The following is a 90308-nucleotide window of genomic DNA, read 5'->3' as shown; positions in this document are numbered from 1 at the left end:
TCCGGTTTGTACGTCTGTTTTGTACCGGATTCGTCCGGCTCCGGTGAAAGATTGTACAAAACCGCCCCCGCGCGCGCAGCTTTGCGTTTGCCAATGCCTCGCGCCCGGCCCAGATTGAAGGCGATGTGGTTCGATGCTCTGTCCCTGCCCGCGCTGATCGCGGGGTTCCTTGCGACTGCCACGGTGATCGCGGTGGTTGGCGTCCGGCTGACCGAAAAGGCCGACCAGCTGGCCGACCGGACCGGCGCGGGCGAGGCCATCACCGGGGCGGTTCTGCTGGGCATGGCCACATCGCTTTCGGGCACTGTGGTCTCGGTCACGGCGGCGATGGATGGCGAGGCGTCGCTGGCCTTTTCCAACGCCGTGGGCGGGATCGCGGCGCAGACCGCCTTTCTGGCGCTGGCCGACATCACATACCGGCGCGCGAATCTTGAACATGCCTCGGCCGATCCGGCGATTCTCTATCAGGCGAGCCTGCTGACCTTGATGCTGGGCCTGCCGCTGGCGGCCTGGACCGGGCCGGAGGTTTCGGTGCTGGGGGTGCATCCGGTGTCGCTGCTGTTGCCGGTGATCTATGTCGCCGGGCTGCGGGTGGGCGGACAGGTGCGGGCCGCGCCGATGTGGCGGCCCGTCAGCACGCCGCAGACACGGGAGGACCGGCCCGAAACCGACCATGAGGCCGAGGGCAGCCTGGTTTCGTTGCTGCTGCGCTTTGGCGCCCTTGTGGTGATCCTGGGGCTGGCGGGCTGGGCCATGTCCAAGATCGCCGTGCAAATGCCCGAGCAGATGGGCATTCCGGCGACGGTGGTCGGGGCGCTGATGACGGCGGTGGCGACATCGCTGCCCGAGCTGATCACCACGCTGGCCGCCGTGCGGCGCGGGGCGGTGCAACTGGCCGTGGGCGGGATCATCGGCGGCAACACCTTTGACGTGCTGTTCCTGACGGCGGCGGATGTGGGTTATCGCGACGGGTCGATCTATCACGCGATCGGGCGCGCCGACATGTTCTGGATCGCCGTGGGCATGTTGATGACAAGCATTCTGCTGATCGGGCTGATCGTGCGCGAGCGCCACGGGCCGGGGCGCATCGGGGTCGAGAGCAGCGCGCTGTTGCTGGTCTATGCGGGTGCGGTTGCGGTGCAGGCATTCATGGCGTGACGCGGCGCGCGGTGGCAGGTCACGCGCCCTGCCCGCCGTCGCGCGCCACGATCCTGATCCCGTCGCGGATGGCATCGGAAGGGTGGGTTATGACCCGCTGCCCGGCCTCGAGCCCCGAAAGTACCTGAGCGGCGGTTTCGTTGCGCCGCCCCAGTTCGATCACCTGAAGGCGCGCGGTGTCGTCCTTGTCGGCGACGAACACCGCCCAGTCCTGCCCCCGGCGGAAGATCGCGCCCAGAGGCACCTGCAGAATATCATCGGCCTCCCATTCGACGATGCGCAGAAAGACCGAGAACCCGTCGCCAAGCCCGGCGCGATCCGCGACCGGGGTCACGAGATCGAAGACCACATCGACGCGCTGTTCCTCGATCCCCAAAGCGGACACCTTGGTATAGCCCGAGGGTTCGACCTTGGTCAGTTCCGCCGCCAGCGTCCCCGCCCCGCCCCAGCGTTCGACAACGGCGCGCGCGCCGGGCGCGAGGCGCACGGCATCGGTCGAGAGAAGGTCGGCCACGATTTCCAGATCCTCGGGCCGCCCGACCGACAAGAGCCGCGTGCCCGCCGCGACGGGGCGTTCGCTGATCGTGTCGATGCTGAGCACCCTTCCATCCACCGGCGCATGAAGGCGCACGCAACAGGAGGAGGATTGCCCGGCATCGTCGCCCGGTTCGATCAGCGCCGCGCGCACCCTGTCGAGCGCGCCATTGGCCCGTTCGAGATTGGAGGCGGCGGCATCGGCCCCGGCCTCGGCGGTTCGCAGGCGTTGTTCGGCATCCTCCAGACGGGTGATCGAGGCGACGCCGCGTTCCACCAGCGTGCGGGTGCGCTCGTGATCGGTGCGCGCGTAGGTCAGTTCTTCCTCGGCCTGGCGCAGCGAGCTGCGCGCCGAGACAAGCGCGGCTTCGGCCTCGCGCACGGCGGCTTCGGCCTGAATGCGGCTGCGCATGTCCAGAAGGCCCGGCGCGGCGGGTTCGACGATGGCGACCACGGTTTCATCGGCGATGACCGGATCGCCCTCGCGCACGGGCGAGCGGCGCGCGATCCCAGCGATCGGCGCGGCGACCTCGTAGATTTCGGCGATCCGGGTGCGGGCATCGGCGTTGACCGTCACCTGCATGGGCGCGCGGGTCAGTTCATGGAGATCGACCGGCACCGGATCGCTGCGCAGCGCCAGCCAGCCAAGACCGAGCGCGGCGGCGGCGCCAAGGCCATAGAGTAGGACATTGCGGGCTTTGAAAGGCATAAGATATTATTCCCGTGTTTTCATGACAGCGACAAGGTCGAGACGATCAAGGCGGCGGCGCACCAGCAGCGCGGCCCCGAGGGATGCGGCCAGCACAACGAGGCTGGCGCGGGCGAATCCGGCGGGTTCCAGCACCAGCGGCACGGAATAGAGGTCCGAGGCCGATCCGCGCGCCAGCGCCGACGCGATCACCCCGCCAAGCGCCCAGCCCAGCGGCTGCGCCAGGAGCGCGAGCAGCATGGTTTCCCCGATCAGCACGAAAGAGACTTCGCCCCGCGTGAAGCCGAGGATTCGCAGGCTGGCAAGTTCGCGGGCGCGTTCGGAAAGCTGAATGCGCGCGCCGTTATAGGCGACGCCGACGGTAATCAGCATCGCGATCGATATATAGACGGTGGTCATGGTAGTGACGTTGCGCCGGATCGTGTCTTCGAATGAGCGGCGCATGCGGGTCAGCATGACAAGCCCGCTGAGTTCCGGCGTGTCCTTGAGCACCGCATGAAGCTGCGGCAGGGCGGCATCGTCGATCAGCAGGTTGGCGGCGGTGATGCGCGGCGACTGGCGTTTGAGGCGGTCAAGCGTGGTGCTGTCCACATAGGCGCCAAGCCCGACATATTGCGTGACCAGACCGGCGACTGGCAGGTGGTGGATTTCGTCGCGCCCGTCGGGAAACTCGATGGCAACCACGTCGCCGGGGCGGGCTTCGAGATGTGCCGCAAGGCGTTCGGACAGGAGGATCGCGCCGGGGGGCGCGTCGATTACATGGCCCGCCGCGTCAACGATGCGCGAGAGGTCGGCGCCGGGGGGACGGGCCTCGAGGGCGGTGTCCTTCTCAAGATGGCCGTGGCGCAGGGTGGCGGGCTGGAATTGCTGGCCCTCGGCCATCAGCACCCCCGGCAGGTTGGTGACATCCTGAAGGGCGTCATCGCGCAGCCCCGGTGAAAAGAGCAGCATCGCATCCTGCCGGTTGGATTGGTAGAATGCCTTGTCGAGGATCGTGTCGAGCGCGTCCGAAAAGAAGCTCGAGGCCACCAGCACCGCCACCGCCAGCGACAGGCCAAGCGTGGTCAGCCCCGAGCGCACCGGCCAGCGCATCAGGCTGCGCAGGATCATCATCACCGGCTGCGACAGGCGCAGGCGCGAGAGCGCGCGATCAAGCAGACCGCGGCTGAAGCGGGGCGGTGCGGGCGGCGACATCGCCGTTGCGGGCGCGAGGCGCGCGGCGTGAAGCGCGCTGCGCGCCGCCCCGAGCGCGGCACTGGCCAGCGCCAGCAGCCCCGAGATCGCATAGGCATCATAGGCGACGCGGTAGATGAGGTAGGGAAAGTCGAAGAACTGCGCATAGAGCCGCGCCAGGGCCCCCGAAAGCCAGGTTCCAACGGCCCAGCCCAGAAGCGTCCCCACCACCGCCACCAGCCCCGCCAGCATCAGGTAATGCACGCAGATTTCCACGTCGCTGTAGCCGATCGCCTTGAGCAGCCCGATCTCGGCGCGTTCCAGCGCGATGATCCGCCCGATCACCATGCCCACCAGAAAGGCGGTGATGCCGAAGAAGATCGGCGGCAGGATGATGGCGGTGCTGCGCAGTTGTTCGATCTCGGCATCGACGAAACTGTGCGAGGTCTGGCTGTCGCGCCCATGCGCGCCGGTGCCGCCATAAGGGTCGAGCAGGATGTCGAGCCGGTCGATCACCTGCGCTTCGGGCGCGCGGGGATCGAGCTTGAGCGTCACGTCGTTGAAGGCGCCCTGCATGTCGAAGGCGGCATCGGCAACGCGCGCGGGGACGAAGAGAATACCGAAGGTCTCGGCGTCGGGCATCATCGCGCCGGGGCCGATCGTGTAGATGAACTCAGGCGACAACAGCGTGCCGGTCAGGGTCAGCACCCGTTTGCGCCCGCCCATGTTGGCGGTGAAGCTGTCACCGGGGCGCAGCCCGTTGGCTTCAGCGAAGGGCGCGTTCACCGCCACCTCGCCGGTGGCGGCGGGGTCCGGCAGGCGGCCGCTGCGCAGCACCGGGCGATTGAGCAGCGGCGCGCCCGTTTCGGGCAGCGAGATCATCTGCCCGGTCACCGTTTCGAGCCGCCCCGGAACGTTGAGGATCACATGCTTGACCACCCGCGCCTCGGCCTGCCGCACGCCGGGGATGGCGCGGATTTCGGACAATATGGAATCCGGCGCGCGGTTGGCCGCGGCGAAGACATCGGCAAAGCGGTTGCGCTCGTAATAGGCGGCGCGGGTGTCCTCGAGTGCGCCATACATCCCGAAGGTGGTCATCAGGATCGCCACCCCGCAGGCCAGTACCAGCGCGATGGCCAGCGCCTGCGCCCAGAGGCGGCGAAAATCGCGCAGCAGTTTCTTGTCGAGCGCGTTCATCATTCCCTACCAGTGGATATCCGCCGGGGCGATCCGCTCGGCATTGGTTTCGATCCGCTCGATATGGCCGTCGCGGAACCAGATCACCCGATGCGCCATGCGGCGGATTTCCGCGTTGTGGGTGATGACGGCGGTGGTGGTGCCCAGCCGTTCGTTGATATCGCGCAGCGCCTCGAGCACCTGCACGCCGGTCTTGCTGTCAAGCGCGCCGGTGGGCTCGTCGCAAAGCAGCACCTCGGGGCGTTTGGCGATGGCGCGGGCGATGGCGACGCGCTGCTGCTCGCCGCCCGACATCTCGGCGGGAAAGTGATCCATCCGCGACCCCAGCCCGACCTGTTCAAGCGCCTCGTCGGGCGACATCGGATCGCGCGCCACATCGGTCACAAGCTGCACGTTCTCGCGCGCGGTCAGGCTGGCCACGAGGTTGTAGAACTGAAAGACGAAGCCGACGTGATCGCGCCGATAGCGCGTCAGACCGCGATCCCCGAGCCCCGTGAGTTCAAGATCGCGGAACCAGACATGTCCGGCGCTGGCATGATCGAGCCCCCCGAGGATGTTGAGCAGCGTCGACTTGCCCGAGCCCGAAGGGCCAAGCAGAACCGACAACTCGCCGCCGTAAAGTTCAAGATCCACCCCGGCCAGCGCATGCACCTTGGTCAGGCCGCTGTCATAGACCTTGGTCAGCCCTTCGGTGCGAAACATGGTTTCGGGCGCCGCGGCGGGTGCACTCATGAATCCCCCTCCGCCGGCGTTGCGGGGAGGATGAGCGGGCAGCGCGCCGCATCGAGCAGACGCGCCAGGGGCGGCAGTTCGGCGCGCGGGGCCGCACCGATCACCGCCGCCGGGCGATGGCGTTCAAGCCGTGCCAGAAGGGCCTCAGGCCCGTCACAGGTGACGATATCCGGCCCCCCGGGTCCGGGGGGTGCGAAAGTGAGAAGCGGCTTGCCAGCTTCCTGCGCGAGCCGCGCGGCCAGCGCCGCGAGGCCAGGGGCCGGGGGCGACGCACCGGCGATGAGCGCCACGCAATCGGTGCTGCCCGGATCGCGGGAAAATCCGTAGATCAGCACATCCCCGGCGCCTGCGCCCTGATCGAGCGCGGTCACAAGCCGCCCCTGCATCTGGCGGAACGCCGCCGCAAGCGAGGCCGCCTGGGCGGCGTGCTGCAACTGGCGCTCGAAGCGGCGGGCATCGGCGCGAAATGCCGCCTGCATGCGCGCCGATGTCACCTCGACCACCTGCGCACCGGTAAAGCCGATGCTGCGCGCGCGCGGCGTGGAGGCAGCGGCCATGATCGCCTCGTCCGCGACCAGTACACCGTGGAGGTCGGCGCCCATCTGGCGGGCGATCTCGACCGCGACCCGGATCGCGCCTTCGGCATCAAGATAGCAGGTCGCGCCAAGGATCACGCGGGCGCGACGGGTTTCGGGGGTCATGACTTGCCCCCCTGCTCCAGAACCGTGCGTCCATAGGCGCGCCGCGCATCGGCGAACCCGCGCAGCCGGGCTTCGACGCGCGCGTTGATGCTGCCTTCGGGATAGGCCCCGTCCGCATCGCGCGCCCCTGCCCCGCAGCCCATCAAAAGCGCGATGGCTTCATCGAGATGCGCGACGGGAATGATGCGGAAGCGGTCCGCTTCGACCGCCTCGATCACCCGGCGGCGCAGGGCGAGGTGCTTGGTATTGGAGGCCGGGATCAGCACGCCCTGACGCCCCGTGAGGCCGCGCGCATCGCAGATATCAAAGAAGCCTTCGATCTTTTCATTGACCCCGCCGATGGCCTGAATCGCGCCGAACTGGTTGATCGAGCCGGTGATGGCGAAGGACTGGTCGATCGGGGCCTCGGCCAGCGACGAGATCAGCGCCAGCAGTTCGGCCGCGGAGGCGCTGTCGCCATCGACACCGCCATAGCTTTGCTCGAAGACGAGGCTCGCCCAGAGCGACATCGGCAGATCAGTCGCATAATTGGCCGCAAGATAGCCCTGAAGGATCAGCACCCCCTTGGAATGGATCGCCCCGCCGAGTTCGGTCTCGCGTTCGATATCGACAAGTTTGCCGCCGCCCATCCGGGTGCGCGCCGTCAGCCGCGAGGGCCGCCCGAAGGCATAGCCGCCGATCTGAAGCACCGAAAGCGCGTTGATCTGGCCGGTGGCCGCGCCATCGGTGTCGATCAGCACCGTGTCGCGGTTGATCGCTTCATGGCTGAGTTCGCGAATCCGGCTGGCGCGGCGCTCGCGCTCAAAGAGCGCCTTTTCGATATCGGTCGGGGTGATCGCATCGTGGCCGTTGCCATCGGCCCAGTGATCGGCCTCGCGCAGGATATCCGACAGCGTATCGGTATTGAGCGTCAGGCGTTCGGCGTCACCGGCAAGGCGGGTGGCCTCGCGCAGGGTGGCGGCCACGGCGCCCGCATCGAGCGGGCGAATGCCGGCCTTACGCGCGATGGCGGCGATCATGCGGGCATAGCCTTGCCGCGCGCCGGCGTCATCGGGCAGGTGGTCGTCAAGATCGGCCTCAAGCTTGAAGAGATGCGCGAAATCGGGGTCGAGCGCCGAAAGCAGGTAGTAATGCAGCCGTTCGCCCACAAGGATCACACGGGTTCTGAGCGGAATCGGATCGGGATCGAGAGAGACCGTCGAGACAAGGCTGAGCCGCTCGCCAGGCGAATAGATCGAGATCTCACCGGTGCGCAGGCAGCGTTTGAGAGCGTCCCAGGCGAAGGGCTCGCCCAGCACCTGAAGCGCGTCGAGCACGATGAAACCGCCATTGGCGCGGTGCAGCGCACCGGGGCGGATCATGGTGAAATTCGTCACCAGCGCACCCATCTCCGAAGCGTATTCGATGCGCCCGATCAGGTTGCCCAGCGTCGGCAGGGTTTCGCGGATCACCGGCGCGCCGCCGCCCTTGGCCGCGCTGCCATCGCCGACGATCACGTTGACGGCGTAGCGCTGAAACTGGGGGCGGGTGTAATGTTTGGAGGTCGCGCCGGGAAACGGGCCGCCCTGCATCTGGTCGTCGCGCATCAGGAAAAGCTGTGCGTTCTCGATCAGGTCGGCGCGCACCGTTTCGAGATAGGCGCGCAGCGCCTCGATTTCGGGCAGTGCATCGGTCACGTCGGCGATGGCGTCCTCGACCCCGGCGCGGGCCATCTCGTAATTCAGTTCCTCGACCTGGCGGCGATGGTCCTTTTCGCGCGCGGGGGCGGCTTTGAGGATCTCGCCCAGAGCGTCCTGGATCTCGTCGACGGCGGCGTCGATCTTCTCCTGCTCCGACTCGGAGAGGGCATTATACTTGTCGGGCGTCAGCACCTCGCCGTCATGCAGGCCGGTGACGGTAAAGCCCATCGGCGTGCGCAGGATGGCGACATCGCGGGCGCGGGCGCGCTCGAAGAGGTCCGACATCGCCTCTTCGTGTTCGTCGGCGAAGCCCTGTTCGATGGTATTGCGGCGCGATTGATAATCTTCGGATTCAAAGAGCGCCGGGATGGCGTTGGCCAGATCATCCACCAGCGCCTCCATCGCCTTGCGCAGGCGCACGCCGATACCGGGCGGCAGTTCAATGGCGGAGGGTTTGTGGGGTGTTTCGAAATTGTTGACATAGACCCAGTCATTGGGGCGCGCGCGCCCCGCCGCCGCCTCGGTCAGGATCCCGTCCACGATCCGGTGGCGCCCGGTGCCCGGTGTGCCCAGAACAAAGGCGTTGAAATCGCCATGCGGGATGCTGGCGGCCATGCGGATCGCATCGACCGCGCGGTCCTGCCCCAGCCAGCCTGTTTCGGCGGGCAGATCGGCGGTGGTCGAAAAGTCGAACTCTGCCGCCGGGACCGGCACGCAAAGCGCGGCGGCGGGCAGCGGGGCGGGATGAGCGGGATCGGCGGGATCATTCATGAGCGGGCGAAACCTTCTGTAATTGCAGATCGGGACGCGCGCCCAGTCTAACGCGATGCGCGCTGTGCGTCTTGACTCAAATCAGGAAAGCGCATGGTCTTTGCGCTGGCATGTCGGCAAGGCGGGCGCTATGCACGGGCGCCAACGAAAGGCGTGGGACAAGGGCGATGGCGCCAGTGCAAACAGCGAATGACCGGGTGTGCCTCAAGGGCGTGAGCGTCCGCTTCGGCGCGCGCGAGGTGCTGCGCGACCTGACGCTGGCGCTTGATTCGCGCCGCGTCGGGATCGTCGGGCGCAACGGGTCGGGCAAGACCACGCTGGCGCGGCTGATCGCCGGGCTGATCGCACCCGATGCCGGGCGCGTCACGGTGGCGGGCGTGGATGTCTGCACCGACCGCAAGGCGGCGATCCGCACGGTCGGCATCCTGTTTCAGAACCCCGATCACCAGATCATCTTTCCCACCGTCGAAGAGGAGCTGGCCTTTGGTCTGCGCCAGTTGGGCCAGCCCAAGGCCGAGGCACGCGAGGGCGCGCACGCCATGCTGGCGCGGTTCGGGCGCGAGGACTGGGCAGAGCGCGCGGTCGATGGGCTCTCGCAAGGGCAGCGCCACCTTGTCTGCCTGATGGCGGTTCTGGCGATGGAGCCGCGCGTGATCGTGCTGGACGAGCCCTTCGCGGGGCTGGATATCCCGACGATCCGCGCCTTGCGCAGCTACCTCGAGGCGCTGCCGGTCACGCTGATCCAGGTGTCGCATGACATCAGCGCGCTGCAATCCTATGAGCGGGTGATCTGGCTGGAGGGCGGGCAGGTCGCCGCCGACGGCCCCGCCGGGGAAACGCTGGCGCGTTACCTTGCGGCGATGCAGGAGGTGGATGATGCTGACGCTGACCTCTGAGATCCGCACGCCTTATCATCCGATCCGCGCAGGCGCCAAGCTGGCGCTTTTATGCGCGGCGACGGTGGGGCTGTTCATGCTGGACAGCCTGGGCGCGATGCTGGCCGCGAACGCGGCCGTCGCAGGGCTTTACCTTGTGCCGGGGCGGCAATTCGCCAAGGATGGTCTGCGGCTGCTGAAGCCGGTCTGGTTCTTCGTGGCGCTGGTGCTGGCCTGGCATCTGCTGACGCAGGACGGGCGCGCGGGACTTATCATCGCGTTGCGCCTGACGGCGGCGGTGGCGCTGGCGAACCTGGTCACGATGACCACGCGGTTCGATGATATGGTCGAGGTGGTGCTGTGGCTCTTGTCGCCGCTCAGGCGGCTGGGGGTCAGGACCGCGCCCATCGGATTCGCGATCGTGCTGGTGGTGCGCTTCATCCCGGTGCTGCTGGCCAAGGCGCGCAACCTGATCGAGGCCTGGCGCGCACGCAGCCCACGCCGCGCGGGCTGGCAGGTGGCGCTGCCGATCGCGCTGGTGGCGGTCGACGATGCCGAACACGTGGCCGAGGCGCTGCGCGCGCGCGGCGGTTTTGACGCAGAGTGAGCCGCAGGGGAACGCGCGAAGAAACAAACGACTGAACGACAAGAAAACGGACAGACAGAAGGAAACGCGACATGGAACGTCAGATCACACTTATCGCCCTTTTCGCCGCGCTGATCGCGGTGCTGGGGCTTGTGCCGCAATTCACTCTTGCCTCGGGTGTCCCGATCACTGCACAGGGCATGGGCATCATGCTGTGCGGCACGGTTCTGGGCGCCAAGCGCGGCGCGCTGGCGGTGCTGTTGTTCCTGGCGCTGGTGGCGCTTGGCCTGCCGCTGCTGGCGGGGGGACGTGGCGGCCTGGGCGTCTTTGTCGGCCCGACCACCGGCTTTTTGATCGGCTTTCCGATTGCCGCCTTCGTGGCCGGCTGGATCGTCGAGCGGATGCGCAACACCCCGATCCTGACCGCCGCCTTCATCGGCGCGGTGATCGGCGGGATTCCGGTGCTTTACGTCTTTGGCGTCATCGGCATGTCCATCACCCTGGACAAGACGCTTGTCGAGGCCGCGCTGCTGGTCACGCCGTTCATTCCGGGTGACCTGATCAAGGCCGGGCTGGCCGCCGCGCTGACCGCGTCGCTGCTCAAGGCGCGTCCGGCCAGCGTGCTGTCGCGCGGTTAAGCGCCTTCGAGGCGGTCGAAATCGAGCGGCGTCCTGTACTCGATTTCGACAAAGGCCATCGGCTGCGTGCCGGCATTGATCACGTTATGCTCGATGCCGGTGGGCCGGTGATAGGTGCGCCCCGGCGGCAAGGTGACATCGTTCGCCGTGCCGTCGGGCATTTCCAGCTTCATGCGGCATTCGCTCAGGGCAACGATGACATAATCGAAGCCGTGGACATGCCAGCCGGTTTCGGCACCGGGTTCGAAATCGAAACGGGTGACGCGATGCTGGTCGGTGTCGGTCAGTATCTCGGGCTGTGCTTCGGGGCGGTCTGACATCTGTGGCCTCCTGAAAAGCTGAAAACGATCAGGCGCAGCTTAGCGGGTCGTAAAGGCTTGGCAAGCGCCGCCAGCCGCCGCGCGCATTCAGGGATGGATCACCACGGCACCGCCCTGCCCCGGCGCTAGATGCCCCAGGCGGCGCATTTGCGGTCTATGGTCTTGCGCGACACGCCAAGGCGGCGGGCGGCCTCGGCGCGATTGCCGTCGCAGGCGTCCAGAACATTGAGGATATGGCGCTGTTCCACCAGTTCGAGCGTTTCGATCGCCTCGGGGCCGGTGATCGCGCCCGCGCCCGAAAACTCGACAGGGAAGGCCCCGAGGATCACCGAGCGTTCGATCAGGTTGCGCAATTCGCGCACATTCCCGGGCCAGTCATGGCGGCTGAGCTTGAGCAGGACCTCCTGGTTGAGATCGAGCTTGGGCAGGCCCAGGCTGCGGGAAAACTCGCTCATGAAAAAGACCGCGAGTTCGACGATATCCTCGCTGCGTTCCCTGAGCGGTGGCATTTCGATGCGAAACACGTCGAGCCGGTGGAAAAGATCGGCGCGAAACCGCCCCTCCTTCACCGCCTGTGGCAGATCGGCATTGGTGGCGAACAAAAAGCGCAGGTCAAGCGGGATATCGCGCTCGGCCCCGGCGGGGCGCACGCGGTGATCCTCGAGCACGCGCAAAAGCGTCGCCTGCACCTGTTGGGGGAGTTGCGCCACCTCATCCAGAAACAGCGTTCCGCCATCGGCATGCAGAAACAGCCCGTCCTTGCGCCGTGTGCCATCCTCGATCACGCCAAAGAGTTCGGCGGCGATCTGGTCGGGCGAGATCGCCGCGCAATTGACAGCAACGAAAGGCTTTTCGGCGCGATCCGACATCCCGTGAAGAGTGCGCGCGGCGACTTCCTTGCCGGTGCCGCTGGCGCCGGTGAACAGCACCGAACTGGGCAGTGGTGCCACCCGCGCCAGCATGTCGCGCACCGATTGCAGGGCCGGGGAATTGCCCAGAAGCCGCGCCTGCACGACGCTGTTTTCCGAAAGTTCGTGGCGCAGCAGGTAGTTGTCGCGTCGTAGGTATTTGCGGTCGAGCGCGCGGGCGGCGGCGTTCAGAATCTGGTTGGCGCGAAACGGCTTGAGCACGAAATCCGCCACCCCGGCCCGCAGCGCCCGTATCGCGGTATCAAGATCGGCATAGGCGGTAATCAGGATCGCATCGGCAAAAAGCCCGACGCGGCGCTGTTCGACCAACCAGTCGAGCCCCGATGTTTCGGGCATCACGTTGTCGACGATCACCAGATCGAAATGCGCCTGGTCGAGAATGCCCGACGCCTCGCGCGCCGAGCGCGCCTGTTCCACACGTTTGCAGCGCGGGGTCAGCACCTTGGTCAGGAAATTGCGCATGCCCGGCTCGTCGTCGATCACCAGGATCGACGCGGCGGCGAGGTTCTCGCCATAGTCGTCCTCGGGGCGGCCATCGCCCTTTTGTTGCCCGCCCGCCGCGGTCATTCGGCCGCGTCACCCAAGCGAACGGCGGCACCGGATTGTCTGTCCTGACTGGAGAACCCGATCTGGTGCAGGATGTAGTCGCTGGCAAAGGCAATCACCACGCAGGCGGCAAGGGCGGTATAAAGCGCTTTCATTTCAGTTCTCCTGTTGGGGGGATGATGAATCCGGCGCCGTGGCCTTGCGCAGGAAGGCGACGAGATCGTCGCGGTCGGAGGGGTCGGTGATACGTTGCATCGGCATCTTCGAGCCGGGGATGAAATGGTCCGGACCGATGTCGAACAGCGCGTCGATCGTGTCATCCGACCAGGTGATATCCGCGCCCGCCAGCGTATCGGAATAGGGATAGCCCGGCAGCGCCCCCGCCTTGCGCCCGAACACATCATATAGCGTCGGCCCCGCCTTGCGCGAGGGCGGCGGCGTCAGCGCATGGCAGACCGAGCATTTGCGCATGAACTGGCGCTCGCCATTGGGCATTGTCGCAGGATCACGCAGGAAGCTGCGTTGCTCCCCGCCCGCCGGATCGAATTCGCTCAGCATGGCGACGGGCCAGGAATAGACCACGTCGTCAAGCCCTCCCGCCAGGATCGAGGCGCCGTCATCGGCGAAGGCCAGCGCCCAGACCGGACCGCGGCGCATGGCGCGGAAATCGCGGGCGATGCGCCATTGAGCGCTGTCGATCATCATGATGAAGCCATGCCCGTCGCCCACCGCGAGCTGGGCGGTTGGCGCGTGATGCGCCATGGAAAGGATCGGGCGGCGATCAAGCGAGAAATCGGCGATCTGCGCGCCGCTTTCGGGGTCGATCACACGGGTGACGCCATCGACCGCGCCATAGGCCAGCCAGCCGTCATCCGGCCCCAGGATAAAGCGGTTCACGCCAAAGCCGTGATTGGCGAGAATCCGGTTGCTGCCGTCATCCGTGTTCCAGATCCGGATCGTTCCATCCGCCGAGGCCGAATAGAGCCGGTTGCCCCGCGCGCCGAAGGCCACGGCGTTCACCCCGGCGTCATGCCCCTTGAGGAAACGTGGCGCGGCTTCGCCCGTAAGCGGCCAGAGGCCGATGCTGCCGTCCCAGCTGGCCGAGGCCAGCAGCGCCCCATCGGGCGATTGCGCCAGCGCCGCGACCTTGCCCTTGTGACCGTCGCGCCGGGTGGCCGCGCCGCTGTCGATATCCCACAGGATCACCGCGAAATCGTCGCCCCCCGAGGCCAACCGCCCCGGCGCCAGAAAGATCACCGTGTTGACGGCCGCGCCATGCCCCTCGAGCCAGCGTGGTTCGCGCCCGCGCCAAAGCCCGACGGAGTTGTCGAAACTGGCTGTCGCCACCTGCCCGCGCGCATCGTCATGGGCCACGCCCATGATCGGGCCGCCATGACCCTTGAGCGTGGTGAAGTCCTGCGCGGCGGCACCGAGGGCCCCGGACATGCAGAGCATCAAGGCAAGGACCGGCCTGAACATCGCTTATTCCGCCGGTGTCGCCGCCTTGCCGTCCCTCACGGGGGCCTCGCCTTTTTCCTGAAGCTCCTCGAGCCACAGGCCGTGGTGTTCGCGCGCCCATTGCTCTTCGACCTCGCCCGAGCCCATGGCATCGAACGCGCCTTCCATGCCGACCGAGCCGATATAGATATGCGCGAGGATGATGCCCATCAGCACGAAGCCGACGATCGCGTGCCAGGCCTGCGAAAGCTGCATTTCCTGGTGCGGCGCAAGGTCGGTGGGCAGAACCCCAAAGCCCAGCAACTGCGGCAATCCGGTGTCGTTGAGGATCACGAAGGTCTTGGCGAACATCGGAATTTCGAAGGGAAACAGAAGCGATACCCCCGAGACCGAGATCGACACGCCCAGCACCATCACCGACCAGAAGATCAGCTTCTGTCCGGCATTGAACTTGCGCGCCGGAGGATGCACGCCGGATGTGAAGATGCCGCCCCCCACCGCCAGCCACTTGAGGTCGGTCCGGTTGGGAATGTTATGTGCCACCCACATGACGAAGGCCATGACGAGACCCAGCATGAAGGCCCAGGCGAAATTGTTATGCACCCATTTCGAGGCGAGTGCGATGGTCGAGAACGCCTCATGCCCGAAGGCCGGGATCAGGAATTGACGCCCCATGAGCGAAACCAGCCCGGTAATGCCCAGCACGATGAAGGACCCCGCCATCAGCCAATGGGCGAAGCGTTCGATAAAGGCGAAGCGCGTCACCGTGCGGCCGGTCTTTTCGCCGTCGATGCGGATCTTGCCGCGAAAGAGGTAAAACAGCACCAGAAGGCCCAGCACCGCCACAAGGCCCCAGCCGCCATAGGTCACAAGCGGACCCTCGCGGAATTGCAGCCAGGCCATGCCGGCATCCTGCACCAGAACCTTGGCCTCATCGCCCCCGGCCGAGACCTTCACATTCGCGTCGTTGAAGCGCAGATCGCGCCAGACATCGGAATCCGACACCCCGCCCAGAGGGCCGAGGCCGGGCGCGGATTCGCCCGCCCCCTCAGAGGTGCCGCGCCGGAACTCGTTATCGACCGTCTCGCCGCGCTGGCGGGCAAGGATGTCTTCCAATGTGGGCGCGCCACCGGTTGCGGCGCGGTCGCCCTGCGTGCCACCCGAGGCGGCGCCGGAATCAGAGGTCGTGTCCTGCGCGGTTCCAGGCCCGGCAAGGGGCGCGGCCAGCAACAGGGACAGGATAAACGTATACAGAAGACGGGTCATGGCGATCTGTCCGATATATCAGGTTAATGGCAATGCAGGACGGGCGGCACGCTTGGCCGCCCGCCCGCATGTCACGGGCCGGGGGCGCGGCCAGCCGCGCCCCGCAAGCCGAAAGGATCAGCCGCCCTTTTGCTCATAGGCGGTGCCCCAGCCCCAGGCCCCGCTGCCGAAGCCGCGGGCCACGACGCGTTCGCGGTAGATGCCCGACACGACGTCGCCATCCCCCGCCAGAAGCGCCTTGGTCGAGCACATCTCGGCGCAGATGGGCAGTTTGCCCTCGGCGATCCGGTTGCGCCCGTATTTCTGGAACTCGGCCTGGCTGTTATTGTCTTCGGGACCGCCGGCGCAGAAGGTGCATTTGTCCATCTTGCCACGGCTGCCGAAATTGCCGGCCTGCGGGAATTGCGGCGCACCGAAGGGGCACGCATAGAAGCAATAACCGCACCCGATGCACAGATCCTTGGAGTGCAGGACCACACCGTCTTCGGTCTGGTAAAAGCAGTCCACGGGGCAGACCGCCATGCAGGGCGCGTCGGAACAATGCATGCAGGCCACCGAGATCGACCGCTCGCCGGGTTTGCCATCCTCGATGGTCACGACCCGGCGCCGGTTGATGCCCCAGGGCACTTCATGTTCGTTCTTGCACGCGGTGACGCAGGCGTTGCATTCAATGCAGCGTTCGGCGTCACAGAGGAATTTAGCTCTAGCCATTTCCGTTTCTCCTTATGCTGCGCTGATCTTGCAGAGAGTCGCCTTGGTCTCCTGCATCTGGGTGACAGAGTCGTAGCCGTATGTCTGGGCGGTATTGCATGATTCACCCAGAACATAGGGGTCCGCACCGTCGGGATATTTGCTCCGACGGTCTTCGCCCTGGTAATGGCCGCCGAAATGGAAGGGCATGAAGGCAACGCCCTCGCCCACCCGTTCGGTGACCATGGCCATGACCTTGACCTTGCCGCCCTCGGGCCCTTCGACCCAGACCTGCGCGCCGTCACGCACCCCGAGATTATTGGCATCCCGCGGGTTGATTTCGACGAACATGTCCTGCTGAAGTTCGGCCAGCCAAGGGTTGGACCGGGTTTCATCCCCGCCGCCCTCGTATTCGACCAGACGCCCCGATGTCAGGATGATCGGGTAATCCTTGGCGAAGTCGTTCTTCTGGATCGACGCATAGAGGGTGGGCAGACGATAGTCGTGCCGGTCCTCGTAGGTGGGATAATCCGCGACCAGATCGCGCCGGTTCGTATAGAGCGGCTCGCGGTGCAGGGGCACCGGATCGGGGAAGGTCCACACCACCGCGCGGGCCTTGGCATTGCCGAAGGGTGCGCATTCATGCTTGATCGCGACCCGCTGGATCCCGCCCGAAAGGTCGGTTTTCCAGTTGGTATCCGGACCGGCGATCGCGTCGATCGTGGCGCGTTCGTCATCCGTCAGGTCGCCATCCCAGCCCAGATCCATCAGCATCTGCATGGTGAACTCGGGATAGCCGTCCTGGATTTCCGAACCCTCGCTGAAGACGCCCTCGGCCAGAAGGTTGTCGCCATCGCGTTCCACCCCGAAACGGGCGCGGAAGGTCAGGCCACCCTTACTGACGGGTTTGGACATGTCGTAAAGGTTCGGCGTGCCGGGATGGTTCATCTCGGGCGTGCCCCAGCTTGGCCATGGCAGGCCGTAGTAATCGCCATCCGCCGGACCGCCGATCGCCTGAAGGCTGGTGCGGTCGAACGTGTGCTGGTTGGCCATGTGCATCTTGAGCCGCTCGGGGCTCTGGCCGGTGTAACCGATGGTCCACATCCCGCGATTGATCTCGCGCAGGGTGTCCTCGATATCGGGTGTCACCCCGTCATCCTCCAGCGCGATATTGCGGAAGATGCGGTCATGGAAGCCGAACTTCTTCGAGAACAGGCCGATGATCTCGTGATCGGTCTTGCACTCGAACAGCGGCTCGACGACCTTGTCGCGCCATTGCAGCGAGCGGTTCGAGGCCGTGACCGAGCCACGGGTTTCGAACTGCGTGGCCGCGGGCAGAAGATAGACACCGTCGGTGCGATCATTGAGCACCGCCGAGACCGTCGGGTAGGGATCGATCACGACAAGCATGTCGAGCTTTTCCATCGCCGTCTTCATCTCGGTCATGCGGGTCTGCGAGTTGGGCGCGTGGCCCCACAGCACCATGGCCCGCACCTTGTTGGGCTGGTCCATGTTCTCGGTGTCTTCCAGCACGCCGTCGATCCAGCGGCTGACCGGGATGCCCTTGAGGTTCTGGAGCGACTTTTCCTTGCCGTCCGCGCCTTTCAGCGTGTCGAACTGTGCGGCCAGCCATTCGGGGTCTTCTTCCCAGACACGGGCCCAGTGGCCCCATGCGCCCGCCGACAGGCCGTAATAGCCCGGCAGCGTGTGCGACAGCACGCCAAGGTCGGTTGCACCCTGCACGTTGTCATGACCGCGGAAGATGTTGGTGCCACCGCCCGAGCGGCCCATGTTGCCCAGCGCCAGCTGCAGGATGCAATAGGCACGGGTGTTGTTGTTGCCGTTGGTGTGCTGGGTGCCGCCCATGCACCAGATCACGGTGCCGGGGCGATTGTTGGCCAGGGTGCGCGCGACGCGCTCGAGCTGGCTGCCCGGCGTGCCGGTGACGCGCTCGACCTCTTCGGGGGTCCATTTGGCCACTTCGGAGCGGATCTGGTCCATGCCCCAGACACGGGTGCGGATGAACTCCTTGTCCTCCCAGCCGTTCTCGAAGATGTGCCACAGAAGCCCCCAGACCAGCGCCACGTCGGTGCCGGGACGGAAGCGCACATATTCGTCGGCATGGGCCGCGGTGCGGGTGAAACGCGGATCGCACACGATCAGCGGCGCGTTGTTCTGCTCCTTGGCCTTGAGGACATGCAGCAGGCTGACCGGGTGCGCCTCGGCGGGATTGCCGCCGATGATGAAGATCGCCTGGGATTTGTGGATGTCGTTGTAGGAATTGGTCATGGCGCCGTAGCCCCATGTATTCGCAACCCCCGCCACCGTGGTGGAGTGGCAGATCCGGGCCTGGTGGTCCACGTTGTTCGTGCCCCAGTAGGCGGCGAACTTGCGGAACAGGTAGGCCTGTTCGTTATTGTGCTTGGCGCTGCCCAGCCAATAGACGCTGTCGGGGCCGCTTTCCTCGCGGATCGAAAGCATCTGGTCGCCGACCTCGTCGATCGCCTGCTCCCAGCTGATGCGCTTCCATTCGCCACCCTCTTTCTTCATCGGGTATTTCAGGCGGCGTTCGCCATGCGCGTGCTCGCGCACCGATGCGCCCTTGGCGCAATGCGCCCCGAGGTTGAACGGGCTGTCCCAGCCCGGTTCCTGGCCGACCCAGACGCCGTCCTGAACTTCGGCGACGACGGTGCAGCCGACCGAGCAATGCGTGCAGACGGATTTGATGGTATCGACCGCGCCCTGGGCCGCCGAGGCAGCGCTTGCGCGGGTTACGGTGCCGCCCGTGGCACCGATTGCGGCCAGGCCACCAATGGCCAGACCGGAGCCGCGCAGAAAGGCGCGGCGGTCGACGGAATTCCCGACGACCTCGGACAGGATACTGGTCCGCTGGGAGCGTCTCGCAACCCCGTTGGTCTTTTTCCTAAGCATGTCTGTTTCTCCTCCCGAGCGTGCCCGAATGGGCTTGCTGGGTACTAAGTTGACCGCCGGCAGTCGGGCCTATCGCAACCAGTCGCCGGCAGAGCGGGATGACCTTGTCCGGTTCAGAACCGGGCAGAGTCGAAGTACGCGCGCGTATGCGCGGTGTCCTGCATCCGTTCGGATGCGGGATCGGGCGTGGCCGCTTCGGCCTGCCCGCCGCTCACAGCCGTCACGACCGCGACCGCGGGCGCGCCGGTGGCGGCCATTTTGAGAAAATCGCGACGGCTGGCGCCATCCTCAACCTTCTTTGACATGAGAGTCCTCCTCTCGTTGCAGATGGCGGTTGCCCGCCGGTGAATGCGGATCACTCCGCGCTCATTCGGAAACCCTCGGCCTCGATCTCCATGAACACCCGGCCGACGGCGCCGACGGGAGCATAGAAAACCGAGTTCTTCGCGGCCTCCAAATCACTGAAGAAATGCCCGGCCCATGGGCCGACATGTCTGTTGAAAAACGTCTTCTGATCGCCCAGCGAGGCCGGCGACGCACCGAAGCGGCCGGTGATCATCCCGGCCATCATCTCCATCAGCGAGGCGATGTTGTCTTCGGGCTCATAGACGTTTTCGGCCCGCGTCATCGAGCGCGCGGCCATGTCCCGGCGCAGCGCCGCAAGCGGCTTCTCGTTCAGGAACCCGGTCAGGTAATAGCTGGCATAGGGCAGCAATTCGCCCCGCCCCAGCCCGATGAACAGCGCGTTGAATTCGCGTTCCACGGCAGGCTGGCGCGTGTGCTGCGCGATCCGCGACAGCGCGCCGATGGCGGTGCCAAGGTCGGTCTCGTCGCCCGACAGTTTCGCGCTTTGGTCCAGCAATGCCTGATTGGGCGGCCCGGCCAGAAGCACGCCCAGGAAATCGTAAAGATCGGCGCGCAGCCTGTCTTCCTGGGCGATGGCGTCGGTCATGCTGCGTTGCTCCATGGCTGGGTCGGCTCCTGCGCTCATGCCCCGGCCCCATCGCTCGCGCCGAAGGCAAATCGCATCCGGCGGCGGGGGGGCGCTGTTTCGGTGTCGGCTTCGGGTTCGAATCCGGTTTCGGGGGCAAAGGCCGCCCGGTCGCGATCGCCATGCCCCACGTCCGGCGCGTCATGCTGCGCGATCAGCGGTTCGGGATCGGTTGCGGGTGCGGTTTCCGTTTCGGGCGCGGCTTCGGACTCGGGCAGCGTTTCGGATTCCGCCTCGGGTTCCGCATCCGCGGCGTCGGCCTGACGGGCCAGCTCCTCGACATGCGCCATCATGCCTTTACCGACCTGATAGGCGGTCTGCATGTTCTCGAGCACCTTGGCACTGTCGGTGAAATCCTCGCCATAATCCAGCAGCCCATCCAGATTGGCCAGCGCCGGGTTGCTGATCCAAAGGCGGCGCAAAGCGCGGCGGCGAATACGGTCGGGCACGGCCTTGGCCATGAACGCCTTGAAATCGGCACCGGACCCGAGCGTGTCGGGATCGGGCAGGCCCAGTTCCGCGAGAAGCTCCGCATCGCTTTTCTCGGCCTGTTCGGCCTCTTGCAGGGCAGCGACGCGCGCTTCCTCGGTGCGCAGGGCGGCCTGCTCCTCGTCTTGAACCTTCGCCTTGCGGCGGGACCAGAAATCAGCGGCGCGGGTCAATTCAGCCTTTCCTTTCGGGCCTGGGGCGCAAGATAGACATCGGTCAGTTGCTTGACGCGCGGGTCGCCGACACTGTGTTCGACCTTGTCGGTGCGCACCCGGTCGCGGCGGCGCTTCTTGAACTCTTCCTCGATGTGATGCTGGTCGATGAAATCCTGAACCCAGGCCATCAGCCCGTCGGGCATGGCAACCTTTTCGACGATCTCTTCGCCGCTGTCGCAATAATCCTGCGCCTCGTAGGGCGAGGCCGTCACCAGCACCACGTCGAGCGGGGCGATCGCCGCCTCGGCCCCGGTGGCGTGACGCAGCACCACGTAGACGCAGGGCACCTGCGCCGCGAGCCCGTGGACATAAGCATCGGTCTCGGCGCCGTGCAGTTCGAGAAGCGGGGTCGCGGCGTGGAATTCGACGCTTTCGCCGTCACGGCGCAGTTCGCGCCAGTCGGCATCGCCAGCACCCGGCAGAACACCGACCGCTTTCCAAGCCCACTTGGCCCAACGGGTCACGCCCGGCTTTCGCCGGATCACGACACCAAGCGGCATGCAGGCATACCTCGACGGATTGTGAACCACACCGTTCCTCCCAGTTCGGTTGATTCAAGACTGGTACAGATTTCGAACCGCTCAAAGTAAAAATTGCATTCAATCGCACACATCGGAAGCGGAGGGACAGAATGGGCAGTCGGATGCGGCACGGACTGCCGCTTTGGACAAAAAGTCCGGCGCGCGACCGGCGCGGCAATCGGGCCATTGCCCCGCCAGCGTCTGCCCAACAGAATCACTCGGGTTAGCCGCACGCGCCGCGACGCCGGTCAGGGGCTGGTAAATTCAGTTTACCACGGCTGCGAATCGTGCCTACTCTGAAGCCCGCCCGGCGCAGGATCAGGCGCTGGCACAGCAAGGAAACCCAAGCAGGAATCATGGCCAAGCGATTGATATTATGTAACTGTTCCGGATCCCAGGCGCTTGACGCCGGGGCGATCGAACAGGCGACGGGGCTCAGCTGTTCACAGGTGCATTCGGGGCTCTGCACCACCCAGACCGACCGCGCCGCCGAGGAAATCGGCGCCGGTGACGCCATCATCTGCTGCGCTCAGGAGCGCCGGATATTCGAGGAACTGGCCGCCGAAATCGACGCCCCGGCACCCGGATTCACCGACCTGCGCGACCGCGCGGGGTGGTCCGATGATCCGCGCCCGAAACTACCCAAAATGGCCGCACTGCTGGCCGAGGCCACCCTGCCCGCCGCATCCGGGAAGTCGCTCGATGTGATCTCGGAGGGGCTTTGCCTGATCATCGGCGCGTCGGATGTGGCGCTGGAGGCGGCCACGCGGCTGGCCCCGATCCTTGGCGTGACGGTGCTGCTGACCGATGCGCAAGACCCGCCCGAGACCCGCGATTTCGACACGATCCGCGGGCGGGTGAAGCGGGCCGAGGGCGCGCTTGGCCAGTTCCGCCTGACCATCGACGCGCTGCAACAGGTGGACCCGGCAGGGCGCGGCGCATTGAGCTGGGGCGCGCCGCGCGACGGGGCGCAGACCGATTGCGACGTGATCCTTGACCTGAGCGGCGAGACGCCGCTTTTCCCGGCGCCCCAAAAGCGCGAAGGCTATCTGCGCGCCGATCCCGGCAGCCTGCCAGCGGTGGCCGATGCGGTGCTCGAGGCGTCGCAAATGATCGGCACCTTTGAAAAGCCGCTTTACGTGGCGCTGGAGCCGCTGCTCTGCGCCCATTCGCGCGCCGGCAAGACCGGCTGCACCAACTGCCTTGATGTCTGCCCCACCGGCGCGATCAGCCCGGCGGGCGAGCATGTGGATATCGACCCGATGGTCTGCGCGGGCTGCGGGGCCTGCGCGGCGCTGTGCCCGTCGGGCGCGATCACCTATGACGCGCCGCCCACCGACATGATCTTCCGGCGCATCCAGACGCTGGCTTCGGCCTATCGCAAGGCCGGGGGCGCGGCGCCGCGCCTGCTGGTCACCGACCGCGATTTCGGGGCCGAGATGGTCCGCCTTGCGGCGCGCCACGGGCGCGGCCTGCCCGCCGACGTTATCCCGTTGGACGTCAGCGCGCTTTCGGGTTTCGGCCATGCCGAGATGCTGGCAGCGCTGGCGTCGGGCTTTGCGGATGTGACGATCCTGTTCTCTCCGACCACCGAGCGCGATGCGCTCGACCGCGAGATCCCGCTGGCGCAAGCCATTGCCGGAGAAGGGAAAATCGCCACGCTCGACATTAATGACCCGGATGCTCTTTGCGCGGCGCTTTACGATCCCGCCGCGCTGCCTGCGCCGGTGGATGACCCGGTTCTGCCGATGGGCAGCCGCCGCCAGGTCGCGCGCCTGTCGGCCAAGGCGATGAATCCGCCCGATGCGATGTTGCCCCTGCCCGAGGATGCCCCCTATGGCGCGGTGCTGGTCGATACCGATGCCTGCACGCTTTGCCTGAGCTGCGTGTCGCTCTGCCCCTCGGGTGCGCTGGTCGAAAATCCCGACATGCCCCAGCTGCGTTTCCAGGAGGATGCCTGCCTGCAATGCGGGCTCTGCGCCAATGTCTGCCCCGAGGACGCGATCAGTTACGAGCCGCGCCTGAACCTTGCGGACAGCGCCATGAGCCAGGTCGTGCTGCACGAGGAGGAGCCATTCGCCTGTATCGAATGCGGCGCCCTGTTCGGCGTGAAATCCACGGTCGAGCGGATCACCGAGAAACTGGCCGGCAAACACGCCATGTTCGCCAGTGGCGACGCCGCGCGGATGATCCAGATGTGCGACAATTGCCGCGTGAAGGCGCAGTTCCATTCACAGGACAACCCCTTTGCCGCCGGGGAACGCCCTCAGGTGCGCACCACGGACGATTATTTCAGCAAGCGCCGGGATCACTGATGCCGGATCGGCGCGCCCAGATCGGCCGGCGTCATGGTGGCGACATAGGCCATGATCGCCTCGAGATCATCGAGGCTCATCTCGACCGGAATGATCGGCGGCGGGCGCTCGATGTGGAAGGGCGGCGTGACGTCCTCGACCTGCGTAAAGGACGGATGCGGGTTGAGCGCATAGAAAGCCTCGAACCGCCGCGCCCAGTCCTTCATCGCGCGCAGCATGAAAAAGGACGGGGTGGAGCCGATATCGTTCATGCGGGTCTCTTCCGAGACCACATGGCAGCGCCCGCACAGATCGTTCGAAAGGGTCTTGCCCAGCGCTGCATCCCCCGCAAAGGTCGGCGCGACCTGTGCCGCCCTGGCGCGCTCGGGCGGGCCAAAGGGGGACTGCCCGTCCACCTCGTAGGCGGCGACCGTGCGCTGGCCGATATCGGACAACAGCCAGTCGGCGAACCGAGCCGCGCCCGCATGGCCGCTGTCATGCGATATCATCCGCCATGTGGCTTGCGGCCCCACGAACACCGCGCGCCCCGTGCCCCCCGCCTCAAGGCTCAGTTCGGCCTCGGCGCCTTCGGGGACCAGATCGACCCCCACCCCGGTCTTGAGAGAGAAGCGCGGCAGCACATATGTCATGAGACCGCTGTCGCGCAGCGCCTGTGGCACCCCCAGGCGCAACCTCTCCGCCTTGGCCACACCCGGCAGGGCGAGGACAACGCAGGCCGCCAGCATGCAAGCCGCGCTGAGGGCGCGAAAGGCACGGCGATGGATTGAAACGATGCGGCGCATGGCCCAAGGGTAAAGAGACCCGGCACATCGCGTCAACGATCTTGAAACGAAGGGAGACCGACATGAGCGACGATATCAGCGATTTCAACATGTCCATGCGCAAGTTCCTCAAGCAGGTGGGCGTCACCTCGCAACAGGCGATCGAGGAAGGGCTGCGCAATGCCGGCGACCTCGAGGGGCGCAGCTTCAAGGCCCGGATGGTCCTGACGGTCGAGGGGCTGGACATTGAACATGAAGTGACCGGCACCATCAAGGGACAGGACTGAACGTGGCATTGACAAGGGATAGCGTCCTCGCGGCGCTCAAGAAGGTCAGCGATCCGCTCAGCGGGTCGGATATCGTTTCGGCCGGCATCACGCGGGGCCTGAATGTCGAGGGCGGCGCGGTGCGCTTCGTTCTCGAGATCGACCCGGCAAAGGCGGACACCTACGAGCCCGTGCGCGCCGCCGCCGAAGCGGCGGTGACGGCGCTGGACGGCGTGAGCGAGGTCTCGGCGGTGCTGACCGCCCATAGCGCCAAGGCGCCGCCCGACCTCAAGGCGCAGCGCAAGACCGAACCCCAGGGCCCCGAGCGCGTGCCCGGCGTGAACCACATCATCGCCATCGCCAGCGGCAAGGGCGGGGTCGGTAAATCCACCGTCTCGGCCAACCTCGCCTGCGCGTTAGCCGCCGAAGGGCGGCGCGTGGGGCTGCTCGATGCCGATGTCTACGGGCCAAGCCAGCCCAGGATGCTGGGCGTGTCGGGCCGCCCCGCCAGCCCCGACGGCAAGACCATCCTGCCGATGCGCAATCACGGCGTCACCATGATGTCGATCGGACTGATGACCAACGACGATCAGGCGGTGGTCTGGCGCGGGCCGATGTTGATGGGGGCGCTGCAACAGATGCTGATGCAGGTGCAATGGGGGGCGCTTGACGTGTTGCTGGTGGATCTGCCGCCCGGCACCGGCGACGTGTCGATGACGCTGGCGCAAAAGACGGTGGTGGACGGGGCGATCATCGTCTCGACCCCGCAGGATGTCGCGCTGCTGGATGCGCGCAAGGGGATCGACATGTTCAACCAGCTCAAGGTGCCGGTGCTGGGCATGATCGAGAACATGTCCACCCATATCTGCAGCCAGTGCGGCCATGAGGAACATGTCTTCGGCCATGGCGGGGTCAAGGCGGAGTGCAAGAAGATGGGCGTTCCCCTGATGGCCGAAATACCGCTGCATATCGACATCCGCACCGCCTCGGATGGCGGTGCGCCGATCGTGGTCTCCAAACCCGACGCGCCCCAGGCGCAGGCCTTCCGCGACGTGGCCCGCGCGCTGGTGGCGCAGGGCGTGGCATGAGGGGCGCGCCATGAGCACCCCCGCCTTCCCGCCGCTGATGTCGGGCCATCCGGTGGATGCCGGGATCGACCCGTTCGACAAGGCCTGCGCCATGGCGGCGCTTGGCTGCGATGCGGGGCTGATCGTCCATAACGTCGCGGCAAACCGGCTGGCGGCAGCGCTGGTCATGGCCCCCGAAGTGCCGCTGGAACAGGCGATGGCCATGCTGCCCGCCTGCGCCCTGGGATTCCAGAACGCGCTCGGCGCGCTTGGCCCGCCGGAAGTGGCGGTGCACTTGGAATGGGCCGGCGGGCTGCAGGTGAACGGCGCGGCCTGCGGGCGCCTGCGCGCCATGGCGGCCCATGCCCGCCCCGACGCGCTGCCCGGCTGGCTGGTGGTGGGGCTTGAACTGCCACTGCTGGCGGCGGGGGCGCATGACGGCGGCACACAGCCCGACACCACCGCGCTTTACGACGAGGGCTGCGCCGATGTGGACGCGACCGAACTGCTCGAAGCCTGGTCGCGCCACACGCTCCACTGGATCACCCGCTGGGAAGACGAAGGGCCGCGCGCCCTTCACGCGCAATGGCGCGGCCTTGCGAAAGGGATCGGCGAGCCGGTGACGCAGGGCGGACTCACGGGCACGTTCCTTGGCATCGACGAAAATTTCGGCATGCTCCTGCGCGACGAGGATGCCAAGACCCATCTCGTGGCACTGAGCACGATACTGGAGCAGGACAAATGAAACTGGCGCGTGCAATCCATTTCGACGAAAGCGACCTGCGGGTCTATGCCAACCCGGCGCGCACGGGTGAATGGTGCATCTCGGGCGGATTCGAATTCTCGGACTGGACCGAGGCCGACCTCAGCGGCAAACAGCGCCAGGCCTTCGCCAATGGCTGGCTTGGGCTCGAGACATCGGGCCGCGTGACCTTCGTCGCCGTCACCACCGTCGAACCCGCCGAGCGCGACGCGCTCACCCAGACGCTGGCTCAGCATTTCGTCGATCTTTACGGCGCCCCCGACATCGCCGCCGCCCTACCCGTCGCCGAGGCCGAAATCGCACATATGATCGAACTCTGCGAAGATCACGCCCCCAACACCCTGCTGACCGTGGCGCGCGAACTGACCGACGCGGGCGTGCGCGAGAGCTTTCGCGTGATCGAGGCGCAGGAGGCCGGGCTGGAACAATTCGCGATCCACGCCACGCCCGACGAATAAGCGCCGCGTCCGGCCTGACCGTCGGATTTGAGTATTTTTTGCAAGATGAAGCCCCGGATACGCCCCGCCCTTCATCTTGCGACAAATACTCCGGGGGTGAATTGGCCAAAGGCCAAGAGGGGGCCGCGCCCCCTTTTGCAAAGAATAAAGCGCGCCGCAGGCGCTCATTTGGATCACAGCGACCTGAGTACCGCGCCGGGATTCATGATGCCCAAAGGGTCAAGCGCCGATTTGATCGCGCGCATCGCCCAGAGCTTGGCCGGATCGCCATAGCGTTCGAGATCCCCGACCTTGAGCCGCCCGATCCCGTGTTCGGCGCTGACCGAGCCGCCCATCTCGTGAACCAGGTCATGCACGCAGCGCTTGATCGCGTCGCGCGCGTCGAGATGGTCGTCGCGCCGCTGGCCTTGGGCGGGAAAGACGTTGTAGTGCAGGTTGCCGTCCCCCAGATGCCCGAAACAGTTGATGCGGAATGCGCCGAGGCGCGCGATATGGTCAGGCGCGCGGGCAATGAAATCGGGGATCGCCTCGAGCGGCAGCGAGATGTCATGCGAGCTCAACGCCCCGATCAGCCGGTTGGCCTCGGGGATCTGTTCGCGCACCTCCCAGAATTCATGGCGCTGCGCCTCGCTCTGGGCGATCAAGCCGTCGCTGACCAGCCCCGCCTCGAGCCCTTCGGCAAAGAGCGTCTCGAGCGCCGCGGCGGGGTCCAGCCCGCGCGCCAGCCCGATATCGACCAGCACGAACCATTCGGGTGTTCTTACAAAGGGCTGGCGGATATCCGGCAGGGTCTCGGCCAGGAAATCGAGCCCGGCGCGGTGGATGAGTTCAAAGGCGCTCACCCCCTCGCCCAGATGGTCGCGCGCCAGCGACAGCAGATCAAGCGCCGCGGCCGGGTTTTCGACCACCATCAGTGCCGTGCCTTCACCCGCGGGCCGGGGCGCAAGGCGCAAGGTGGCAGCGGTGATCACCCCCAGCGTGCCTTCGGCGCCGATCAGAAGGTCCTTGAGGTCATAGCCGGTGTTGTCCTTGCGCAACCGCTTGAGCCCGTGCCAGATCTGCCCGTCGGGCAGCACCGCCTCGAGCCCCAGGCACAGCTCGCGCGCATTGCCGTAGCGCAGCACGTTCACGCCCCCTGCATTGGTCGCAAGCAAGCCACCGATCCGCGCGCTGCCCTTGGCGGCGATGCTGAGCGGAAAGAGGCGCCCGGCACGGGCGGCGGCGTCATGGACATCCGAGAGGATCGCGCCCGCTTCGACCAGCATCAGGTTCTCGCGCGCATGGATCGCGCGCACGGCGCGCATCCGCTCAAGGCTCAGCAGCACCGGCGCGGGGCCGTCGGGCGCGATCTGCCCCCCCACCAGCCCCGTGCCCCCGCCATAGGGCACCACCGGCACGCGCGCCGCCGCTGCGGCGCGGATCACCGCCGAGACCTGCGCGGTATCCTGCGGCGCCACCACCACGCCCGCCTGCCCCTGCCAGCGGCCACGCGGCTCTTCAAGGTAATGCGGTGCGGTCTCGCGAATTGCGCTTTCGGGAAGCACCGCCTGAAGGTCGGCGATGAAGGCGGGGGTAACGGGATTGAGGCTCATGGGGCTTTGCTACCATGTGGCGCGGCGCAGTCCAGTTCTTCCTGCCGAACAAAGCGCTGCACGCCGCGCTATTCGTCCTCGCGCAGATAGGCCGGGCGGAGCACCATGATCGTAGGCCGGTCAGGCAGGCTGCGCAGCGAGACGGTGATTTCATGCGCGCCGGTGTCAACGACGTCGAACGCATCCTCCATCCCCGCAAGAAAGCGCCCCAGCGAGCCATCGGCGAACCAGTGCATCGGAATCACGATCCGCGCCTTGGTGCGGCGCAGCACGTTCATCATGTTCTCGAGCGGCAGCGTCAGCCCGCCATCGACCGGCGCCATCACCACATCCATCCGTCCCAGCGCGGCATATTGCTCATCGCTCGGCTCGTGATGGAGATGGCCCAGATGGGCGATGCACAGGCCCGCCGCCTCGAAGACGAAGATCGAGTTGCCGTTGGTTTCCACCGTGCCTCCCCAGCTTCGGATATCGGTGGGCACATTGCGCACCAGCATGGACCCGAGATCGACGTGATGGTCCACCCCCTCGCCGAATTCGCCCCAACCGGGCAGGACATTGGGGATCAACGGGTCCGGATTGGCGGTCCAATGGGTCGAATGGGCATGGTTCATGGTCACGACATCGGGGATGAAATCGACATTGCCGACAAAGCCGGTGAAATCGGTGACCGCCGACAGCCCGTCCTCGGTCTGGATCAGAAAGGAGGCATGCGCGATATAGCGCAGGCGCACCGAATGATCCGGCACCGGGTCACGAAAGCTGGCCTTTTGGAGATAGGCCATCCCCGGCGTGGTCTGTGCAATGGCAATGCAATGGCTCGGGCGGCGATCCTGCTGCGCGAGGACGGGCGCGCCGAGACAGATCTGCGCGAAGACAAGAGCGAAGACGAAACGGATCATGATTGCAACCTCCCCTGAGCCTGCAAGGAAGATAGCACGGATTGGCGTTTCGTCAGCCCGTTGCCGTACGCCCGCGCCGGTCCCGCCTCAGGGATGCATAAAGAACATGCGTTCGCCAGCGTCCGTTGATCTGAAGATAGCTTTGCGCGACGCCTTCGTATTTGAAGCCGCATTTTTCCAGCAGCCCGCGTGACGCCTGATTCTCGGGCAGGCAGGCGGCTTCGATCCGGCTGAGGTCGAGCCGTTCGAAGGCGTGGTGCACCACGGCGAGGATCGCCTCGCGCATATAGCCCTGACGCGCAAAGGCCGCACCCGTCCAATAGCCCAGCGTCCCGGCCTGCGCGGGGCCGCGGCGGATATTGTCGAGCGTGATCGCCCCGACCAGCATGTTATCGTCGCGCCGGATCAGGAACAGCGGCAGCGCGGTGCATTGCGTGATCGAACGCTGCGCCCAGTAGACACGGTTGGAAAACGCCTTGCGCGCCAGGTGATCCTCGGCCCAGGTGGGCTCCCACGGGATCAGGAAAGCGGCGCTTTCCTCGCGCAGGGCGGACCATTCGCGGTAATCGGTCAGCACCGGCTGGCGCAGGGTAAGACGCTCGGTCTCGATCCTGACTTTCCGGCGCGGGATGAACATCACGCGGCGCGCCTGTCCTGTAGCGCCTCCAGGCTGGGCGCGGCTTCGACCGGACCGTAAAGCGCCATCGCGACGGGGGCGGTGCTGATGGTGCGCTCGGCGAGCGCGCGCACATCCGACAAGGTCACGGCGTCGATGCGCCCGATCACCTCGTCGAGCGGCGGAATCCGGCCCCAGATCTGGAGCATCCGCGCCAGCCGTTCGGCCCGGTTCGAGGGGCTTTCAAGCCCCATCAGCAGCCCCGCCTTCATCTGCGCGCGGGCGCGTTCGATCTCGTCGGGCCTGAAATCCCCGGCGGCGCGTTTCATCTCGTCGATGGTGATCTGCGCCAGATTGGCCATCTCGTCGCGCGACGTGCCCGCATAGATCGTCATCATGCCGGTATCGGCATAGGCCCCGGCCTGCGCGAAGATCGTATAGCAAAGCCCGCGCCTTTCGCGGATTTCCTGAAACAGCCGCGAGGACATCGACCCGCCCAGCGCCGAAGCATAGATCTGCGCGGCATAGATATCTGGATGCGCGTAATCCGGCCCCTCGAAGGCCAGCGCGAAATGCGCCTGCTCCAGCTCCTTGACCCGGCGGCTTTCGCCCCCGGCGAAGCGCGCGGTATCGGGCACATAGGGCGCCTTGGGCGTCATGTCGCCGAAAAGCCGCTCGGCGGCGCGCACCAGCGCATCGTGATCCACAGCGCCGGCAGCGGCCAGCACCATCTGGCCGGGGCCGTAATGTTCCTTGACGAACCCTTCCAGATCATCGCGCGAGAAGGCGCCGACGCGCTCCTCGGGGCCAAGGATCGTGCGCCCGAGCGGATGATCGGGATAGGCCTTTTCCTGAAGCCAGTCGAAGATGATATCGTCAGGCGTATCCAGCGCCTGGCCGATCTCCTGCAGGATCACGCCGCGCTCGACCTCGATCTCGCGACCCTCGAAGACCGGGTTGCGCAGGATATCGGCCACAACATCCAGCGCCAGCGGCACGTCGTCCTTGAGAACCCGCGCGTAATAGGCGGTGACTTCGCGGCTGGTATAGGCGTTGATATAGCCGCCCACATCCTCGATCGCCTCGGCAATGGCCAGCGCGCTGCGCGTCTTGGTGCCCTTGAAGGCCATGTGTTCCAGGAAATGCGCGATGCCATTCTGTTCGGCGCGTTCGTGGCGCGCCCCGGCATTCACCCAGATGCCGATGGCGGCGGATTCCAGGCTCGGCATATGTTCGGTGACGATGCGAAACCCGTTATCGAGCGTGGTCAGATTGACGGTCAATGCCCGGTCCGTTCCTTGATCAGTGTTTCAATCGCGCCAAGATCGTTGGCGACCCCGGTCACGCGTTCGGACCGCTCATACAGGTCCGACATGCGCTCGGGCAAGGGGGGATGAACGCCGCTGGCCTCTTCGACAGCAGCCGGAAACTTGGCCGGGTGCGCGGTGGCCAGCGTAATCATGGGCGTCCCTTCGACGCGCTTCTCGTCGGCGACCTTCACGCCGACGGCGCTGTGCGGGCACAAAAGCTCGCCACTGCCGGCATGGACGCGGCGGATCGTGGCGCTTGTCTCGTCCTCGTCGCAGCGCCCCGAATCGAACGCCTCGCGCAGCGCCTCAAGCGCGCCCTGGCTGACCGTGAAGCCGCCAGCCTGAAGCTCGTCCATCAATTGCGCGACGGCCGCGCCATCCTGATCATAGGCATAAAACAATGCGCGCTCGAAATTCGAGCTGACCTGAATATCCATGGACGGGCTGATCGAGGGGATCACCCCGTCGGGGTGGTATTCGCCCGCGCTCAGGCAGCGGTGCAGGATGTCGTTCTGGTTGGTGGCCACCACCAGCCGGTCAATCGGCAGCCCCATGCGCCGCGCGATGTAACCGGCGAAGATGTCGCCGAAATTGCCGGTCGGCACGGTAAAGCTGACCTTGCGATGGGGCGCGCCAAGGCTGACTGCGGAGGTGAAGTAATAGACCACCTGCGCCAGCACCCGCGCCCAGTTGATCGAGTTGACCCCCGCCAGCCCGACCGCGTCGCGAAACTGAAAATCGTTGAACATGTCCTTCACGCGGGCCTGGGCATCATCGAAATGCCCGTCGATGGCAAGCGCGTGAACATTGGATTCGCTGGGCGTGGTCATCTGGCGGCGCTGCACCTCGCTGACCCGGCCTTGCGGGAACAGGATGAACACATCCACCGCATCCAGCCCGCGAAACGCCTCGATCGCGGCGCTGCCGGTGTCGCCGCTGGTGGCGCCCACGATACAGACCCGCTGGCCGTTTCGCTTGAGCGCGGCCTCGAACAGCTGGCCAATGAGCTGCATGGCGAAATCCTTGAACGCCAGCGTCGGGCCGTGAAACAGCTCGAGCAGGAAATGCCCGCTGTCCAGTTCCTTGAGCGGCGCGCGCGCCAGATGGCCAAAGCCCGCATAGGCGCGCGCGATGATGCCGTGGAATTCCGCGTCGGTGAACGTATCGCCGATAAAGGGACGCATCACCCGGAACGCCGCCTCTTCGTAGCTCACGCCCTCAAGTGCTGCGATATCGGCGGTGCTCATCTGCGGGATGGTTTCGGGCAGGTAAAGCCCGCCATCGCGCGCCAGCCCGGTCAGCATCGCCTCTTCAAAGTTCAGAACGGGCGCTTGCCCACGGGTCGAGATATATCTCATGCGGTGTCGCCTTTCGCTGTCTTGCGCGTGCGCCAAAGGAAATAGCCGGTCATAGCGGCCCAGATCGCCGCCAGCGAAAACCAGGTGATCGCGTATTCCAGGTGATCGTTCGGGATGCCGCGCGTGTCCACCGGCAAGGGCGTCACCGGGGCGCCGGAAAACGACGTCTCGCGCGCCACGACCAGAACCGGATCGGTCGCGAGCGCGCTGGCCATCTGGTCAAGATCGCGGGCGAACCACATGTTTTGCGCCACGTCATTGACGGGTGTCGCGCTGTTGCGGTCATCCGGCCAGTGCAGGTTGCCGGTGATCGTCACCTCGCCCTCGGGTGGCGCGGGAATATCCTCGCCGGTCTTGACGAAGCCCCGATCCACAAGGATACGCCGCCCGCCCATGTCGAGCGGCGAAATCACGCGGTAGCCCGCGCCCACCTGTTTCTGGCTGACCAGGACGCGCAGCGCCTGTGCCCCCATCTGCCCGGTAATCTGCACCGGCAGGTAGCGGTCGTTTTCGGGGTCGGGCGTTTGCGGCAGGGCGACGGGATCGGCGCCGATGCGGGCCTCGATATCGGCCAGAACGCCCTCTTTCCAGGCGAGGCGCTGCATCTGCCAGGTGCCAAGGCCGATCAGGATGGCCACACCGACCAGACCGAAGATCAGGGGAACGAGGTAACGTGCCAATCCGGGGCGCTCCGTTGGAATAGGAAAAGCGCGCGAGACCCGCGCGCTTTGTGTTCTTGCGTCTTGGGGGCGGAAATGCAACCGCCCCCGTGGCCTGTCGGGCTCAGGCGCCCCAGATATAGATCGAGGCGAAGAGGAACAGCCAGACCACATCGACGAAGTGCCAGTACCATGCCGCGGCCTCGAAGCCGACATGGTTCTCCGGCGTGAAATGGCCGCGCAGCACCCGCATCAGGCAGACGAACAGGAAGATCGTGCCGATCACCACATGCGCGCCGTGAAAGCCCGTCGCCATGAAGAAGTTGGCGCCATAGATATTGCCCGAGAAGCCGAAACCGGCATGGGTGTATTCATAGATCTGGAAGGCCGTGAACAGCGCACCCAGCCCAATCGCTATGGCAAGCCCGGACTTGATGTCCTTGCGGTTGTTCTCATGCACCAGCGCATGGTGCGCCCATGTCGCCGCCGCACCCGAACACAACAGGATCAGCGTGTTGATCAACGGCAGGTGCCAGGGGTCGAAGGTCTCGATCCCCGCCGGGGGCCATTGGCCGTCCACCGCAGGGCTTTCGGGGCCCATCGGGTACATGGCGTGCTTGAAGAAGCTCCAGAACCATGCCGCGAAGAACATGACCTCGGACATGATGAACATGATGAAGCCATAGCGCAGGCCGATGCGCACGACCGGGGTGTGATCGCCGGCCTGGTTCTCGGCCACTGTGTCCGACCACCAGCCGAACATGACGTAAAGCACGCCGACAAATCCGATCAGGAACACCCATGGCTGGTTGTTCGCCACTTGCGGCGACATCCAGAGGACCGCGCCGAACAGCATGACAAATCCCGACAAGGAGCCCAGGAACGGCCAGATCGAGGGGTTCAGGATGTGGTAATCGTGGTTTTTTTCATGTGCCATCTTGGTCTTTATCCCTCGTGGAAGGCTCAGTTCTGTTTTGTATCGGTTTCGCCGGCCTGATCAAGGGCGGCGTGGTCTTGGGGCATGTCGATCTCGTAAAAAGTATAGGACAGCGTGATCGTATGAACGAGCTTCGCGTCCCGGTCATCGACCATTTCGGGATCGACATAGAAAGTCACCGGCATCTCGACGCGCTCGCCGGGCTGCAACACCTGTTCCTGAAAGCAGAAACAGTCGATCTTGGTAAAGAAGAGACCCGCCTCGAAGGGCGTCACGTTATAGCTCGACTGCCCGGCGATGGGGCGGTCGGTGGGGTTGTAAGCCTCGTAGAAGGCCAGCCCGGTCTCGCCGATGCGCACTTCCATCTCGCGCTGCATGGGCTTGAATTCCCATGGGAAGTCCCGCTCCTTGCTCGCGTCGAACCGCACTTTCACGGTGCGATCCAGAATTTCGTCCGAGCCCGAGGTCGCGGTGTTCGTCGAGCCGCCATACCCGGTGACGCGACAGAACCAGTCATAAAGCGGCACCGCCGCCCAGCCCAGCGCCCCCATGGTCAGCACCACCGCGACCAGGGAAATCACCGTCTTGTTTATGCTGCTCAGCCGCATCAGTCCCGCGCCTCGCTTGTGGGTTGCATGGTGAAATCGTCGGTCGTGACCTTGACCATGGTCAGACCGAACAGGAGCACGACAAACGACGCCAGCACCAGTCCCAGGCCAAGGTTCCGGCGAAACCGGCGCTTGTGAAGGTCATGTTCCACGCGAAAGTTCATGTCTTACCAGCCCCCCAGCCCATAGGGCACCAGCGCCGCTTCCAGCGCGATCGCCCCGAAATGCAGGAACAGATAGTAAAGCGACAGGCGGAAAAACCGCTTTTCGACAGCATAGCCATCAGCCTCGGCCGCGTCCTCGTCACGCCGCCAGATGCGCAGCGCACCAATCAGGAACAGGGCGTTCAACACCAGAGCCACCGCCAGGTAAAGCGGCCCGCCCACGGCGGTAAAGCCCGTGCCCACCGCCAGTGCGGCCAGCAGGATCGTGTAGACCAGGATATGCACGCGGGTGACGCGGCGGCCATGGGTGACCGTCAGCATCGGCACACCCGCATTTTCGTAATCCGAGCGCATGAACAGCGCCAGCGCCCAGAAATGCGGCGGCGTCCACATGAAGATCAGCGCGAACATCAGCACCGATTCCACGCTGACAGAGCCGGTCGCGGCGGCCCAGCCGATCATCGGCGGAAACGCCCCTGCGGCGCCGCCGATAACGATGTTCTGCGGCGTCCAGCGCTTGAGCCACATGGAATAGATGACGACATAGAAGAAGATGGTGAAGGCCAACAGCGCCGCCGCGACAAGATTGGTCGCCAGCGCCAGCATCACCACCGCGAACCCCGCCAGCGCGATACCGAAGGCAAACGCCTCGTCAGCCGAAATCCTGCCCGCCGGGATCGGCCGGGACCGCGTGCGCTTCATCACACGGTCGATATCGGCATCCCACCACATGTTAAGTGCGCCCGACGCGCCCCCGCCCACGGCGATGAACAGGATCGCGGCAAAGCCGACCACCGGATGCACACCAACCGGCGCGGCCAGAAGGCCGACCAGCGCGGTAAACACCACCAGCGTCATCACCCGCGGCTTGAGCAGCGCGAAATAATCGCCGAAGTCCGCCTCGCCGGTCTGGCTGGTCACTGTGTTGAGACTTGCGTCGCTCATCCTGGTCTCCGGGTTCGGATCGTGTCAGGCATCGCTGCGGATGCTGCGGGGCGCGCATCACCGCGCCCCTGGCTGTCATGTCAGTCGGCCGAAGCCACCTGCACCGCGCGCGGCGTGCCGGCATATTCGTTGATCGCCCCGTCCAGCCAGCGGTCGTAATCCTCCTGGCTCACCACCTTCACGGTGATCGGCATATAGGCATGGTCCTTGCCGCAAAGCTCGCTGCACTGGCCGAAATAGATGCCTTCCTTCTCGGCGTTGAACCACAGTTCCGCCAGACGGCCCGGCACCGCGTCCTGCTTGACGCCGAAAGCGGGGATCGTCCAGCTGTGGATCACGTCGGCGCCGGTCACCTGCATGACGACGGTCTTGTTCACCGGCACCACGACGGCGGTATTGGTCGCCAGCAGGTATTCATCCTGACTGTAGCCGTATTCCTCAAGCTCGTCGCGCGCCAGCATGAAGCTGTCGAAGGCGAAATCGTGATCGGTGTATTCATAGCCCCAGTACCACTGGTAGCCTGTCACCTTGATGTTGATGTCGGCCTCGGGAATTTCCTGCTGCTTGAACAGCACCGGCAGCGAGAACGCGCCGATAAAGACCAGGATCACGATCGGCACCACCGTCCAGGCGATCTCGAGCGGCGAATTGTGGGTAAAGCTGGCCGAATTCGGGTTCCGGCGGCGATTGTAGCGCACGATCACGATGGCGAGCAGCACACAGACGAAAATGGTGATCGCGGTGATGATTACCAGAATCATCCCGTCCAGCCACTGCAGGTCGCGGGCCAGTTCGGTCGCGGCGGGCTGAAAGCCCATGCCGCCATCCTTGGGCGCGCCGATGATTTCAAGACCATCCTGCGCATGCGCGGGATTGAAGGAAACGGCGGCCATCGCGGCCAATAGGCTAAGGAATCGTCGCATTTTGCACCTTGCTCGGTTGAAGCGGTCGTATTGTATTTTGCAGCATCGGATCCGGTAAACGCGGAATCCCGTTGTTTCACCGACGCTAGAAACCATATTCTGACACGGCAGACAAGAAAGACCGTTGCGGCAAACGGACGCTTTTTTTGATTTAGATCAAATTCCAATGTCGCACCCTATCAAGGAAGACAACCCATGACTGACGCCGCCTTTCGCCCCTTCGAGACGATGCTCGACCGCGACGCCGCCCTTTCGCGGCTGCGCGAAGCGACCGCCGGCGCCGATGATGGCGAACTGTTTCTGGAGCGTCGCCAGTCGGAATCGCTGGTCTTCGATGACGGGCGCGTCAGAACCGCATCCTTTGACGCCGGGCAGGGTTTCGGGCTGCGCGCGGTGCGCGGCGAGGTGGCGGGCTATGCACATTCCTCGGATATTTCAGAACCCGCGCTGGCCCGCGCGGTCGAAACCGCGCGCCTTGCCGTGGGCGATGGTGGCGGCACCATGGCGCCGCCACCGGCGCGCACCAATCGCCATCTTTACACTGATGCCGACCCGATCGCGGGCGCGGATTTCCCTGTCAAGCTCGAGACCCTGCGCGAGATCGACGCCTTCGCGCGTGGCCTCGATGCGCGTGTGGTGCAGGTGACGGCCTCGCTGGCGGCCTCGCATCAGGAGGTGGTGATCCTGCGCGCCGATGGCAGCGAAGTCACCGATTCCCGCCCGATGGTGCGGGTCAATGTCTCGGTCATCGTCGAACAGGACGGGCTGCGCGAATCCGGCACAGCGGGTGGCGGCGGGCGGGTCGGCCTTGACGGGCTGATCGACCCCGCCGACTGGCAGGCCAAGACCCATGAGGCGCTGCGCATCGCGCTGGTGAACCTGCGCGCCGAACCCGCCCCGGCGGGGGTGATGGACGTGGTGCTTGGCCCCGGCTGGCCCGGCATCCTGCTGCACGAGGCCATCGGCCACGGGCTTGAGGGGGATTTCAACCGCAAGGGCAGCTCCGCCTTTGCCGGGCTGATGGGCCAGCGCATCGCCGCGCCCGGCGTCACGGTGCTGGACGATGGCACGATTCCCGACCGGCGCGGCTCGATCACCGTCGATGACGAGGGCACGCCCAGCGCCCGCAACACCCTGATCGAGGATGGCATTCTGGTGGGCTTCATGCAGGATCGCCAGAACGCCCGCCTGATGGGGGTCGAACCCACCGGCAACGGGCGACGCGAAAGCTATGCCCATGCACCCATGCCGCGCATGACCAATACCTACATGCTGGGCGGCGATGCCGACCCCGCCGACATCCTCGCCGATCTTCATGACGGGATCTACGCGGTGGGCTTTGGCGGCGGGCAGGTGGATATCACCAACGGCAAGTTCGTCTTTTCCTGCACCGAGGCCTACCGCGTGAAGAACGGCAAGGTCGGCGCGCCGGTCAAGGGCGCCACGCTGATCGGCGATGGCGCCACCGCGCTTCAGCAGATTCGCGCGCTTGGCAATGACATGGCGCTCGATCCGGGCATGGGCAATTGCGGCAAGGCCGGCCAATGGGTGCCGGTGGGCGTGGGCCAGCCGACGGTGATGATCGGCGGCCTGACCGTGGGCGGCTCGGCGGCGGGCTGATCGCCTGCTCCTGCGCGCGCCCCTTCAATAATACCAAACCCGCCAGCCTGCGGCAGGCATCCTTGCTGATGCTTTGCCACGGCGCGCGGCGCGTTCATGATTCACCCGGCCTGCGCGGCCACCGATATCCGCACCGACGCGATACCGATGCAATGCCGAGGTGATACCGACAGTATTTTCATGTCGTCAGAGAAAATAATTAATGCTTGATTTCAACATGTTGACATAATTCTCGTCAATAAACGCGACTCGCCCGGTTTCGGTTTACCAGCCATTAACCACCGCTGCGCATAGTGGGTTTGCAAGCAGGCGGAGCGGCGATGTCTGAAGACCCACATCCTTCCACTCACCCCCCACTCCCACCCACCACGGAAGATGATCGGGTGTCGTGGCTTCGCCTCTTGCGCTCACACCGGGTCGGTCCCGCGACTTTCCTGCGGCTGCTGGGCGAACATGGCTCGGCAGATTCCGCGCTCGCGGCTTTGCCCGAGGTCGCCCGCGCCGCCGGGGTCAAGGACTATACCCCCTGCCCCGAGGCGGTCGCGATGGGCGAACTGCGCGCCGCCAAGGCCGCTGGTGCGCAGATGATATGCATGGGCGAACCCGGCTATCCTGCTGATCTGCAACAGATTCCCGATGCGCCGCCGCTTCTCTGGGCGATTGGCGATCCCGATATTCTCAAGCGCCCGATGATCGCGCTGGTGGGCGCGCGCAACGCGTCGTCGCTGGGGCTGCGCATGGCACGCGCGCTGGCCGCCGATCTGGCGGCCGAGGGGCTTGTCGTGGTCTCGGGGCTGGCGCGCGGCATCGACACCGCCGCCCATACTGCCACCCGCGAAACCGGCACCGTCGCCATCATGGCCGGGGGTGTCGACGTGATGTATCCGGCCGAAAACGCGCGCCTTGCCGAAGACATCGCCAAGACCGGCCTGCGCCTTTCGGAACAGCCCATGGGCATGGCCCCGCAAGCACGCCATTTTCCTCGCAGAAACAGGATCATAAGCGGTATCTCCAAGGCTGTCGTGGTGGTCGAGGCAGCCGCGAAATCCGGCTCGCTGATTACCGCACGCATGGCGCTTGATCAGGGGCGCGAGGTGCTGGCGGTGCCCGGCCATCCCTTCGATGCGCGCGCCGCCGGGTGCAACATGCTGATCCGCGACGGCGCCCTTCTGGTGCGCCGCGCCGCCGACGTGACAGAGGCGCTGCCAGCCGCCCCGCGCCCCGCCGCGGCACAGGCCGAAATGCCACTGGCACCAACGGCCCCTGCCTTGCCTGCGCCCCCTGCCGCGCCACCGCGCGACAGCCGCAGCCTGCACGACACGGCCTTGCTGCACAGCCGGATCCTTGACCGGCTCGGCCCCTCTCCCCTGGCCGAGGATCAACTGATCCGCGACCTTGCCGTGCCCGCCAATGCCGTCACGCCGGTGCTCACCGACCTCGAACTGGACGGTCGCATCCGCCGCCAACCCGGCGGCCTGTTGTCGCGGGTCTGACCCGGCCCCGACGCGCCTGCGCGCGCCGAGCAGTCCTTTGCCAACGCCCCTGAGGCCATCGCTGCCTTGGGGCGCATTGACAAAGCCTCTTGTAAGCCCACATGTTCCGCCGCCATAAGTCTCGACCCGAGTCGAAAGGAGTCTCCATGCCCGTCGTCGTTGTCGAATCCCCGGCCAAGGCCAAGACAATAAACAAGTATCTGGGATCCGACTACACGGTTCTGGCGTCTTACGGGCATGTGCGCGACCTGCCCGCCAAGGATGGTTCGGTCGATCCCGAACATGATTTTGACATGAAATGGGAGATCGGAAACGACTCGCGCAAACACGTCAAGGCGATCGCCGACGCGCTCAAGGATGACCAGAACCTGATCCTCGCCACCGACCCCGACCGCGAGGGCGAGGCGATCAGTTGGCACCTCGAAGAGGCGCTGCGCAAGCGCAAGGTGATCAAGGCCGACACCAAGGTCAGCCGCGTGGTGTTCAACGCCATCACCAAGACAGCCGTGACCGAGGCGATGCAGAATCCCCGCGACGTGGATCGCGACCTGGTCGAAGCCTACCTGGCGCGCCGCGCGCTGGATTATCTTGTCGGGTTCAACCTCAGCCCGGTGCTCTGGCGCAAGCTGCCGGGCGCGAAATCGGCCGGGCGCGTGCAATCGGTCTGCCTGCGCCTGATCGTCGAGCGCGAGATGGAGATCGAGGCCTTCCGCGCCCGTGAATACTGGTCCGTCAAGGCCCTGATGGCCACGCCGCGCGGTCAGGAATTCGAGGCCCGCCTGACGGTTCTGGCCGGCAAGAAACTGGAACGCTACGACCTCGAGAACGGCACCCAGGCGGAGCTCGCAGTGCAGGCGATCGAGTCGCGCGACATGAGCGTCAAGTCGGTCGAGGCCAAGCCCGCCTCGCGCAACCCCGCCCCGCCCTTCATGACATCCACCCTCCAGCAGGAGGCCAGCCGCAAGTTCGGCATGGGCGCCCGCCAGACCATGAGCGCGGCGCAGCGGCTCTATGAAGCGGGCTACATCACCTATATGCGGACCGACGGCATCGACATGGCCCCCGAGGCCGTCATGGCGGCGCGTGACGCGATCAAGGACCGCTTCGGCGAGGCCTATGTCCCCAAATCGCCGCGTATGTACAAGAACAAGGCCAAGAACGCGCAGGAAGCGCATGAATGTATCCGCCCCACCGACATGACGCGCGACGCCAAGGCGATCCGCACCACCGATGCCGATCAGCGCAAGCTCTATGACCTGATCTGGAAACGCACCCTCGCCTGCCAGATGGAAGGCGCAAGGCTGGAGCGCACCACCGTCGATATCGGCAGCCGCGACGATCAGGTCGAGCTGCGCGCCACCGGGCAGGTTGTCCTGTTCGACGGTTTTCTGCGCATCTATGAAGAGGGGCGCGACGATCAGGCCGTCGATGACGACGACAAGCGCCTGCCCCAGATCACCCAGGGGGAGCCCGCCGAAAAGCGCGGCGTCACCCCCGAGCAACATTTCACCCAGCCCCCGCCGCGCTATACCGAGGCGACGCTGGTCAAGAAGATGGAAGAGCTGGGCATCGGGCGGCCCTCGACCTATGCCAGTATCGTCACCACGATCCAGGATCGCGAATATGTCCGCAAGGACAAGAACCGCCTGATCCCCGAAGACAAGGGCCGGATCGTCACGATCTTCCTGCTCAACTTCTTTCGCAAATATGTCGGCTACGAATTCACCGCCAATCTCGAGGACGAACTGGACAAGGTCAGCGCGGGCGATCTCGACTACAAGCAGGTGCTCAACCGGTTCTGGCGTGATTTCTCGGCGGCGATCGCCGAAACGTCCGAACTGAGGATCACCGAAGTTCTGGACATACTCGACGATGCGCTTGCACCGCAGCTTTATCCGCCGCGCGAGGATGGCAGCGATCCGCGCGCCTGCCCGCTCTGCGGCGAAGGCAGCCTGCATCTCAAGACCTCGCGCACCGGCGGTTTCGTGGGCTGTTCACGCTATCCCGAATGCCGCTACACCCGCCCGATCGGCGGCGAGGGGGCCGAGGGCGGCGACAGGGTGCTGGGCGAGGACGCAGGCGACGAGATCAGCCTGCGTTCGGGCCGGTTCGGCCCCTATGTGCAGCGTGGCGAAGTCACCGAAGACAACAAGAAGCCGCCCCGCGCCAGCCTGCCCAAGGGCTGGAGCCCAGACGACATGGACCTGGAAAAGGCCCTGATGCTGCTGAGCCTCCCGCGCGAGATCGGCCCGCATCCCGAGGATGGCGAGCCGGTCGAGGCCGGCATCGGGCGCTATGGCCCCTATGTGAAGCATGGCCGCCTTTACGCCAACCTGAAAGACCCCGATGACGTCTTTACCATCGGCATGAACCGCGCGGTCGAGGAACTGGCCAAGAAAGCCGCCTCGCGCGGGAAGGGGCGCGCCACCGCCAAGGCGCTCAAGGAACTGGGCGAGCATCCCGAAAGCGGCGGCGCGGTGAACGTGATGGATGGCCGCTATGGCCCCTATGTGAAATGGGACAAGATCAACGCCACCCTGCCCAAGGGGACCGACCCCGGGGACGTGACCATGGACATGGCCGTGCAGCTGATCGCCGAGAAGGCCGGCAAGAAGGGCAAGGGCCGCGCCAAGGCGGCCCCCCGCAAGAAGGCCGCCGCCAAGAAATGAGGGGGCGCGCTACGTAAAGCCATACGTAGTAACCCTAGTGGAGTGGATTTGCGGGCCGGGGTCGTTGACTTTGGCCCGCCTCGCGCCCCATACCGTGGACAGACAGGTTTTCGAGGAGGATCCCGTGATGAAAAAGGTCTATGGCAATGCGACCGAGGCCCTGGACGGACTTTTGCGCGACGACATGCTGATCGCCGCGGGCGGCTTTGGCTTGTGCGGCATTCCGGAGCTGTTGCTGGAAGCGATCAAGGAAAGCGGCGTCAAGGACCTGACCTTCGCCTCGAACAATGCGGGCATTGACGATTTCGGCATCGGCATCCTGTTGCAGACCCGCCAGGTGCGCAAGATGCTCAGCTCTTATGTGGGCGAAAACGCCGAATTCATGCGCCAGTATCTGTCGGGTGAACTGGAGCTGGAATTCAACCCGCAAGGCACGCTGGCCGAGCGGATGCGCGCCGGGGGCGCGGGTATTCCGGGCTTCTACACAAAGACCGGCGTCGGCACGCAGGTGGCCGAGGGCAAGGAACACAAGGATTTCGACGGCGAGACCTATGTTCTGGAACGCGGCATCTTCGCCGATCTGAGCATCGTCAAGGCCTGGAAGGCCGACACGACCGGGAACGCGATCTTTCGCAAGACCGCGCGCAACTTCAATCCGCCCGCGGCGATGTGCGGCAAGGTCTGCGTGATGGAAGTCGAGGAAATCGTCGAACCGGGCGAGCTGGACCCCGATCACATCCACCTGCCCGGCATCTATGTGCACCGTCTGATCCAGGGCGAGCACGAGAAGCGCATCGAGCAACGCACCACCCGCGCGGCCTGAGCCGGGGGCGGCGGGGATGCGTTCGCCCTATCAGGATCTGCCGGAGCGCGCCTTCTGGCGCAGCTGCGTCGGGCGCGACGATGACGCGGCGCTGGCGCAACTTTGGGCGCCCAAGGCGGGGATCACGCGCCAGACCGCGCTGATGACGATCGGAAGCTGCTTTGCCCAGCATCTGCATCGCGCGCTGGTGCGCGGCGGCTGGCATGTGCTGCAAGGCGAGGACATGTCCGCGCATATGCCCACAAACCTGTGCCACCGCTTCGGCTATAACCTGTTTTCGGGGCGCTATGGCAATGTCTATACCGCGCGCCAGTTCCGCCAGCTGATCGAACAGGCGCTGTCGCCCGATCCGGTGCCTGCACCGATATGGGAGCGCCAGGGGCGGTTCTTTGATGCGCTGCGCCCGACGGTCGAACCCGAAGGTCTGGGCCATCCCGACGAGGTCGCACAAAGCCGCAAGGAGCATCTTGGGGCGGTGCGCGCGGTGCTGGAAAACACCGAATGCATCATTGTGACCCTGGGGCTGACCGAAAGCTGGATCGACACCGCCAGCGGCTATGCCCTGCCCACGGCCCCGGGCACAGTGGCGGGCGATCACGACCCCGCCTGCGAGACATTCCACAACTTCACCCACGGCGAAGTTCTGGAGGACCTCAAGGCCAGCCGCGACCTGCTGCGCGCCGCCGGACTGCCCGCGCGTTTCATTCTGACAGTGTCGCCGGTGCCGCTGGTGGCGACGGCGGGCGGCGATCATGTCGCCTCGGCCACCGCCTATTCCAAGGCGGTGCTGCGCGCGGTCTGCGGCGAGTTGCAGATGAGCGATCCCGATTTCGACTATTTCCCCGCCTATGAGATCATCACCACCACCATTGCGCGCGGCCCTTACCTGGATCAGTTCGCACGCCAGCCCACCGATGACGGCGTGCAACTGGTGCTGCGGGCGTTCTCGCTTGCGCTTGGCGCGGGCGATACGGCCGGAAAGGGCCCTGAAGACAGCCCCGCCATCCCTCCGGTCCCTGTCCCGGCACCCGCCGACGATGACACGATCTGCGAGGAAATCCTGCTGGAGGCGTTCCGCAAATGACGCGCGTGGCGATCATCGGCAATTCGCATATCGGCGCCTACATGATGGCGCGCGAGGCGATAGAGGTGGCGTTTCCCACGCTGGAGCTGTCCTTCTTTGCCCTGCCGCGCCACAGCTTCGCCTCATGCCATTATGACGAAAGCGGCGTCCTGATCGCCCGCGAACCTGCCGCCGAGGGCCTGCCCGACCGGATCGACCTGAGCGAGCAGGATCACATCCTTCTGGCCGGTCAAAGCTTTGCCATCAGCGGTCTGAGCCGCATGATCGAAGATTTCGATATTCTGGGGCTGCCCGCGCGCGGGCGCGCGCGGAGCGTATCATGGGCGCTGCTGGAAGAATTCCTGGACTTCCGGATCGAGCGCCACTGCCAGAAACTTGCGCGCTTCCTGCGCGGCGATCCCCGCTGCGTCGTGGCGCCCACGCCGTTTCCCGCCGACGGTGCGGCGGATCTGCCCGAACAGGCCGCCGGTTGGCTGCACCACCCGGCCGCCGCAGCGTTGATCGGGCTTTGGTCCAAAACGGTGGCCTTTCACATGTCGGGTCTTCCTTATGGTTATATGCCCCAGCCCGACCACCTGATCGAAAGCCCCGGCCGCAGCGCCGCCGCCCATGCGCGCGCCGCGGCCCTCGGTCCGGACAAGACCCCGTCGGCACCCGACTACACCCATATGAATTCCGACTACGGCTTCGCGCATTTCGAAGCCTTCGCACGGCAATGGCTGGGCCTTGAGCCCGAATGCCGCACTCACTCACCCCGAAAGGAGTATGACCATGGCTTGGGACCGTAATGAAATGGCCGCCCGCGCGGCACAGGAACTCGAAGACGGCACCTATGTGAATCTCGGCATCGGAATCCCGACGCTGGTGCCCAACTATATCCCCGAGGGCGTGCATGTGACGCTGCAGTCCGAGAACGGCATGCTGGGCATGGGCCCCTTCCCCACCGATGACGGGGTCGATCCCGACCTGATCAACGCGGGCAAGCAGACCATCACCGAACTGCCACATACATCCTATTTTGACAGCGCCACCAGCTTTGGCATGATCCGCGGCGGCAAGATTGCCATGGCGATCCTGGGCGCGATGGAAGTGGCCGAGAACGGTGACCTGGCCAACTGGATGATCCCCGGCAAGCTGGTCAAGGGCATGGGCGGCGCGATGGATCTGGTCGCAGGCGTGCGCCGCGTGGTGGTGGTGATGGATCACACCAACAAGCACGGCGACAGCAAGCTGCTCAAGGCATGCACGCTTCCGCTGACCGGGACCGGCGTGGTGAACCGGATCATCACCAATCTCGGCGTGCTCGATGTGGTCGATGGCGGACTGAAGATCGTCGAATGTGCCAGCGGCGTCACCGAAGAAGAGCTGCGCGCGGCCACCGAAGCGACGATCGTATGACCGGCCCGGCGCGGGCTCAGTTCATCGCAAGATTGAGCGCACAGCCATCCGAGATCAGCTCGGGCCGCGTCTTGCACAGCCCGCTGGCCACCTGAAAGGCGGCCAGCACCTTGGGCACGTAGTCGCGCGTTTCCGCGAAGGGCGGCACGCCCTTATGGGCCTTCACCGCGTTCTCGCCCGCGTTGTAGCCGGCCAGCGCGAGCACCGCATCACCGCCGAATTCGGCCAGCAACCAATCAAGATAAGCCACCCCCCCGCGAATGTTCTGCGCGGGCGACAGGCTGTCCTCCACCCCGAAGCGGCGCGCGGTGTCGGGCATGAGCTGCATCAGCCCCTGCGCGCCCTTATGGCTTTCGGCGCTGCGCTGACCCGCGGATTCCACCGCTATGACCGCAAGAACCAGCGCCGGGGATACCTTGGTGCCGATGGTCGCGCGCAGCACATGTTCACCCTCGGAACGCGCGATGCCCTGAATGGTCTGCAAGCGCGGCCCCTTGACCGAAGCGCCCCCCGGACCGCCCGAAAGACTGACCAGCGCTTCGCGCAGCCGTGCGGTGCCGTCGGTGTCGATCCCGGGCGAGACCCTGTCCCAGAACCATGCGTAGCTCGAGACCGGCGCGGCGGGCGCGGGCGATGCCGCAGCAGACGCCGATGCGCTTTCCGGCGGGGATTCGGCTTCGGGTTCGATCTGAACGGTGATGCGCTTGCTCGTGCCGGCTTTGGGCGGCTTGCTCATCTTGAAGGTGAACTCGGGAAATGGCGGCGGGTCGCCCGCAAGCGCCGGCACGGGCAGACAAGCCGCCGCGCCAAATGCGAGGAGTGCGATGAATTTCATGGGCTTGTTCTGCTCTGCCACTTCTTTTGAAGAGGAGTATCGCAAAAGAACGCGAATTTTTCCAGAATTGTCTGGAAAAGAGAAACGCCCGAGGGGCCAGCATACCCCGAATTCACCTGGAATCGGCATTTTTCATCAAACTGCGATTACATTAAATACATAAATTCCAGCATCTTAACACTTAACCATGGAAAAACCCCGTCATTCACCAAAAACGTTCTAATCGCGCCAAATTCCTGCCCGAATTGGAGGGCTTTATGTGGTCATACCGCAAGGGAACAGGGCCAAGAGAGAGGCGGCCTTGAGAAGGCTCAAGCGGTTGTAACATGTAAGACACTGATCCTTTGGAGGGACCAACCATGATCAAATTCATCAACAACTTCTGCAAAGAAGAAGACGGCGCCGTGACAGTTGACTGGGTCGTTCTGACCGCAGCAGTCGTGGGCCTGGGCGTTGCCGGCGTTGCCACCGTGAAAGGTGGCGTTGACAGCCTGGCAGGCAATGTCGAGACCGCACTGAGCGGCGGCAGCGTCATCAGCCTTGGCACGCTGGGCCAAGAATAATCTTTTGCCATCCGGCATTTGTTAAACAAATCTGGCCGCAAAACCGTTTTGCGGCCAGATTTCTTTGAGAGGCCATCAACCGTCGAGCGGCTGAACTAGGCACGCAAACGGCGCACCCAAGACCAAAGGAACGTGCCATGACCAAGTTCTTCAAGAAATTCGCCTTGGACACCGAGGGTGCCGTGACCGTCGATTGGGTGGTGCTGACGGCCACCGTCGTTGGCCTTGGGATCGGGGTGGTCGCCGTGCTTCTGAACGGCAGCAACGCCTTGGGTTCGAAGCTTGCTGATTCCATGGCGAATGCGGAAGTCAACCAACTGGATCTGGAGTGACCGGATATCCGGGCGGATTGCGCGAATGACAAGATCGGCTGATGCCAGCGCGCGTCGGCCTTTTTTGATGCGCGGCGTCATGAACCGAACAGGTCCGGGCAATCGCGAGTGATCCCGAAACAATCACCGCCTTTCCCTGATTTCGCCACAATAAACTGCTCAATTCAGCCTTGCCGACGGGTGCCTTGCGCCCTGAGCGGCGAGAGAAACAGAAAGGACGGGCAATGCGACTGGTATTTGGACTGGTACTCATCCTGGGTCTCGGCCTTGCGGGCTTTGCTGTCTACATGGCCAAGAGTTACATTCAGAGCTATCAGACACAGCTGGCGCTTGAACGCTCACAGCGCGCGCCGCAGATCGAAACCATAGAGGTGGCTGTTGCCAACAAGCCCTTGAAATATGGCGACAGAATCCCGCTTGACGCGGTGCGGATGGTGAAATTCCCGAAGAACGCACTGCCAGAAGGCGCGTTTACCACCGCCGAGGCGCTTTTCCCCAACGGCAAGGACGAGTTGCGCGCGGTGCGGCGTGCCATGGAAAAGAACGAGGCGATCCTGGAGGCCAAGGTCACGAAGCCGGGCGCGGATGCGGGCATTTCGGACCAGCTCGGGCCGGGGATGCGGGCTTTCGCCATCAAGGTCGATGTTGCCAGCGGCGTGTCGGGTTTCCTGCGTCCGGGCGACCATGTCGATGTCTACTGGACCGGGCGTGTGCGCGGCAATGGCGTGCGCACCGAGGGTGACTCGTTCGGTGAGGTCACAAAGCTTATCCAGACCGGCGTGCGCCTGATCGCGGTTGACCAGATGTCGGATGAAAACACCACGAAAGCGATCATCGCGCGCACCGTGACGGTGTCCGCCAAGCCGCAGGATGTCGCAGCCCTTGCGCAAGCTCAGGCAACCGGGCGACTGGCATTGTCGCTGGTCGGAGTCAGGGACGAGACCGTGGCAGAGGTGATCGAAGTCGACCAGCGCCGCCTGCTTGGCCTGTCCGAGGTCGAAGAGGCGCCGGAACCCGAGCGCGCAGAGGTCTGCACCATCCGGACGCGCCGCGGCTCGGAAGTGATCGTGAGCCAGATTCCATGCACGAACTGAGGGGCAACGCGCCTGCTACCCTGGAGGGCGCCTGCTTTGCGGGCGCCCTTTTCGCATGGGTCGGCAGCATTTGGGTCACAATCCAGACAAATCTCGGCAGAAATGCGTTGATTCTTGAAAAATTTCGCGAACTGACGCAGAGTGGCGTCAAATGCGGGCAGCAAGACCCGTTGGATTGAGGCGTGATCGGAAAGGCAGGTCACATGATAAACGCAGGCTTCTTCAAAGCCGCCCTTCTCGGGCTGGCGATTGTTTTCAGTAATTTTGTCAGTGAGTTGCACGCAGAAAACCTACAAGTGGTGCGCAAGGGCGCGAACCGTGATCTCGTCGTCACGATGAACCGTGCCGTCGTCGTCGAAAGCGACGTGCCCTTCGCCGAACTCAGCATTGCCAATCCTTCGATCGCGGATTTCTCGACTCTGTCGGATCGCACGATCTACATTCTCGGCAAGGCGCCGGGTCGCACGACCCTGACCCTTCTGGACGAGACCGGCAAGCTGATCACGAATGTCGAGGTCCATGTCTCGACCGATGTGTCCGAATTCAAGGAACGTATCCAGCAGATCCTGCCCAACGAGCGGATCGAGGTGCGCACGGCCAATGACGGCATCGTGCTGTCGGGCAGCGTTTCAAGCACAGCACGCATGGAGCGCGCATTGGCGCTGGCCGAACGCTATGCGCCCGAGCGGGTCTCGAACCTGATGGTGGTGTCGGGCAATCAGCAGGTCATGCTCAAGGTGCGCTTTGCCGAAATGCAGCGCAGCGTGTCCAAACAGCTCTCCACTTCTCTGGCGGTCGACGCGCTTGGCGCGACCGGCCGGGGCGCGGCGCTTGCCGGAAGCAATCTTTCGTCCTTCGGAACCACCGCCCCGGGCGTTTCGGCCGGCAACGACGCCGGTGCGGCGTTCTTCGGCTTCGATGTGGGCTCGGTGGAAATCGGCATCCTGATGCAGGCGCTTGAACAGAAGGGCGTCGTGCGCACACTGGCCGAACCCAATCTGACCGCCCTTTCGGGCCAGGAAGCGAAATTCCTTGCGGGCGGTGAATATCCCATTCCCGTCGCTCAGGACAACGATACCACCTCGATCGAGTTCAAGCCCTTCGGCGTCGAGCTGAATTTCGTCCCGCGCGTCGTGGATGACGGTGTCATCAACCTTGAACTGGGTGCGGCCGTCTCTTCGATCGATCCGACCAACGGGATCACTACGGGTTCATTCACCGTCGATGCCTTCCGTCGTCGCGACACCTCGACCACGGTGTCGCTGCGCGATGGCGAGAGCTTTGCGATCGCCGGGCTGTTGCAGGACGATTTCCGCGACACCAATGGACAGGTGCCCTGGCTGGGAGACATCCCGGTTCTTGGCGCCCTGTTCCGCAGCGCGGATTACCAGCGCGCGCAGACCGAACTGGTCATCATCGTCAGCGCACATCTCGTGACCCCGACGCGTGGCGAGGCGCTGGCCCTGCCGACCGACCGGATCAGACTCCCATCCGAGGCCGACCTGTTCCTCAACGGACGCGTGTTGAAGGACAACCAGGCGGGTGGAACCGTTGGCGAAGTCGCGCGACAGGACTTCACCGGCTCTTACGGCTACGTGATGGATTGATCGAAAGGCAGGGCTCATGAAACATCTTCTCGCAACTGCAAGCCTTGTCGCGATCGCGGCTTGCACCACGGATGGCGGCACCTATCGCTCGTATTTCTCCGAGGCGGGCGCCATGGTCGACAGCGGCGGCTTCGGAAATGCCAACATGAACAACCACCTCGTGATGACCGGCGAAAAGGGATATGTTTACGATCTCGCCAACCGGTTCTCGCAAGAAGTGGCAAGCACGGTCAATTTCGCGTTCAATTCCGCCACTCTCGATGCGGGCGCACGCGATACGCTGAATGAACAAGCCGCCTGGATCCGCCAGTTCCCGGAGGTGCGGTTCCGCGTCTACGGGCACACCGACAAGGTCGGATCACCAGGATACAACAAGCAGCTCGGGCTGCGCCGCGCCCACGCGGCCGTCAATTACCTGGTCAGCCAGGGGATCAGCCGTTCGCGGCTGGAAGCGGTCGCCTCCTACGGAGAAACCCAGCCCCTGATCGTCACCCAGGGGCGTGAACGTCGCAATCGCCGCACCGTCACCGAAGTTTCGGGCTTCGTGAAATCACACCCGGCGGTCATGGATGGCCGCTATGCCCAGGTGATCTATCGCGACTACGTCAGAAGTGCGGCGCCCACGTCGACCTTGTCGATGGTGGGCGGCGAAAACCTGGTGGAATGACCCACAAGGCGTAACGAAATCTCCCTGTCCGGCGTGCCGGACCAACTCAAACCCGCCACACTGGCGGGTTTTCTTTTTGTCGTTTCTTACCGCACAATTACGTTTTTTTAGCCCAAATGTTGCCCAGATTTTCAAGGAATGTCGCCGGGTGGCAGTCGTGTGCCGTGCCCTTCCGGTTGGGTGCGCGAACTGCGTAGCCGTCAAAAGATTCCGGGCGAACCCGGAGCAACCTTCGTGGCGATTGCAATATGGGATCATAACATGATGACGAGTAGTGCGACGACAAAGCCAGAACCCAGCCCGATCACGGCCTGTACGATCAGCCGCGACGTGCAGAACTTCGATCTTCTGATCGAAGACATGGAAAGCGCCCTTGGTGAAAACTGGGGTGATCTTGGCTTTTCCGAGGCGCTGGCCTTCTTCAGTCAGCCCGAGGCGGAGCACCTGGAATTCGTCGCCATCGCTATCGACGAGTCCGACGAGGATGATCTTGTCATGCTCGGCGAGATCATCTCGCTGGCCGATTCCAAGGGTATCAAGGTCATCCTGATCGCCGAGGATGTCAGCCCCGCGGCATTGCATCAACTGCTGCGCCGGGGCGCGGATGAATTCGTGCCCTACCCTCTGCCCGAAGGCGAACTCGAGGCCGCCATCGAGCGGCTGCGCACCAAGCCCGAACGCCCGGCAGCGGCCGCATTTCCGGGCGGTGATTCGCAAGGCGATGGCGTCTTGCTGGCCGTGCAGGGCCTGGCTGGGGGCACCGGAGCGACAACCGTCGCGGTGAACCTGGCCTGGGAACTGGCGGTGGTCGACAAGAAGGCGCCGACGCGCGTCTGTATCCTGGATTTCGGGCTTCAGAGCGGCGCAGTCAGCACCTATCTCGACCTGCCCCGCCGCGAGGCCGTTTTCGAGATGTGGTCCGATACGGACTCGATGGACGAGGACGTGTTTCATCAGGCCCTGACCGAATACGAGGAAAAGCTCTGGGTTCTGACCGCGCCGCCCGACATCCTGCCATTGGACATGATCGGGCCGCAGGACGTGCAGCGCATTCTGGACTATGCGCGCGCGCGATTTGATTATGTCGTGGTGGACATGCCCACGACGCTGGTGCAATGGACCGAGACGGTCCTCACCAATGCGCAGATTTATTTTACCACACTAGAACTGGATATGCGCTCGGCGCAGAACGCGCTGCGCTTCAAGCGGGCGCTTCGATCCGAGGAGTTGCCGACCGAGAAGCTGCGCTTCTGTCTGAACCGCGCCCCGAAATTCACCGATCTGAACGGCAAGAGCCGGGTCAAGAGGCTGGCCGAAAGCCTCGAGATCTCGATCGAGGTCCAGCTGCCCGATGGCGGTCGCGCGGTCACTCAGGCCGGAGATCACGGCACACCGCTGGCAACGGCAGCGGGCAAGAACCCGCTGCGCAAGGAAATCGCCAAACTCGCCATGTCGCTGCATGAACTCGGCAAAAGCGAAGCCGAGGCCGCTTAAGGCAGGAAGGTAGACACCAATGTTCTCGAGATACAAGAAATCAGCCCCCGGCAACGCCAAGCCGGCGCTTGCACCTGTCAGCGCCGAGACCGAGCACACGAAAACGGCACCTGTCGAGCCCACACCCAAGGCCAGCCTGCGCCGGGCCCCGCAGAAGCCTGCCGCCGTGCCCCAGCCAGCCGACAAGGAGCGCAAGCGCAAGGAGCGCCTGTCCGAGATCAAACTCGATCTGCACCGTGCACTTCTGGACAACCTGAACCTTGGCGCGCTGGAAAGCGCGACCGAGGCCGATCTGCGCGCCGAGATCAGTTCGATCGCGGGCGAATTCCTTGAAGAGCGCAGCATCGTTCTGAACCGGGAAGACCGCAACACGCTGACCCAGGAGCTTTATGACGAGGTCCGCGGCCTCGGCCCGCTGGAAACGCTGCTTCAGGACGACACCGTCAACGACATCCTCGTGAACGGCCCGCAACAGATCTTCGTCGAACGCGACGGCAAGCTGCAACTGAGCGATGTCACCTTCAAGGATGAAAAGCATCTGTTGCGGATCATCGACAAGATCGTGTCGGCCGTGGGCCGGCGCGTTGATGAATCCAACCCCTATGTTGACGCCCGCCTTGCAGACGGTTCGCGTTTCAACGCCATGGTGCCCCCCGTCGCGGTGGATGGCAGCCTCGTGTCGATCCGTAAATTCAAGAAGGACAAGCTGGGCATTGACGATCTGGTCAGGTTCGGCGCCTTTTCCGAAGAAATGGCCGCCTATCTTCAGGCGGCGGTGGCGACGCGGCTCAATATCATCGTGTCGGGCGGTACCGGCTCGGGTAAGACGACGACGCTCAATGCCCTCTCGTCCTTCATCGACAATGCCGAACGCATCCTCACCATCGAGGATACCGCCGAACTTCAGCTCCAGCAGATCCATGTGGGCCGGATGGAAAGCCGTCCCCCCAACGTGGAAGGCAAGGGCGAAGTCAGCCCGCGCGACTGTCTCAAGAACGCGCTGCGGATGCGCCCCGACCGCATCATCGTCGGCGAGACGCGCGGCGAGGAGGTGATCGACATGCTCCAGGCCATGAACACCGGCCATGACGGGTCGATGACTACGATCCACGCCAACAACGCCCGCGACGCCATCAGCCGTCTTGAGAACATGGTCGCCATGGCCGGGATCGAGATGCCGCTCAAGGCGGTGCGTTCGCAGATTGCATCGGCGGTGCATCTGATCGTGCAGGCCTCACGCCTGCAGGACGGTTCGCGCCGGATGACCTCGATCACCGAAGTGACGGGAATGGAGGGCGAGGTGATCTCGATGCAGGAAATCTTCCGCTATCAGCGTGTCGGCCTGACGCCCGAGAACAAGATTATCGGCCATTTCACCGGAACCGGGGTGCGTTCGAACTTTACCGAGCGATTCCGCCTCTGGGGCTACGACCTGCCTCCCAGCATCTATGAACCCATCGCAGCGGAGTAACCCCGATGTCCATCAGTGCAGAACCGATCATCTACGCGTTGATCTTCGTCGGGGTTCTCGTCCTCGTCGAGGGGATATACCTGACCGTCTTCGGGCGCTCGATCAGCCTCAACAGCCGGGTGAATCGCCGCCTCGAGATGCTGGACAAGTCCGGCAACCGCGAAGAGGTGATGGAAAAGCTGCGCAAGGAGATGCAACAGCACCTCAAGGCGCGTAACATTCCAATCTATGCGATCCTGTCGGAAAAAGCGCAAAAGGCGGCCATCGCCTTTACGCCCAGACAGTTGATCATGCTGATGGTGGCGGTGACCGCGCTGGCCTTTGTGGGCCTGACCATCGGCACCGCGACCAGCGTGCCGGTCCGTGCCCTCGTGTCGGTGGTGATCGGCGTCGGCGGGGTCTTCACCTGGATCAACATGAAGGCCAACAAACGCATGGCGATGTTCGAGGAGCAATTGCCCGACGCCATCGAACTGATGGTGCGCAGCCTGCGGGTCGGCCATCCGTTCTCTTCGGCGATCTCGATTGTCGCCAACGAAGTTGCGGATCCGCTTGCCACCGAATTCGGCATCATCGCGGATGAATCCGCCTATGGCCGCGATGTCGGCGAGGCGCTCAAGGATCTGGCCGAGCGGCTGGACATGCAGGATCTTCGCTTTCTTGCGGTCGCGGTGACGATCCAGCAGCAATCAGGCGGCAACCTGGCCGAAATCCTAGATGGTCTGGCAAAAGTGATCCGTGCCCGCTTCCGCCTGTTCCGCCGCGTCAAGGCGATCACCGCCGAGGCGAAGTGGTCGGGCAAGTTCCTCTCTGGCTTTCCTGTCTTGGCCCTGATCGGCATCCAGCTGATCGATCCCAACTACTATGACGAAGCGATGGAGCACGCCTATTTCATCCCCGCAGCTTTGATCGTGGGCACCTTCCTGGTCGCCAACCTCTTCGTCATGCGCGCGCTTGTGAACATCAAGGTCTGAAAAGGAACCCGAGGTGATGGAACTCTTCGACCAAATTCAGGGCGGCCTGATCAGCGCCCTTGGCCCGTTCGGCCCCCTGATCGCCGTCGGCACGCTCGGGATTCTTCTTGTGGCGCTGATGATCCCGATGCTGATCCGCGATTCCAAGGATCCGCTGGAAAAGCTCAAGAAGGACCAGCGCCAGCAGTCGCGCCCAACCGGCAAGGAATCTGCACATCTGCGCACCAACCGGCGCAATGAGAAGCTGGACAAATACGCGAACTTCCTCGAACCCCAGGATGCCAAGGCACTGTCGCAGATCCGGCTGACCCTGATCCAGGCGGGCTATCGCAACCGCGATGCCGTTCGCTATTTCCACTTTGCCCAACTGGCCTTGGCGCTTGGCCTGTTGACCCTTGGCGTGATCTATTTCCTGATGTTCAAATCAGGCGAGGAAACCAGCGCGCAAGAAGCGATCCTGTATATCCTTGGCCCCGGTGCGGTCGGGTATCTCATGCCCAAATACTGGGTCACAAAGCGCCAGCAAAAGCGCCAGGAAGAGATTTCGGACGGCTTTCCCGACAGTCTCGACATGATGCTGACCTGCGTCGAGGCCGGGCAATCGCTGGATCAGTCGATCATTCGCGTCGCCAACGAGATCGCCGCCTCCTATCCCGCTCTGGCCGAGGAATACGAGATCGTGTCCCAGCAGGTGAAGGCCGGGCGCGACAAGGCATCGGTGCTCAATGAAATGGCCGAGCGCTGCGGCGTGCAGGATATTTCCAGCTTCGTGACCGTGTTGGTCCAGTCGCAGACCTTCGGCACCTCGATCGCCGATGCGCTGCGGGTCTATGCCGGCGAGATGCGTGACAAACGCGTCATGCGGGCCGAAGAAAAGGCCAACAAGCTGCCGACGAAGATGACATTGGCCACGATGATGCTTACAGTTCCGCCATTGCTTATCATCCTGGTCGGCCCGTCGGTTCTTGGTATCATGGAACTGTTCACGATGGCCGGCCAATAACGGCGAGGCAACATGATACGGGCAGGGGCAACTCTGGCATTGGTGATCGCCCTGGCTGCCTGCAGTCCGGGCGTTTCGCATGAAGGGCCTTACGCACCGGGCGTGGCGCGCAGCGGCGAGACGGTGGATGGGCTTGTGGTGGGCCATCGCCTGATGGATGCGGGCGAATATGATCTGGCGATCGACGCCTATTCGCGCGCCGCGCTGGAACATGGCATGACCGCAGATGTTCTGGCGGGGCTGGGCAGCGCCAATCTGGGCCTTGGCCGTCTTGGCAGCGCCGAACGCCTGTTACGCGACGCAATCGAAAAGGACGAGGACTCTCCCGAGATATGGAACAACCTTGGTGTTGTGCTCATGGAAAAGGGCGAAATCAACGAGGCCGCCCAAGTCTTTCGCCGTGCATACGGATTCGACAATGGCGCAAGTGACGCAATCCGCGACAATCTGCGCTTAGCTCTCGCAAAATCGGAAGAAAACTATTATGCTGCTGCTCAAGAACAAGATTATAAACTGGTACGGCGTGGCAGCAGCGACTTTCTGATCCGCCGAATACCGGGATGAGGCAGAGGCAGTAAAAGGACGCAACAAATGCGCCGACCTATCTTTATTTCCCTGTGCATGACAGGCGCCATCGCCCTTGCGGGCTGCGGAGAGTCCAAGGATGCCGATGTTGATCGCGCTTTCCAGAGCGTCAATGTCGTGGATGAAAGCAATCTCAACGACGTGATGCTGAATGTGGCCGACGCCGACGAGGCGGTCTCGTATTTCCAGCGCGCCACCAGCGAAAAACCTGACCGGATCGATCTCAGGCGCGGCCTGGCCAAATCGCTTGTGCGCGCCAAGCGCAGCACCGAGGCGGTGTCGGCCTGGAAATCCGTGGCCTCGCATGAAGAGGCCACCAATGACGACCAGGTCGAATATGCAGATGCGCTGATCCGCAACAACGAATGGAAACGCGCCGACGAGGTTCTGGATTCCATCCCGCCCACGCATGAGACCTTCAAGCGATACCGCCTTGAGGCGATGATCGCCGACAGCAACCAGAACTGGAAGAAGGCCGACAGCTTTTACGAAACCGCCGTTGGCCTGACCACGCGCCCCGCGGGCGTGATGAACAACTGGGGCTATTCCAAGCTGACACGCGGCGATTTCAGCGGCGCCGAGCGTCTCTTCTCGGACGCGATCCGGCAGGACAACGCGCTGTTCACCGCCAAGAACAACCTTGTTCTGGCCCGCGGCGCACAGAAGAAATACGTGTTGCCGGTTATTCCCACCAATCAGGAAGAACGCGCCCAACTGATGTATACGCTTGGTCTTTCGGCCATCAAGCAGGGCGACACCGAGATCGGCAAGGGCTTGCTGCGCGATGCGATCGAAACCCATCCGCAGCATTTCGAAGCCGCCGCACGCAGCCTGAACGCGCTTGAGGGCAACGTCAGCAATTGATCCGGACCCTGAAGTTCAGGAAACGCCCATGTCGCTTCATGTCACTGTCCAGCAGTCCCTTTGGTTTCTGCCTTTTGCCGTGCCGATCTGTCTCTGGGTGATCTGGAGCGACCTGCGCGATATGCGTATTCCCAACCATGCGGTCCTGGCGCTGGCTGGCGTATTCCTTGTGGTCGGTCTGTTCGTGGTGCCACAGCCCGAATACCTTTGGCGGTTGGCAGCCCTGGTGGTCATGCTGGTGATCGGCATGCTGGCCAATGCCGCAGGCATGATGGGCGCCGGGGATTCCAAGTTCCTGGCCGCCGCTGCGCCCTTTATCGCCATTGGCGATCTGACCTTCCTGTTGCTCATCCTGGCCACCAACATGCTGGCCTGTTACGCCACCCACCGTCTGGTCCGGGGCAGCCGCCTTCGCCAATTGGCGCCGGACTGGGCAAGCTGGTCAAGCGGGCCCAAGTTTCCCATGGGCTTTGCCCTTGGCAGCACGCTGATAATCTATCTCGGTCTTGGCGTCGCCTTCGGCAGCTGAGCCCCTGCCCCGCACCTGCCCGACCCTCTCCATAATTTCTGCATGTTTGCGCGCCATGGTCACATCATGGCCCCGCCGCCGCGCGGGACGCTTTTTGACGTGCAACACAAAACCGCGGGCAGAAACAGATGAACATGCAACCGACCCAGCAGGGCGTCCAGCCGCCGCCGCCTCCGAGCGGCCTTCAGGACATGCAGCTGCCGATCGTCATGATGCGCGATATCCTTATCAAGACCATGTTCCGCAAGAACGTGGACACCGCCAGCGAGTTGGCCGATGCGATCTGCCTGCCGCGCGCCGTGACGCAGGAACTGATCGACATCGCCCGCGAACAGAAACTGGTCGAGGCAACAGGCACGCTGAACGCCAATTCGGGCAGTGAAATGGGGTTTCAGCTGACGGATGCGGGCAAATCCCGCGCGCTCGATGCGCTGTCCCAGTCGGAATATTACGGCGCCATGCCCGTGCCGCTGGCGGCCTACCGCGAACAGGTCAAACGCCAGTCGATCCGCAACATCCAGATCACCCGCAACGAGTTGACCGGCGCCATGGGCCACCTGGTTTTGCCCGACAGCCTGCTTGACCACCTTGGGCCGGCGGTGTCGGCCGGTCGCTCAATCCTGATGTATGGCCCGCCGGGCAACGGTAAATCTAGCATCTCGAACGGGATTCGCGACGCGATGGGCGACCGGGTCTATGTGCCGCGCGCCATCGAATATTCCGGCCAGGTGATCACCGTCTATGACCCGATCGTGCACTCCAAGGCCGAGGTGGAACAAGACGACCCCAACAGCCTGCGCCGCAAGCGCACCTTCGATACCCGCTATGTTCAATGCGAGCGCCCCACCGTCGTGACCGGCGGCGAACTCAGCCTCAACATGCTGGATCTCGTCTACAACCCGACGGCACGCACCTACCAGGCGCCGCTGCAGCTGAAATCCACCGGCGGCATCTTCATCGTCGACGACCTTGGCCGCCAGGCCGAGCCGCCCCAGGCGCTGGTCAACCGCTGGATCGTACCGCTGGAAGAATCCAAGGATATCCTTGCCCTGCAATCGGGCGAGAAATTCGAGGTGCCTTTCGACACGCTGGTGATCTTCTCGACCAACTTCCACCCTAACGAGATCTTCGACCAGGCCGCCCTGCGCAGGATCTTCTTCAAGATCAAGATCGACGGGCCCAACCAGGAAAACTTCCTCAAGATCTTTGCCATGGTCGCCAAGAAAAAGCAGATGCCACTCGATGAGGCCGCGCTGGTGCATCTGCTCAAAGTGAAATATCCGACCATTGACAACATCTATGCGAATTATCAGCCGGTCTTCCTGATCGATCAGATGATCTCGATCTGCGAGTTCGAGGGTATCCCCTATCAGATGACCCCCGAACTGATCGACCGGGCCTGGGCGAACATGTTCGTCAAGGACGAGAAGATCGTGAAATAGGCACCATAAGTTTGGCTGAAACCGGGCCAGCGCCGCGCGACATTCAATTGCGTCCGGCGATCGCCAGCTTGTTTTGCGCCTGTGGCGCCATGATGCCCATGCGTTCGAGTTCGCCGCGATAGGTGCGGCTGACCGGCACCCGGTCGCCATTCTTCAGCAGCACGAACAGTTTATGAGCGTTCTCACGTTCGACCTGCATGATCGCGCTGCGCGTCACCCAATGCGAGCGGTGGACACAAAATCCTTCGACAGGTTCCATCTCGTTTATCGCATCCGAGAGGCGCAACCGCAGAACCTGCTTGCCCCGTGTCGTCACCACCTCGACATAATGGTCATTCGCGCTGAGCCGCAGCACCGGGGCGCGGACGTCGTCAGAGAGGCGCCGCAGCAGGCGCGGCCCCGGAAGTGAGGTCGTGCCGACCGCATCGCTCAACCCGGACCGCAGCGGCACCGGAGTCAACCGGCAGATCTGGCGCCGCGACGCCAGCACGCCGAGCGAGATCACGAATGTATTGAATATGACCCCCCCGAGGCTGATCAATCCTTCGGGTGCATCAGCCTGAATGTTGGAGCGCAGAAACCAGACCAACGGCCCCAACAGGCAGGCGATCATCAGCGCCGTGAAGGGATCGAACAGGAACGGGCGATTCTCGCCGAGGATCAACAGGGCGACGGCATACATGGTATACCCGACCACGATCCCCCCGGTCGTCACCAAGCCCCAGTAGAGCGCGCGCTCCACCACGTCCATGTAAAGGAGTGTTCCGAATGGCCCTGCAACGGTCGCTATGGCTACGCAGGTTACCCAGATGAAAACCGTTGTAGGTGATACCAACGTGCTGAACGTCTCCGTAAAGACGAAACGAAGTTTACTGAACTCAACCATCTGGGCCCGATTTATGTTGCGCCACTACCCTATAGAGGTTTTCATCGCATGCCAACGGTGCACTCTGACGCGCCTGTCCGCCATTAGATGAGGCATGTTTGCGCAAGATGAACGATTTCAAGCCGCTTTGCCCGACCGTGGATCAAAGGATACGCGAAAGTTTCGCCGCGCAATCCATGATGACCACGCTTGGCGCCAACATGATGCATGTTGCGGCTGGCGCGACCGAAATTCATGCTCCGATCCTGCCTGGCAGTCGCCAGCAGCACGGTTTTGCCCATGCCGGCCTGACATTTGCCATCGCCGACAGCGCCGCGGGCTATGCTGCGCTGTCGGTCATGCCCGCGGATCACGAGGTGCTGACCACCGAAATGAAGATCAATCTGCTGGCACCGGGGAAGGGCGAGTTGCTGATCGCTCACGGCAAAGTGATCAAGCCGGGCCGCCGTCTGGTCATCGTTCAGGCCGATGTCTTTGCCCGCAACGATGGCAAGGACATTCATATCGCGATGCTGACCGGCACGATGATTCCCCTCGCGCCGGTCTGAATTGCGCCGCAAGCCGCCTGTTCAGGCAGTCAGCCCCTCGGGTTCGCTCAGCCCGTTGGCGCGGCAACAGGCGGTCACCGTATTTGCCAGAAGGCAGGCGATGGTCATTGGCCCGACCCCGCCGGGGACCGGGGTGATCGCGCCCGCCACCTCGGCACAGCTCTCGTAGTCGCAATCGCCCACGAGCCGGGTCTTGCCCTCGCCCTTTTCCGGTGCGTCGATGCGGTTGATGCCCACGTCAATCACCGTCGCGCCAGGCTTGATCCATGCGCCGGTCACCATCTCGGGGCGACCGACGGCAGCGACCACGATATCGGCCCGCCCGGTCACTTCCTGAATATCCTTCGTGCGGCTGTGGGCGATCGTCACGGTGCAGCTGTCACCCAGCAAAAGCTGCGCCATCGGCTTGCCCACGATATTCGAGCGCCCGATCACCACGGCATTGAGCCCCGACAGGCTGCCAAGGTGGTCGCGCAGCATCATCAAACACCCGAGTGGCGTACAGGGCACCATGGATTTCTGCCCGGTCCCCAAAAGACCCACATTCGAGATATGAAACCCGTCCACATCTTTGGCAGGATCGACCGCGTTGATCACCAACTCTTCGTCGATGTGACCCGGCAGCGGCAATTGCACCAGTATCCCGTGCACCGCCGGATCGTTGTTGAGGCGCTCGATCAAGCCCAGCAGTTCCTTCTGCGAGGCGTCAGCGTCCAGTTTGTGCTCAAAGGAATTCATCCCGACCTCGACGGTTTGCTTGCCCTTCGAGCGCACATAGACTTGGCTGGCCGGGTCCTCGCCCACCAGCACCACCGCAAGACCGGGAACGATCCCGTGCTCTTCCTTCAGGCGCGCCACATGACCCGCCACCTTTTCGCGCACCCTGGCCGCGAATGCCTTGCCGTCGATGATCTGAGCCGTCATCGCAGTCCCCTTCCGAAATGGATAGCCATCACGCCCCGCATACATAGGCGGGGCGCGGAAATTCAAGCGTCGTCGTTCAGAACAGGCCCTCGATATCGCCATCCGCGTTCAGCTTGATCGCCTCGGCAGCGGGCCTGCTGGGTAGACCGGGCATGGTCATGATCTCGCCGCAGATCACCACGACGAAACCCGCACCCGCGCTCAGGCGCACTTCGCGGATCGGCACCGAATGGCCGACCGGCGCGCCCCGGCGGTTCGGGTCGGTGGTGAAGCTGTATTGCGTCTTGGCCATGCAGACCGGCAGATCACCATAACCCGCGTCTTCCCATTCCTTGAGCTGGTTGCGGATCTTCTGATCGGCCAGCACCTCGTCGGCGCGGTAGATACGCTTGGCGATCGTGTCGATCTTTTGCAGCAAGGGCATGCTGTCGGCGTAAAGCGGCGCGAAATTGGCCTGATCGGCATCGGCGATCTCGGCGATGCGGGTCGCCAGTTCCTCGGTCCCTTCCGAGCCCTTGGCCCAGTGCTGGCACAGGATTGCCTCGCTGCCCTGCTCGGCGACATAATCCTTCACCGCCTGCACCTCGGCATCGGTGTCGGTCACGAAATGGTTGATCGCCACGACAACTGGCACACCGAAGGATTTGACGTTCTCGATATGACGGCCCAGGTTCGGACAGCCATTCTGGACCGCCTCCACGTTTTCCTCGCCCAGATCGGCCTTGGCGACGCCGCCATTCATCTTCATGGCGCGCACGGTGGCCACCACTACCACGGCCGAGGGTGCAAGCCCCGCCTTGCGGCACTTGATGTTCATGAACTTCTCGGCGCCCAGATCCGCGCCGAAGCCCGCCTCGGTCACAACGTAATCTGCCAGTTTCAAAGCCGTGGTCGTCGCCATGACCGAATTGCAGCCATGCGCGATATTGGCGAAGGGGCCGCCATGAACGAAGGCGGGGTTGTTTTCCAGCGTCTGCACCAGGTTGGGCTGCATCGCATCCTTCAGCAGCACCGTCATCGCGCCATCGGCCTTGATGTCGCGACAAGTGATCGGCTCGCGCTTGCGCGTATAGGCCACGATGATATTGCCCAGGCGGCGCTCAAGGTCGCCCAGATCGGTGGCAAGGCACAGGATCGCCATCACCTCGGAGGCGACGGTGATGTCGAACCCGGTCTGGCGCGGGAAGCCGTTCGAGACCCCGCCAAGCGACGTGACGGTATCGCGCAGCGCCCGGTCATTCATGTCCAGCACCCGGCGCCAGACGACGCGGCGCTCGTCGATGCCCAGTTCGTTCCCCCAGTAGATGTGGTTGTCGATCATTGCGCTCAGCAGGTTATGCGCGGTGGTGATGGCGTGGAAATCCCCGGTGAAATGCAGGTTCATCTCTTCCATCGGAACAACCTGCGCATAGCCGCCGCCAGCCGCGCCGCCCTTCATGCCAAAGCACGGCCCGAGGCTGGCTTCGCGGATGCAGATCGCGGCCTTCTTGCCGATCCGGTTCAACCCGTCGCCCAGACCCACGGTGGTCGTGGTCTTGCCCTCGCCCGCCGGTGTCGGGTTGATCGCGGTTACGAGGATCAGCTTGCCGTTCTCGTTGCTCTGAACGGAATTGATGAAATCCTGGCTGATCTTGGCCTTGTCGTGGCCATAGGGCAAAAGGTGGTCGCTATGGATGCCAAGTTTCTCGCCGATCTCCTGGATCGGCTTCTTGTTGGCTTCGCGGGCGATCTCGATGTCGGACTTGTAGCTCATGATGTTTCCTCGCACGGGCCGAAGGCGGTGAAGTTTCCCTATGTCGCACATATCGGCTTTGCCCGGCCGCGCAGCACGCAATTCCGACATAATCGGTGCGTGTTGCGGCGGCTCGTCGCAGCGTGGTTTCTGATCGGAAACAGCGCGCGCTGCCCGGCAACCCGGTGTCGCATGGGAACCTTGGCGCGCCGCAAGACGCCCGGACCTAGTGGCCCGTGGCTTGGGCCATATGCGCCCAAGGGCGCTGATCGGGAACATGCAGGCGCAGGATGTCGCCCAGCCTCAGGGTGCCCTCGCGCTCGACCCAGGCAGTCACGCCGCGCCGCCCCTCGGCCGCCGCCTTGAAGCCCCGCCCCTTGCCCGGCGCATGTTCGTCGATGGGTTTCGCCGGCAGATGGCAGGGACGGTTCTCCATATCCACGACAAGGGTCGTGCCGCTTTCGGACTGCAGGCGCGACGAGGGCGGCAGATGGGTGAAATCATCGATTCCCTCAAGCACGATCGACGCCCCGACCCAAGCGGGCTCAAGATGATCGAGCCCCATATCGGCGGCGATCAGCGCCAGTTCCTCGGCGGAAAGGACCGAAAATTGCCGCACATTGCGGATGTCTGTACCGCGCGGATATTGCTGCGTCACGCGGCTGCACGAAGGCCGCGTGAGCCCTGCATGTTCCTCGCCCTCGACCCCGGCATATGTGGCCATGATCTCGGACAGTGGTTCGGCACACAGGCTCGCCTCGCGGTGCGCGACCCTTCCAAGCCTGGTGATGCGGGCGGTGAAATCGGTGGGCAAAAGTGCTGGCATGATGCATCCTTGTCAAAGAGCTTCGAACACAACTTTCCCGTGTTGCACGCGCCCGGTCAAATGACAAAATGTGCGCCGCTGCATCAGTGGCTGTTCAGACGGTCAGCGTAAAGAACATCCGCCGGAACGGGAACAGCACCGATCCATCGGGCCTGACGGGATAGGCCGCATGCATGACCTCTTCGTAGCGGCGGATCAGATCGGCCTTCTCGTCCTTGTCCAGCGCCTCGAGAACCGGGCGCGCATAGGTGCTTTCGGTGAAGCGGCGCACCGGATGGCTGCCCGCCTCAGCGACAAGGCGCTGGTAATACTCGGTCTCCCAAAGGCGGAACTGCCCACGCCGCGACAGAAGCTCTTCGTATTTGACCGGTGCCATGACGCCGGGCGTGCCCATCTTGCCGATCCGTCCGGGGAACAGTTCCTCAACGAGGCTCAGCCAGACGCGATGCGAGGGCGCCTTATTCTGATGCGGCATCTGCACCGCCAGCGTGCCGCCCTTACCCAACAGCCCAGCAAGGCGCGGCATCAGGTCTTCGTGGTTGCCCACCCAGTGCAGCACGGCATTGGAAAAGATCAGGCCCGGCGCGCGGCGCGGATGCCATTCCATGATATCGGCGCGTTGCAGGCTGTCATAGCCGGGCATCTGCTGCGCTTTTTCCAGCATCGCCGGCGACGCATCGACACCGATCACCTCGCGCCCGCCCGCACGCGCCTTTAGCGCCTCGCCAAGCGCACCATTGCCGCAGCCAAGGTCGATGAGATCGCCCGCACCCATCCGGCTGACCGCATTCAGCAGGTCCAGACCGGGACGCAACCGCAAATCCCGGAACCTTGCATAGGCTCCGGGATTCCAGTCTGAAGAGGCGGCCACGCCGCTCACGCCGAGGGCTCGGGCTCCGGCCCGCCATCGCCCAGTTTTCCGGGCGCGGCCTTGGGCTTCGTCTTGGGAATCGCGGTCAGCGAGGGCTTGTCTTCCTTCTCGGGCGAACCGTCGCTGTCGTCGTCGGACTCGGGCGGCTCGCCACGGATGACCCGTGCGATTTCCTCTCCGGTCAGGGTCTCGTATTCCAGAAGCCCCTGCGCCAGCCGGTCCCACTCTTCCTTCTTTTCGGTCAGGATCTTGTGGGCCTGATCATAGGCCTCGTCGATCATGCGCTTGACCTCGTCCTCGATCAGTTCCTTGGTATGGGCCGAAATCGAGAAACCGCCAGCGGCATTGCCCATGTAACCCTCGTGGGCCTGTTCGTAATCGACATTGCCGACCTTGTCCGACATGCCCCAGCGCAGAACCATGGCGCGTGCAAGGCCGCTGGCCTGCTGGATATCGCCCGCCGGTCCGTTGGACACGTCATCAGGACCGTATTTCAGGATTTCGGCCGCCTTGCCCGCCATGGTCATCGCCAGCTTCTGCTCGCATTCAGACTTGTGCCAGTTCAGGCGGTCGATCTCGGGCAGGCTGACCACCATGCCCAGAGCGCCCCCGCGCGGGATGATCGTGGCCTTGTAGACCGGGTCGCATTTGGGCAGTTCCAGCCCGACGATCGCATGTCCGGCCTCGTGATAGGCGGTCTTTTCCTTCTGATCGTCGGTCAGCACCATCGAGCGGCGCTCGGCGCCCATCATGACCTTGTCCTTGGCGTTCTCGAAATCTTCCATCGTCACGAAACGGCGACCGACCCTCGCGGCCATCAGCGCCGCCTCGTTGACCAGGTTGGCAAGGTCCGCACCCGAAAAGCCGGGCGTGCCGCGGGCGATAATCCGCAGATCAACATCCGGGCCAAGCGGCGTCTTGCGCGCATGAACGCCCAGGATCTTCTCGCGCCCCTTGATATCGGGATTGGGCACGGTGATCTGGCGGTCGAAACGACCGGGGCGCAGCAGCGCAGGGTCCAGAACGTCCTTGCGGTTGGTCGCGGCGATGATGATCACGCCTTCGTTGGATTCAAAACCGTCCATCTCGACCAGAAGCTGGTTGAGCGTCTGTTCGCGCTCGTCATTGCCCCCGCCATAGCCCGCGCCGCGATGGCGGCCAACGGCGTCGATCTCGTCGATGAAGACGATACAGGGCGCGTTCTTCTTGGCCTGCTCGAACATGTCGCGCACACGGCTGGCACCGACACCAACGAACATTTCCACGAAATCCGAGCCCGAGATGGTGAAGAACGGCACACCTGCCTCGCCCGCGATGGCACGCGCGAGAAGTGTCTTACCGGTGCCCGGAGGCCCCACCAGCAGCGCACCCTTGGGAATCTTGCCGCCGAGGCGGCTGAATTTCTGCGGGTTGCGCAGGAATTCGACGATCTCTTCAAGCTCTTCCTTGGCCTCGTCGATCCCGGCCACGTCGTCAAAGGTCACGCGGCCATGCTTTTCGGTCAGCATCTTGGCCTTGGACTTGCCAAAGCCCATCGCGCCACCCTTGCCGCCGCCCTGCATGCGGTTCATGAAATAGATCCACACACCGATCAGCAGGACAAATGGCAGAAGCGAGATCAGGAAGGTCTGGAAGCCCGATTGCTCCTGCGGCTCAGCGCTGATGGGGATGTCGGCATCGATCAGCTTGTTGGTCAGTTCCGCATCCTGGGGTTTGATGGTAACGTATTCCTTCCCATCCGCACCGCGAAAGCGCACATTCTCGCCGTCCAATGTCACTTGGCTGACATCACCCGCGTCCACAGCGGTGATGAACTCGGAATACTTGATCGCCTTGCTCTGGAGCGTGTTGCCCGGACCGCTGAACAGATTGAACAGCGCCAGGATCAGCAGGAACAGGACCAGCCAGAAGGCGATGTTTCTTGCGTTACCCAAGGAAATTCTCCTCAAAATTCGGATGGCGAGGGCCTATCATGAAACCCATCAGTCTAAAATAGAGATCACGCCCGTATCTTCAATGAGATAAATAAGACGCAAGGTAGGCTTCTTCGTCGCGGATCAGCCGCGCGCGCCATTCCCCGCCACGTCCCGCCAGCGGTGCCGCCAGCAGTTCCGCCCCGTGCCACAACGCCGGAGACGCCATCAGGGACGCCGCCGGCAAGCCATCTTGCGCCCGTTCGTCGCAGGCGGCCAGGCCCTCGGGGCCAAGTGCGGCGATCTCGGCGCCGCGTGGGCATTCGGGGCCTTCAAGGCGCCAGCGACCGTCCCAGACCTCTCCGGCCGGAACGCGCAGCAACTCGACCGCCTTCCATTCACGGGTGATCCGCACGCCGCTTTTGCGCGGACAGACCAGGCAGCCATGCAAGGTCATGTCCCGCCCCTCGCCAATCGCCTGCATGAGGTCATCCATCGCCCGTCCACGCGGCCCGTAGCCGGCACCGCTGATCCAGTCGAGCGCCCCCAAAAGCAGCCGCCGCGCCACTTCGGGGGGCAGTCCGGCAAGGCCGGCAGGGTCGATCACCAGATCGCCCGATTGCACCTCGACAAGGTCGCGCGCGGCTTGGGACGCATATGAATAAAGGGTCGCGCGCACATCGCCCAGCCGCCGCGCCACGCGCGACAGCCCCTCGGGCGTGATCCCGAGCGGCGCCAACTCTGCCAGCACGGCGCGGGCGCGCACCCGCTCATAGGCAGTGTCCTCGTTGCTCGGATCGTCGCTCCAGCCAATGTCACGCGCGCGCAGTTCAGCGCGAAGCGTCGCGCGCGTGACCGCCAGCAGCGGGCGGCAAAAACCGACGCCCGCGATCATGCGGCAGGGCGCCATCGCCGACAGACCGTCAACCCCGGCGTCGCGCGCAAGACGCATGAGGAAAGTTTCCGCCTGATCATCCGCCGTATGGCCCAGCGCAACATGCGCGACCCCCTTGCTGCGCGCCCACTCAGCCATCAGATCGTAGCGCGCGCGCCGCGCCCTGTCTTGAAGGTTGCCCTGTCCGTCCCAGCCTGTCCACGTCAGGATGTCATGCGCCAGCCCCAGCTTCGCGCAAAGCCGCGCCACCTTTGCCGCCTCGTCGGCGGCTTCCGGCCGCAGCCCGTGATCCACGGTAACGACACAAAGATCCGGCCCACCCAAACGGCGCCAATCGTCCAGCAAAACCAGAAGTGCGACCGAATCACTGCCACCCGAAACCGCTACGCCCAGCCGCGCGGGTGGCCTGGGCCCGAAATGGGCCTGAATCTGCGCCAGCAATGCCGAGGCGCTGCCCGTCACTGACACCCCAGGTCGGACATGGTCGCGCGCGCATCCGATACCGCCGCGGAATCGGGAAAGCGATTGCTGACCTCGCTCAGCGTCACGCAGGCCTGTTCGACCTGCCCCAACTGACCCAGCGCCCAGCCCAGCCGCGACAGCGCCTGGGGCGCATCGGGTCCGGCCTGATCGGCGCTGAACGTGTCGAGATAGGCGCGCGCGGCCTCTTTCAGCTGGCCGGATTTCTCAAGCGCCTCACCGCGCAGCAAACCGGCGCGCGCCGTCAGCGGCCCGCCGGGATAACTTCGCTGGAAGGTGGCGAACTGCTCGGCGGCCTCGGCGTAATTGCCGGCATCAAGCTCGGCCTTGGCGCGCTCGAAATCAGCCTCTTCGCTGACCGCAAGCTGCGGCATCTCGGCATCGGCACCGCCAGCGGCGTCCTGGCCCGCACCGCCGCCCGATCCTTCGCCGCCGTCCATGCCAGCGGAAGGGCCGGTTGTGATACCTCCCAAGGTACTGCCTTCGCCAAGTGCACCGATATCGCAATCCTCTTCCAACTCGCACAGGCGGAATTCCAGATCACCGATCCGGTTCGCGCCATCCTCGGCAACGCTCTGTACACGATGTTCCAGTTGCTCGGTCTTCGCCGTCAGGCGCTGCAACTCGCTTTCGATCGCGTTCACCCGGTCCAGCAAGGTGCCGCCGGAACTCAGTTGCCCTGCGGACCCGGTGGTGTTCAGCTCCCGCTTGAGCTTGCGCAGCTCGACATAGAGTACCGACAGCTCTTGGCGGATATCCGCAAGCGTCTCGTCATTGGCCTGCGCCCCCGAAACCGGGGGAAAACTCAGCGTTACAAGGGTCAGAACGGCGATGAACCGGCGCATCCGATGCTCTCCTTCAAAGGGATCAGCTGCTCGGCACGGCCGAGATCACCGTCACCGCGCGGCGGTTCTTGGAATAGCACGCCTCGTCGGCACAGAGCTCGATCGGGCGTTCCTTGCCATAGCTCACCACCTTCAGGCGGTTATCCGCAACGCCGCGGCTCACAAGATACTCATGCACCGAGTTCGCGCGCCGCGCGCCCAGCGCAAGGTTGTATTCGCGCGTGCCCTGCTCGTCGGCATGGCCTTCGATCACGGCCGAATAATCGCTGTTGGTCATCAGCCATTGCGCCTGTCCGTCCAGCGTCGCCTGCGCCTCGGCTGACAGGGTCGACTGATCGACCGCGAACAGCACCCGGTCACCGACCGTCTGCTGAAAATAGACCGGCGATGCAGGGTCCTGCGCCGAACCGGCCATACCGGCCCCGACGCCGTTATTCATGCCCCCGGCACCGCCGCTGCCATCGGCGAACCGGTCAGGATTCGAACAGGCGGCCAGCGCCATGCCTGCACATAGCAGGATCGTCTTGCTCAGATAATTCATTCTATTGCCCCACTCGTTTATAGTGTCATGCCCGTGTTTGATCCTACCACAGCGCCAACGCCTTGGAAATGCGCGCAGCGCCGCGGCTCGTCTAATCCTGCAACGGCGACCACGACGGATCGCTCGCTCCGGTGTCGGTCGGCACTTCGCGCAGGTTTCGCCCCGTGATGTCCACCGAATAGAGGCTGGCGCTGCCCTGCGCACCCTGCGTTTCGCGTGTGAACATAATGACGCGCCCGTTCGGGGACCATGTCGGCCCCTCTTCCAGGAAGGATGCCGTCAACAAGCGCTCCTCGCTGCCATCGACCCGCATCACCCCGATATGAAAACGGCCCTTGGATTGCTTGGTAAAGGCGATCAGATCGCCGCGCGGCGACCAGACCGGCGTGCCATAACGCCCCTGCCCGAAGCTGATGCGCTGCGCCTCGCCGCCGTTCGCCGGCATCACGTAAAGCTGCTGGTTTCCCGAGCGGTCGGATTCGAACACGATCCGGCGGCCATCGGGGCTGAAGCTGGGCGCGGTCTCGATCGAGGGCGCCGTGGTCAGGCGCGTGCCGGCGCCGCTGTTGATATCCATGCTGTAAAGGTCGGTATTACCGCCGCGTGTCATCGAATAGACAACGGTGCGCCCGTCCGGCGCAAAGCGCGGCGCGAAACTCATCGAGCCTTCCTGCTGCTCAAGCGCGCGGCGCTGCGCCGACCCCACATTCATAACGTATATCCGCGGAAAGCCGCTTTCGTAGCTGGTATAAAGGATGCGGTCGCCACTGGGCGAAAAGCGCGGCGCCAGCACGATCGACGAGGAACCGGTCAGGTAGCTCACATTCGCGCCGTCGTAATCCATGATTGCCAGCCGCTTGGCGCGCTGATCCTTGGGGCCGGTTTCGGAAACGAACACCACACGGCTGTCGAAATAGGGCGCCTCGCCGGTGATCCGGCTGTAAACCTGATCGGCCACCTTGTGCGCGATGCGCCGCCAGCCGTCCTGCGTGCCCACCAGTTGCAACCCGTCGCCCAGTTCCTGACCGGCGAACACATCATAAAGGCGGAACCGCACCACCAGCTTGCCGGTGCTGTCCAGTGTCACCGCCCCTGTGACCAGCGCCTGCGCATTTATCGCCTTCCAGTCGGCGAATTGCACGGGACTCGAAAAACTGGTCACACGGCTGATGAAGGCATCCTGCGGAATCTCCCGGAACAGCCCGGTCCCGGTCAGGTCGGCCGCCACGACCTGGGCGATCCGGCGGCCCATCTCGGCCCCTGCGGCATCATCCGCGACGAATTCCGGCACCGCAAATGGCATCGGTTCGATCACGCCCTCGGTCAGTTCAAGCCGGAGCGGCCCGTTCTGGGCCACCGCGGGCAGCGTCCACAGCATGAGGGCCGCCAGGAGGGTCATCACGTAATGCTTCATTTGATCCTCATTCTCTCCGGATTGAACGTCATTTCAATGTCACGCCAATGATCATACTTGTCTTTCGGCAAATTAAAGCCACTCGCACCGCAACGGATGATCGCGCGCCGCGCCGCCTCGTAAGCCTGTTTGGCCGCGCTGCCGCTACCACCCGAGGCGCTCAGCATCTCGATCGAGCTGGTCACCGGGCGCGAATCCTCGCTCATGGTGACACTGACGACCACCGTGGTACGCAGCGCCTCGGAACTGAGCGAACCCACATTCCAGCAATTCTGCACCGCCACGCGCAGCGCATCCTTTTCGCCAGCCGTCAGCGGCGGCCCCGAAGGCGCGCCCTGATCGGTGCCGCCGGTCTGCGCCTGGCCCTGCCCCAACGCCTCGGCCAGCGCATTGTTCACCGCATTCTCGTCTGTTTCCGGCTCGCTCGGCGCCGGGGCGTCTTGTGTGGGTTCGGCTTCGGTTGCGGGCGTTTCGGGCCGCGTGCGGGGCCGGGGCGATCGCGTCGGCGCGGCGCTGGCCAGGTCGTTTTCCTCGGCCTCGGTCACGATCTCGGTGGTGGCTTCCTCGCGGGCGGTCTCGCGGGTGTCCTCTTTGACGGTTTCGGCGGCCTCGGCATCGGGCGTGGTCTCCTGCTGATCGACCTCGTCGATCTCGACATCCGGGTCTGGCTGCGCCACGGGCTCGGGCGCGACACGCGGCGCGGGTCGCGGCTGCGGGCGCGGCGACACCTCGGGCACCAGCGCCGCGACATCCTCTTCGGGAGGCGTCAGGACGGGGGGTGCATCGCTCACCTCGGCCTCGGGCAGGGGCGCGGGCGGCTCCTGAGGTTCGGGCACGGTATCTGCAGGCGGCGTCTCGCTTGCTTCGGGCTGGCTCATCTCGGGCGTTGCATCCTCGGTCGCGCTCAGCTCGGGCACCCCCTCGCCTTCGGCGGGCGGTTCGGGCGTATCCACATTTGCCACCGCCTCGGGATTGTTCGGCGCATTGCTCAGCGCCGCGAACTCCTCGGCCGATATGGCCGTGACCTCGGTCACCTGGAACGGCAGCGGCTCGGACTGAAAGGCGCCACCGAACAGCGCCCAGCCCATCAGAGCCAGATGCCCTGCCCCGGATATGATCTGCCCGGTGTTCACGCCAGCGCCTTCAGCCGCCCCGGTTGTCCAGATCGGGCCCGCCGGTATCCGTCACCAGCCCGATATTGGAAAACCCGCCGCGATTGAGAGCACCCATCACCTGCATCACATCCGCATAGGGAACCACACCGTCCGCGCGCAGATAGACCCGCGTGCTGTCACGCTCGGCGGCGATCGCGCGCAGCCGTCCGATCAACTCGTCCCGCGCCACTTCCGTGGTCTGGATCATCACCACGCCCTCGCTGGTGATCGTCACCGACAGCGGCTCTTCCTCCTCGCCCGGCAAGGCGTTGGCGGCGGTCTTGGGCAGCTCCACGGGAACGCCCACCGTCATCAGCGGCGCGGCCACCATGAAGATGATCAACAGCACCAGCATCACGTCGACAAAGGGCGTGACGTTGATCTCGGCCATCGGGCGCGAACGCCCGCGCCCGCGCCGTCTGCGCCCGTTCTCGCCCGATTTCTGAATGACACCTGCAACCATCGCTCAGGAATCCAGCTGACGGCTGAGGATGGTTGCGAATTCGTCCGCGAAGGCCTCGTAATTGGCCACGATCCGGTCGCAATCGGCACTCAGCTTGTTATAGAAGATCACCGCCGGGATGGCCGCCAGAAGACCCAGCCCCGTCGCCAGCAGCGCCTCGGCGATACCGGGCGCGACAACGGCAAGGTTGGTGTTCTGCTGCTCGGCGATCTCGATAAAGGCATTCATGATGCCCCAGACCGTGCCGAACAGGCCGATGAAGGGCGCGGTCGACCCCACTGTGGCCAACACCGACAAGCCGCTTTGCAACTGCTCGCTTTCCTTGGCGATCGCGACATCCATCGACCGGTCGATCCGCGCCGTCGCCCCGGCGATCAGCGCGCCATCGGTGCGGTGACTGCGTCGCCACTCCATCATGCCTGCGGCGAATATCCGCTCGGATTGCCCCGCCGGGTCCGGTCCGATCTCCTCGAACAGTTCATCGAGCGGCTCGCCCGACCAGAACCTGCGGTCGAAAATCTCGGCCTCGCGACGCGCCTTGCGATAAGTGATCAGCTTCTGGATGATGATCGACCATGCCCAGAACGAGGCCACGATCAGCATGAGCATCACCAGTTTCACGATCAGGGTGGCGCGTGCAAAAAGCGCCCACATGGAGAAATCAATCTCCTGTGCCAATGCCAGGGTTTCTGCTTCCATATTGCCTGCTCTTTTCTCTCGGTGGCCTTGTTTTCAGGCCTTATTGAGGAAGAAACTATCCGAATTCCAAGGGGAAAGCCAACAACATCCGCGTTACCGGTGACGATTTTCGCCAAACCGCGCGGTTCCGGCGGATAACCGCCGGACGTCCCTAGTGCAGCAGAAGCCGGATATTGGCCGGCAGGCGCGCAGGCTGGCCCGCCTCGTTGATGCAGACAGCCGTGACCACCGCACTGAACAGCGTTTCTTCACCGCGCATCACAACCTGCTCCATGATGAGCCGCGCGCCGGTTACCGCCAGGGTGCGCGTGCGCACTTCCAGCATGTCGTCAAATCTCGCCGGGATCAGGTAATCGGCCTCGACGCGGCGCACCGCAAAGACGATGCCATCCTCGTCGCGCAGCGCGTTCTGATCAACACCCATCTCGCGCACCCAATCGCTGCGGGCGCGTTCTATGTACTTGAGGTAATTGGCATAATAAACGATACCGGCCATGTCGGTGTCTTCGTAATAGACCCGCACCGCAAAGACATGCTCACCGCCCCTTGGCCCCGACGCCTTTGAAAAGTCGATGGTCTCGCCGCTTTTCTTCGCCATTCCCTGCCCCGCGATATTCAGGCGGGCGGTTCTTGCGCCGCGCCTCGACCGTTACGGCGACAGAGGGCCGCAAACCGGCGCGGGGGTCAAGGCGTTTTCAGCTCCAGATCGTCGCGGTCGCGCAGCTCATATGCCGCAAGGCGCTCATGAACCGCCCCGTCCGGCCCAAGGATCGAACGGTAAAGCCCGAACTCGGCCACCTCGAAAGGTTCAAGATCAAGATCGCCATGCGCCTCAAGAAATGCGCCCAGCCGGTCCAGCTCATGGCGCGGCATTTCCCGGGGAAAGCGCGCCAGCGTCACATGCGGGCGAAACCTCTGGCGCTGCAGCGCGATCCCCGCCTCCATCGAAGCGCTGCGCACCTTGCGATGCAACGCGACCAGCGGATCGCTGCGCTCGACGCCCGCAAAGACAAGCCGCGGGCGCGCCCGGTTGAAAACGTCTAGCCCTTTGATATGCAATGTGAACTCCGGCATATCGATTTCGGAAAGGGTCTCGTGGACAGCCTCGGCTAATGGCAGGTCCTGGTCATCCAGAAAGGCCAGCGTGACATGGAATGTATCGGGGTCCGCATGGCGCCCGACGCGCAGATCGCCTTGCAGCCGCGTCAGCGCGGCGCGCGTCACCGGCGGCAGATCAATGGCAACGAACAGCCTCATCACGCGCCCTATCGCGGCGTCACCCGTGCGGCAAGGCGCAGGGCATGGCTGGCATCGTGGCTGGCAGAGGGCATGGCGGGGTCATAGGCCGCACGGATCAGCGCGGCGATATCCGGGCGCAGGATCACCGTGCCGCTATCCGGCATCTTTGCCAGCGGCGAGGCATCACGGAAGGCCGTCTCGGACCACAAAAGCGCGCTTTGCACCACTTGGCTCAAGGCCAGCGTCTCGGCGGGCAGCGCGGCCATGTCCTCATCCATGCGCAGGAACACGAAACAGGCCTTGATCGCGCCATCCTCGTCAAAGCGGAAAATGCGATACTGGTTCGCCCCCGCCGCCTCCAGCCGCCCGACAAGCGGCCCGAGATCGGGCACCAGCCGGTCAAGATCGGGCAGCTCGGTCAGTTCGTGCCAGTCACGAAAGAAAAAGATCATCAGGTTCACGCCCAGTTCGGGGTCGGTCTCGGCCATCTGGTGACCGGCCAGCGCGACCACCGCCTCGATCGCACCCTTGACCACGTCCAGCGTGCTGTCCTCGACCCCGAAGACGATGGGCGCAATGGGGCGACCCCAACGCGCAAAGGCATAGGTGCCATCGGCGCCGGTGAACATCCGCGTGATCGCGTCTTGGGTCAGATGCGTGCTCATGGCGCCCGAATACCAGAGCCGCGCGGCAAGGCAAACAGGCGACGCTCAAACGACAATCCGCCGCGCGGATTCAGGGCGCGGCGGATCATCATCACTCCGTTGGGCCTTATGAAAGCCAGGGATGTCTACTGGTCTATCCGCTCGACAACTTCCATCGCATAGGCATTGATCAGAACGTTGTAGAAATCACCTTCCGAAGGCGGAATGATAACCCAGCCTTCCGGCGCTTCGCCCTCGGCCGCCTTGGCGCTCACCTTCAACGCGTAGCTGCCCTTGGGCGGCAGTTCCGCATCCGTTTCGGTGTTGCTGCCCGCCTTCCTCGAGGGATGCATGGCGACCGTGCCTTCGATCTGGTTGAACTCGCCCGACTCCGGCAGGACGGCCTCGCCGTCGATGGCGACGTTGTTGATCTCAACCACCATGCGCGGCGCTTCGGCCTGATCGTCGATATTCACATGCGAGGCGATCGCCTTGCCCAGGTCCTCGGTCAGGTCGGGCCAGAATTCCAGCGCGTTGCTTTCCTCGAATGCGCTCAGATCCGATGTCACGTCAACGTCGGAGAGGGTCTTTTCCTGGGCGTTCAGGGGCGCGACACCCAATGCCAGGCCTGCGCAGAGTGCGGTGCTCCAAAGAAGTTTCATGGTCGTCTCCTTTCATTCACGAGAGGGTGCTGCGCCGGATGGCGTTGACCCAATGCTCGGTTGTTCAGAGCGTCAACGCGACCTGTCGGCTTTGGTTCCTGACGCCACGCTGCCACCCGCAAAGATGACATCTTTCATTTGATTTCATAAGCTTGCGTGCCCGCGCTTTGGCAAACACCCGCCTTTGGCGCGTGATGACCCGCATAATCACGGTGGGAACCGGAACGCGATGCGCGCGTTGGCGCTTCATGAGAAACGCACGAGACTCACGCCGGAAAGCGTCCTTCGGGGCCATCGAAGTGATCGATTCCGCCGAGCGCGCGCTTGACGGCGAAAGTTCCAGCCTGGGCGAGGTGATCGACGCCATCGGATATGCCAGCTATACGCCGCTGCTGATGGTGCCCGCGCTTGCACTGGTCTCGCCGCTCAGCGGCGTTCCGGGCTTCACGACTGTCTGCGGCATCCTCATCGCGTCAGTCTCGGCGCAGATGATGCTGCGCCGCCCGACATTATGGCTGCCTGCCTGGCTGCGCCGAAGAAGCATGAGCTCGCAGCGCGCCTGTAAGGTCGTCAACTGGTTTCGGATTCCGGCACGCTGGCTTGATGACATGACGCGCCAACGGTTTTCCATGCTGGTCACGACACCGTTCTCGATCCTGCCGCAGGCGGTCTGCTTCTTTCTCGGCGCGATCATCCCGCTTCTGGAACTGGTGCCCTTCACCTCCTCGATCCTCGGCGGGGTCATCGGCGTCCTTGCAGCGGGGATGTTCGCGCGCGACGGGCTGCTGGTGCTGGTGGGGATGCTGCTGGCGGCGCTGGCGGTGGGCGGTGTGGCCACCATACTTTGATTCAACGCACGCCAATGCGAACCGGAAACGGCCAAGGCCGCCCGCGCCTGGGGGCGACCTTGCACCAATCGTCAATCATCGGCCTCTTCGGCCGCCTGACCGACAGCCTGCCCCGCAGCTTCGATATCCTCGCCCGCACCTTCGACGGTCTCGCAGGCGGCAAGAGCGCCGAGCGTCGTCAGCGCGACCAAGGGTAAAAGAAAAGCTGGCTTCAGTGTCATGAATCTCTCCGATCAATGTTGCACGGAATCAACGCGACCGGGGCGGAAAGGTTCCGGGGCGCACAGAATCGGTCGCGTCAGTCCTCGTTCGCGCGGATGTCGGGCCATGCCCGCGGAAATGTGACATGCAACTCGAAACGCCCCTCTGGTTCATTGATATCCAGCACTCCGTTCAGTTGCGACACGAATGACTCGATCAGGCGCGACCCAAGGCCCGACCCGTCGGAATCATCACCCGTCTCCGCCTCGCTGGCCGGGGCGCGCGAATTCACCACGCTCAGGCACAGCGCATCCTCCCCGACATTCTTTAGGGCAATGTTGATCCAGGCATCGTCACCCTTGACGACGCCGCTGTATTTCACCGCATTCATCGCCGCCTCGGCCGCCAGCAGCGACAGCGGCACCGACTGATCCGGATCGACCTCGACCGGATCGAACTCGGTTGCGACTTTGATCTGTTGCCCGGTCTCGTCCAGCGTTCCGACGATCACCAACTGCTCGATGATCTCCTGCAAAAGCTTGTCGGCGCGCACCATCGACAGCTTGCGCGCCATGTAGAGGTAGCGATGTATCGCCGACAGCGCCATCACCCGGTCCTGCACGCGGCGCAAAAGATGCTTGGCCTCTTCACTGCGCGTGGCGCGGATCTGCATGTTCATGATGCTGGAAATAAGCTGAAGATTGTTCTTCACCCGATGATGCACTTCGCGCAGAAGAACCGTCTTTTCCTGCAAGTCCTCATCGCGGCGGCGGTCCTGTTCGTCAAGCCGCCGCGTCATCGCGCGAAACGCCTCGGCCACGACCTCGAGTTCCTCGGGCGCATTGTTCAGCCGCGCCTGTTCAAGATCGTCGCGCCCTGCCGCATAAAGGCGCATCCATGACCGCAGCCGCCTTATGTGGCGGATCACCAGACGATGCACGCCGACATAGGCCACCCCGATGGCGATCACCCACATGATGATGGGAAAATACAGCGCGAGCGCCTCTTCATACCCCGGCAGGATCAGGCTGCGACTGCGGGGCGCCCAACTGCCCAGCGCGAACACGCTGCCGTCCACAATCGCCACCACGGCAAAGTCACGTGTCATGCCATCGCGGTTTTCTTCGCGGAACGTATGGCGCGGCAGTTCGGCCAATTCGCCAAGGGTGGTGTTCATCGGCAGCACCGTGCGCCGGTCATCGCTGAAATCCTGTGTCGCGATGATCTCGCCCTGTGACTGGAACAGCACCAGATCGACATCCGGCGCGCGCCCCGTCAGTGACGCATTGAGCGCCGTGATCGGCACCGCGATCAGCACCTTGCCCACGAACTGCGCGTCATCGAAGACCGGCACCATCACATTGACCGAGGCCGCTCCGCCCAGAAACGACAGCGGCTGCATCTGGATTTCGGTGTCGAGGCTGGTCAGTTGCGTCTTGATGACATCAAGCCCCGTCAGATCGCGATCTTCGCCGCGCGACGCGCAGACCAGTTGCAAATCCTCATCCACGAACCCTGCGAACATGTAATGGGGTGACTGTTCGACAATGCGCCGCATGACCCCGTCACAAGGCCCGTCAATCGCCCTGAAGGCCGAGACCGTCAGCGCCAGCGCCTCCGCCGCGCTGACGGCGGAACCGATCACCTCGCGGCTCGCCGACGCCGCCTGCTGGGTCTGTTCAAGCAACGCGGTTTCAGACAATGACCGACGCTCCTCCAGCACCTTCAATGTCTGGTAGACCGATATCAGGCCAAGCGGCAGGATCGCGATGCTCAGAACCAGCACCAAAAGCACGGCCAGACCGGGCTTGAGCATTCTGCGCGGTGGCGGCTCGCTCATGCAGCCGGATTTCCCTGCACCACGGCAAGCGTGGCGGCATCGGTCATCTCAAGGCCCTCATCCTCGTCAAGATGCATGAGCTCGGCCAACCGCTTGCGTGCGCGGTTGGTGCGGCTCTTGACCGTGCCCACCGCACATCCGCACATCTCTGCGGCGTCCTCATAGGAAAAGCCCTCAGCGCCCACCAGGATCAGCACTTCGCGCTGCTCGTCGCTCAACTGGGCAAAGGCCTCGCGGAAATCGGTCATCACCAGATGCCCGTCATGGGCCGGTTTCTCCGATATCGCGCCCGCCATCTGCCCCTCGGGGTCCTCGACCTCGCGGCGACGCTTGCGGTAAAGGGAATAATAGGTGTTGCGCAGGATCGTGAACAGCCAGGCGCGCAGGTTGGTGCCCGGCTGAAAGCGGTCGAAATTGCTCCACGCCTTGACGATCGTGTCCTGCACAAGGTCATCCGCCGTCGCCGGATTGCGCGTCAGGCTCATTGCAAAGGCCCGCATCGCGGGCAGATGCTCGATCAATTCCTCTCTTGGATCTTGCGTGTCGGTCAATGGTCGTCATCCCCGGACGCCGCCCGGTGATCTTCGTCCTGATCTTCGGCGCGCGCGCCCTGTTCTTGCTGGCGCAGTTGCTCCAGCAGCTTGGTAAACCGTTCGGGAACCGGCTCGCTTGACGCGTCCGAATAGACGCGTCTGAGATTGTCGTCTATCTGCTGGTTCAACTTTGAGGTCCTGCTGTTTTCTGCCATTTTACTGTGTTCTGCGATCCATTCAGGGCCTGACGCGTTTTTTACGTCCCGACCGTGGAACCTAACACGCCTGACGGCGTTTGGTTCCCTGCAAACGAAATTTTTTTCGAGGAAGCCCATGACCGAAACGACCATCCGGCGCGACATGTCAGCGGAAATCGCCCAAGAGCTGCCCTTCCTGCGGCGCTATGCGCGCGCACTGACCGGCAGCCAGCAAAGCGGCGACCATTACGCCGCCGCCACGCTCGAGGCTCTGCTTGAGGATCAGGAAATCTTTCAGTCCGGCCTGTCGCCGAAGGTGGCGCTGTTCAGGGCATTCAACCGGATTTGGGTGTCGTCGGGCTCACCCGTGGATGACGCCGACGAAGATGGCTCGCCCGAAGCGCGTGCCCAGAAACGCCTTTCGGGCCTGACCCGCAACACCCGCGAGGCGCTGTTGCTGCACAGTATCGAAGGCTTCACCACGCCCGACATCGCCGAGATCGTCGGCGTCGAGCCCGCCGAGGCCGAAGACCTGATCGCCATCGCCCGCAAGGAAATGGCACAGTCCATCCGCGGCAACATCATGCTGATCGAGGACGAGGCGATCATCGCAATGGATATACGTGCCATCGTCGAAGGCAGCGGCCACAAAGTCACCGGCGTCGCCCGCACACGCGACGAGGCCGTCCAACTGGCGCGTCACGACCCGCCCGACATGATTCTGGCCGATATCCAACTGGCCGACAAATCCTCGGGCATCGACGCGGTGAACCATATACTTGAGGAATTGGGCGATATGCCGGTGGTGTTCATCACCGCCTTCCCCGAGCGCCTCCTGACCGGTGAGCGCCCCGAACCCGCCTTCCTCATCACCAAGCCATATTCCGAAGAACAGGTGCAATCGGCGGTGAGCCAGGCGATGTTCTTCACCAGCACCGAGACGCTTCAGGCCTGACGCCGGAAGAATTCGCCGCACTGTCAAAGGAAAGCCCTGCACGTCAGCGCGCGCAGGGCTTTTCAGATTTCAGGGCGGTTCAAACTCTCTGCGCCCGCTCGCCAGTTCCCGCTCGCCCGTCACGGGGTCCGTCCCCGCAGCGCGCGCGCAACCAGTGCGACGACGAACAGGACCAGGAAGATCACGAACAGGATCTGAGCGATCCCGGCCGAAGCCGAAGCGATCCCGCCAAATCCGAAAACCCCCGCGACCAGCGCGACGATGAAAAACAGCAGTGCCCAATAAAGCATCGGTATTCTCCTTTGCAATCAATCGGTTTGCGATACCCCTGAAACCGCTGAACCCGACCCTTGGTTCCCGAAAATCCGGCTTTTCCCGGACACCCGGTATTCGCATGGGGCCGCATGGAACCCAGCGCCGCCGCGGACGTTGAAGATGGAACACAAGCAAAGAAAGGAGATCGCAATGGCACAAGCGAAGAACACTTCGGACGCGGATATCGAGCAGCTTTCCGAACAGATCGCCACGCTGAGATCCGATATCTCGACCATTTCGCAGACGCTATACGACCTTGGCCGCCAATCGGGTGACTCGGCTGTCAATGGCGCGCGCCGCAAGGCTGCCGACCTGCGCGATGCGGGCCAGCAGCAATTGCATTCGGCGCAATATCAGGCCGAGGAAATGGGCCACCAGGCCGCCGATGCCGTACGCAGTCAACCTGCCGCCGCCATGGGTCTTGCGGTCGGCATGGGCTTTCTTTTGGGCTTCATCACCGGGCGGAAGTAACGCATGCCGGGTTTTCTGACTGGTATCGAAACGCGGGCGCGCCAAGCGGCGCGCTCGGCTGCTTTTGCGATGATCGGCGTGATCTTTGCAATCATCGGGCTCGGCTTCCTGACGGCGGGTCTGTGGATTGTGATCGCCGCCTATGAGGGCGCTCTGATTGCATTCGTGGCGATCGGCGCGCTCTACCTGATCCTCGGGCTCGGCTTTATGGCGCTGGGGCGCCAGCCCGTCGGCGGCTCTTCCGAAGCGCCTCGGCCTGCTGCCGACGCGCCCGCGCGACAAGACCCCTTCGTGCAGATCGCCGAAGGCTTCGCGACCGGCATGCAGGCCGGGCGCGCCGCGCGCGATCCGCGCAGATGAACAGTTGGGTGTGGCGGCGACCGCCGCCGCGCTCAGGGCGCGCCCGACTCCCGCTGCGGCAATAGCGCTTCGCGGATCATCTCTTCGGTGAAGGGGCGCACCAGCATCCCCCAGCCCTGCTGGCGCACGACGCTCTCGTCATCCTCGCCGATGGTCAGGATGATCTTCGCACCGCTTTCGGCCAGGCTCTGGTGCAGATCGGACTTCATAAGCTCGCGATAGGGCATTTCCAGAAAGGCAGCAGTCACCATCGCTTCCTTGTCGAGACTGGGGGCCAGTTCCTCGGCGCGATCAGCGCGAATCACCCGGCACGGGCCGGTCGCCCTGAGCGATCCGATGATGTCCTCGGCGATCAGCGCGTTGCTTTCCAGAACAATATAGACCGGTGCTGCCGGTTGAAGGGTATCACTATGAGACATGTTCAATTTCAGGTTCTTCTATCAACAGGTTCAACACAATGTGGAACCTGCGGCGGCTCGATGCATTAAAATAGGACATAACACAGAGAATTTTTATGACCACCGACTGTCTGAACTGCCCGCTGCGCCCACGCTCCTTTTTCTCACCGATGAAGGAGCAGGAACTGGATTTCATGCGGCGGTTCAAGACCGGCGAATTGATGGTCGATGCGGGAACCACCCTGATGCTGGAAGGCGCCAACAGCCCCCAGCTCTATACCGCACTCAAAGGGATGGGACTACGCTACAAGACGCTGAAATCCGGTGAACGGCAGGTGATCAATTTCGTCCTGCCCGGCGATTTCATCGGCCTTCAGGCCGGGGTCATGAAGGAAATGCAGCATTCGGTCGAAGCGGCCACCCCGATGAAGCTCTGCGTGTTCGACCGCAAAAACCTCTGGCGGCTGTTTCGCGACTGTCCTGAACGCGCCTATGACCTGACCTGGCTGGCGGCGATCGAAGAGCACCTTCTGGGCGAAAACCTCGCCATCGTCGGGCATATGAGCGGGCTCAGACGCATCGCCTGCGCGTTTATCCGCCTGCATGACCGCTGTGCCGCGCTGGGGCTCGCCGACAATGGCCGGATGCCCCTGCCCTACAGGCAGCAGGATCTGGCCGACGCGTTGGGCCTCTCGCTTGTCCATACCAACAAGACCCTGCAACACCTGCGCAAAGGCGGCGCGGCACGGTGGACAAACGGGCAGCTCGAAGTGCTGGATTACGACCTGCTCTGCGGGATTGCCGGGGTCGACCCCTCGCGCAGCCCGATGCCAAGGCCACTGATCTGACGAAGGCCCGTAATCCGGGCGCTCATGGCGGGAACCTTGCGCATGCGGCGCGCGTTGATCCCCCATGTACAACCTCACCTCGCCCCGCGACCCGGTTCTGCACCTTGCGGCATATCTGGTTATCGCCGCACTCGGCTTTGCCATCCTCAGAACCGGAGGCGACATCCTTGCGCCTATGCTTCTGGGGCTGGTGATCGGCGTGATCCTCGCCCCCTTCACCGATTTCCTTGAACGCATCGGCCTGCCGCGTGGCCTATCGGCGGCGGCGGTTCTGCTGCTGGGTGTCCTCGCGATCGCCACGCTTGCGTTTCTCACCGAACCGCTGATCTGGCGGATCGCCGGGGAACTGCCACGGATCAAATGGGAGCTGCGCTCGCTGGTCAACGAGTTCCGCAGCCTGATCCAGGGCCTCGCCGAAATGAACCGCGAGGTCGAAGAAGCGCTCGGCGCGCGCTCGGACAAGGATGAATCGGGCAGCGCCCCGGACATGCCGAGCCTGACCCAGGCGCTGTTCCTGGCCCCTCTGCTCCTGACCCAGGCCCTGATCTTCGGCGGCGTGCTGTTCTTCTTTCTTCTGACGCGCAAAAGCATCTATAGCTGGCTCTCGCAATGGATCGGTGATGAATCGGATACCGACGTCATCCTGCAACGTTTCACTCGGGCCGAGCGGCTCGTCTCGCGCTATTTCCTCACGATCACGGTAATCAACGCCACACTTGGCACGGCTCTCGCGGGGGCTCTGGCGCTGATCGGGCTGCCGGGGCCGCTGATCTGGGGTCTGACGGCGGCGCTGGCGAATTTCATCCTCTACATGGGGCCGATGATGGTGACGGGCGGCCTTCTGGTTGCCGGGCTTGTGGCGTTCGACGGGCTCATGACATTTCTGCCCGCGGCGATCTTCCTCAGCCTCAACATGATCGAGGCGCAATTCGCGACACCCGCCTTTCTGGGCCGGCACATTTCGGTCAACCCGCTTCTGATCTTCGTGTCGCTGGTGGTCTGGCTCTGGATGTGGGGGCCGATCGGCGGGATCATCGCGATCCCGGTTCTGGTGATCGCGCTGGTCATGCTCAACGTCTTCGACACCAGCCCCGATGACGACACCGACGATGGCACCGCACCCCCGGCCCCCGACAAGACCGCGCGCTAAACCATCTCCTCGGGCATACCCGGCACCGGTGCGGCGACCTCGCGCGCGGCCGCCGATTCATAGCCCACAAGAAACCCGCGCCTGACATGCGGCGGCGACGCGCTGTTGAACTCGACCAGTTGCCGCCAGTTGTCGAATGCGGTCTCTTGGTCAAGATACTCTGCCCCGGCATCCTCGGGCAGCCAATGGCCCATCACGCGGCGGCGCAGCTCGCTGACCTGATCGGCCCGCGTCAGGTGTAACCCCGCCTCGCTGTCCCAGCGCAGGCTGCGCCCGTTGAGATTGGCCGAGGACACGATCGCGCCGCTATTGTCGAAGATCGATACTTTCGAATGCACATAGATCAGGGGGGCGCGCTTGAGCGTGTCACGCGCCCCGCTTTCGCGGATATGCGGCTGCACCGGCGAGGCGATCAACACACGATCCGGCCCGAAAGCGGCCTTCAGCCGCTCAAGACAGCGCAGTTGCAGATGCTCGCCAAAGCGCGCATCAAGCCCCCGGCTGCTGGCAAAGGCCACATCCTCAGGGGCGGCGGGCAACACCACGATCAGCCGCAGTCCCGGACAGCGCCGCGCCCGCCGCGCCAGCGCGCGCGCCAGAGGCATGTGCCGCAGGAACTGGGTCTCCAGATAGATCAGCCGCTCGGCCCCTTGCACGCCCCTCAGATGCTGCGCCTCGATCTCTCGCAGGATCGGGCGCGGCGCGACCCGCAGCACCGTCCCCGGACAGACCCGCGACAGCGTCCGCAGGAAACCGCTCGCAGCCGGCCTCGCGGGGGATGCGGCATTGGCGACACTGCTGAGAAAGCCGTCCAGATGCGCCTGTGCCGCCGCCGCCACCGGCCCCGTCGCAATAAGCTGGATGTCATGCCATGTATGGCGCGCGGCGCGGTCATGCCCTTTCGTGTCGAACCGCCGCTCATTGAGGTCCAGCCCGCCGATATAGACCGTGCTGCGATCGAACACCGCCAGCTTCTGATGATGCGTCGCCGGATGCAGATCGACCAGCCGCGCCCGAAACCTCAGCTCGCCCTTTTCATCCTCCCGGCAAAGATCGCGCAGACGCGGCGTTTCCGCCCTGAACTGCGTGCGCTGCGCCAGCGTCATGGCGCGCCATGACTGCGCCAGCGCGTTGAGCTTCTTGCGAACCAGCGGATAGAACAGCACCCTCGGCACCGCCCCGGTGCGCCCGCTATGCAGCGCTGCGACAAATGACAGGCGCACATCCGCGCGGCACAATTCGCGCACCGTGGCGATCTGGCGCTGCGTGCGCCACGCCTTCCGATGCAGGTCAGGCGCCGCCACCGGATCGAAATCCGACACCACCAGCCGGATCGCAACACCCCGTTCGAGCGTATGGATGAACAGATCGAACCAGGTCTCGCCCAGCGCCCGCGCCTCCTTGGATCGCAGCCGCGTCGACAGATCGAAAATCCGGAAACTCGCCGAAACCTCCTCGCGCGCGGCAAGAAAGGCCCGCTCCAGCGCCGGATAGGCCTCTTGCGCGGTCACCAGCACCTCAAGACCGGTGATCGCCTCACCGCCTTGCGCGCCTTCGCGCGGCGCATGATCTGGGTCCTGGGCTGCTTTCATGTCTGTTCTGATCTCCCGCTAGCGGCGCGGCGTTCCGCCTGCCATGCCAGTCAAATCCGCCGGACACCCTGAAAAAAGCCCCCGCCATATTTCAGACGGGGGCAGGCACCCGAGGGACAGTAGGGGTGCTTCTGGGCCCGCCTACACTTGGGGATTGGCCGACCCGGAAGAGGCAGCGAAAGCATCAAACGCTGGCTTCATGATATCAACGCCGCCGCCCGGACATGGTTCCCGTCGCGCAGGATTATTTTTCCGCGCTCCGCCTCAGGCCCGCACCGAACGCGGCCCGGCCACCAGCCAGATCAAGAAGCCGATCAACGGCAGCAACAGCACCAAAAGCACCCAAAGCACTTTCCCTCCGGTCGATGCAGCAGAGCCGACAATCGATACGATGGCCCAGACATTCAGGATCAGAATGATGATCCCGCCGATTCCACTGATCTCGAGCATGGTGCGTCTCCTTGTTCCTGACCATTCCCATCGCTCCGGCGCGGCCTCGGGCCGTGATCCGGCATACGGCGCCACAAGAATGCGTGGACCCGCGGTCTGAGAACGCCATCAGGGCGCAACGGTTCCAAAACCATCCGCATGAATTTTTTGAGGGCCGGGGGAAACCTTCGCCGCTCGGGAATGTTGACAGGTCAGGACGCCGCATCACGCGGCGCCGAACAGATATTTGCACAGGAGACTGAACATGAAACGCATTCTCGCCACGACGGCTATCGCCGCACTCGCCGCGTCTCCCGTTCTCGCTCAATCGCAGAGCACCGACGAAGAGACCACGGATCAGACGCAGATGGAAGAAACCACCACCGACAGCAATATGACCGCGACCGACGACTCCGCAACCGGCGGTTCGTACACCGAAAGCGCGGATACCGGCACATCCGAGAGCGCGATGGACGCCCCGGAAACCGATATGACCGAAGGCGCGATGGACAGCACCGAGCTCACGACCGAAGACCGCGCGGCGCTGACCGCCGAGGATATCCAGGGCCTGACCGTCAATGGTCCCTCGGGCGAAAGCCTCGGCGACATCTCGGATCTTGTCATCGGTGACGATGGTGAGATCACCAAGATCGTGATCGATGTCGGCGGCTTCCTCGGTATCGCCGAAAAACCCGTCGCTCTGGATTTCAACAAGGTCAATCTCAAGCGTGATGAAACCGGCGACGCGCTGCGCGCCTCGGTCAACCACAGCGAGGACGATCTCGAAAACATGGATGCCTGGGAAGAAAGCTGACCTTCACTTTAGCCACAGGCACGCTTGCGCCCCAGCAGTGATGTGCGGGGGCGTTTTCGTCCCACCCTTCATCTGGCCTCAAATACCTTGGGGGTCCCGGGGGGCTGGCCCCCCGGCCTTGCCGCGAAAAACCGCAGGCCGCCTACTTGCCGAACAGGCCCGGTTGCCCCGGCCCATTGGGCGCGGCCATGCCCAGATGGTGCCATCCCCCCTGCGCCAGCATCCGCCCGCGCGGCGTGCGCTGGATCAGCCCCTGTTGCAGCAGGAAGGGCTCGATCACCTCCTCGAGCGCGTCCCGGCTTTCGCTCAGGGCCGCGCCGATCGTCTCTATCCCGACAGGGCCACCCTGGTAAGCCTCTGCGATCAGACGAAGATACCGGCGGTCGGCGCCGTCGAGGCCCAAACCGTCAACCCCCAGACGTGTCAGCGCACCGTCGGCAAGGGCGCGCGTTATCCGGCCATCCCCCTCGACCACCGCGAAATCGGCAACGCGCCGGAGCAGCCGTCCGGCGATACGAGGAGTCCCGCGCGATCGGCGCGCGATTTCCCGGGCGCCTTCCGGCTCTGCCGGTGTTCTCATCAGATCGGCATTGCGCGTGACGATCTCGTGCAGCTCTTCGGTGCTGTAGAACTCGAGCCGCGTGGGAATCCCGAACCGATCGCGCAAAGGCGTTGTCAGCAGGCCCAGCCGGGTGGTGGCGCCGACCAGCGTAAAGGGTTGCAATTCGATGCGAACCGTACGCGCTGCGGGGCCTTCACCGATCACGAGATCCAACTCGAAATCCTCCAGCGCGGGGTAAAGAACCTCTTCGACCGCGGGGTTGAGACGATGAATCTCGTCGATGAACAGGACGTCTCGGGCCTCCAGGTTGGTCAATATCGCCGCCAGGTCGCCAGCCTTCGCCAGGACCGGCCCCGATGTCATGCGAAACCCGACCCCGAGTTCCGCCGCCATGATCTGCGCCAGTGTCGTCTTGCCCAATCCGGGTGGTCCGTGAAACAGCGTGTGATCCATCGCTTCACCGCGCTGCCGGGCCGACTGGATGAATATCTTGAGGTTGGCGCGCGCCTCGGCCTGACCGATGAACGCATCCATGGATTTCGGCCGGAGCGAGCGGTCTGTGTCCTCGGGCAAGGGATCGGGACGCAGGGTCGGATCCGGGTCGGACATGTCTTATTCCTTTGGCGCCAAAATCTTGAGAGCCGATCGTATCAGAACCGCGGTATCGGCGCCGGGATTATCGCCAGCCACTCGGGCCACAGCCGCCGCGCCGTCCCCGGGCCCGTACCCGAGGTTGGTGAGAGCCGAAAGCGCCTCAGCCTGTGCGTTCGTGCCGGCCTCCGGTGGCGGACTCGCCGACGTGGCCGAAGGCATCGAATCCGTGTCCCCCGTCACCCCCGGCGCTGCCTGCGCGCCACCGCCCGGTCCGCCCATTGCCATAACTTCGGCGGCGCGGTCCTTGAGTTCATTGACGACGCGCTGCGCGGTCTTTGGTCCGATCCCTTTCGCAACCTTCACGGCGTTCCAGTCACCAAGCGCAACCGCCCGCGCGACACCGTCGGGACCAAGAGATCCGAGTATGGCCAGGGAAGCCTTCGTTCCGACGCCCTGCACACCGGTCAGGAGGCGGTGCCATTCCTTTTCGACCAGTGTCGTGAAGCCGACGAGTTGCATCAGATCCTCCCGCACCACGAGATCGGTATAGAGTGCCGTATGCTCGCCCGCCGCCGGCAAGGCCTGAAGGGTGCGCTCGGAACAATGGACAAGATAGCCAAGCCCGCCCACATCAATGAGGACGTGATCGGGGGCACGATAGTCGATGCGTCCTGCGATACGGCCGATCATGCGCGCACCCGCCGGTCCGGCTGCACATGGTGCGCATGACAGATCGCCACGGCCAACGCATCCGCCGCATCAGGAGTGTCAGGTGCCGCACCGGGCAATTGCAGGCGGACCATGTGCAGGATCTGCGCCTTTGCGGCGTGACCGACACCGACCACGGTCTTCTTGACGGTGTTGGGCGCATATTCCCCGATCGGCAGCCCGGCTTGTGCCGGTACCAGGAGGGCAACCCCGCGCGCCTGACCGAGTTTGAGCGTGCCGGCCGCGTCACGGTTTACGAAAGTCTGCTCGACCGCGGCTGCATGCGGGCGGTAAATCGCAACGACCTCTGTCAGCTGCCGGTGCAATTCAAGCAATCGTGCCGCAAGTTCCCCGTCTCCCGAAGAACAGATGCCGCTCGCCACATGGGCAAGCCGGCTTCCATCCACGTCTATCACGCCCCAGCCCATCTGGCGCAAACCGGGATCTATACCAATTACCCGCATGTCCTGCCCTCTTTTCTGGTCTTTTTCATTGGTTAGCACGAAAGGGGAACAGACACCAAGCGGAAGTCGACAGAGCATCCCGACCGCGTCGGGCAAGCAGCCGTGACGACCCATGCAGGAACTGCATAAGGACTATGCAGTGCGCTCACTTGCTTGGCAAAGCGCGGGCGACTAGATGCCGGTCAGAGCCTCTCGACATTCCGTCATTCATCAAAAGGAGCTTATCCAATGGCTGCTATCGACACCACCCGCCCGCACAACGCCCCGACCTTCGTTCTTGGCGATGCCCTTGGTCGTGCCCTTGTGGCATTGAAAAACTGGAACGACGAGCGTGTGACGCGCAACGCCCTGTCCCGCCTTTCGGATCGCGAGCTTGACGATATCGGAATCTGCCGTGGTGACATCGCCCGGATTTCAGCACGGGCATGAGAACAAGCAACCTGCACGGTTGCTTCGAAGAGGCCCCGCATCCGTCCCCCGGCGCGGGGCCTTTTCTTCGGCAGTGGCATTCATCCGGTCAAAGGAATGGACCCAGCTTTTTCGCAATGCCAAGCGACAGCGGTTCAGGATGCATCAGGACCGCTCCGACACGATCTATCGTCGTTCCCTTTTCAAGGCGCTCCACACGAGTGGTGTAATCGCTCATCCCCAGATGGGCGATAAGAGCACCCTTGATGCAGATTATCGTGATCACTGACAGAAAAAGGCCACGCCACGGAGCTCGGTAGCTCGGGCGCCTTGGACGTGGCCGACATCGGATCAACCCGTCCGACCCGATTTCAGTGATATACCCGTCCGAGAGACGCTCGCGCATGCGACCAACCCGCATGCAACGTTGTTCAAAGTCTTGGCGCGTGTAATCCATTTTCGGCATCCAGATCAGACACCCCCGCCCAATCCGGACACTAAATTCCGTTCGGAATGTGGCAATTTCAAGGCAGTTGCCACATTTCGGCAAAATTTCGGCTACATTTGGGCCACGTTTTTCACAGT

96 protein-coding genes are annotated in these 90308 nt (G+C 64.0%); 38 read left to right on the top strand and 58 right to left on the bottom strand.

The annotated features are described in order from the left end of the window. The first annotated feature begins 123 nt into the window (after positions 1-123). On the top strand, positions 124-1158 hold the full coding sequence (locus tag LCF60_RS09000; protein ID WP_292291253.1) for a sodium:calcium antiporter: 1035 nt from the start codon (positions 124-126) through the stop codon (positions 1156-1158). A 19-nt stretch (positions 1159-1177) separates the two neighbouring features. On the opposite strand, the gene LCF60_RS08995 is transcribed toward LCF60_RS09000, so the two are convergent. From LCF60_RS08995 to LCF60_RS08975, 5 genes are read right to left on the bottom strand one after another with little or no spacing between them, the layout of a single operon-like run. Next, a complete protein-coding gene (locus tag LCF60_RS08995) occupies positions 1178-2401 on the bottom strand; it encodes an HlyD family efflux transporter periplasmic adaptor subunit (RefSeq protein WP_292291252.1) in 1224 nt (407 codons plus the stop codon). Positions 2402-2407: 6 nt separating this feature from the next. Continuing rightward, positions 2408-4774 (bottom strand): FtsX-like permease family protein, encoded by a 2367-nt coding sequence (locus LCF60_RS08990; RefSeq protein ID WP_292291250.1) that lies wholly within the window; start codon positions 4772-4774, stop codon positions 2408-2410. Between the two features lie 3 nt (positions 4775-4777). Further along, positions 4778-5503, bottom strand: a complete 726-nt coding sequence (locus LCF60_RS08985; protein ID WP_292291249.1) for an ABC transporter ATP-binding protein — start codon at positions 5501-5503, stop codon at positions 4778-4780. Continuing rightward, positions 5500-6204 (bottom strand): hypothetical protein, encoded by a 705-nt coding sequence (locus LCF60_RS08980; RefSeq protein WP_292291248.1) that lies wholly within the window; start codon positions 6202-6204, stop codon positions 5500-5502. The genes LCF60_RS08985 and LCF60_RS08980 overlap by 4 nt, the downstream gene beginning before the upstream one ends. Further along, positions 6201-8654: an AAA family ATPase gene (locus LCF60_RS08975; RefSeq protein ID WP_292291246.1), complete on the bottom strand. Its 2454-nt coding sequence runs from the start codon at positions 8652-8654 to the stop codon at positions 6201-6203. The genes LCF60_RS08980 and LCF60_RS08975 overlap by 4 nt, the downstream gene beginning before the upstream one ends. A 167-nt stretch (positions 8655-8821) precedes the next feature. Here LCF60_RS08975 and LCF60_RS08970 point away from each other — a divergent pair, with 167 nt between their 5' ends. The 3 genes from LCF60_RS08970 (at position 8822) to LCF60_RS08960 (ending at position 10753) form a co-directional block, all read left to right on the top strand. Further along, on the top strand, positions 8822-9550 hold the full coding sequence (locus tag LCF60_RS08970) for an ABC transporter ATP-binding protein (RefSeq protein WP_292291245.1): 729 nt from the start codon (positions 8822-8824) through the stop codon (positions 9548-9550). Then, the gene (locus LCF60_RS08965; RefSeq protein WP_292291244.1) at positions 9531-10136 is read left to right on the top strand and encodes an energy-coupling factor transporter transmembrane component T; all 606 of its coding nucleotides are present in this window, start codon (positions 9531-9533) and stop codon (positions 10134-10136) included. The genes LCF60_RS08970 and LCF60_RS08965 overlap by 20 nt, the downstream gene beginning before the upstream one ends. Positions 10137-10207: 71 nt before the next feature. After that, entirely contained in the window at positions 10208-10753 is a 546-nt protein-coding gene (locus LCF60_RS08960; RefSeq protein WP_292291243.1) for a biotin transporter BioY, read from the top strand. Here the strand turns inward: LCF60_RS08960 and LCF60_RS08955 are convergent. From LCF60_RS08955 to LCF60_RS08905, 11 genes are all read right to left on the bottom strand, one after another. Beyond that, on the bottom strand, positions 10750-11073 hold the full coding sequence (locus LCF60_RS08955; protein WP_292291242.1) for a cupin domain-containing protein: 324 nt from the start codon (positions 11071-11073) through the stop codon (positions 10750-10752). The genes LCF60_RS08960 and LCF60_RS08955 overlap by 4 nt on opposite strands. A 125-nt stretch (positions 11074-11198) precedes the next feature. Beyond that, positions 11199-12569: a sigma-54 dependent transcriptional regulator gene (locus tag LCF60_RS08950; protein ID WP_292291240.1), complete on the bottom strand. Its 1371-nt coding sequence runs from the start codon at positions 12567-12569 to the stop codon at positions 11199-11201. After that, the gene (locus LCF60_RS08945; RefSeq protein WP_292291239.1) at positions 12566-12703 is read right to left on the bottom strand and encodes a hypothetical protein; all 138 of its coding nucleotides are present in this window, start codon (positions 12701-12703) and stop codon (positions 12566-12568) included. The genes LCF60_RS08950 and LCF60_RS08945 overlap by 4 nt, the downstream gene beginning before the upstream one ends. 1 nt (position 12704) lies before the next feature. Beyond that, positions 12705-13994, bottom strand: coding sequence for a c-type cytochrome (locus LCF60_RS08940; protein ID WP_292291237.1), 1290 nt, complete (start codon positions 13992-13994; stop codon positions 12705-12707). Between the two features lie 36 nt (positions 13995-14030). Further along, positions 14031-15272 carry a formate dehydrogenase subunit gamma gene (locus LCF60_RS08935; RefSeq protein WP_292291236.1) on the bottom strand — a complete coding sequence of 414 codons (1242 nt, stop codon included), beginning with the start codon at positions 15270-15272 and terminating at the stop codon, positions 14031-14033. Between the two features lie 117 nt (positions 15273-15389). After that, on the bottom strand, positions 15390-15983 hold the full coding sequence (gene fdh3B / locus LCF60_RS08930; RefSeq protein WP_292291235.1) for a formate dehydrogenase FDH3 subunit beta: 594 nt from the start codon (positions 15981-15983) through the stop codon (positions 15390-15392). Positions 15984-15995: 12 nt separating this feature from the next. Further along, the gene (locus LCF60_RS08925) at positions 15996-18893 is read right to left on the bottom strand and encodes a formate dehydrogenase subunit alpha (protein ID WP_292291233.1); all 2898 of its coding nucleotides are present in this window, start codon (positions 18891-18893) and stop codon (positions 15996-15998) included. Positions 18894-19006: 113 nt separating this feature from the next. Then, positions 19007-19198: a ubiquinol-cytochrome c reductase iron-sulfur subunit N-terminal domain-containing protein gene (locus tag LCF60_RS08920; RefSeq protein ID WP_292291231.1), complete on the bottom strand. Its 192-nt coding sequence runs from the start codon at positions 19196-19198 to the stop codon at positions 19007-19009. Between the two features lie 50 nt (positions 19199-19248). Beyond that, the gene (locus LCF60_RS08915) at positions 19249-19884 is read right to left on the bottom strand and encodes a molecular chaperone TorD family protein (RefSeq protein ID WP_292291229.1); all 636 of its coding nucleotides are present in this window, start codon (positions 19882-19884) and stop codon (positions 19249-19251) included. Next, complete coding sequence (locus LCF60_RS08910; RefSeq protein WP_292291227.1) at positions 19881-20546, bottom strand: DUF3306 domain-containing protein; 666 nt, start codon at positions 20544-20546, stop codon at positions 19881-19883. Before LCF60_RS08910 ends, LCF60_RS08915 begins: the two co-directional genes overlap by 4 nt. Then, entirely contained in the window at positions 20543-21088 is a 546-nt protein-coding gene (locus LCF60_RS08905) for a DUF3305 domain-containing protein (protein ID WP_292291225.1), read from the bottom strand. The genes LCF60_RS08910 and LCF60_RS08905 overlap by 4 nt, the downstream gene beginning before the upstream one ends. A gap of 377 nt (positions 21089-21465) precedes the next feature. On the opposite strand from LCF60_RS08905, the gene LCF60_RS08900 reads away from it, so the two are divergent. Beyond that, entirely contained in the window at positions 21466-23424 is a 1959-nt protein-coding gene (locus tag LCF60_RS08900; protein ID WP_292291223.1) for a 4Fe-4S binding protein, read from the top strand. On the opposite strand, the gene LCF60_RS08895 is transcribed toward LCF60_RS08900, so the two are convergent. Next, complete coding sequence (locus LCF60_RS08895; protein ID WP_292291221.1) at positions 23418-24206, bottom strand: hypothetical protein; 789 nt, start codon at positions 24204-24206, stop codon at positions 23418-23420. The genes LCF60_RS08900 and LCF60_RS08895 overlap by 7 nt on opposite strands. Before the next feature lie 62 nt (positions 24207-24268). On the opposite strand from LCF60_RS08895, the gene LCF60_RS08890 reads away from it, so the two are divergent. The 4 genes from LCF60_RS08890 to LCF60_RS08875 are packed head-to-tail and all read left to right on the top strand — an operon-like array spanning position 24269 to position 26739. Then, on the top strand, positions 24269-24472 hold the full coding sequence (locus tag LCF60_RS08890) for a DUF6494 family protein (protein ID WP_292291219.1): 204 nt from the start codon (positions 24269-24271) through the stop codon (positions 24470-24472). A gap of 2 nt (positions 24473-24474) precedes the next feature. Further along, positions 24475-25539 (top strand): Mrp/NBP35 family ATP-binding protein, encoded by a 1065-nt coding sequence (locus tag LCF60_RS08885; RefSeq protein WP_292291217.1) that lies wholly within the window; start codon positions 24475-24477, stop codon positions 25537-25539. A 10-nt stretch (positions 25540-25549) separates the two neighbouring features. Then, positions 25550-26263 (top strand): biotin/lipoate--protein ligase family protein, encoded by a 714-nt coding sequence (locus tag LCF60_RS08880; protein ID WP_292291215.1) that lies wholly within the window; start codon positions 25550-25552, stop codon positions 26261-26263. Beyond that, complete coding sequence (locus LCF60_RS08875; protein ID WP_292291213.1) at positions 26260-26739, top strand: DUF6505 family protein; 480 nt, start codon at positions 26260-26262, stop codon at positions 26737-26739. Before LCF60_RS08880 ends, LCF60_RS08875 begins: the two co-directional genes overlap by 4 nt. A gap of 173 nt (positions 26740-26912) precedes the next feature. On the opposite strand, the gene LCF60_RS08870 is transcribed toward LCF60_RS08875, so the two are convergent. From LCF60_RS08870 to coxB, 11 genes are all read right to left on the bottom strand, one after another. Beyond that, entirely contained in the window at positions 26913-28331 is a 1419-nt protein-coding gene (locus LCF60_RS08870; RefSeq protein WP_292291211.1) for an FAD-binding oxidoreductase, read from the bottom strand. Between the two features lie 68 nt (positions 28332-28399). Then, positions 28400-29233, bottom strand: a complete 834-nt coding sequence (locus LCF60_RS08865; protein WP_292291209.1) for an MBL fold metallo-hydrolase — start codon at positions 29231-29233, stop codon at positions 28400-28402. 52 nt (positions 29234-29285) lie between these two features. Further along, entirely contained in the window at positions 29286-29870 is a 585-nt protein-coding gene (locus LCF60_RS08860) for a GNAT family protein (RefSeq protein WP_292291208.1), read from the bottom strand. Further along, a complete protein-coding gene (locus tag LCF60_RS08855; protein WP_292291207.1) occupies positions 29870-31132 on the bottom strand; it encodes a pitrilysin family protein in 1263 nt (420 codons plus the stop codon). The genes LCF60_RS08860 and LCF60_RS08855 overlap by 1 nt, the downstream gene beginning before the upstream one ends. Next, a complete protein-coding gene (thrC, locus tag LCF60_RS08850; protein WP_292291205.1) occupies positions 31129-32517 on the bottom strand; it encodes a threonine synthase in 1389 nt (462 codons plus the stop codon). Before thrC ends, LCF60_RS08855 begins: the two co-directional genes overlap by 4 nt. Further along, positions 32514-33197: an SURF1 family protein gene (locus LCF60_RS08845; RefSeq protein ID WP_292291204.1), complete on the bottom strand. Its 684-nt coding sequence runs from the start codon at positions 33195-33197 to the stop codon at positions 32514-32516. Before LCF60_RS08845 ends, thrC begins: the two co-directional genes overlap by 4 nt. Before the next feature lie 103 nt (positions 33198-33300). Beyond that, positions 33301-34113, bottom strand: a complete 813-nt coding sequence (locus LCF60_RS08840; RefSeq protein WP_292291203.1) for a cytochrome c oxidase subunit 3 — start codon at positions 34111-34113, stop codon at positions 33301-33303. Positions 34114-34139: 26 nt separating this feature from the next. After that, positions 34140-34721 (bottom strand): cytochrome c oxidase assembly protein, encoded by a 582-nt coding sequence (locus LCF60_RS08835; RefSeq protein WP_292291201.1) that lies wholly within the window; start codon positions 34719-34721, stop codon positions 34140-34142. Further along, on the bottom strand, positions 34721-34873 hold the full coding sequence (locus tag LCF60_RS08830) for a hypothetical protein (protein ID WP_292291257.1): 153 nt from the start codon (positions 34871-34873) through the stop codon (positions 34721-34723). Before LCF60_RS08830 ends, LCF60_RS08835 begins: the two co-directional genes overlap by 1 nt. 15 nt (positions 34874-34888) lie before the next feature. Continuing rightward, a complete protein-coding gene (gene cyoE / locus LCF60_RS08825; protein WP_292291200.1) occupies positions 34889-35830 on the bottom strand; it encodes a heme o synthase in 942 nt (313 codons plus the stop codon). Between the two features lie 80 nt (positions 35831-35910). Further along, entirely contained in the window at positions 35911-36753 is an 843-nt protein-coding gene (coxB, locus tag LCF60_RS08820; RefSeq protein WP_292291199.1) for a cytochrome c oxidase subunit II, read from the bottom strand. Positions 36754-36948: 195 nt separating this feature from the next. Between coxB and tldD the strand changes: the two genes are divergently transcribed. From tldD to LCF60_RS08785, 7 genes are all read left to right on the top strand, one after another. After that, positions 36949-38373: a metalloprotease TldD gene (gene tldD, locus LCF60_RS08815; RefSeq protein ID WP_292291198.1), complete on the top strand. Its 1425-nt coding sequence runs from the start codon at positions 36949-36951 to the stop codon at positions 38371-38373. 320 nt (positions 38374-38693) lie between these two features. Continuing rightward, the gene (dprA, locus tag LCF60_RS08810; RefSeq protein ID WP_292291197.1) at positions 38694-39866 is read left to right on the top strand and encodes a DNA-processing protein DprA; all 1173 of its coding nucleotides are present in this window, start codon (positions 38694-38696) and stop codon (positions 39864-39866) included. A gap of 146 nt (positions 39867-40012) precedes the next feature. After that, the gene (topA, locus tag LCF60_RS08805) at positions 40013-42535 is read left to right on the top strand and encodes a type I DNA topoisomerase (protein WP_292291196.1); all 2523 of its coding nucleotides are present in this window, start codon (positions 40013-40015) and stop codon (positions 42533-42535) included. Between the two features lie 127 nt (positions 42536-42662). Beyond that, the gene (locus LCF60_RS08800) at positions 42663-43358 is read left to right on the top strand and encodes a CoA transferase subunit A (RefSeq protein WP_292291195.1); all 696 of its coding nucleotides are present in this window, start codon (positions 42663-42665) and stop codon (positions 43356-43358) included. A gap of 16 nt (positions 43359-43374) precedes the next feature. Further along, complete coding sequence (locus tag LCF60_RS08795) at positions 43375-44442, top strand: GSCFA domain-containing protein (RefSeq protein ID WP_292291194.1); 1068 nt, start codon at positions 43375-43377, stop codon at positions 44440-44442. Continuing rightward, positions 44439-45230, top strand: a complete 792-nt coding sequence (locus LCF60_RS08790) for a hypothetical protein (RefSeq protein WP_292291192.1) — start codon at positions 44439-44441, stop codon at positions 45228-45230. The genes LCF60_RS08795 and LCF60_RS08790 overlap by 4 nt, the downstream gene beginning before the upstream one ends. Then, positions 45214-45840 (top strand): 3-oxoacid CoA-transferase subunit B, encoded by a 627-nt coding sequence (locus LCF60_RS08785; protein WP_292291190.1) that lies wholly within the window; start codon positions 45214-45216, stop codon positions 45838-45840. Before LCF60_RS08790 ends, LCF60_RS08785 begins: the two co-directional genes overlap by 17 nt. A 16-nt stretch (positions 45841-45856) precedes the next feature. Here the strand turns inward: LCF60_RS08785 and LCF60_RS08780 are convergent, their stop codons facing one another. Further along, on the bottom strand, positions 45857-46675 hold the full coding sequence (locus LCF60_RS08780) for a lytic transglycosylase domain-containing protein (RefSeq protein WP_292291189.1): 819 nt from the start codon (positions 46673-46675) through the stop codon (positions 45857-45859). Between the two features lie 359 nt (positions 46676-47034). Between LCF60_RS08780 and LCF60_RS08775 the strand changes: the two genes are divergently transcribed. From LCF60_RS08775 to LCF60_RS08715, 13 genes are all read left to right on the top strand, one after another. After that, positions 47035-47238: a hypothetical protein gene (locus LCF60_RS08775; protein WP_292291187.1), complete on the top strand. Its 204-nt coding sequence runs from the start codon at positions 47035-47037 to the stop codon at positions 47236-47238. A 137-nt stretch (positions 47239-47375) separates the two neighbouring features. Beyond that, complete coding sequence (locus LCF60_RS08770; RefSeq protein ID WP_292291185.1) at positions 47376-47570, top strand: hypothetical protein; 195 nt, start codon at positions 47376-47378, stop codon at positions 47568-47570. 224 nt (positions 47571-47794) lie between these two features. Beyond that, positions 47795-48664 (top strand): Flp pilus assembly protein CpaB, encoded by an 870-nt coding sequence (gene cpaB / locus LCF60_RS08765; RefSeq protein WP_292291183.1) that lies wholly within the window; start codon positions 47795-47797, stop codon positions 48662-48664. 203 nt (positions 48665-48867) lie between these two features. Further along, the gene (locus LCF60_RS08760) at positions 48868-50271 is read left to right on the top strand and encodes a type II and III secretion system protein family protein (RefSeq protein ID WP_292291181.1); all 1404 of its coding nucleotides are present in this window, start codon (positions 48868-48870) and stop codon (positions 50269-50271) included. A 16-nt stretch (positions 50272-50287) separates the two neighbouring features. Then, on the top strand, positions 50288-50938 hold the full coding sequence (locus LCF60_RS08755) for an OmpA family protein (protein ID WP_292291179.1): 651 nt from the start codon (positions 50288-50290) through the stop codon (positions 50936-50938). A gap of 264 nt (positions 50939-51202) precedes the next feature. After that, entirely contained in the window at positions 51203-52432 is a 1230-nt protein-coding gene (locus tag LCF60_RS08750) for an AAA family ATPase (protein ID WP_292291256.1), read from the top strand. A gap of 19 nt (positions 52433-52451) precedes the next feature. Further along, on the top strand, positions 52452-53903 hold the full coding sequence (locus LCF60_RS08745; protein ID WP_292291177.1) for a CpaF family protein: 1452 nt from the start codon (positions 52452-52454) through the stop codon (positions 53901-53903). A 5-nt stretch (positions 53904-53908) separates the two neighbouring features. After that, positions 53909-54877, top strand: coding sequence for a type II secretion system F family protein (locus tag LCF60_RS08740; protein ID WP_292291175.1), 969 nt, complete (start codon positions 53909-53911; stop codon positions 54875-54877). Between the two features lie 16 nt (positions 54878-54893). Next, complete coding sequence (locus tag LCF60_RS08735) at positions 54894-55880, top strand: type II secretion system F family protein (protein WP_292291173.1); 987 nt, start codon at positions 54894-54896, stop codon at positions 55878-55880. Positions 55881-55892: 12 nt separating this feature from the next. Then, positions 55893-56444, top strand: coding sequence for a tetratricopeptide repeat protein (locus LCF60_RS08730; RefSeq protein ID WP_292291171.1), 552 nt, complete (start codon positions 55893-55895; stop codon positions 56442-56444). Positions 56445-56471: 27 nt separating this feature from the next. Continuing rightward, on the top strand, positions 56472-57329 hold the full coding sequence (locus LCF60_RS08725) for a tetratricopeptide repeat protein (protein ID WP_292291169.1): 858 nt from the start codon (positions 56472-56474) through the stop codon (positions 57327-57329). A 28-nt stretch (positions 57330-57357) separates the two neighbouring features. Next, positions 57358-57858 carry a prepilin peptidase gene (locus LCF60_RS08720; RefSeq protein ID WP_292291167.1) on the top strand — a complete coding sequence of 167 codons (501 nt, stop codon included), beginning with the start codon at positions 57358-57360 and terminating at the stop codon, positions 57856-57858. A 128-nt stretch (positions 57859-57986) separates the two neighbouring features. After that, a complete protein-coding gene (locus tag LCF60_RS08715; RefSeq protein WP_292291165.1) occupies positions 57987-59300 on the top strand; it encodes an ATPase in 1314 nt (437 codons plus the stop codon). A 43-nt stretch (positions 59301-59343) separates the two neighbouring features. On the opposite strand, the gene LCF60_RS08710 is transcribed toward LCF60_RS08715, so the two are convergent. Next, positions 59344-60186, bottom strand: a complete 843-nt coding sequence (locus tag LCF60_RS08710) for a LytTR family DNA-binding domain-containing protein (RefSeq protein WP_292291163.1) — start codon at positions 60184-60186, stop codon at positions 59344-59346. 107 nt (positions 60187-60293) lie between these two features. On the opposite strand from LCF60_RS08710, the gene LCF60_RS08705 reads away from it, so the two are divergent. Further along, complete coding sequence (locus tag LCF60_RS08705) at positions 60294-60734, top strand: PaaI family thioesterase (protein WP_292291161.1); 441 nt, start codon at positions 60294-60296, stop codon at positions 60732-60734. Between the two features lie 21 nt (positions 60735-60755). Here the strand turns inward: LCF60_RS08705 and folD are convergent, their stop codons facing one another. The 16 genes from folD to LCF60_RS08625 all read right to left on the bottom strand — a co-directional run bounded on the left by folD (position 60756) and on the right by LCF60_RS08625 (position 76036). Further along, complete coding sequence (gene folD, locus LCF60_RS08700; protein WP_292291159.1) at positions 60756-61658, bottom strand: bifunctional methylenetetrahydrofolate dehydrogenase/methenyltetrahydrofolate cyclohydrolase FolD; 903 nt, start codon at positions 61656-61658, stop codon at positions 60756-60758. A gap of 76 nt (positions 61659-61734) precedes the next feature. After that, a complete protein-coding gene (locus LCF60_RS08695; protein ID WP_292291157.1) occupies positions 61735-63411 on the bottom strand; it encodes a formate--tetrahydrofolate ligase in 1677 nt (558 codons plus the stop codon). A 205-nt stretch (positions 63412-63616) separates the two neighbouring features. Beyond that, a complete protein-coding gene (locus tag LCF60_RS08690; protein ID WP_292291155.1) occupies positions 63617-64216 on the bottom strand; it encodes an MOSC domain-containing protein in 600 nt (199 codons plus the stop codon). A 94-nt stretch (positions 64217-64310) separates the two neighbouring features. Then, positions 64311-65087 carry a methyltransferase domain-containing protein gene (locus LCF60_RS08685; RefSeq protein WP_363318400.1) on the bottom strand — a complete coding sequence of 259 codons (777 nt, stop codon included), beginning with the start codon at positions 65085-65087 and terminating at the stop codon, positions 64311-64313. 5 nt (positions 65088-65092) lie between these two features. After that, positions 65093-67021, bottom strand: coding sequence for an ATP-dependent zinc metalloprotease FtsH (gene ftsH / locus LCF60_RS08680; RefSeq protein ID WP_292291153.1), 1929 nt, complete (start codon positions 67019-67021; stop codon positions 65093-65095). A 79-nt stretch (positions 67022-67100) separates the two neighbouring features. Next, positions 67101-68357, bottom strand: a complete 1257-nt coding sequence (tilS, locus tag LCF60_RS08675) for a tRNA lysidine(34) synthetase TilS (protein ID WP_292291151.1) — start codon at positions 68355-68357, stop codon at positions 67101-67103. After that, complete coding sequence (gene ybgF / locus LCF60_RS08670; RefSeq protein WP_292291149.1) at positions 68354-69220, bottom strand: tol-pal system protein YbgF; 867 nt, start codon at positions 69218-69220, stop codon at positions 68354-68356. The genes tilS and ybgF overlap by 4 nt, the downstream gene beginning before the upstream one ends. A gap of 22 nt (positions 69221-69242) precedes the next feature. Beyond that, positions 69243-69761, bottom strand: a complete 519-nt coding sequence (pal, locus tag LCF60_RS08665; RefSeq protein ID WP_292291147.1) for a peptidoglycan-associated lipoprotein Pal — start codon at positions 69759-69761, stop codon at positions 69243-69245. Between the two features lie 91 nt (positions 69762-69852). Beyond that, on the bottom strand, positions 69853-71175 hold the full coding sequence (gene tolB / locus LCF60_RS08660) for a Tol-Pal system beta propeller repeat protein TolB (RefSeq protein WP_292291145.1): 1323 nt from the start codon (positions 71173-71175) through the stop codon (positions 69853-69855). Then, positions 71172-72308 carry an energy transducer TonB gene (locus LCF60_RS08655; RefSeq protein WP_292291143.1) on the bottom strand — a complete coding sequence of 379 codons (1137 nt, stop codon included), beginning with the start codon at positions 72306-72308 and terminating at the stop codon, positions 71172-71174. Before LCF60_RS08655 ends, tolB begins: the two co-directional genes overlap by 4 nt. Positions 72309-72318: 10 nt before the next feature. Continuing rightward, a complete protein-coding gene (tolR, locus tag LCF60_RS08650; RefSeq protein ID WP_292291141.1) occupies positions 72319-72792 on the bottom strand; it encodes a protein TolR in 474 nt (157 codons plus the stop codon). 3 nt (positions 72793-72795) lie between these two features. Further along, positions 72796-73491, bottom strand: a complete 696-nt coding sequence (gene tolQ / locus LCF60_RS08645) for a protein TolQ (RefSeq protein ID WP_292291139.1) — start codon at positions 73489-73491, stop codon at positions 72796-72798. 151 nt (positions 73492-73642) lie between these two features. Beyond that, positions 73643-74089 (bottom strand): tol-pal system-associated acyl-CoA thioesterase, encoded by a 447-nt coding sequence (gene ybgC / locus LCF60_RS08640; RefSeq protein WP_292291136.1) that lies wholly within the window; start codon positions 74087-74089, stop codon positions 73643-73645. Between the two features lie 86 nt (positions 74090-74175). After that, positions 74176-74748, bottom strand: coding sequence for an RNA 2',3'-cyclic phosphodiesterase (gene thpR / locus LCF60_RS08635; protein ID WP_292291135.1), 573 nt, complete (start codon positions 74746-74748; stop codon positions 74176-74178). Positions 74749-74756: 8 nt separating this feature from the next. Then, on the bottom strand, positions 74757-75395 hold the full coding sequence (locus tag LCF60_RS08630; RefSeq protein WP_292291134.1) for a hypothetical protein: 639 nt from the start codon (positions 75393-75395) through the stop codon (positions 74757-74759). Between the two features lie 125 nt (positions 75396-75520). Beyond that, the gene (locus LCF60_RS08625) at positions 75521-76036 is read right to left on the bottom strand and encodes a hypothetical protein (protein WP_292291133.1); all 516 of its coding nucleotides are present in this window, start codon (positions 76034-76036) and stop codon (positions 75521-75523) included. Between the two features lie 248 nt (positions 76037-76284). Between LCF60_RS08625 and LCF60_RS08620 the strand changes: the two genes are divergently transcribed. After that, the gene (locus tag LCF60_RS08620; RefSeq protein ID WP_292291132.1) at positions 76285-76884 is read left to right on the top strand and encodes an exopolysaccharide biosynthesis protein; all 600 of its coding nucleotides are present in this window, start codon (positions 76285-76287) and stop codon (positions 76882-76884) included. A 71-nt stretch (positions 76885-76955) separates the two neighbouring features. On the opposite strand, the gene LCF60_RS08615 is transcribed toward LCF60_RS08620, so the two are convergent. The 4 genes from LCF60_RS08615 to LCF60_RS08600 all read right to left on the bottom strand — a co-directional run bounded on the left by LCF60_RS08615 (position 76956) and on the right by LCF60_RS08600 (position 79646). After that, entirely contained in the window at positions 76956-77099 is a 144-nt protein-coding gene (locus LCF60_RS08615) for an entericidin A/B family lipoprotein (RefSeq protein WP_292291254.1), read from the bottom strand. 83 nt (positions 77100-77182) lie between these two features. Next, positions 77183-78925 (bottom strand): sensor histidine kinase, encoded by a 1743-nt coding sequence (locus tag LCF60_RS08610; protein WP_292291131.1) that lies wholly within the window; start codon positions 78923-78925, stop codon positions 77183-77185. Then, positions 78922-79476 (bottom strand): RNA polymerase sigma factor, encoded by a 555-nt coding sequence (locus tag LCF60_RS08605; RefSeq protein ID WP_292291130.1) that lies wholly within the window; start codon positions 79474-79476, stop codon positions 78922-78924. Before LCF60_RS08605 ends, LCF60_RS08610 begins: the two co-directional genes overlap by 4 nt. Continuing rightward, the gene (locus LCF60_RS08600; protein WP_292291129.1) at positions 79473-79646 is read right to left on the bottom strand and encodes a NepR family anti-sigma factor; all 174 of its coding nucleotides are present in this window, start codon (positions 79644-79646) and stop codon (positions 79473-79475) included. Before LCF60_RS08600 ends, LCF60_RS08605 begins: the two co-directional genes overlap by 4 nt. A gap of 145 nt (positions 79647-79791) precedes the next feature. Here LCF60_RS08600 and LCF60_RS08595 point away from each other — a divergent pair, with 145 nt between their 5' ends. Then, on the top strand, positions 79792-80610 hold the full coding sequence (locus LCF60_RS08595; protein WP_292291127.1) for a response regulator: 819 nt from the start codon (positions 79792-79794) through the stop codon (positions 80608-80610). A gap of 119 nt (positions 80611-80729) precedes the next feature. Here the strand turns inward: LCF60_RS08595 and LCF60_RS08590 are convergent, their stop codons facing one another. Next, entirely contained in the window at positions 80730-80900 is a 171-nt protein-coding gene (locus LCF60_RS08590) for a DUF1328 domain-containing protein (protein WP_292291125.1), read from the bottom strand. Between the two features lie 175 nt (positions 80901-81075). On the opposite strand from LCF60_RS08590, the gene LCF60_RS08585 reads away from it, so the two are divergent. Next, positions 81076-81396 (top strand): hypothetical protein, encoded by a 321-nt coding sequence (locus tag LCF60_RS08585; RefSeq protein WP_292291124.1) that lies wholly within the window; start codon positions 81076-81078, stop codon positions 81394-81396. Positions 81397-81399: 3 nt separating this feature from the next. After that, complete coding sequence (locus LCF60_RS08580) at positions 81400-81756, top strand: phage holin family protein (RefSeq protein WP_292291123.1); 357 nt, start codon at positions 81400-81402, stop codon at positions 81754-81756. A 32-nt stretch (positions 81757-81788) separates the two neighbouring features. Here the strand turns inward: LCF60_RS08580 and LCF60_RS08575 are convergent, their stop codons facing one another. After that, complete coding sequence (locus tag LCF60_RS08575) at positions 81789-82175, bottom strand: hypothetical protein (RefSeq protein ID WP_292291121.1); 387 nt, start codon at positions 82173-82175, stop codon at positions 81789-81791. Positions 82176-82270: 95 nt separating this feature from the next. Here LCF60_RS08575 and LCF60_RS08570 point away from each other — a divergent pair, with 95 nt between their 5' ends. After that, positions 82271-83002, top strand: a complete 732-nt coding sequence (locus LCF60_RS08570; RefSeq protein WP_292291120.1) for a Crp/Fnr family transcriptional regulator — start codon at positions 82271-82273, stop codon at positions 83000-83002. A gap of 64 nt (positions 83003-83066) precedes the next feature. Next, entirely contained in the window at positions 83067-84152 is a 1086-nt protein-coding gene (locus LCF60_RS08565) for an AI-2E family transporter (protein WP_292291118.1), read from the top strand. Here LCF60_RS08565 and LCF60_RS08560 read toward each other — a convergent pair. Next, on the bottom strand, positions 84149-85744 hold the full coding sequence (locus tag LCF60_RS08560; RefSeq protein WP_292291116.1) for a phospholipase D-like domain-containing protein: 1596 nt from the start codon (positions 85742-85744) through the stop codon (positions 84149-84151). The genes LCF60_RS08565 and LCF60_RS08560 overlap by 4 nt on opposite strands. Before the next feature lie 264 nt (positions 85745-86008). After that, positions 86009-86194: a PLDc N-terminal domain-containing protein gene (locus LCF60_RS08555; RefSeq protein ID WP_292291115.1), complete on the bottom strand. Its 186-nt coding sequence runs from the start codon at positions 86192-86194 to the stop codon at positions 86009-86011. Between the two features lie 244 nt (positions 86195-86438). Here LCF60_RS08555 and LCF60_RS08550 point away from each other — a divergent pair, with 244 nt between their 5' ends. After that, the gene (locus LCF60_RS08550; RefSeq protein WP_292291114.1) at positions 86439-86987 is read left to right on the top strand and encodes a PRC-barrel domain-containing protein; all 549 of its coding nucleotides are present in this window, start codon (positions 86439-86441) and stop codon (positions 86985-86987) included. A 142-nt stretch (positions 86988-87129) separates the two neighbouring features. On the opposite strand, the gene ruvB is transcribed toward LCF60_RS08550, so the two are convergent. From ruvB to ruvC, 3 genes are read right to left on the bottom strand one after another with little or no spacing between them, the layout of a single operon-like run. Beyond that, positions 87130-88158, bottom strand: coding sequence for a Holliday junction branch migration DNA helicase RuvB (gene ruvB, locus LCF60_RS08545; protein ID WP_292291113.1), 1029 nt, complete (start codon positions 88156-88158; stop codon positions 87130-87132). A 3-nt stretch (positions 88159-88161) separates the two neighbouring features. After that, positions 88162-88833: a Holliday junction branch migration protein RuvA gene (gene ruvA / locus LCF60_RS08540; protein WP_292291111.1), complete on the bottom strand. Its 672-nt coding sequence runs from the start codon at positions 88831-88833 to the stop codon at positions 88162-88164. Then, entirely contained in the window at positions 88830-89315 is a 486-nt protein-coding gene (ruvC, locus tag LCF60_RS08535; protein WP_292291110.1) for a crossover junction endodeoxyribonuclease RuvC, read from the bottom strand. Before ruvC ends, ruvA begins: the two co-directional genes overlap by 4 nt. A 228-nt stretch (positions 89316-89543) precedes the next feature. Here ruvC and LCF60_RS08530 point away from each other — a divergent pair, with 228 nt between their 5' ends. After that, a complete protein-coding gene (locus tag LCF60_RS08530; protein ID WP_292291109.1) occupies positions 89544-89744 on the top strand; it encodes a DUF1127 domain-containing protein in 201 nt (66 codons plus the stop codon). An 88-nt stretch (positions 89745-89832) separates the two neighbouring features. Here LCF60_RS08530 and LCF60_RS08525 read toward each other — a convergent pair. Next, the coding region (locus LCF60_RS08525; RefSeq protein ID WP_292291108.1) for a hypothetical protein at positions 89833-90308 on the bottom strand (476 nt) is incomplete at its 5' end.

This window comes from Marivita sp., from assembly GCF_020055635.1.
Lineage (GTDB): Bacteria > Pseudomonadota > Alphaproteobacteria > Rhodobacterales > Rhodobacteraceae > Marivita.
The sequence above is the reverse complement of the archived record's forward strand: the minus strand, read 5'-3'. Positions and strand labels throughout refer to the sequence as shown.

Bases quoted from the DNA above. Each gene is read 5' to 3' on its own strand.
- LCF60_RS09000 (WP_292291253.1), top strand. From the start codon at position 124: ATGTGGTTCGATGCTCTGTCCCTGCCCGCGCTGATCGCGGGGTTCCTT.
- LCF60_RS08995 (WP_292291252.1), bottom strand. From the start codon at position 2,401: ATGCCTTTCAAAGCCCGCAATGTCCTACTCTATGGCCTTGGCGCCGCC.
- LCF60_RS08990 (WP_292291250.1), bottom strand. From the start codon at position 4,774: ATGATGAACGCGCTCGACAAGAAACTGCTGCGCGATTTTCGCCGCCTC.
- LCF60_RS08985 (WP_292291249.1), bottom strand. From the start codon at position 5,503: ATGAGTGCACCCGCCGCGGCGCCCGAAACCATGTTTCGCACCGAAGGG.
- LCF60_RS08980 (WP_292291248.1), bottom strand. From the start codon at position 6,204: ATGACCCCCGAAACCCGTCGCGCCCGCGTGATCCTTGGCGCGACCTGC.
- LCF60_RS08975 (WP_292291246.1), bottom strand. From the start codon at position 8,654: ATGAATGATCCCGCCGATCCCGCTCATCCCGCCCCGCTGCCCGCCGCC.
- LCF60_RS08970 (WP_292291245.1), top strand. From the start codon at position 8,822: ATGGCGCCAGTGCAAACAGCGAATGACCGGGTGTGCCTCAAGGGCGTG.
- LCF60_RS08965 (WP_292291244.1), top strand. From the start codon at position 9,531: ATGCTGACGCTGACCTCTGAGATCCGCACGCCTTATCATCCGATCCGC.
- LCF60_RS08960 (WP_292291243.1), top strand. From the start codon at position 10,208: ATGGAACGTCAGATCACACTTATCGCCCTTTTCGCCGCGCTGATCGCG.
- LCF60_RS08955 (WP_292291242.1), bottom strand. From the start codon at position 11,073: ATGTCAGACCGCCCCGAAGCACAGCCCGAGATACTGACCGACACCGAC.
- LCF60_RS08950 (WP_292291240.1), bottom strand. From the start codon at position 12,569: ATGACCGCGGCGGGCGGGCAACAAAAGGGCGATGGCCGCCCCGAGGAC.
- LCF60_RS08945 (WP_292291239.1), bottom strand. From the start codon at position 12,703: ATGAAAGCGCTTTATACCGCCCTTGCCGCCTGCGTGGTGATTGCCTTT.
- LCF60_RS08940 (WP_292291237.1), bottom strand. From the start codon at position 13,994: ATGTCCGGGGCCCTCGGTGCCGCCGCGCAGGACTTCACCACGCTCAAG.
- LCF60_RS08935 (WP_292291236.1), bottom strand. From the start codon at position 15,272: ATGACCCGTCTTCTGTATACGTTTATCCTGTCCCTGTTGCTGGCCGCG.
- fdh3B (WP_292291235.1), bottom strand. From the start codon at position 15,983: ATGGCTAGAGCTAAATTCCTCTGTGACGCCGAACGCTGCATTGAATGC.
- LCF60_RS08925 (WP_292291233.1), bottom strand. From the start codon at position 18,893: ATGCTTAGGAAAAAGACCAACGGGGTTGCGAGACGCTCCCAGCGGACC.
- LCF60_RS08920 (WP_292291231.1), bottom strand. From the start codon at position 19,198: ATGTCAAAGAAGGTTGAGGATGGCGCCAGCCGTCGCGATTTTCTCAAA.
- LCF60_RS08915 (WP_292291229.1), bottom strand. From the start codon at position 19,884: ATGAGCGCAGGAGCCGACCCAGCCATGGAGCAACGCAGCATGACCGAC.
- LCF60_RS08905 (WP_292291225.1), bottom strand. From the start codon at position 21,088: ATGCCGCTTGGTGTCGTGATCCGGCGAAAGCCGGGCGTGACCCGTTGG.
- LCF60_RS08900 (WP_292291223.1), top strand. From the start codon at position 21,466: ATGGCCAAGCGATTGATATTATGTAACTGTTCCGGATCCCAGGCGCTT.
- LCF60_RS08895 (WP_292291221.1), bottom strand. From the start codon at position 24,206: ATGCGCCGCATCGTTTCAATCCATCGCCGTGCCTTTCGCGCCCTCAGC.
- LCF60_RS08890 (WP_292291219.1), top strand. From the start codon at position 24,269: ATGAGCGACGATATCAGCGATTTCAACATGTCCATGCGCAAGTTCCTC.
- LCF60_RS08880 (WP_292291215.1), top strand. From the start codon at position 25,550: ATGAGCACCCCCGCCTTCCCGCCGCTGATGTCGGGCCATCCGGTGGAT.
- LCF60_RS08875 (WP_292291213.1), top strand. From the start codon at position 26,260: ATGAAACTGGCGCGTGCAATCCATTTCGACGAAAGCGACCTGCGGGTC.
- LCF60_RS08870 (WP_292291211.1), bottom strand. From the start codon at position 28,331: ATGAGCCTCAATCCCGTTACCCCCGCCTTCATCGCCGACCTTCAGGCG.
- LCF60_RS08865 (WP_292291209.1), bottom strand. From the start codon at position 29,233: ATGATCCGTTTCGTCTTCGCTCTTGTCTTCGCGCAGATCTGTCTCGGC.
- LCF60_RS08860 (WP_292291208.1), bottom strand. From the start codon at position 29,870: ATGTTCATCCCGCGCCGGAAAGTCAGGATCGAGACCGAGCGTCTTACC.
- thrC (WP_292291205.1), bottom strand. From the start codon at position 32,517: ATGAGATATATCTCGACCCGTGGGCAAGCGCCCGTTCTGAACTTTGAA.
- LCF60_RS08840 (WP_292291203.1), bottom strand. From the start codon at position 34,113: ATGGCACATGAAAAAAACCACGATTACCACATCCTGAACCCCTCGATC.
- LCF60_RS08835 (WP_292291201.1), bottom strand. From the start codon at position 34,721: ATGCGGCTGAGCAGCATAAACAAGACGGTGATTTCCCTGGTCGCGGTG.
- cyoE (WP_292291200.1), bottom strand. From the start codon at position 35,830: ATGAGCGACGCAAGTCTCAACACAGTGACCAGCCAGACCGGCGAGGCG.
- coxB (WP_292291199.1), bottom strand. From the start codon at position 36,753: ATGCGACGATTCCTTAGCCTATTGGCCGCGATGGCCGCCGTTTCCTTC.
- tldD (WP_292291198.1), top strand. From the start codon at position 36,949: ATGACTGACGCCGCCTTTCGCCCCTTCGAGACGATGCTCGACCGCGAC.
- dprA (WP_292291197.1), top strand. From the start codon at position 38,694: ATGTCTGAAGACCCACATCCTTCCACTCACCCCCCACTCCCACCCACC.
- topA (WP_292291196.1), top strand. From the start codon at position 40,013: ATGCCCGTCGTCGTTGTCGAATCCCCGGCCAAGGCCAAGACAATAAAC.
- LCF60_RS08800 (WP_292291195.1), top strand. From the start codon at position 42,663: ATGAAAAAGGTCTATGGCAATGCGACCGAGGCCCTGGACGGACTTTTG.
- LCF60_RS08795 (WP_292291194.1), top strand. From the start codon at position 43,375: ATGCGTTCGCCCTATCAGGATCTGCCGGAGCGCGCCTTCTGGCGCAGC.
- LCF60_RS08790 (WP_292291192.1), top strand. From the start codon at position 44,439: ATGACGCGCGTGGCGATCATCGGCAATTCGCATATCGGCGCCTACATG.
- LCF60_RS08785 (WP_292291190.1), top strand. From the start codon at position 45,214: ATGGCTTGGGACCGTAATGAAATGGCCGCCCGCGCGGCACAGGAACTC.
- LCF60_RS08780 (WP_292291189.1), bottom strand. From the start codon at position 46,675: ATGAAATTCATCGCACTCCTCGCATTTGGCGCGGCGGCTTGTCTGCCC.
- LCF60_RS08775 (WP_292291187.1), top strand. From the start codon at position 47,035: ATGATCAAATTCATCAACAACTTCTGCAAAGAAGAAGACGGCGCCGTG.
- LCF60_RS08770 (WP_292291185.1), top strand. From the start codon at position 47,376: ATGACCAAGTTCTTCAAGAAATTCGCCTTGGACACCGAGGGTGCCGTG.
- cpaB (WP_292291183.1), top strand. From the start codon at position 47,795: ATGCGACTGGTATTTGGACTGGTACTCATCCTGGGTCTCGGCCTTGCG.
- LCF60_RS08760 (WP_292291181.1), top strand. From the start codon at position 48,868: ATGATAAACGCAGGCTTCTTCAAAGCCGCCCTTCTCGGGCTGGCGATT.
- LCF60_RS08755 (WP_292291179.1), top strand. From the start codon at position 50,288: ATGAAACATCTTCTCGCAACTGCAAGCCTTGTCGCGATCGCGGCTTGC.
- LCF60_RS08750 (WP_292291256.1), top strand. From the start codon at position 51,203: ATGACGAGTAGTGCGACGACAAAGCCAGAACCCAGCCCGATCACGGCC.
- LCF60_RS08745 (WP_292291177.1), top strand. From the start codon at position 52,452: ATGTTCTCGAGATACAAGAAATCAGCCCCCGGCAACGCCAAGCCGGCG.
- LCF60_RS08740 (WP_292291175.1), top strand. From the start codon at position 53,909: ATGTCCATCAGTGCAGAACCGATCATCTACGCGTTGATCTTCGTCGGG.
- LCF60_RS08735 (WP_292291173.1), top strand. From the start codon at position 54,894: ATGGAACTCTTCGACCAAATTCAGGGCGGCCTGATCAGCGCCCTTGGC.
- LCF60_RS08730 (WP_292291171.1), top strand. From the start codon at position 55,893: ATGATACGGGCAGGGGCAACTCTGGCATTGGTGATCGCCCTGGCTGCC.
- LCF60_RS08725 (WP_292291169.1), top strand. From the start codon at position 56,472: ATGCGCCGACCTATCTTTATTTCCCTGTGCATGACAGGCGCCATCGCC.
- LCF60_RS08720 (WP_292291167.1), top strand. From the start codon at position 57,358: ATGTCGCTTCATGTCACTGTCCAGCAGTCCCTTTGGTTTCTGCCTTTT.
- LCF60_RS08715 (WP_292291165.1), top strand. From the start codon at position 57,987: ATGAACATGCAACCGACCCAGCAGGGCGTCCAGCCGCCGCCGCCTCCG.
- LCF60_RS08710 (WP_292291163.1), bottom strand. From the start codon at position 60,186: ATGGTTGAGTTCAGTAAACTTCGTTTCGTCTTTACGGAGACGTTCAGC.
- LCF60_RS08705 (WP_292291161.1), top strand. From the start codon at position 60,294: ATGAACGATTTCAAGCCGCTTTGCCCGACCGTGGATCAAAGGATACGC.
- folD (WP_292291159.1), bottom strand. From the start codon at position 61,658: ATGACGGCTCAGATCATCGACGGCAAGGCATTCGCGGCCAGGGTGCGC.
- LCF60_RS08695 (WP_292291157.1), bottom strand. From the start codon at position 63,411: ATGAGCTACAAGTCCGACATCGAGATCGCCCGCGAAGCCAACAAGAAG.
- LCF60_RS08690 (WP_292291155.1), bottom strand. From the start codon at position 64,216: ATGCCAGCACTTTTGCCCACCGATTTCACCGCCCGCATCACCAGGCTT.
- ybgF (WP_292291149.1), bottom strand. From the start codon at position 69,220: ATGCGCCGGTTCATCGCCGTTCTGACCCTTGTAACGCTGAGTTTTCCC.
- pal (WP_292291147.1), bottom strand. From the start codon at position 69,761: ATGAATTATCTGAGCAAGACGATCCTGCTATGTGCAGGCATGGCGCTG.
- tolB (WP_292291145.1), bottom strand. From the start codon at position 71,175: ATGAAGCATTACGTGATGACCCTCCTGGCGGCCCTCATGCTGTGGACG.
- tolR (WP_292291141.1), bottom strand. From the start codon at position 72,792: ATGGTTGCAGGTGTCATTCAGAAATCGGGCGAGAACGGGCGCAGACGG.
- tolQ (WP_292291139.1), bottom strand. From the start codon at position 73,491: ATGGAAGCAGAAACCCTGGCATTGGCACAGGAGATTGATTTCTCCATG.
- ybgC (WP_292291136.1), bottom strand. From the start codon at position 74,089: ATGGCGAAGAAAAGCGGCGAGACCATCGACTTTTCAAAGGCGTCGGGG.
- thpR (WP_292291135.1), bottom strand. From the start codon at position 74,748: ATGAGGCTGTTCGTTGCCATTGATCTGCCGCCGGTGACGCGCGCCGCG.
- LCF60_RS08630 (WP_292291134.1), bottom strand. From the start codon at position 75,395: ATGAGCACGCATCTGACCCAAGACGCGATCACGCGGATGTTCACCGGC.
- LCF60_RS08625 (WP_292291133.1), bottom strand. From the start codon at position 76,036: ATGAAACTTCTTTGGAGCACCGCACTCTGCGCAGGCCTGGCATTGGGT.
- LCF60_RS08620 (WP_292291132.1), top strand. From the start codon at position 76,285: ATGAGAAACGCACGAGACTCACGCCGGAAAGCGTCCTTCGGGGCCATC.
- LCF60_RS08610 (WP_292291131.1), bottom strand. From the start codon at position 78,925: ATGAGCGAGCCGCCACCGCGCAGAATGCTCAAGCCCGGTCTGGCCGTG.
- LCF60_RS08595 (WP_292291127.1), top strand. From the start codon at position 79,792: ATGACCGAAACGACCATCCGGCGCGACATGTCAGCGGAAATCGCCCAA.
- LCF60_RS08590 (WP_292291125.1), bottom strand. From the start codon at position 80,900: ATGCTTTATTGGGCACTGCTGTTTTTCATCGTCGCGCTGGTCGCGGGG.
- LCF60_RS08585 (WP_292291124.1), top strand. From the start codon at position 81,076: ATGGCACAAGCGAAGAACACTTCGGACGCGGATATCGAGCAGCTTTCC.
- LCF60_RS08580 (WP_292291123.1), top strand. From the start codon at position 81,400: ATGCCGGGTTTTCTGACTGGTATCGAAACGCGGGCGCGCCAAGCGGCG.
- LCF60_RS08575 (WP_292291121.1), bottom strand. From the start codon at position 82,175: ATGTCTCATAGTGATACCCTTCAACCGGCAGCACCGGTCTATATTGTT.
- LCF60_RS08570 (WP_292291120.1), top strand. From the start codon at position 82,271: ATGACCACCGACTGTCTGAACTGCCCGCTGCGCCCACGCTCCTTTTTC.
- LCF60_RS08565 (WP_292291118.1), top strand. From the start codon at position 83,067: ATGTACAACCTCACCTCGCCCCGCGACCCGGTTCTGCACCTTGCGGCA.
- LCF60_RS08560 (WP_292291116.1), bottom strand. From the start codon at position 85,744: ATGAAAGCAGCCCAGGACCCAGATCATGCGCCGCGCGAAGGCGCGCAA.
- LCF60_RS08555 (WP_292291115.1), bottom strand. From the start codon at position 86,194: ATGCTCGAGATCAGTGGAATCGGCGGGATCATCATTCTGATCCTGAAT.
- LCF60_RS08550 (WP_292291114.1), top strand. From the start codon at position 86,439: ATGAAACGCATTCTCGCCACGACGGCTATCGCCGCACTCGCCGCGTCT.
- ruvB (WP_292291113.1), bottom strand. From the start codon at position 88,158: ATGTCCGACCCGGATCCGACCCTGCGTCCCGATCCCTTGCCCGAGGAC.
- ruvA (WP_292291111.1), bottom strand. From the start codon at position 88,833: ATGATCGGCCGTATCGCAGGACGCATCGACTATCGTGCCCCCGATCAC.
- ruvC (WP_292291110.1), bottom strand. From the start codon at position 89,315: ATGCGGGTAATTGGTATAGATCCCGGTTTGCGCCAGATGGGCTGGGGC.
- LCF60_RS08530 (WP_292291109.1), top strand. From the start codon at position 89,544: ATGGCTGCTATCGACACCACCCGCCCGCACAACGCCCCGACCTTCGTT.